Origin of the sequence: Blastopirellula marina DSM 3645 (assembly GCF_000153105.1) — a bacterium.
GTDB classification, from domain to species: Bacteria; Planctomycetota; Planctomycetia; order Pirellulales; family Pirellulaceae; genus Blastopirellula; species Blastopirellula marina.
In genome coordinates this window covers 3,661,819-3,759,490 of the sequence record NZ_CH672376.1, presented here as the reverse complement: position 1 = coordinate 3,759,490, position 97,672 = coordinate 3,661,819, and the positions used below count along the sequence as shown (strand labels likewise).

The following is a 97,672-nucleotide window of genomic DNA, read 5'->3' as shown; positions in this document are numbered from 1 at the left end:
TACCCAAAGCGGCGTTTTAACCTGCGAGCAAAGCCGTGGAGTAATCGAAATGGATTTCCCAGTAGTCTCGCAGGAAGAAGTCGATTTTCCGCCGGATCTTTTGGCTGCCTTGGGATCTTCAGCTACCTATGTCGGTAAAACGCAATTCGACTATTTCGTGGTCATGGAAGATCCAGAGATTGTCCGCACACTTTCTCCAGATTTCCGCGAATTGAAGCGTTTTCCGGCGCGAGGCGTGATCGTTACAAGCCGCTCCGATCGTAGTGATTTCGATTTTATCTCGCGGTTCTTTGCGCCGAATGCGGGGATCGACGAAGATCCTGTGACGGGTTCGGCTCATTGCTGCCTTGCCCCTTATTGGGCCAAGGTGCTGGGGAAAACGGAGATGACGGCTTTCCAGGCATCTGCCCGCGGGGGCGTTATCCATGTGCGCGTACTCAATGGACGCGTCATTCTCGGCGGACAGGCGGTGAGCATCTTGCAAGGCGAACTACTCACCGCGCCATAGCCCAATCTACTACCCCGTTGAGAAACGTCAGGACTTTACATCATGCCGCCAGCAAAAATCAATCTTGCCGAAAAGCTGAATCAATTTACCGAACATTGGTCGCCCAAGATCATTGCTCCCTACGAGGATTATCAATTCAAACTGGCGAAGTTAAAGGGCGAGTTTGTCTGGCACAGCCATCCGGAAAGCGACGAGGCGTTTCTCGTCCTCGACGGCGTCTTACGCCTTGATTTCCGCGATGGTTCTGTATCTGTGGGACAGGGGGAAATGCTCGTCGTGCCCAAGGGCGTGGAGCATAAACCGTCCGCCGAGTTTCCGTGCCAGGTAATGGTGCTGGTTCGAGCGGGTACTGTAAACACGGGCAACGCTCCAGTGAGCGAACTTACGAGCGATCCGACCGCTTCGATCTAGATCGCAATATCAATCCATTCTATTTCAGTCAGGAGAACCCATGGCGGATCGTCTCAGAGGCATGAAAGCAGTAATTACAGGCGGAAGCGATGGCATCGGATTCGCCATCGCATCGGCCTTTGTCGCCGAGGGCGCCCAGGTTTGGCTCGTCGCTCGCAACGCCGAAAAATTGGCGACAGCGGCTGATTCGCTGCAATCTGCGGGAACAAAAGTGATGTCCACCGTAGCCGATCTGAGTGATCCCGGCGCAGCGGAACAAGTCGGAGTCGAAGTCGCCGCAACGTGGGATCGAGTCGACGTGTTGGTCAATAACGCGGGAATGGCTCGCTTCACCAGCTTTTCTGAAGCGACTCCCGACGAAATCCAGGCCCAGGTGCAACTGAACCTGCTCTCGCCTTATTTGCTCACGCAGCAACTTCTCCCTTTATTGGCGGCAGCCCAGGGGAACGTGATCAACATCTCCTCGACCTCGGCCCACCGGCTCATCCCGGGTCGACCGGCTTCCGTCTACGCGATGACCAAAGGGGGATTGAACTCGCTGACGAAGGCCTTGGCCCTCGAGCTTGGACCGCAAGGCGTTCGCGTCAACGCTATCGCTCCCGGCACGATCAAGACGCCTCTTACGCAAAAGATGATCGCTTCGTTTACGGAAGAGCGGAAAAAGGAGTACGACCAGTTCGTTCGGCAAGCGTTCGCATTAGGACGTTTGGGAGAACCGGAAGAGGTGGCCCATCTCGCCGTCTACCTGGCTTCCGTCGAGGCGAAATGGACAACAGGATCAATCTTTATTGTTGACGGCGGACTGAGCACCAACTGAAGTTTTTTGACGCCATGACGTCCTATGAAAAAACAGCGTGTGCTCATCACATTTTTCGATTGTCAGCATCGAAGATATTCGTTTGCATCGACTCGAAAATGCAACTAGAACCGATCTGCAGGAGGAATAGAATGGCGCGGCAGATATCCACATTCGAGTATCTTCAGATGCTTGTTTCCGGTGCGTCGCTCGCCGACGTAACGACCAATTTGATCTATCCGCCGGCTATCTGGACGACGCTCGGTCTGCGGCTGGTCGAGATTGATCTCGCTTATGCAAAACTGGAACTCGACACCGATCTCCGGCGGCACGGGAATCAGTTGGGGATCACGCATGGCGGAGTTGCTTGCGAGATGGCGGACGCCGCAATTGGAACCGCGCATTCGACCGTGATCGGCGAAGATGAATCGCTGGCGAGCGTTGAACTCAAGGTGAATTTCTTCCGCCCGGTCGGGGAAACTCGGCTGACCGCGACGGCGAGGCGCGTGAACGCCGGTCGCACGCTGAGCTATTACGTCTGCGAAGTCCACAATGAAGCGGGCAAGCTGGTCGCCAGCGTGAACAGTACCGTGATGACGCTCAAAGGCGAACAAGCGACAAGGGGGTAGAAATGGCGCTCTCTGGGCATAAAAAGAGGCGATTGCCAAACAGGGACTTTCCGACATGAGAACTTTGATTGTCGGCGTCGGAGCAATTGGGGGTCTTATCGCCGCCCGCTTGCGAGCGGCAGGCTTGCCGGTATGGTTGGCGACCCGCGACGATCAGTCGGCGACGCTTCTCAGGCGGAACGGATTGCGACTAACAACCGCAAACGAGGATGTGGCGGTGGATACGCCTAACGTCGCGGAACTGAAATCTTATCTTGGCCAGGCTTCATTCGATCTCATTGTCCTGGCTACCAAAGCACACGACGCATTGAATATAGCTCCCACGCTATTGGCGCTGCTCGCGCGGGAGGGAGTGCTGCTGCCGCTTCAGAATGGAAGCATCCCTTGGCTGCTTGGACAGAAGCTGGGAAACGAAAAAATCCTCGGCGGAATATCGAACTTCGGCGCCACGATGATCAAGCCGGGAGAGTATGAACAACGGAATCAAGGCAACTTGCTCATTGGCGAATTAACCGGGGGTGATAGTGAGAGAACTCAATGTATTCGCCGTTGGCTCGGACAAGCCATCGACGTCCGAGTATCTCAGAATTTTATCGGGGCCGTCTGGGCAAAATTGCTCCTGAATTGTTCCGTCACGACCCTCGGTGCGATAGCCGGACAGACCATGCGCCAATACGTCGCCACTGATGACGGACGTGAGCTATTCCAGCGAACCTATGACGAAGCGTTGTCCGTGGCCCTGGCAAGCGGCGTCCGGCCAGAGCGAATGATCGTCGAACCGATCCCGCCGGGTTGGAACGAACGGGGCGTCATGAACTGTGATGTCAAGAACTGCGAATACGACGCTTGGCTCCAACAACTCCTGGATGGTTATGGAGACCTGAAACCATCCATGCTTCAAGATTTCGAGCATCGCCGACAGACGGAAATCATGTTCATCAACGGACATGTCGTGCATCTCGGCAAAATGTTCCCGATTCCGACTCCAGTAAACGCCGCTATTGTCAGCACCGTAATCGCGATTGAGCAAGGCCATGTTGTTTCAGACTTGTTGCTATTGGGAGAAATTCTTCATGCAAGCAGTTGATTCACTTGCGCTACCTGCAAGCGGTCTTTAAGGCGTCGGTGGTCAGAAATTTGAGATAACCATTTGAGAAAACGGATGCGACTTTCCACCATTTCATCAACCACGACTTGCAGCCTCGTTCGGAGGGCCATTTGAATTCGACCAGGCTGCCTTCCCGGATGGTCATCTTGGCCGCTGCTGCGATCTTTCTCGATATCGGCGTAGCGCGTTTAACGTATGGCGCGCTTCTTCCTGCCATCGTCCGTGAGTTGGAGTTGAGCTACACGTCTGCGGGATTGTTAAACTCCGTCAATTTGGCTGCCTACCTGGTAGGAACCCTAGCCGCACCGGCACTAGCGAGGAGATACGGATATCCTTGTATGGTTACTTTCGGTCAAGCCGCCGTGGCAGTAGGCGCCGCGATTAGCGGATTGGCAGACGGTGCAATTTCCCTTGGCATCGGACGACTAATGATGGGGGGAGGGGCTGGAGTCGGACTCGTCGCGGTTCTTACGTTGTTGTTCGCCCGTACCATTCCTGCTACCCGTCCGTTGGCCAGTACAATCGCTTGGTCCGGCTTCGGTTTCGCGGCGGTGCTGACTGGGCTGTTATTGCCTACAACCATGGTAACTCCAGCAGGTTGGCGCGACTTATTTCTATCGGCCTCCCTGATAGGCGCCGTGATTGCGATCGCTTTGCACCGAGAAGCTCGACTTTTCGATGGCAACAAGGCGAACGCATCCACAGCCGCCGTGGAACAAGTGTTTCCGATCATGTCCAACGTGCGATTGCTGCCGCTTATCGGCGCCTACACGTTGTTCGGCGCTGGCTATATTTCGTATTCCACTTTTGTCAGCGTGCAGATGAGAGCGGACGGATTATCACTCACGGCGATTTCCACTGCTTGGATCATCCTCGGAGTTTCGGCAATCTCCGGATGTGCTTTCATGACTTTTCTGCTTGTTCGACAATCGCACAAGCACCTTGCAATGACAATTTCATTGGCATGTGGCGCAATGGGAACCGGAATATTAGCGATTGGCGGATCGAACCTCGCTACCCTTGCGGCCATTCTCGTAGGACTTGGCCTCGCTGCGACGCCAGCCGTTGTCACAGCTTACCTTCGCGAACGTAGTAGTGGCGATGATTATGCACGAGTGTTCAGCTTGGCGACTGCCTGGATGGGGCTTGGACAATTAGCAGGACCAGCGATCTCGGGGATTCTTGCCGATAACCTGGGGACTTCAACCGTATCATGGTTCGCGGCGAGCACCTATGCCTTAGGAATGATGGCGGCCGTGTGGGATGCTCGTGCTTTCGATGACAAGGCCTGAATCTGAAGTCGATTTTACGACAAGAATTTTATATCCGCGCCACTTGGATAAACTCTTTCGATTTCATTCATGTGCAGGACCGTCTCCAGCGAGAAAGCATTGCCCCCATGCCGCTAATTCCTTGGCCGCCAAGGTCGGTTCGGAACGATTGAGGTTTCCTCGCACGTTGACATGTGTGTTTATCAAAGATGTACCCAGGAACTCTTCCAGCTTTTGCAGGTATCTTCGCGCGCCGCTATGACCGCCAGCCACTGTGTTGTTTCCGGCCTGTCTCAAGGAACTGGTGCTTACAAATTCGCAAAGTACCAATAGAGCCGTCACTGGATTGAAACGGACGGACGACGGATTCTCCATTAAGGAACGCAGTTTTTCGATTTCCACTGAAAATACCGGGTCTTGATCCGGTTGTTCTCCCAGAATGCGGCGGAGGCAATCATGGTAACGGGGATGGGAACGCAGAAGAAGTTCCATTGGCACCCGAGCGCGGCGGATGCTGACGATTTCGCTTGTTTCAGGATGCAGTTCCAAGGTGAGCGCGTCGGCATTCCCGGAAGCGTCGAGACAAACCAGGTCGATCAGCAATCCCGTATTGATCTGGTCGGCGACTCGGAGCGGATATCCAGCCGGAACCCAACCCGCCTCAACGCAATGTTTATCGTCGGAAGGGTCGGCGGCACACCAGGTTTCGAATAAACCGGTGATCGGCCCGTTGGGACTCATCAAGCCACGAAGACGAGCGAGATGAACCAAGCGGGAGGCAGGTTTTTGTTCGGCATCAAGGAACCGAAGCGTTTGACGCGAAAACGAAACGTCCGAAGCGGCTAGGTTAAAACTCTGAAAGTGAAAATCGCCTGCTGTTCCCGTGGCTTGCGGCAACTCCCACGAAGTTTCCCAGGGCAGATTTTTAAGCCCCGGCGCCTGAATGGTAATGGGATCGCGGCACGATTCGAAGCGAACCCATGCCGCCGCGTCCCCCTTTCTCGCGCATATCTGTCGAAGTGCGGTCACGCAGGCGGATCGCAGCTTGCGCCAATGCTCCTTTTGCCGCAAAGCAAGTCCCTCCGCCAGCCACTCGACCGCAAAACTGGAGTCGCTCATTAATTTGTTCGCCGTCGTCAGCAAAGTTCCGGATCGGTCGAGCACTTCCGGCGGCGCAAGCTCGCCTAACAGCTTTTCCTGGACGTAAATGCGTTTCTCGTTGTGACCATGCAACTCTCCTAAACGTTCCCACAAAGGGCGAGGCGTCTCCATTTCAGACCTCCGAGTAGATACTGCCAATATGGAAATGAACATTTGTCCATTTGATTCAGTTCTTCTTGCCGCGCCACAAATCGTTCTTTCGACCGCATTGGAATTTAATGCGGATGTCGGATGAGACGCACCAAGTAAAGCGTCCATGCGTTTGCGAGATGGCTGGAACATTATTACGGCCTGCATCTTGGAAAAGTTCATGTCCGGTTTGGCGTGGAAAGTGCGCGCCAACAGCAACAAAGGAAACCTCGATGTCATTCCCACAACTCATTACGATAAGCGTCGCCCAGTGCGACTATCCTTCTCAGCCTCGATCGGCGCCTGATCCCGAATACTGTCGGGGGCTTGGCCGCAACATGCAGGACAACGGACAGAAGACGCCGATCATCGGTTACAAGAAAGGAGATCGCTTCGTTCTGTGTGATGGCGGTTGTCGACTCGAAGGCGCCCGCCTCGTCGGTTTGCCGGAACTGTTAGCCCTGGATCTCGGCAAAGAGCCAAGTCGCGCCGAACTATTGATGGCTCAGGCGTCGATCGATCTCCATCGCCAACATCTGCCTCCGATCGATCGCGGCCGACTGTTCGCTAATCTCTGTCGTGAGCAGGGCTGCACGGCTAAGCAACTGGCCGCCATGTTGCATGTCAGCGAAGCGGTTATCAGCCGGTCTCTCGCGTTGTTGCAACTGCCCGAGGACCTTCAGCGGCAGGTGAACGAGAGAAAGCTGGACGCCCGTCGCGGCTACCTGCTGAGCCAGGAAAGTGATCCAGCCCGCCAGCACGAACTTGCTTCGCAGGCGACGGCACTCTCCCGCGAGGAGTTGGCCAAGCAGGTCCGCAAGGCGAAGTCGACTGTGACGCCGCAAGTGCGCATGAAACGCATCGTCTGCCCGCTGCCAACTGGCGTGTCGATTTCGGCGTCCGGGGCGGAGCTTTCGCTAGATGATCTGATCGACGCGTTGAGCGACGCGCAAAAAGAGGCCCGCAAGGCGAGAGAGCAGGGGTTGGATGCGAAAACGTTTGCGGCGGTCATGAAGGACAAGGCCAGAAAGGGAGGTGCGTAATGAACGACGGTTTTAATATACGCAGTTTTTTTCAGGCGATTATTGGCCTGAGTCTTCTTGGTCTGGCGGCGATTCTGTCTTTCGATGCCCCTGAGCCAACCCCCGAAGTGATCTTCTTGGGCGTTAGTGGGTGTGTCTGTTTGCTCCACGGCGCGTGGCTGCGAGTCCGAGACACCTCGTCGCATTTACCCCGGCGCAAATCGTCAGATGGACTCGACCGGGTCTTGTTGACGTGGAATGAACATGACCAGTTTACCGTCCGCGACCTCTTGAATGGCGGCGTGGCCACGGTGGGCAGGACCGGCTCCGGTAAAACCTCGTCAAGTGGCAAGTCGTTGGCGAACGCCATCGTCCGGCTGCCCAAGAGCGGCGGCCTGATTCTGGCCGCGAAGCCGGAAGATCGGGCCATGTGGGAGGGCATCTTTGCCTCTGCGGGCAGGTCAAGGGATTTGCAGATATTCTCACCTAACTCTCCGCTTCGCTTTGACTTCCTCGGTTACGAAATGCGACAGGGAGGCCATACCCGCAATATCACCAAGACGCTTATGGTGATTGGCGAAAGCCTTCAGTCGGCCGATGGAGATAATCGTAACTCCGATAAGTTTTGGAGCGGTCAGCAAGGGCGGCAGATCTCCTGTGGGGTCGAAATCGTGAAGCTGGCGACAGGGAGCGTCAGTGCTCCAAGCCTGCAGCGGTTCATCAATACCGCTGCGATGTCGCCGCAGCAGTTCACCTCCGAGGAGTGGCTGCGTGGCTACCACAATCAATGCCTAAAAGCGGCCTGGGAAAAGCCCAAAACACCGCTGGAGCAGCACGACTTTGAACTTGCGAAAGAGTATTGGCTCAGTGAGTTTCCCACGATGGCGGATAAAACCCGTTCGTCGATTCTCACCGGGGTGCTGGGCATCTTGCACGTCTTCAATCAGGGAGTTGTTCGAGAACTGGTAAGCACCACGACCAACGTGACGCCGGATGATCTGTTCGCGGGAAAATGGGTTCTCATCGACATGCCGCCGTCCGAATGGGGCGATATCGGCCTCTTCATCGCGGGCGGTTGGAAATACCTCGCCCAAAAGGCGGTCTTGCGACGGGCGGCCGATGCTCGCTCGAACGTCGTCACGATCTGGGCGGATGAAGCGCAGCAGTTCGTCAACAGCTTTGACGCGCAGTTTGTCTCCCAGTGCCGCAGTCATCGCGGCTGCATGGCGTACCTGACCCAGTCGCTGCACGCCTACTACGCGGCGTTGCCAGGGGAGGCGGGACGCCATCAGGCCGACAGTCTGCTCACCAATTTTCATACGAAGATCGTCCACGCCCTGGGCGATCTGGAGACGGCCAACTGGGCCAGCGGGCTGGTCGGCAAGTCGCTTCAGACTTTTACGGGCGGCTCAATGACGCCGAGCGAAGGGATCTACGACGAGTTGATGGGCGCCAGCCGCTACAGTGGCAACTTTTCGCAGCATTACGAATCGACGCTTCAGGCAAACGTTTTCATGCATGGTCTGCGGACTGGCGGAGCAGTCAATGGATACGTGTGCGACTGCTTCGTCATTCGGAGCGGCGAGCCGTTCGCCAACGGAGAAAACTGGCTGGCGACCAGCTTTGACCAACGCACGCCGGGCTAGTTCCGCAAAGTTCCAGCCTGGCTCCCGGCAAGATGGAAGGCGATTTTCAAGCCACAGACCTACGATGATCCCAGGATCAAAAACAACTTCATTTCCACCAAATTTAGCGAGGTTTTTAAGATGACTAATCAAGAATCGATGCCCGGCGACAAGTTGACGATGGCCAACACGCTCAATGGCGCGTTTCTGCTGGCTCACGCCCATGCATTGACCTGTTCCGTGTTTCTGCGGACCGATTTTGGCAAGGAGGGCATCGGCATCGCCGGGCTGCTCTCCATATTCCTGATTTTGGGTTGGGGAAGCTTCGGCAATAGTCTACCCATGCTGGGATTTTTCGTTTGCTGGTTGATCGCCGTTATCTGCCAACGGATCAAGCAACTCATCAACTGGCAGCGAGGCGCCGTGATACATAGCCTCTACGGGGGACGCCCGTGGCTATCGAAGCGGTTGTTTCCCCGGATGTCGGAATTGAACGCCAAGGGAGTCGACGCCTTCATTTGCCTAATTGCAGGCGGACTTCTCACTCAGTTCGATAAGCCGCTCGGCTGGTTTGTCATGGCAGGTTTCGTCTCGATCATGGTTACCGAAGGGATGATGGTCGAAGCGACGCGTCGACAGCTGCAGCAGATGCGCGACGCCGAAATCGAACAGCGGACGCTCGCGGAACTCTACAAACGAGGCAAGTTCTAAACCTCTTTCAACCTGAAAGGAGAACTAGATGTCGGACGAAAAAGATAGCCTCTGGCGACAGATGCTCGCCAAGCGGGCCGAATGGGCGGCCGAGCAGCCGTCCCTGTCGGCCGAACTGAAAGCAATGGGGCGTGAAGCGATTAAGGACGTGCGAAACACGCTCCATGAGACCTATTTTGGCCAGCCGGAACACATGCCGGAAATGGGTACGCCGCTAAACCCGACGCCCCAAATGACGACGCAAGACCTGGGCACAGTTCACGGCTCCTATGAATCGATGCTCGACTCGTACGCGGCGCGAGCCCAGGAGCAGGACCATACACAGGAGCAGCAGCGATAGCTGAAAGCTTATCTCTTAATTCACGTGTTTGTTTTGACTCTTTTTTTGATAAGGAGATGTGGTCATGGAAACCACGATTAAATTTCGCTGTCCAAATTGTCATAAGTCGATTTCCGCTAAAGAGCACGTGGCGGGTTCGATTCGAACTTGTCCAGCCTGTGCGGCGAACATTCAAGTTCCCGCTCTCGGAACTTCCAAGGCTGATTTGATGACGGGCAATGGTCAGCAAGTTGCGTCTTTGAAGGACGTATCACCGCAACTGTCTGGCGAACGGGCGGCGCCAAACGACGACCTTATTCCTCTCGAAATCCGCATGCCAGGCAACATGGGCGGAGTGAAGGCCAAGGTTGACCGAGAAACCAACAAAACCCTCTTGACGGTGATCGTCGGCGGCTTGATGACGATTTTCGGATTCATTGTCGCCGCCAAGTTCGGAGGCAAGGTAAGGCTGAAATGATATTCCGCCGAACTCACGAAGCGGGCGGCGCAAGACGCGTCGCCCGCTTTCCTTCTTTTTCTCGGAGACTAAAAGATGCTAACCCTCATGTTCTTTACTTTGTTACTGCTGTTAATGGGAATCGTCGTTCTGATCTGGATCGGATGCCAAAGAGTGGCCAAGCACCTGCGAAGCCATCCTGCAGCGATGAAAGCGGTCATCGAGCATCTGCTCATGCCGCTATTGGGAGAAACGAACGTGAAAGAAGCCGATCGTCAGGATAGCTTCTCGCTGGAAAACGAACGCTGATTCTTGCCTGCTACTGTAATCGGCCTCGCAAGATGGTCGATGACGTTACGGAGAATTTTCGATGTCGCTCGATATGGCAACGCTTCAGCATCGGCTGGCCCGCATGGAAGAGATGTTACGGTCGCTTATGCAGCGTGAAGCGGTTCGTGACTGGTATCGCGTCGACGAGTTCGCTCGTCTCGTCGGCAGGTCTCCATTTACCTGCCGCCAGTGGTGTCGGCGCGGACGAATCGTCGCCCGCAAACAAGCCAGCGGGCGAGGGGCGTACCGGGCATGGGCGATTGCGCACGAAGAGCTCGTACGGTATCGGCGCGACGGCCTTTTGCCTTCCAACCGCGAATGAATCTACGATCACGGTTTTTCTTGTTAGCTATGTTTCTAGTGCGTTTCTTGTGCTTACCAACGGTGGTTCTCGGCTATGTCTCGGCGCAATCGACAACTTGATTGCTCAAAACGGAACGACGCTCGCCCGAGCATCGTTCCGGCCGGAACTCCCAACTGGATTACGCCGGAACTGATCGAGGCGACCATTCGCACCTGGCAACCGTACTACAAGGAGGTGCTAACGCCGGAAGAAGCCGTTACAATGATTCTCGGCGTTAGTCGGTTGTATCAGGTTCTTTCTTCGAGTAAGCCGCCATGAAAAAGTTCGCCGCCTTGGCACGGGTTAGCAGTCGGGAGCAGGAACGCGAGGGTTTTTCCCTCGAAGTGCAGGAAGAGGCTCTCAGGAAATACGCGGCCCAGGCAGGCGGCGAAATCGTCAAGTTCTTCAAGATTGCCGAGACCGCCAGCAAAGGGGAACAGCGCAAGGCGTTCCGTGAACTAATCGCCTACGCCAAGAAAAATGCCTTTGCTCTGGATGGGTTGCTCTTCTACAAGGTCGACCGAGCTTCCCGCAATCTCTTTGACTACGTTGAACTGGAACGGCTCGAATCGGAATACGACTTGCCGTTCATCTCGGTCTCTCAGCCAACGGAGAACACGCCTGCGGGGCGGATGATGCGGCGAACACTGGCCAACATGGCCAGCTTCTATACCGAACAGCAATCGGTCGACGTTCGTGAAGGACTCTCTCGCCGCGTGAAAGAAGGCTGGTTCGTCGGCAAGGCGCCTTACGGCTATCGCAACATTCGCAAGGACGGGCGGGGCGTCGTCGAAGTCGATCAGGAAGCCGCCGCCAACGTCAAACGCATTTATCAACTCTATGCGTATGAGAACATGACGCTGGACGGCGTCACGGAGCAGATGAATTCCGAAGGGCGGGTATTTCGCAAGTCACAACCGAGTTTTCCCAGAGGCTCGATCTACAATATTCTTCGCGATCGGGCTTATCTCGGCGAGATTCCTTACAAGGGAGAATGGTATCCCGGTAAGCAGGAACTGCTTGTGGACCGTGCGACCTGGAACAGGGTACAGGCCCTCCTTGGCGGCTCAATCTACCATGCTACGACGCTGACCTATGCGGGGCAGTTCATGACCTGCGGCCATTGCGGCCACCCGATCACCGGCGAATTGATCAAAAGGAAGCGGAAGGACGGCGGCGTCAATTACCACGTCTACTATCGCTGTGCCCAGTACACGAAAAAGGATCACCCCCGCATCCGCGTCAAGGAAGCCGACATTGAAGCCCAAGTGCTGGCCCTGTTCGACAAGATGAAGGTCGAAGATGAAAGCGTCCGCGATTGGTTCCGCCTAGTATTGGCATCGCAGACCCGCGACGCCCAAGCCGACAGCCGCGCTCAGCGGCAAGAACTAACCCGGCAGGAAACGCTCATCATCCAACAGCAAGACCGGCTGCTCAACATGCGCCTGGCCGAAGATATTGACCAGGAACTGTTCGCCAAAAAGCACACCGAGCTACGTGATCGGCTTGCGTCTATCAAACTGCAACTCGACGCCCTGGACCGCTCCCACGACGAAACGGCTGAATTAGCGGCGAAAGTGTTTGAACTCTCGCAAACCTTGAAAGAGCAATGGCTTACCGCCGACTACGCTACCAAACGCCGTTTGCTAGAAATCGTCTGTTTGAACGCGGTTCTGGACGGCGTAACTCTTTGCCCTGAAATGAGAAAGCCCTTCGACGTACTTGCCGAAGGGCTGATTTCTGAAAAAAGTCGGGGTAACAGGATTCGAACCTGCGACCTTTTGACCCCCAGTCAAACGCGCTAACCAGGCTGCGCTATACCCCGATGTCGTCAAAAGATATTGACGAAACCGGCAATTTACACCGGCTTAAAATCTCTGACAAGGCCGGACTGGCGGCGGTTCGGCGTTCGGCCTGGAAAATGAGTTGTAAATCGCTTGGTTTGTGGAAATTTTGCGTAGTGCGGGCGAAAAAAAGAGGAAAGCTGTGGGAGAAAAAGTGATTCGATTGTCAGCGCAGCGGAAGGGGGCCCGTGTCGACATCGCGAGATCGCCGCCGGTTTTGCTCGGTGGGCCATCTACTCAACCGCGAGGAATCGCTCGATACTCAAAGGGTGACGCTCGTGCAAATTGATAGCCGCCTTTGAGAAGTGAGCAGTGTGAAGCGTACCGAATTCTGGATCGACGTTGGCGGGACGTTTACTGATTGTCTGATGCGCAGCAGCGACGGAGATACGCGCCGCATCAAGGTTCTTAGCTCCGGCAAACTGCAAGGCACAGTCGGCGACGGCAGCGGAGCCGGCGCAATTGTCGACAACACTCGACGTAGCGATCCGCCGGATGTTTGGCGCGGTTATCGTTTGAGCTTACTCAGCGAAGAGGGCGAAGCGATCGCGCAGCGCAATGTCGTTCGGTTTGACGCCGAACTGGGAGAGTTGACGCTTGATCGCCCGTTGGATCCGCCGCCGGAAGTGGGAACGCTCTATCTGCTAGAGGGAGACGAAGAGGCGCCGCTCGTCGCGATTCGCCGCTTGCTTGGTTTGGCTCGCGATCAAGCGTTGCCGCCGGTCGACGTTCGCCTGGGGACGACCCGCGGCACCAATGCTCTGCTGACTCGATCTGGCGCCGACGTCGGTTTGGTGATGACCGCCGGATTTGGCGATATCCTGGAGATTGGCTATCAGAACCGGCCTCATTTGTTTCAGCTGGATATTCAGAAGTCGACATCGCTCGTTCATCGCACGGTGGAGATCCAGGAGCGGCTCGGCGCCGACGGCGACGTGCTTGTTCCGCTTGATGAGGCGGATGTCGAGCAAAAACTGTGCGGGCTGTTCGAACAAGGGATTCGCTCGTTGGCGATTTGTCTATTGCACAGCTATCGCCAACCGATCCATGAGCAGCGCGTCGAAGCGATTGCGCGCCGTATTGGTTTTACCGAAGTGAGCGTCTCGCACGCAGTCGCGCCATTGATCAAGTTGGTGGCCCGCGGCGATACGACAGTGGTCGACGCCTATTTGAACCCGGTCTTGCGCGACTATGTCGCCGCAATTCAGCGTGCGTTGGGGAGTGGAAGTCGTTTGAGCCTGTTGACTTCGGCCGGCGGATTGATCGCCGCTGAGCAGTTTTCTGGCAAAGATAGCATCTTGTCGGGGCCGGCCGGCGGCGTGGTCGGTTACGCAGCCGTCGCGCAACATGCCGGATTTTCACGCGCAATTGGGTTCGACATGGGGGGAACCAGCACTGACGTCTCCCGATTCGACGGCGCATTTGAACGTCAGTTTGAAACCGAGAAAGCAGGAGTCCGCATCGTTGCGCCGATGATGGCCATCGAGACGGTGGCCGCCGGCGGCGGATCGATTTGTGATTTCGATGGAGTGAAGCTGGTGGTGGGGCCGGGCAGCGCTGGCGCTGATCCCGGGCCTGCTTGCTATGGATGCGGCGGTCCGTTGACCGTGACTGACGTCAACTTGGCGCTTGGCAAGTTGCAAGGCGCGCGATTTCCGTTTCGGTTGGAAGAAGCGGCGGTAGAGCGGCGTCTGTTGGAAATTGCCAAGAAAGTCGAAGTCGCGACGGGCCAGCGAAAAACGACGCAGGAACTGGCGACAGGCTTCTTGCAGATCGCCAACGCCAACATCGCCAAGGCGATTCGGACGATCTCGGTCGCCAAGGGTTACGATCCGCGGGCCTACGCACTCGTTCCGTTTGGCGGAGCGGCGGGACAACATGCTTGCGCCGTCGCCGAGCTTCTCGGGATCTCGACCCTGTTGTCGCATCCCGACGCCGGCATACTCAGCGCTGTCGGGATCGGCGCCGCGGTGACGACGCGCTACGCGACACGCGGCGTCTATCGCTTGCTGGCCGAGGGGGATGATTCGCTCGAAGCGACATTCGCCGAGTTGAGGACTGAAGCGATCGTCCAGGTCGCCGCCGACGGAGTTCCCGATTCGCAGATATCCTGTCGTGAAGAGGTCGAACTGCGCTATCGAGGACTCGAAGCGTCCCTTTCGATCGCAGCGCGGCCGATTGCCGATCTGGCCGAACGCTATCATCAGGCGCATCAGCTACGATACGGCTATTGTCGCCGGGCGCAGCCGATTGAAGTGGTGGCCGCGCGGGTCGAAGCGAGTGGCCAAAATCGCAACGATGTTCAACCGAGCCAAGCGGTAGAACCGCGTCCAGTAAAGCCGACAGGCTGGGCGACCGTTTCTTTTGCGGGCGTGGAAACGAGGACGCCGACCTACCAGCGAGATTTGTTGTCCGGCGGTGCGGTGATCGCTGGTCCGGCGCTGGTGACGGAGTCGCTGGCGACAACCGTGATTGATCCCGGCTGGAGGGCCGAGATGTTGAGCGGCGGCGAGTTGATGATTCGCCGCAGTGAGAAAGGAGCAGCGAAAAACGATGTCGTTACCAATTTGACCGACGCTGATGTTGCCGATCCCGTCTTGTTAGAGATCCTCAACAACCAGTTCGCCGCGATTGCCGAGCAGATGGGGGTGGCGCTGCAAAACACGTCGGTCAGCGTCAATGTGAAGGAGCGTCTCGACTTCAGCTGTGCGATTTTTACCGGCGATGGAGACCTGATCGCCAACGCGCCTCATATTCCCGTTCATTTGGGAGCGATGGGAGAGACGGTCAAAGCGACGATCGCCGCCAATCCACAGATGGCGCCGGGCGATGCGTTCGTGACGAACAACCCATATCGCGGCGGTTCGCACTTGCCGGACGTGACGGTCATTACGCCGGCGTATCTCGGCGAAGCGAGTGAGCGGCCCAGTTTCTTCGCGGCCAGTCGCGCTCATCATGCGGAGATCGGCGGGATCGCCGCCGGATCAATGCCATCGGGCTCGAAGACTTTGGCCGACGAAGGCGTGTTGATCGACAATTTTCGCTTGATGCAAGCTGGCGTCGCAAATTGGGAAGGTTTCGAGACGATCCTCCGCAAGGGGAAATATCCGTCGCGGAATGTGGCTGACAATCTGTCGGACGTCGCGGCGCAATTGGCCGCGAATCAGCATGGGCGAATCGATTTAGAAACGATGGTCGCGACGTATGGCCTGACAAAAGTCGAGCAGTACGCCAGGCATATCCAATGCGCCGCCGCGACCAAGACGCGGGCCGCTTTGTCTCGCCTGCCGGATGGACGTCATCGATTCGAAGATTATCTCGATGACGGTTCGCCGATCGCCGTGCTGATTGAAATTACCGGCGATCGAGCCGTGATTGATTTTGCGGGAACCGGGCCGGTGCTGCCGGGCAACTTGAACGCGAATCGCGCGATTGTGACCGCAGCAGTGATGTACTGTTTACGCTCGCTTTTGAACGAGGAGATCCCGCTCAATCAAGGAGTGCTCGAACCGGTCGAAATTCGCTTGCCGCACTGCTTGTTGAATCCGCCGTTTCTCGGCTCCCCTGAGAAATGTGCGGCCGTCGCCGGAGGAAATGTCGAGACCTCGCAGCGCGTGGTCGATGTGTTGCTAGGAGCTTTACAACTGGCCGCGGCGAGCCAAGGGACGATGAACAATTTTACGTTTGGCGACGCGACGTTCGGGTATTACGAAACGATTTGCGGGGGCGCCGGAGCAACGCCGCAGGCTGCTGGCGCTTCGGCGGTGCATACGCACATGACCAATACGCGGATGACCGATGTGGAGGTTTTCGAGCTGCGGTTTCCGGCTAGGATTCGGCGGTTCTCCATTCGTCGCGACAGCGGCGGAGCAGGGGAGCATCGCGGGGGGGATGGCGTCGATCGCGAAATTGAATTTCTGCGACCGTTGTCTGGTTCGCTGCTGACGCAGCGCCGCGGCGACTATCCGCCGTATGGAATGGCGGGCGGACAGCCAGGCAAAGTGGGAGAAAACCTACTGCGCCGCGCCGATGGGACCGAAATTCGCCTGCCGGCGATCTCCAGCTTTGACCTGCAGCCAGGCGACGTGCTCGTGATCCGAACACCAGGTGGCGGCGGTTGGGGAACAGGATAGACTATCGAGCGCTTGGCGCCCGGTTATTCGCTTTTCCGCAGATCGAATTTGCAGCAGCCGAAGTCGAGCGAGTTGGCCGCTTTGCTCTTGAGAAACGCCTGATTGAGATCGTAGTAGACAAACTTCCCCTCTTTGTGGGTCGTAGCGATCTGGGCGTGATAGAGCACGCGTAGATGATGCGATGCGTTGGCGATTTCCAATTCCAACAGCAAAGCGATATCTGTCACGCTCATCGGGCCTTGTTGCAAGGCGCGAATGATCTGCAGGCGATACGGATCGGCCAATGCTTTCAGATAACTGGCGCAAACGTCCACGCCAGGAAAATCTGACGGCTCTTGATGTTGTGGCATGGCTCGTTTGGCGGCTGCTGGCGATCGACGTGAGAAGTCAGCAATCCAAGCTAACTTCGAGAAATTGATTATCGTTCGCTTTGCCGGTATTCACAAGGCGATTTGAATGAAACCGCTGTTCCTGAGCATATTTGGTGGTTCTCTTCGTGCATTTTTGCCGGCTCGTCGATTGGGCCAATCGTTGCCGTTAAAAGCAAATTCTCCCTCGATGGCAAAATCAAAATTGGTCTTTCCGTCAAAACTGCGACCGATGACACCGGATGGCCTTGCTTGTTTAGGTAACACAACCTAACGAACATACTGCCGCCGGTAGGCCGCCGGGGTCAGCCCGGTTACTTCGCGGAATCGCTTGGTCAGATGGCTTTGATCGGTGAAGCCGACAGCGGCGGCTATTTCGATTAGGCTGCGCGACGTGGTCGTCAACAATTTCTGTGCGGCTTGAATGCGAACCGTTTTCAGGTAATGCGTCGGCGTCACGCGGAGCAATTCGCGAAAGCGGCGATTGAAGTGGGTCGGCGAGAGCCCCGTCAACTGGGCCATGTCGGCCATCGAAATCGACTCGGCGTAATGCTTCTCGATGTACCGCGCGACCGTGAATAACTCCTGCAGATATTTCGCCAATTCGTCCTGCTGTTCGATCCGGTACATCGCACCGGCGATGCCGACAACTTCGCCCTGCATGTCGAAGAGCGGGGTCTTGGTGCAAACATACCATCGAGGAGTCCGGCGACGGTGCGGAACGAGCCAGATCTGCCCGGGAAGCGGCTTACGACTAGCCATCACGCGGCGATCTTCTTCGATATAGGCGTTGGCCAGCAGCGGCGGGTGAAAGTCTCGATCGGTTTTACCAATCGCTTCCGATTCGTCTTTCAGATCATGATTGTCGAGGAAAAGCTGATTGACTTTGACGAATCTCCCCTGACGATCTTTCAGATAGAAATAGGTCTGGGGCAGTGAGTCAAACAGCGCAATGACCGATTCCGCTTGCAGGGATTGGCGGAAGAAGTCGGCCTGAAACGCTTGCGATTCGTGGTTCATGATGGTCTAAACGTACCAAGAATGCGAGGCAAAGTTCAAGACTTGTCTCCTGTTTTCCTATAGATTGAAAAAGTCGGATAACTTCCGAACCTGCCTCCACTCCCATCCTTTGTACGACCCCGGTTTAGGCCATTCTTTCTATGATTCGCCCTACCGCAATTCTTCTGACATTCGTGTCGCTCCGCGCCGTTGTTTGGGCGGAGCCTGCGGAAGTTGACTTTCAGCGTGATATTCGGCCGATCCTGTCCGAGAATTGTTTTCAATGCCATGGTCCTGATCCGGAGCATCGCGAGGCCGATTTGCGGCTGGACAATGCGGCCGGAGCTCACGCGTCGGCGATCGTCCCCGGCAATTTAAAAGAGAGCGAATTTGTTGCGCGAATCACCTCCGACGATCCCGAGATGGTGATGCCGCCGGCGGCAGCAGGGAAGTCGCTGACGCTGGAACAGATCGAGTTGCTAAAGCACTGGATATCGCAAGGCGCGAAGTACGAGGGACATTGGGCGTTTGCTCCACCGACGCGTCCCCAGGTTCCACAAGTCGCGAATTCGTCGTGGGTTCGCAATCCGATTGATGCGTTTGTCTTGAACCGATTGGAGCGTGAAAACGAACTAGCTCCGTCACCCGAAGCGGAGAAAGCGATCTGGCTGCGACGGTTAAGTCTCGATCTAATCGGCTTGCCGCCGTCGATTGAAGAAGTCGATGCGTTTGTCGCCGACACAGGTGCGGACGCCTACGACCGGCAGATCGAACGCATGCTGGCGTCGCGACACTTTGGCGAACGCTGGGGACGTGAGTGGCTCGATGCGGCGCGCTACGCCGACTCGGATGGGTACGAAAAAGATACTCCACGAGCAAGCTGGTTCTATCGCGATTGGGTTATCAACGCCTTAAACCGCGATCTGCCGTACGACCAGTTCATCGTGCAGCAGATTGCTGGGGATCTGCTGCCCAATTCAGATCAGGATAGTTTGCTCGCGACCGGTTTCTTGCGGAACTCGATGATCAACGAAGAAGGGGGCGCCGATCCTGAGCAGTTCCGGATGGCGGCGATGTTCGATCGGATGGATGCGGTCGGCAAAGCGGTGTTGGGGCTGACGGTGCAGTGCGCCCAGTGTCATACCCACAAGTACGATCCGCTGTCTCAGCACGAATATTTCGGGATGTTCGCGTTCCTGAACAATACGCACGACGCGATCATTCCGGCGTTCACCAGCGCAGAAGCGGACAAGATTCATGCGATCCGCGAAGAGATCGACGCAATTGAGTTAGCGCTCAAATCGGCGACGCCCAACTGGCGCCAACAGATGGCCCAATGGGAAACGGGCGCACAAGCGTCCGCCGGTCAATGGGAAGTGCTGGAACCGGTCGACCTGCCGTTTGAAGGGCAAAAGTTTCGCGTGTTGGACGACAACTCGATCCTGAGCGAAAGCTATGCACCGCATAGTTCTAGTCCGCAGTTCATCATGAAGACGACCGCCGCGCAGGAGATCACCGGAATTCGCCTAGAACTGTTGACGCATCCCCAATTGCCGCGCCGTGGACCGGGCCGATCGTTACGCGGAACGGCGGCGCTGACCGAGTTCACTGTCTATGCGGCGCCTGCGAACGATCCTGGAAAGCGGACGAAGTTGAAGTTGGTTTCGGCGACAGCCGACGTCAATCCGGCCAAAGCGCCGCAACCGGACTATATCGTCAACATCAAAGCGAAGGGGGGAGACAAGCGGGTCACAGGACCGATTTCGTTTGCGCTCGATGGGGACAAGAGTACGGCTTGGACGACCGACAGCGATCCCGGACGGCGCAATCAATCGCGCAAAGCGGTCTTTGTCTTGGACAAGCCGGTTGGTTTTGCCGAGGGAACGGTGTTGACCATTCAGCCGACGATGAACCACGGCGGCTGGAACAACAATGACAAACATAACTGTTTGATGGGCCGCTATCGTTTTTCGTTGACGACCCAGGCCAATCCAATTGCTGATCCGCTACCGCAAGCGGTGCGCGAGATCTTGGCGATCGTTGCGGACCACAGAACGCCGGCCCAAGAACAAGCTTTGTTCACGTATTGGCGAACGACGGTCGAGGAATGGGCCGACGAAAATGCCCAGATCGAAGCGCTCTGGCAAAGCTTTCCCGAGGGTTCGTCGCAGCTAGTGTTGGAAGAGCGACAGGAGCCGCGCACCACCTCGTTGTTGCATCGCGGAGACTTCCTGAGTCCGACCGAAGTCGTGAAGCCAAGCGTACCGGAATTTCTGCATGATTTGCCTGCCGGCGACCCCCGATCGCGACTGACGTTCGCAAAATGGCTAGTGGATCGACGTTCTCCCACCACCGCTCGAGCGATCGTCAATCGGATTTGGCAATCGTACTTTGGCATCGGCTTGGTCGAAACGAGCGACGATCTTGGATCGCAAAGCACGCCGCCGTCGCATCGCGACCTGCTCGATTGGCTCGCGGTCGAACTGATGGACCACGATTGGAGTTTGAAGCATCTGCACCGCTTGATCGTCTCATCGGCGGCCTATCGACAGTCGTCTGTCGTGACGGAAGCAGAGTACCAGCAAGACCCGTACAATCGCCTCTTAGCGCGTGGCCCGCGCTTTCGCGTCCAGGCCGAGATCGTGCGCGATATCGGTTTGACGGCGAGCGGACTATTAAACGACGAGATCGGCGGACCGCCGGTTTATCCGCCGGCGCCGGCGTTTTTGTTTGAGCCGCCGGCCAGTTATGGCTACAAAACGTGGAACGTAGCAAGCGACGTCGATCGTTATCGCCGAGGGCTATACGCATTTCGTTTTCGGAGCGTTCCCTTCCCAATGTTAGAGACGTTTGACGCCGAACCGGGGAATGTCTCATGCGTTCGTCGCAATCGTTCGAACACGCCGCTGCAAGCGTTGACCCTGCTCAATGAACCGCTGGCGCAAGAGTGCGCCGCGGCGCTGGCGTTGCGCACGCAAAAAGAAGGGGGAGAGACCGACGCCGCCCGACTGGAGTACGCGATGCGGTGCTGCATCGCACGCGTGCCGACCGCGGATGAGATTGCGATGTTGCAGACGATGCTCGACAAGCAGCGGACGCGGCTCGCAGCGGGCGAACTGGACGCTCATGAAATTGTGAAGTCTTCCGCCGCGAAGAGCGACGACATCAACGAACAGGCCGCCTGGACGCTGGTTGCCCGCGTCATCCTTTGCCTGGACGAAACGATCACCAAAGAATAGTTCCACACTTTGTGGAAAGGACCCGAAGATGACACCAAACGATATTTCACGCCGCTGGTTTCTCCGCGATTGCGGCGTCGGTCTGGGATCGATCGCGCTGGCCGATATGTTGCGCGGCGAGGCCGGTGCGGAACAGATCGATCCGATGGCGCCGAAACGGCCTCATTTTGCGGGAAAAGCGAAGAATGTCATCTTTTTGTTTATGGCCGGCGCTCCTAGCCATTTGGAGATGTTCGACTACAAACCGCAGCTCGAAAAGTTCGACGGGTCGTTGCCGCCTGCCGAGTTGTTAGATGGCTATCGCGCCGCGTTTATCAACCCGAACTCGAAGCTGCTGGGGCCGAAGTTCAAGTTCGCCAAACATGGAGAGTGCGGCGCTGAGATATCGGAGTTGTTGCCTTACACGGCGAAGATCGCCGACGAGCTGTCGATTATCAAGTCGATGAAGACTGACGCGTTCAATCACGCGCCGGCGCAAATCATGATGAACACCGGCTCTCCTTTGTTTGGCAAGCCAAGCTTGGGGGCCTGGACGATGTACGGCTTGGGATCGGAGTCTCGCAATCTGCCGGGCTTTGTCGTTTTCAGCTCCGGAAAAAAAGGGCCCAGCGGCGGTTCCAGCAATTGGGGAAGCGGATATCTGCCGACGGTCTATCAAGGGGTGCAGCTGCGCAGCGTCGGGGATCCGGTTCTCTATCTGTCGAACCCCACAGGGATTGATCGGACGGTCCAGCGCGACTCGCTTGATACGATCAACCAATTGAATCAGCAGCGTCTGGCGGCGACCGGCGATCCCGAAATCGCGACGCGGATCAACTCGTTCGAGATGGCGTATCGGATGCAGGCGAGTGGACCGGAGCTCATGGATTTGTCGTCCGAGCCCAAGCACGTCTTGGACATGTACGGCGTCGATCCCGACAAACCGTCTTTTGCGAAGAATTGCTTATTGGCGCGTCGCCTGGTCGAACGGGGAACTCGCTTTGTGCAACTCTTTCATGAAGCGTGGGACCAACATGGCAATCTGAAGAAAGACCTGCAAGAGAATTGCCTAGCGACCGATCAGGCCTGCGCCGCGCTGGTGCAAGATCTGAAACAGCGGGGACTGTTGGAAGATACGCTCGTCATCTGGGGCGGAGAGTTTGGCCGCACGCCGATGGTTCAAGGCGGCGGAGACGATGGGCGAGATCATCATCCCAACGCGTTCACCATGTGGATGGCCGGCGGAGGAGCGAAAGGGGGCGTTTCATACGGCGAAACCGACGATTTTGGATTCAATACGGTCAAAGATGGGGTGCATGTTCGCGATCTGCACGCGACGATCTTGCATCTCTTGGGATTCGACCACAATCGGCTCTCGGTCAAGTTCCAGGGGCTCGCCCAGAAATTGACCGGCGTCGAACCTGCGCGAATCGTACACGATCTGATCGCATAAGATTTCGCTACGATTACTTGTTGCTGTATTGAGCGAATCGGCATGCATGTCGAATGCGCGCCGTTTTCATTTTCGTTCAAAACGGAACTCTTACGCAGTTGATCCTGCTGTTTCTGAGATTGCTGTATCACAAGCGTTGGGCGCAACATGCGCTTTCGTTAAGGCTCCGCCGCTGCGGTACGGGATATGCATTCCGCAGAGGCTTGGAATGCCGTTTATCCGAATGCGTCGCAGATTCTTCGATTCTTAAAATCGGGAAAGCCTATCGTCGGTGACCCGCTTGTTGTCGTTGAGGTTGAAGTGCAATGATTCAACGTCCAGCGTCCGGCGGATTTGTTGCATTGGAAATGCAAGACTGTACGATAGGCCATTGATCTGAACTTCGCCGCCGACCGAAAGAACCTATTCCGGCGCTTTGCGGTCAATGTTGGCGCTGGTCTCGCCAGGTTCTTCGCCCCATTCGTAGACTGGATAGATCGTTGTCGGCGATGCGGCGCTCTGGCTCCAGCCGGCGAAAGCTGGATCGTCGGGAAATGCACCAGGCGCCGATACCACAGCAAATATTTCACGATTCTTGCTCAGATCAGGCTGACCCGGGAGCCAGTTTCCTACGTATTTTAAGGGACGGTTTCGATCGTCACGCCAGTCGAAATCATCGGCGTGTCGCCAGGCTGCTGTCCAAAAGGCTTTGTTGGGCATGTTTGCAACGAGAAACGCTTCTTCTTCGGGGGACGAAATGGTGACAAGACGCGCCTGATGGAGTTGAGCCACCTCTTGCGCAAACGGCAAAGGCATCGGGCCTTCGCCAAAAAGATAGAAGCGTCCGTTCCATATTTTGCATCGCTTCGCCAATCCGGGGATTGGCTCGTCCGCAACGGGATAGAAATGGTGTCCCCAATCGGCGTTGCTCAACTGTCGCCCCTCAGCGCCATCTGGCAATTGAATTTCTAGCTTGTGAATTTCATACTTGGAAGAGAAAGTAATCAGGCCGAGCATGCGAACTTCAGGAAGGCTATTGACGGGATGGCCAGAGAGGCGATTGTCATTGCCTTGCCAGCCGGCTAGATGTCGCCCATCTAGCACCCCGTCGATTTCGATTTCGCCGTTTGCGGCGATTTTTACACCGATTTCAAGTCGATAGCGCTTGCCATTGGCTAGTTTAAAATGGTTGTTGACGGCGTCCGACGGAAGTGGAATCTGGTTTAAAGCGATCAAGTCAATTTTTTGAATGCCGGCAAGTTTGTTTCCGTAACCTCCGACGAGAAAATCGAAACAGCCTCTTGTTGTCGGCAGTCGAACAGACAGCATGTCTTCTCCCCCGACCCGAGTAAATTCCAGTGCAAGTTTGTAGTTTCCCTTGACTGCATAGGGGACGTATATTCGATCGAACCCATTCACTCCGCTGAGCAAGGACTTTCCGCGGCGTCGCCAATTTCCTTGGATTGCGTTTTCTGGCAGTTGGATCATCGCCAGCAGATCAATCCAGTCGCCGTCTGTCGTATTAGGCGAGGGCGAACTTGGCCTGGAGATCGATGTGCTGTCTTGGGGAAGCGGAACCCAGGGCGGATTTCCGTAGATCACGCCGTGCAGATTGTTGCCGGACGAATCCTTCAGCAACGTTCCTTCGCCTTCTTGAAAGCGATAGAGTGCGAACGTTTGATCATCCCGGTTGAATTGATACTGCGGCGTAAAGTCGGCGGTATAGCGTTCCGTCTTGGAAACTCGTAGTTGTTGAATCTTTCCCTTGTAAGGGTAGTCAAAGCGTAATGGAGAATTCAGATCGTTGCTGACGCTGGCCCCCAGCACGAAGTTTAAAGCGTTGAGTAAGCGGTCCGACTCTGCAAGCGACCGCTGCGATCGTAGTTTTCCATCGATATAAAGTCGATACTCCTGTGAATTAAAGACCGCGGTGATGTTGGTCGTCGTTCCCGGCGGCGGTAGTTCGTCGGTCTCGATTTTCAAGTATTGATTGAGCTGTTTCGAACGCACGGCGACCACGGCTCTTAGTTTCCCGTTGTCTCCTTGCTTCACAATATCCAGTCCGACTCCGCTAACTTCGGTCGTGCCCAAATAGGTGCCGCCCGGCAGCGGATCCACCGGCATCGGCATGACGATTTCAATCGTTAGCGGAGTATCTCCCTGATAGCCAAAGGGAAGTTCCACGTAGTCATCCACGCCGTCAAAATCTAAAGCGTAGGCGACTCGCGGCTTTTCGTTCGATTCCCAGGAGACGCGGATACGCGACTCGGCGCCGCTGAGAATGGTTAGTTCGTTGACGTCGGTTTTCAGGCCTTCGCTTGTTTTGAAGCCGAACTTGTACTTGCCCGGAAGCAGCTGCGCTATTTGTTCAGTTCCGACCAACTGGATAGGAGTCCGCTTTTTCGTTGTTTCATGGATCAGCGTTAGTTCCTGATTACCAACGTCGGCCGCCAAAGCGTCAGGCTCGATCTCGACCACGAGCGTCCCCGGCGGCGTCGAGAACTTGAGCACCAGACCGGCGCCGTAATACAAGGCGCCGCAAAACAACAGCGCCACGACGATTGCGCCACCGTAAAAGCTGGCTCCGCGGCCGCTGAGGGGGCGTTTGTTTTTCTTTCGGCGCGGATCGATCGACAACTGGAGGGAAGAATTCGCTGCCGGCAAATAGGGCTGCGTCTCAAGAAAGCTGGTCGGGGAAGTGTCGGAGGCGGTCTCTAATTTACTCAGCGCCCGCGGCGGCGGCGTCTCGCTTAAATGCGAACGAAGTTTCTCGAGATCGGCGATAAGTTCCGTAGCGCTGGGATAGCGATCCCCGGGGAGCATCGCCATGCACTTTTGATAGATCGCTTCTAATTCAGGAGGTACGTCGCTCCGAACCGTCAGCGGCGGCGGCGGCTGTTCACGATGCCCTAGCAGCTTCACCATCAAGGTCTCGCCGGCGAACGGCGGGCGTCCGGTGAGCAGGTAATAAAACGTGCACCCCAAGCTGTATAGATCGGCTGCTACCGTCACCGTCTTGGCGTCGATCGCTTGTTCGGGAGCCATAAAATCGACGGTTCCCATCACCGCGCCGTTCTGCGTTAGACCGGCTTGGTTAGCGCCGGTCTGGATGCGGGCGATCCCCATATCCAAAATTTTGACAATGCCATGATTGTCCAGCAGTAAGTTGGCGGGCTTGATATCGCGATGGACCAAACCGACTTCGTGCGCGTATTCAAGGCCCTGGGCCGCTTGCATTAGGCAGTCGACCGCTTTGGCGACAGAGAGGGGGCCGTCCTTGCGGACGACCGAACTGAGGTCACGGCCTTCGACATACTCCATGACAAAGAAGTGGAGTCCTTCGGCGTCGTCGGCGTCAAACGCGGTGACGATGTTTTCATGCCGCAGTTTCGCCGCGACTTTCATCTCTTGATTGAAACGCTCGATTCCCTGCGACTTGGACATCGCCGCGCGCGGCAATACCTTCAGCGCCACGATACGACCCATTTTACTGTGTCGCGCCTTAAAGACCTGCCCCATTCCTCCTTCGCCGATCTTATCGAGAATCACGTACCGACCGAGCTTCAGCCCCCGAGTTTTTCCGTGAGCGATCGATCGCAACTGAAAACGCGTTATCAGGTCCTTCTCTAGCAGTAGCCCTGCTAACTGGTGCGCCGTTTTGATGCGGCGTGATTTGAGCAGTTCTATGAGTTTCGCCGGAGGAACGATTTCGGCGGCGGCGAGATTCGCCTGCAACGTTTCGAGAGTTAGATCTTCCGGCGTCAGCAGTGAGGAACTGAGGGATTGCACCGAAGGTAAACGTAATTCGTGGGCCGGCGATTTCGCACAGTCGAGCCACGCGATCTTTTTCAGCGCCGCCGCATGCAGTTGCAACTGGGCGGCAAGCTGAGCGTCGCCTCCGGCTAGCGTCGCTAGATTGGGTTGCTTGCCGTTGGATGTCGCCTCTTCCCATTGCTCCAGCAGTTCCAAGAGTCGATCGTCCATATACAACCGGTCCGCTTAGTTGTTGCTTGAGGAAAGCTCCGGCGTCATCTCGGCCAATAACAATCGCGCCTTTAAAAAACGACGCTGGATCGTTTTGGTCGAAACCCCCAAAATCTGCGCTGCGTCGCCATGCGTCGCATCGGCGTACCAGATTAGAGAAAACGTGTCACGGAGTTCCTCGGGCAGTTTGTCGACCGCCTCGTGAAACTCGGCCCATTGAGCGAGCGAAAGGGGAGCTTCGTCATCGCCTTGACGCGGCAGCTCGGCCAGCGCAAAGTGCGACTGATGATTAGCCGCTTCGGCCAGAGGTCCCAGATGTTTTCGCGCGAGGTCGATCAATGTGCGTCGAATCTGCAGCGTCGCCAATTTGAAATAATGTTGGGCCGACTGCGGCTTTACCTTCTTCAAACTGCGGTAGAGTCGAATCGCCGCTTCTTGAAAAACGTCATCCGTCTCTTCCCAGCGGATCAGACTAGGATACGATCGCATCATCGCCTTGGTCAGACGCCGCAATCGCTCGAGCGAACGTTCGAGAATGAGATCGTACGCCGCCGCAGGCTGTTGCCGTTCGGCTTCTAAAATACGTTCGATATCTTGCGTCGTGGCTGATGTAGCTGGCACCGGAAAACTCCGCAACGGTCGTTCGCTATCTCTGGGGTTGGGTTGATTATAACCCACCCTTATCAGGGAGTCGCCTACCATCCTCTATAGACAGCGGAGCCCGGTGAATTAACTGGACAGCTTTTTTCCGGAAATTGTCAGCAACAATTTCTACGAAGGGAACATCTGCCTCTGACGCCCGAATGGAACGCGGGAATTTCACCCTGCTCTATTTGGCGACGGCGACACCGACCGGCGCAAGATTTCGGCGAACGAAATCGAGATAGACCGGCCGATCTGAGGCCCGCTCGTGTTGATAGCCGTCCAAAATCTGTCCGCAGTGATAGAGATAGATGCCTGGCATTTGAAAGCTATTTGCGCGGGGGAAGCCGATGCCGTGCCCCCCTACGATTCCGGCCATGATCCCTCGCAGCCAAACTTTTGCCCCAAAGAGTTGTGAGAACGATCCCAAGTCGAGTCCGAACTGGCGGTAAAGTCTGCATCCTGGATCGGAGATGCGGGGTAAGTCTTCCAGTCCATACTTGGCGAAGAAATTGGGGTCATCCTCTTTGCCGACGTGGACCAGAACAATACCGCAGCCGGCCGCTTCGATTTCGGACCGCTGTGCGGACAAATCCTTGGCGGCTTCGCGGCAGAAGGTGCAGCCTGCGTGTCGCAAAAAAACGACCAGTTGCGGCTTTTGGTTGGCCAATTCGTCCAAGCGTCGTCCTGCGTTGGTCTTCAATTCGCGCAACGGATCGTCGGCTTCCGGCATTTCATAGGCGGAGCCGATCGCATGTTGATATCGCACGGCGCCCCACAAGATCACGACAAACGGCGCCCACCACAGGAGATCGCTCGTCAGGATTGTCCAGCCAAAGGTCGCCGGCAGCGATCCGCCGCTGTAGGCGATCAGATATCCGATGGGTCCCAGCAATTTGCCCAGTAGCCCAACAAAAATCAGCGGCCAATGTCGATACGCGTCCCACGACGCAATCAGATAGCCGCAACCGTAAACGGCGACCAGCATTCCGATACATTGCCAGAAGACTTGCGCAGACGAACCGGCGTCGACTTGCAGCCAAGCGAGCATTGCAGCGGGAAACAAGATCGCGCTCGTTCCCCAGACCAAATTGTACGCGCCGGCCGTCAGCAATAGATACTTCGTCCAAGTGGGCGGCTGGCTAGACGGATTCATCGAGTGACTCCATGAGTCGATTGGAATTTCTGGACATTATTGAAGCGGGACATGTTGGGTAAATTTCTCTGGAGGGATCCGACGTCAAAACTAGACGGAGGCGAAAATCGCTTCAAACGGTTTGGCGATTTCCGCCAGCTTTTCGATGCTTCGTTGAAATAATTGCCGGGTCCGCTCTTTACTGATTCCAAGTTCCTCACCGATTTCTCGCAACGATTTCCCTTTGCCGATCCCATCGAGTCCAAATCGCTCACGAACGATAAACTGCTCGCGCGAGTCGAGCACCTGGTCGATACGGCTCATGATCGATTCAAATGCGGACAGCACATCCTGGCCGCTCGGCTCTTCTGGATTGGCCGCCGGCGCCGTCGCCGCATGTAGTGCGACCTCCTCGCACGATTCCAGTTTGCGTCGTTTATTTCGCTTCTCGATCACGCGGAAGAGGTTGCGTTGGACCGCATGCGTCGCGTACGTACTGAATCGATATCCGCGGGCGTAATCGAACTTGTCGATTGCGTTCAACAAGATCGCATTCGATTCGGCGAGAAACTCTTCGAACTCGTCCCGGGAAAGCGAGAGCTTTTGGGAAATCGATGTTACCAGACGCAAGTTGGCACAAGCGATCTGCTCTCGCGTCTCGGCGGCGTCTTTTAACAGACGTTCGATCTCCCTGTCGGTTTTCTTGGTGTTCCGTTTATTCCCCAGCGTCGCTTGCAGGGCGCTGGCCCGAAATCGAAGGAAGTTCAAACGTTTGAAGAGATACTGCTCTCCCTCGAACGTCAGCAGTCGACTTTGTTCGACGGCGCAGAGGAAAGATTCAGCAACCAGTTTGGGATCGCGAGCTAGGGGGCGATCTTCGGCTGCGTATAGTTCAATATCGAGCGCGTCCAAGTCCGTTTCGGTAGTGGACTGGAAGTCGTCGTTGGGAACGTAATTGATCTTGGAATTGGTCAATCCAATCTCAGTATTTCAGTAGGGCTTCAACCGCGGTCGTGCGAATGTCAAGAGATGCTATCGAGTTTCTTCCAGCAAATTCGCTCCTAATTGATGATATCAACTCTTTGTAGACAAGACCGTCGCGGTGACCACACAGAAAGTTGCTCGCGCAAAAGTTTCCTTTGAATTTGGACTGGGGACTGGTCAATTAGATGACGCCGTCTACAAAACAGCATTGACTGATAAAGGGATACCCCCCAGGAGACTTCTGTGCACATTGCCGTCGTTGGTTCAGGAATTTCAGGTCTCGTATGTGCTCGACTGTTGTCGTATGAGCATGACGTCACCTTGTTTGAAGCGGACTCGCGAATCGGCGGACATACGAACACAGTCACCGCCCAGTGGATGGGGGAAAGTCATGCGATCGACACCGGGTTCATCGTCTATAACGAACGAACCTATCCTAACTTTTCTCGAATTCTGGCCGACCTCCAGGTCGAGACCAGCCCGACGTCGATGGGGTTTAGCGTTCGTTGCGACCAAACCGGACTCGAGTACAACGGCAGTTCCCTCAACGGCGTCTTTGCTCAACGGCAAAATCTTGTGCGGCCTCGCTTTCTGCGGATGTTGGCCGATATCTTACGTTTTAACCGACAGGGAGAGCGCGATTTAGCCACAGCGCCCGCCGACCAAACCGTCGAGCAGTATTTGGCCGAAAAGGGGTACTCCCAGCAATTTGCCGAAAAGTATCTCTTGCCGATGGGCGCCGCGATCTGGTCGTGTCCGCTGGACGACTTTGCTCAGTTTCCGATCCGATTCATTCTCGAATTCTATGTCAATCATGGTTTATTGAGCCTACGAGATCGTCCGACATGGCGCATCATCCGGGGCGGTTCACGCCGATATGTCGAGCGACTTGTGGCGCCGTTTCGTGCGAAGATTCGACTGAATTGCCCGGTGCGAGCGGTGCGAAGATTTGAAGATAGCGTCCTGGTTCTCCACGGCGGCGGGAGCAAGCGATTTGACGAAGTGGTGTTTGCCTGCCACAGCGATCAGGCGCTTCAGTTGCTGGCGGACGCCGATAAAACCGAACAAGAGTTGCTCTCGGCATTTCCGTACAGCACGAGCCAAGCCTGTTTGCATACCGATGAGTCCGTCTTGCCGCGCCGTCGACGTGCTTGGTCGAGTTGGAATTACCATATTCCGACCGAAACTTCTTTGCGTCCGACATTGACTTACAACATGAATCTGCTGCAACAGATTCAATCGCCGCACACTTTTTGCGTAACGCTGAACGAAGATCAAGCGATCGACCCTGAGAAGGTGTTGGCCAAATTTCGCTATTCGCATCCCTTGTTCACCACGCGCCGCGCCGAAGTGCAGCGTCGCCATCACGAACTGATTCGGCATCGCCGCACGTCGTATTGCGGCGCCTATTGGCGGAACGGATTTCATGAGGATGGCGTCGTGAGTGCGCTGGCCGTCTGTCGAAGATTCGCGATTGCGGAATGGTCGCTTGGCCCCCAGCGGACTTCTGCAGTGGACGTTTCCGGTCCGTCGCGCAGCAGCACCTTCCATACGGCGACTTCTTCTGGGGGAGGTCGCACGTGAGCGGAACTACGGTTCATGAGGACGAGACAAGTCGGCAGTCGTCCGCTGCGGCAATGGAGAGTTGCTTGCCTCAACCCGACCGTGGGAATCGCAAATCTTGTTTGTACGTTGGCAGCGTGCGCCATCGCCGTTTTTCACCAGTCGAGCACCTCTTCGAACGCAAGCTGTACATGGTGTCGATCGATTTAGAGGAAGTGGACCAAGTGTTCCGATTTCCCGGTCTTTGGTCGACGCAGCGCTGGAGTCTCTGTCAGTTTCGGCGTGCCGATTATTTAGGTCCCGCTGAGCGACCCTTGGTTGACTGCGTACGTGATCTAGTGGAGCGGCAATTAGGCTTGCGACTGAATGGCCCTATCCGCTTGTTGACCCAGATTCGGACCTTCGGGCTGGTCTTCAATCCGGTCTCGCTCTACTACTGTTACGACGCGGCAGGCGAGCGATTGGAAGCTGTTGTCGCCGAAGTGACCAATACCCCCTGGGGCGAGCGACACGCGTATGTGCTTCCATATGACGCCGATCAGCGCATCGTTCGCTTTCAAAATGCGAAAGAGTTTCACGTTTCCCCCTTCCTGCCGATGGAGATGCGTTATCACTGGCGCATGTCGACGCCGGCTGATCGCCTGTCGATTCAAATTGAAAACCATGACGACGCGCAGTGCGTCTTTGACGCGACGCTACAACTTCGTCGCCGTCCGCTCACCATCGGAAGCATTTTGACGCTGGGGCTTCGCTTTCCGCTGATGTCAGCCCAAATCATGGGCGCCATCTATTGGCAAGCATTGCGGCTCTGGTGGAAGAAGGCGCCTTATTTCCCGCATCCGCCCAAACAACATACGATCCAGCAAACTGATTCCGCTACCACACTTTCCGCTCAACCCGTTGAAGAACTTCAATGATCTCCAGCACGACGCTTCCCCGCGAAACGAACGTTGACGAAGTCGAATCCCCGCGATTCCCGCCGCCGATCGCGTCTGCTGCGCCTCGCCGAACCTGGTTGCAGAATATGTCGCGACGCAAATTGCTTCGCTGGCTCGAAAATGTCGCAGGCGGCCAGATCCGCTACGCCGATACTTCGGATGTGATTTGCTTTGGCGATTGCTCCGGCGATAACCTCCAGGCGGACTGGGGGATCAACGACCCTCGTTTTTTTTCGCATCTGGCCTCGGGCGGCAGCATCGGATTCGCCGAATCGTACTTACAAGGGCAGTGGCGCAGCGACGATCTGACCGCGCTGTTGCAGATCTTTTGTCGCAACTTGTCGCGCACCGACGAGGCCGAAACAGGATTTGCCTCCTTCGCGCGTTGGGGACGCCGATTGCTCAACTTGTGGGATGGAAACACCCGCAGGGGAAGCCGCAAGCATATCGCCGCACACTACGATCTGAGCAACGACTTCTTTGCCTTGTTTCTCGATTCGACCTGGATGTATTCGTCCGCTTATTTTAAGCACGCCAACATGTCGCTGCATGACGCGTCGGTCGCAAAATTGCAGCTTATCTGCGAGAAGCTAGAACTGCGATCATCGGATCGTGTCTTGGAGATCGGAACCGGCTGGGGCGGATTCGCGCTGCATGCGGCCAAACAGGGCGTTCGTGACTTAACGACAACGACGATCTCCAACTCACAGTTCGAGAAATCGCGAGCACGTTTTCAAGCGGCTGGCGTCGTCGACCAGATTCGTCTGCTCAACGCCGACTATCGCGATCTAATCGGCCAATACGACAAGATTGTCTCGATCGAAATGGTAGAGGCCGTCGGCGAAAAGTACCTAGAGGGCTATTTCGAGCAATGCGCCAAATTGCTCAAGCCCGGCGGTAGACTGGTGATTCAAGCGATCGTCATGCCGGAAGACCGCTACGACACTTATCGATCTTCGGTCGACTTCATCCAAAGCTACATTTTCCCCGGCGGATTTTTGCCATCGGTCGCGGCGATGCAAGCGGCGATCGGTCGCACCTCTAATTTGCGCCTGCAGTCGATCGAGGATCTCTCGCCGCACTATGCGACGACGCTGCTTCATTGGCGACGACGATTTTTCGAGCGGTTAGCAGAAGTGCGAAGTCTCGGCTTCGACGATCGTTTCATTCGTATGTGGGAGTATTATTTGTGTTACTGCGAAGCGGCGTTCCGCGAGAAAACGGTGGGAGTTGTTCAGATTGTCTGGGACAAGCCGACGTACTAAACAGTTCGTCCGACGGCGCCCAGCAGCGCAGCGACACGTGGTTCGGGCTGCTGCTCAACGCAGCGGAGAACGGCCGGATGCCCGATGCGCTCGTGCGTTTCGGCATTCGTCGGTTATTGACGAGCGGCTTGAAGCAGCGCCGATTGCGATCGGGTGACGCGACGGTGGAAAATTTTCTCCGCGCGACTCAAGCTGCCCCCATCGCGGTCGTGCCGCAAAAGGCGAACGAGCAGCACTACGAAGTGCCAGCAGCATTCTTTCAACGAGTGTTGGGTAGTCGACTCAAATATAGCTGCTGTTATTGGACGCCAGAGACGTCAACGCTCGATCAAGCGGAAGTCGAATCGCTGCGAAAGACTTGCGAGCATGCAGGGCTTGCTGACGGTATGGAGGTGCTGGAGCTCGGTTGCGGTTGGGGTTCGCTGTCGCTGTGGATGGCCGAGAACTATCCGCTCAGCCGCATCACCGCAGTGTCCAACTCAAACTCCCAACGCGAATTTATCCAAGCCCAGGCTCTACAGCGTGGACTGCACAACCTAAGCGTGATCACTGCCGATATGAACGAGTTTGCGACCGACCAGACGTTTGATCGCGTTGTTTCGGTCGAGATGTTCGAGCACATGCGTAACCATCGCGAATTGATGCGGCGGATTCATGATTGGCTGCGTCCTGACGGAAGACTGTTCGTTCACATTTTCTGCCATCGGGATATGCCGTATCTGTTTCAATCCGAAGGAACGCGAAACTGGATGGGGCGATACTTTTTTACCGGCGGCATGATGCCGAGCGTCGACTTGTTGCCGCGCTGCGGATCTCCGCTGGATTTGGTTTCGCAGTGGACCTGGGAGGGAACGCATTACGCCAAGACCTGTCGCGCGTGGCTGCAGAAACAAGACGCCGCGAGAAGCGAGATTCGGGCAATACTGGCCGAAACCTACGGTCCCGCCGAAGCCAGACGTTGGCATAATCGTTGGCGAATGTTCTTTATTGCGTGCGAAGAACTATTCGCATTTCAACATGGCCAGCAATGGTTTGTCTCTCACTATTTGTTCCAGCCATGCCCTCAGAACTAACCGCCGTACTTGTCCGATCTGCAGCCGTCATCACCGTAATGATGACGCTGGTCTGGGGGCTCAGTCTTTGGCGCCGAGATGTGAGCATCGTTGACATCGCGTGGGGAATGGGCTTTGTGCTGATTGCCTGGTCCGCGTTCTTGTGGGGCGCCGACAAATCGGCCCAGCGCTGGTTGCTGCCGCTCATGGTGACCGTCTGGGGAGTGCGCCTGAGCGGATATCTATTTTGGCGCAACCACGGCAAGCCCGAAGACTATCGCTATCGCTCGATGCGCGAGCATTGGGGGGGCGCATTTCCGATTGCAAGCTTGGTTATCGTCTTTGGCTTGCAGGGAGTCGTCATGTGGGTCGTCGCACTACCGCTACAAGTTGGAATTGCCAGCGCCGATCAGCAGATCGTCTGGCTGGCGCTCGCCGGCCTCATTGTCTGGGGGACGGGTCTGAGTTTTGAAGCCGTCGGCGATTGGCAGTTGGCCCATTTTCGCTCCGTCGCCGAAAACCAAGGGCGCCTACTCGATGCGGGGCTTTGGCGCTACACGCGACATCCCAACTACTTCGGCGACTTTCTCGTGTGGTGGGGATTTTATCTGGTCGCCGTGGCGCAAAGCGGCGCCTGGTGGACGGTGATCGGGCCCCTGGCGATGTCGGTCTTTTTGATGAAAGTCTCAGGCGTCACGTTGCTCGAGAAGAAGCTCTCCTCGACCAAGCCGGGCTACCAGGAATATGTAGCCCGGACGAACGCTTTCTTTCCCGGTCTTCCGCAGCGGAAGTAACCAGCTACTTCGTGGATGCGACGGTCAGCTTGCGTCGATAAATCTGCTTGCCGTGGGCGATGTAGAGCGTGCTGAAATCGGGCCCGGCCAGCATGCAGGTTGTCAGCGGCTGGTCCTTGTTAACTTTCGGCAGAACTCCGCAAGGGCGGCAGGTCGGATCGAAAACTTGGACGCCCAACGCGCTGGTCACGTAATACCGGCCCGCTTTGTCAACGGCCATGCCGTCCCCCTTAGACGAAGCCATGTACGGGGGCGGTTCATTGAACCGGAATTCTCCCTGCGGATCGATGGGCAGTCGCATCGGCATCGTTGGCGCTTTGGCGTCAAGAACTCCGCCGGCGCTGACGCGAAACGTCCACGTCTGCGTTCCGCCGTAATCGGAGACGGCCAGGGTAGCGCCGTCGTTGGTAAGTGCGATGCCGTTGGGTTTGTTAATCCCGGTGTCGACCGGAGTCACTTCGCCAGTTTGGGGATCGATGCGAGTCACCTGCTGCGCTTGCGTCTCGGTGATCAAGATGAAGCCATCGTTGGTGACAGCCAGGTCGTTGGGTTTGACCCCTTCGGCCACCGTCTTGACTTCGCCGCTCTTGATGTTGATCGAAATGACGCGGTTTTTCGATCCTTGACAGGCGTAAAGCAGCGAACCATCCGGGCTAAACTCCAAGCCGCTGACTGACTCCTGGGCGATCTCGGTCTTCGCGCCGTCGGCGGCGCTGATACGGACCACGGCCGGGGCCTTCATATCACAGTAGTAGAGATTGCCATCCTTGTCGGCACAAAGGGCGTCGGCAAATCCCAGGTCATCGGCGACCAACTCCCAGCTTTCGTCTGGAACCAACAGGTCCAGCAGCGTAAAGTCGCTGCCCAGGTCGTCGGTGGTATCGATCTGGGGGACGAAGGTTTCATTGCGCCACAGCCACTTCATTGCTTCGGGGAATTTCGAACCGCCAAAGTCCGAGTTGTGCGCGTATCCTTCGGCCCAGTCAAAACGAGTATCGTAACCCATGTACTTCAAAGCGGAGGCCATCCGCTGATTGGCCCACGGCCAGCTTCCGAAGGCGTTGTCGACGTCGCCGCTAGTGTCGGCCATATAGACGCGAATCGGTTTGGGTTCGGTCTTGCGAACGAGCGCCGGATAGACGTTGCCGCCGCGCAGGTTTGTGAAGCTGCCGACGCTGCTGTAGACTTTGCGGAAAAGATCGGTCCGCTCCCAAGCAGTCGTAAAGGCGCAGATGGCGCCAGAACTGGATCCACCGATCGCGTGCAGGTTGGGATCGTCAGATATGTTGTAGTGCTTGCGAACCTCGGGAAGGATCTCTTCCGCCAGGAAGCGGGCATAACGATCTCCCAAGTTGTCGTATTCAAAGCCGCGATTTGAAAACTTGCCCTTCTTGACCGGTTTCGTTTTCTCCTGTCCTGGATTGAGGAAGACGGCGATCGTGGGAGGCATGTCGCCGCGAGCAATCAAATTGTCAAAAACCACCGGCACGCGCCAGCGACCGTTGACGTCGCGCATTTTCTCCCCATCCTGAAACACCATCAGCGCGGCAGGTTCATCGGCTTTGTATTGAGCCGGCACATAGATCGACCAGTCCCGAATCGTGCCGGGAAAAATAGTTGATTCCCACGGCTTCATTACCTTCACCGTCCCCTTGGGAACGTCATCGCGAGCAACCGCGTCGAGATGCGGTTCCCATTTCGGCTTGGTGTTGACGATGGGAATATTGGTCGATTCTGCGTTGTCATCCCAGAGCCACTTCAGCGCTTCGGGTAGGACTTCGCCGGCCCATTTTCCGCTATGTCCGCCGTCGGTCATGACCAATTTGTAGGGATACCCAGCAAATTGCAGCGCCGCCGCCATATCTTGATTTCCCAAGGGCCAACTGCCGTGAAGGTTGCTCAAGTCGTCGACGCCATCCTGCAAGTAAACCTTCAGCGCTTTCGGTTTGTTCTTCGTCTTGCGGATCAAGCCGGGATAGGCCCAGCCGCCGCGAATATTGGTGTAGCTGCCGATATTGCTCAACACTTTGCCAAACTGGTCTGGTCTTTCCCAAGCCGTCGTAAACGCACAGATGCCGCCGGATGAGCCTCCGGCAACGGCGCGATCGGCTGGGTCGGTTGAGACGTTCAGTCCCTTCAGCGCCACCGGCAAAAACTCGTCGACTAGGAAGTTCGCGTATCGGTCTCCCAGCGAGTCATACTCAAACGACCGATTGCTGCGGGCCTTGCCGCCGGGGATCGTTGCGGGAATCGTGCCTGGATTGACGAAGACGGCGATGGTGACCGGCATTTCTTTCTTATGAATCAGATTGTCGAAGACCACAGGAACGCGATAGGCGCCCTTCGGGTTGGCGAAACCGCCGCCATCCATGAAGACCATCAGCGCGGCCGGTTGATCTGCTTGGTACTGCGCCGGAACGTAGACGCTGTAGTCGCGCACGGCGCCGGGGAAAATCTGGCTCTCTTGGAACTTCCCCGCAGTGATCTTTCCTTGGGGAACGCCCTGGTGAACGACACGATCTGGATGATCTTCCGCGGCGGCAGTCGCGGCAATCAGAAGTAGAACGGAACTGAGCAAGATCAAACGGCGAAACGGGCGGTGCATGAAGGAACTCCAGACTACGAATCGGGGCACAGGGCAAGGGCGCTGGGGAAAGAACGCACTCGTGAGCGGGGATGCTCGAAAGGGATGCTGGTCGAGGAAAATCGGTCGCGTGATCTCCTAGTTTAGCTGAACCGATTCGTCCTGGCGACCATTTGTTCAAGAAGCCGCGACCATCGCCAAAACCTGCAAAATCGGCTCTGAACAGTTGGAACCCGTTCTTCGTGGAGCAAGCGATTTGCCGATCCAGGGAGCAAAAAACGTCGCTCGATGCGAAAGTGCATCAAGCGACGGAGTGATGACTGGTTCCGAAGCAAAGTCTCTCAAAGGAGCGTGGCGACCGTAGTGGTCGCCTTAGATGCCAAAGTTTTAAGGGTAGCGGGGGAGAGACCTTGGCGCCCGTGATCGTTGTAAAGACCGCAATTCGTCAAATTCGCGCTCACGCCGATCGAAATCCGCTCGCAAGCTTGGTGCTCGTGAACGTTAACAAACATCCGGCGGCGCCTTCACCTTTCCGGCGTTGACCCCCAAGCCAGTAGATGAATTCGAGTTTATCTTCACGTCCTGAACTTCTCGTTGGACGGTCGATGAATGAAGATAGTAGAGCGCGTTGCGATGTACCTGCCGATTCACCCACTGCTTGACCGCATGTCCCTAATCCTGATTGTCGAAGACGAACCGCGACTTCTGGGGAGTATTGTTCGTACTCTCGAAGAATCCGGCTATGCGACGCTCGCCGCCGAGACATTGGCGGCGGCCAGTCGGCAGTTCTCCGATCAAGTCGATTTAGTGCTGCTCGATATCATGCTCCCCGATGGAAGCGGCGTCGATTGGCTGGCTGCTGTTCGCGGCGACGGCAATAGCGTTGCGGTGCTGATGCTCACCGCTCGCGATGCGGTGGAAGATCGCGTTAGGGGGCTCGATACAGGCGCCGACGACTACTTAGTAAAACCGTTTTCCTGGGACGAATTGTTGGCTCGCATTCGTGCTCTCTTGCGACGTGGACCACAGTCGGAAACCACGCTGCTGAAATTTGGCCCCATTACCGTCGATTTGCTTCTCCGTCAGGCATACCGCGATGGCAACGAATTGGAACTTCAGAATCGACAGCTGGAAATATTGATCTACCTGATGCGGCACGGTAACGAAATTGTAACGCGCGAGATGGTCGCGCGGGATGTCTGGAAAGAGCCCACCGCAACTTGGACTAACGTCATTCAGGTGCATATCAACCATCTGCGAAAAGTACTCGAAGCGCCTGGGCTAACAACCATTCTGCACACGATTCGTGGCCAGGGTTATTTGCTGGGAGACCCTCCATGTTGAACATTTCCATCCGTTGGCGTTTGACGCTTTGGTATGCCGCTGCATTGGCCGCTATTTTGGCGGTTTTCTGTTCATTGCTGATCCCCCTGACCTATCAGCAATTGTTAGCGCGCATGGATGCGGAATTGCAAGAAGAGCTGCAGGAACTTTACCTAGAGGTCCAACTCGCTGAGGACCCAAGCGAACTTGACGTTAATCTAGCGGCGCGATTTCGTCAGCATGAGACGTTTGACTTCGTGATTTTCAATGAGAGTCAAGCGGTGTTGTTCGCCAGTTCCGGCGTAACGTCAGAAGTCGCCGCTCAATTGTCAGGCGCTGATTATGAATTTGAAACGCGACAAGCGATGAACGACGCATCCTATCGTATCGCCACGAGAACGGTCGAAGAGCAGAACGGAAAGCTGGTCATCAAAGTTCTCACGCCGCTTAAGCCTCTGATCACGGACATTGAAACCCTGTTCGCGTTAATCGCGGTTCTGCTTCCCATCGGAATTCTGTTCGCCCTTTTCGGAGGCTACTTCCTAGCGGCCAGAGCGTTGGCCCCCGTCGAGCAGATTGCCAGGGTGGCCGACTCGATCACGATCTCGCAACTCGATCGCCGGATCGCCGTCGCCAATCCGCATGATGAACTAGGGCATCTTGCCGGAACGCTGAATCGCCTAATCGCTCGCTTGGAACGGGCTGTGGAAGAAATTCGTCGATTCACCGCCGACGCTTCGCACGAACTACGAACGCCGCTGGCCGTCCTGCGCTCAGAGGCGGAGTCAATGCTGCGGAAAACGCGTACCGAAGAAGAATATAAGACGGCGCTTCGAGTAATCGTGGAAGAAGCGACGCGATTAGGAACGCTTGCGGATCAGTTATTGACGCTCAGCCGTCAGGACGCAGGTCTCGCCGCTTGTGAGAGGGAACCTGTGCAGATCGATGCGTTGTTGCAAGACGTGGTCGAACTACTGCGTCCGCTCTCCGAATCGCGAAGCGTTACGTTATCGACCAATCAGATCCTGGAATGTGAAGCGCTGGGAGACGATGTTCGCTTGAGCCAAGCTTTCTTCAACGTGCTGGAGAACGCGATCAAGTATTCTTCGCCGGATTCGACGATCGAAGTAGAGACAACTGACATCGGCCAGCAAGTTCAGGTCACGATTTGCGACCACGGCATCGGGATTCCAACGAACCAATTAGAACGTGTGTTTGATCGGTTCCATCGAGTGGATTCTTCTCGAAACCGTTCCATCGGCGGTACAGGTCTGGGGCTAGCGATCACGCAGGCCATCATCGTGGCGCATCAAGGAACTGTCGAGTTACACAGCGAACTCAACGCAGGTACGAAAGTCGTCATCTGCTTGCCCAAAGCTTCGTCAAGCAGCGAGAATTTGTCGCCCCCCGAGACGAACCTCCATGAATCGCCCATCCGCGGAAAGGTCAAAGTTGATGAGTCCAACGCTTAGTCAGAGCGCGCGCTGCCTGGTCCTATTGGTTCTCTGCGCCTGCGTATCGCTGACATGCGGTTGCCAACAGAAATCGACTAAGCCGAAGTCGTCCGCAGAGTCGCCTTCCAAAACGACGCGTCCAGTTTCCGAAAGTGATCTTAACGTTATCGAACTGACGGAAGATGCGATCAGGCGACTTGGATTAGAGACGGTGGCGGTCGAGAAGCGGAAGATGGTTCGCACGCGTCCCTATGGCGCCGATTTGGTTTTGCCCACGGATGCGTCGGTGATTGTCTCGGCGCCGCTGGCCGGCACGCTGCGTAGTCCGAGCGGTCAATCGAGGCTGGATGCCGGACGAAGTGTCAATAAAAGTCAGCCGATTTTGTCCATCTACCCGCTTTTGTCACCTGAGCGTGCGGTGCTGACTCCTTCGGAGAGGATTCGATTTGCAGAAGCCAAGAATACTTTGGCTCAGTCAAAGATCGATGCGGAAGGTGCTGTCCAGCAGGCGACGGTCCAGGTCGACGCCGCCCAGATCGCATTACAGCGGGCCGAGAGATTGCTAAACGATATGGTTGGCACCGTACGGAGCGTCGATGAAGCGAAAGCTCAATTGGAACTGGCCGAAAAAGGCTTGGCCGCGGCGAAGCAGCGACAAAGTCAAATTGATGGAGTCATCCTCGATGAGGATGCTGGCGCTCTCGCTACGATTCCAATTCCCACGCCGATCAGCGGCATCTTGCGAACCGTCCAGGTTCAACCTGGCGAAATGGTCGCCGCTGGAGCGCCCCTGTTTGAGGTGATGAATGACGAAGTTCTGTGGGTTCAAGCACCCGTCTACGTCGGTGATTTGCACGAAATTGACACGACGAAGGCCGCTCGCGTGACGATGCTGGACGGCCGCCCGTCGGATCAGGATGTACTCGTCCAACCGATTGCGTCTCCCCCAACCGCGACCCCCTTGGCCGCGGCCGTCGACTTGTACTTTCAATTGCCAAATCCCAATCACCGTTTCCAGGCAGGGCAAAAGATCGCGTTGCATTTGCCGCTGACAGGAGATGAGATGCAAACCGCAATCCCTTGGGCCGCCGTCATTCATGACATCTATGGAGGACAATGGGTTTACGAACAAACAGGCGAACGCAAGTTTGTCCGGCGACGTGTTCAAGTCGGTTGGGTCGACGAAGACTGGGCGGCGATTCGGCATGGCCCTGAGGTCGGAGCGAAGGTCGTCACTGCAGGTGCGGCCGAGTTGGCCGGAGCGGAGTTTGGATTCGCGAAATAGAGCGAGTTCGACGTAACGCTTCTCCCTTTCCGCTGCGACAACTTTCATTATCTACCGAGGAACCGCGATGAGCTGGCTTGTCGAATCTGCGTTAAAACTGCGAGTCGCCGTCCTGGCGCTGTCGATCATGCTGATCGTCGTGGGGGTTCGCTTGATTCCTCACCTGCCGCTCGACGTTTTTCCAGAGTTCTCCCCACCCTACATCGAGATTCAGACCGAGGCTCCAGGGCTTTCTGCGGAAGAGGTGGAAAATCTCGTCACATTTCCGCTTGAAAATGCGCTGGTAGGCGCCCCCGGCCTAGAGACGATTCGTTCAAAGTCGGTGCTGGGGCTGTCGTCGATTCGCTTGCTGCTGAATTACGGCGCCGATGTCTATCGAACTCGGCAACTTGTCCAAGAGCGGCTGGCCTCGGAGACTCCTCGACTACCGGTCGTGGCCAGGGCTCCGGTCATCTTGCAACCGCTCTCTTCGTTGAGCCGGATGATGAAGATCGGGATCTGGTCTGAGGAACTTGACCAACGTGAAATGACGGAACTTGCCGTCTGGACGATTCGGCCGCGCTTGATGGCGATTCCAGGCGTCGCCAACGTAGCGATCTGGGGGCAGCGGGACAAAGAATTTCAGGTTCTGGTCGATCCGCAAAGGTTGCGCGATCACCAATTGTCGCTTGATATGATCTTGAAGTCGGCCGGAGACGCCGTCGTCCTTGACGCAGGCGGTTTTGTCGATACGCCCAACCAACGTTTGGCCGTCCGGCAATTGTCGCCGGTCGAAACGCCAGAAGACTTGTCCCAAGCCGTCGTGACCAATCGTACCGGCTCCGTGTTGCGATTGGGAGATGTCGCGAAGGTCCAAATTGGATCGCCGCCCGCAATTGGTGACGCTATTATCAACGATGTGCCCGGTTTGTTACTGATCGTAGAAAAACAGCCTGCGGCGAACATTTTAGAAGTCACTCGCAAGATCGAAGAAGCGCTTGATTTGATGAAACCGGGGCTTCGCGGCGTAGAAATCGATTCCACCATTTTTCGTCCGGCGACTTTCATCGAACGTTCGATCGACAATCTAACGCAGGCGTTGCTAATTGGATGCGTGCTGGTTGTGATCATTCTGGTTCTGTTTCTCTACGATTGGCGAACCGCCGTGATCAGCTTGACGGCGATTCCTCTTTCGCTGATGGCGACGATCGTTGTCCTTTATTGGTGGGGGCTGACGATCAACACCATGATCATCGCCGGCTTGGTGATCGCACTGGGCGAAGTGGTCGACGATGCGATCATCGACGTCGAAAACATCGTGCGTCGTCTCCGATTGAACCGCGCAGCAGCTCAACCGCGTTCGTCTTTTCGGGTAGTGCTCGCCGCGTCGTTAGAGGTCCGCAGCGCCGTCGTCTATGCGACGGCGATTATTATCTTGGTATTTTTGCCGATCTTCTTTTTGGAAGGCCTGCCCGGCGCCTTTTTTCGCCCGTTAGCGTTGGGCTATGTCCTGGCGATTTCGGCTTCACTATTGGTGGCGCTGTTGGTGACTCCGGCGCTCTCGTTAATGATTTTGCCCTATGGAAAGAAGGAGGCTCACGAACCTCCTTTGAGTCGTTGGCTGCGTCGGCCTTATCACTTGATCTTGCCATGGTTTATCCGACGTCCGATCGGAGCGATCGCGCTGCTGATCGTTTCGTTCTTGGGAACCGCTTGGCTCACGAGTCAGCTGGGGCAAGAGTTTCTTCCGAACTTCCAAGAGACCGACTTTTTGATGCACTTTGTCGAGCGCCCCGGGACTTCGATTGAAGCAATGGACCGAGTCACGATTCAAGCTAGTAAAGAACTAAGAGCAATACCCGGCGTACGCAACTTCGGCAGCCACATCGGCCGTGCGGAAGCGGCGGATGAAGTCGTTGGGCCCAACTTCACCGAACTCTGGATCAGCATCGACGAGCAAGCAGACTATGAAATGACGCACGAGCAGATTTTAGAAACGGTGGAAGGGTATCCGGGGTTGTACCGCGACGTGCTCACCTACCTGCGTGAACGGGTCAAAGAAGTGCTGACGGGTTCAAGCTCGAGCATTGTGGTGCGAGTTTATGGTCCCGATCTTGATGTTTTGCGCGAGAAGGCCAAAGAAGTCGCGGCGGCGATCGAAAACGTGGAAGGAGCTGCCCACCTGAAGGTCGAGCCGCAGGTTTTGGTGCCGCAGGTCGAAGTTCGACTGCGTCCCAATGCCGCCGAACGGTTTGGTCTGACCCCCGGACAAGTTCGCCGTGCCGTGACGACCATGTTGCGCGGCACCAAGGTGGGAGAGGTCTACGAGAATCAAAAGAAATACAACGTCGTCGTCTGGGGCAACGAAGAGGCGCGAAGCGACCTGACCGCGCTGCATGACTTACGGATCGATACGCCCACCGGCGGTCAGGTTCCCTTGAAAGACTTGGCCGATGTCAGCATTGTGCCGGCGCCCAACGAAGTCAAACGCGAAGGGGGCTCACGGCGAATTGACGTCAGCTGCGATGCGGAAGGACGTGATTTGGGCTCGGTCGCTCGGGATGTCGAAGCGGCGGTCTTTACGGTGCCATTCGATCGCGGCTACCATCCCGAGTTTTTGGGGGAATACACGGCGCGTCAGCAGTCGCAAAATCAGCTGCTGGCCCTTTCGGCGGTCTCGTTGATCGGCATGATTCTCATCTTGTATATCGACTTCCAATCGTTGCGTCTGACGCTGATTGTCGCGCTGACAATACCTTTCGCCTTGATTGGCGGTGTGGTTGCGGCATGGATCGCCGGAGGCGTGCTGTCATTGGGATCACTAATCGGCTTTGTCACCGTATTGGGAATCGCGGCTCGGAACGGGATTATGTTGGTCAGCCACTACCGGCATCTGCAGTTGGAAGAAGGAGAGCCATTCGGACTTAACCTGGTCGTCCGCGGTGCGGAGGAACGATTACTGCCGATCTTAATGACGGTGCTGACAACCTCGCTAGCTCTGCTGCCGTTGGCGATCTCCGGCAATAAGCCAGGGCATGAGATTGAATATCCGCTTGCCGTCGTCATCGTGGGGGGGCTCGTCACTTCGACGATTCTCAATCTGTTCATTCTGCCCCCCCTTTATCTCCTGTGGGGCAAACCTCAGCCAGCTGTGGTCGATGAATAGACGCGGATTGCGATCATTTTCCACGTAATCGCCAAAGCTTTCCAACAAGAAGATTAACTCCGCTTTACTGCTACATTCGCTACTGCTGTTGCGACCGCCTACTCGTCGAATTTAGCCCATAGCTGGCCACGGAATCGAAGCGAACGACGTTTCGATTCCCAGTCGCTAGCATCGAAAATTGCTATCAGGCGGAAAATGAAGATGCGCAGGTCCGGCACTATTCTTGGCATGGTCTTTTTGGCGGGCATCGGATGCCGCATGGATCCTGCTTCGAAACCGCATGTATTAATACCGCCGCCGGTCACCGATCCAGTCGACGCGAATCCATCCCCAACCATCACTTCCTCCCCAGCCGAAGCTCGGCCGGCGAGCGCGATCGAGTTGGAATCGGATCTGGTGACGCTGGCGTCCGCTCATTTCGAGCCGACGGACCAGCCGACCCCACATGAGCCCGTCTTCTCGAAGCTTCCGCAACCTGCTTTTAACTTGATGGAAACGATCTCACTGGGACTTGCTCAGAATCCCGACCTGGTCGCACTTCGTCAAAATGAAAACGTCGGCTCCGCTGTGTTGGGAGTTGCCGAAACCTACCCTTACAATCCCTTCGCGCAAGTTCGGGTCACTCCCTATCAAGATGCGCCAGCCGCCGGTGTCGGCACGACCTATCACTATGTACTCTTGATGCAGCGCATCGAACTCGCGCATCAACAACGATTTCGCGAGAACAGCGCCGCTTCCGCACTCAATCAAATTCGCTGGTCGATTCATCTGGCGGAGCTGCAAAACGTTGGACTCTCTACTCGACTTTACTTGACCGCGCTCTATCAACAGGAATTGCTCTACCTGGCCGAAGAAAGTCACCAGAACAACTTGGTGTTGAAAAATACCTTGGAGAAACAGCTGGATGCGGGACAGGCTTCAGGGGCCGACGTAGCGATCGCCAGAATCGACGCCCAGTCCACCGCCCAGCAGTTGCGACTTGCCCAGGCCAACTATCAGCTCGCGCTGCGAGATTTGAAACGTCAAGTCGGGCTATCGCCCGAAACCGAGCTGCGACTTGCGGATCGGCTGACGCAGCATGATTGGCTCCTCCCCACTTTGATTGCGGATGGAAACGAAGATCCGTGCCAGCGGACATCCCCCGAATCGATCTCCGGTTGGGCGGCGTCACGACCGGATGTGCTGGCGGCACTGGCCGATGTCGATGCGGCCCGTGCAAACCTGAGTTTGGCCAGCGCCGCCAAGACGCCTGACGTTCAGGTGGGGCCTTACTATCAGCGTGGCCGTGACGAAGTCACCTATCTTGGGTTACAAGCCCAGATGGACCTGCCGGTATTCAACAATGGTCGTCCGTTGGAACGGCAGCGGATCGCAGAATTAAATCAGCGTTCGACCGTATGGAGGCAATTGTTCCGCAGGGCGAATCTCGAAGGCGAAGCGGCTTGGCAAAGGTACCAACTGGCCTACAAAGGTTTGCACGCCTCTGGTCTCGAAGAGCCGATCGAAGTTCCCAACGCACTCGCCGGGCTCGAACGCCAGTTTCAGGCCGGCGAAGTCGACATCACGCGCGTCGTCCAGGCCCGTAACAGCATCTTGCAAAACCAGCGAGTCCGTCTCGATCTCTACAACGAACTCGCTCAAGCGTCGGCAGATGTGATCATCGCAATTGGACTGCCGGTTGAGGATATCGTTCGCTGAGCGAATTTGTCTTTCCGGAAGTAAGGTCGAAGAAGCAAACGCTACTAGCGACTTACATGGGGATGACGACACGGCCGTACGGATGATCTCCGAAGGGACGGCCGACCTTGCGCTGACTCTAGAAAGAGGTGTAGAGCAGCGTGATACGCCTGTTTCCTGCGAGCAGGCCTATGCGAACGGTTACCTCGCGATCTTCCCGACCGGCCATCCGCTGAAGAAAAGAAAGTTGTTAGAGTTAAATGAGTTGATCAAGTTTTCAATCGTCGTCGGTCATCGCGGAACGTCAGGAAGGGGCCTTTTCGAGCAGGCGCTGCATCGTTTGGATTTATTGGGAAATCTGCAATTCGCCGCCGAAACCGATAATAGCACCTTCACGATCTCTTGCGTCCATGCTGGACTCGGTGTCGGAATCGTGGCCAGACAAGCGATCGAAGGCCCGTTTACGTATCAGTTAGAAAAACGCTCCCTCTCGCACTCGTTGGGGCAGGCCTACGTGGTCTTTCGGAGAAAAAAAGGGCGACAAGCCACGAAAGTCATTCGCGTATTGATGGATCTGATCCGAGAAAGCAGCGGATAGCGACCAAGGACGCTCGCTGGCCGCCGTCGTTTTCACCGTGTCGGCGTTCGATGAGGGGGCAAGTTATTGCTGATACGACTCGCGTAGTCTTGTATAGGCATGACTGACTTTCCCTGCTAAATCTTTCGCCTTGTCCGTCTCTTGATCCTCGACGGCGTGTTCGAGACGCTCAAGATATTCGCGAAAGACGAGTCCTTTGTATTGATGGTAAGGCGCGACTTCGCCGCTGCGCAGGAACTGGCTCACTTCTAGCTTGCGACTCCAGTCGTCAAAGATTGGTATCCAATGCTGCGCCACTTCCCAGCGGCCCGTCCGCGATCCATAGATGACCTCGGCGTTGATTGCGCGCATTTCTTCAAAGATCTCGTGGGGAGGGGGATAGTAGAGATAGCAACCAGAGACACTGACGGCCACCAAGCCGACCAAAGAAATCACGCCGAGCACGGGACCGGGGATCGTACGATCCAACGATTTGGCTGCAGGCGGTGTGGTCTGTAGCCAGGCTTCGCATTGTCGCTGGGGATCTGCGAGACGAAGGCCAATGGCGCAGATCATTGCGAACGCGAACATGGCTACGCCAACCTGCTCGTGCGGAGCGACCTTTTTTGATAATTCGATCCAGGCCGATTGCATCGGGTTGGGCGTATTTGCGTTAAATGGAGAGCAGTAGCCGTCAAACGCATGCGTATGGCCAGCCGGTTCGACTCCTTGCGGATAAAGGGGACCATCTACCGCATACGAAAGCCCGACGACGACGCCGATCAATATTCCGAACCAAGCGACAGTTCTGCCGAGCCCATAGGAACGCATCATCCAGCCGATGAGTCCCATGTTGGCGCCGGCGCCCAGTGCAAGGAGCACGAAAGCGGCGCCTGCCGAATTTCCATGGGCGAACATCGAAGCCAATTGCACCATCGCGACCATCGGCGTCGCATAGGCGGGAATCGCGATCGCCGTCATAAACAAGATCGCCGTGGGGTCATCGTGCTCGGCCGATTGCTGAAGGCTGGCGTAGGGAAGCGCAATGCTGAGCGCAGCGACTCCCAAAAGACCGAGGAGAATGTAGCCCATCGACGGTCCGGTCATCTCGCGGAGCCCGAATAGTGCGGTGGCCAACAACCGGCGCCATCCTTCCGGCACGATTGGCGGATCAGAGGTGAAGGTTTGAGGAGCGACGCGAAAGCACCAATCCCACAGGAGTCCACAACCAGTAACGATGATCAATGAGCAAAACGAAAAGGTAATGATGACCACAGGATCCGATAACGTCAGTCCGTAAAGGACGGAAATCGGATTGAACAACGGCGCCGTTAGCGCGAACGCTAGAATCGTACCGCCAGAAAGTTTGGCGCGACGCAATTCCATAGCGATCGGAATCACGCCGAGAGAACAAACCGGTAACAGCATGCCAATGAGCCAGGCGTAAAACAAAGACTTGATCCCCGAATCGCCGAACAGCTTGCGCGTGCCGGTTGCGCCCAACCAGACGCGAAAAATCGCCGCGACTAGGATGCCGATCATAATCGTGGGAATCGCAGCGACCGCCGCCTGGCTAAAACGTAAGAGAGCGCCCCAAAATAGCGTTTCGATCATGACTGGTTATCCTCTTCTAGTAAGTTCGACTCAGAAGCGTCTAACGGTTGCAGCGCCAGACGCTGGCTGCGGATCGAATTTGCGCAACGGTCCAGCTCTGGCAAAACGCTTGCTAATGCTTGCGAAAGTTCGGTCAACGAAACCTGAGCGGCTTGCCGCCGGATCATTGCGGTCGACTGGTACATTTGATTCCAGTCTTCGCGTGAAAGGTCGGACTCGGCCGCAAGCTCAGGCAACCAGCGGAGCAGATCGGCTGCTTCCAGTTGCAGATCGCCGTCTGGATGCGGGGATGGAATCTCCTCGCTGGTGGAACTTGCGGTTTGAATGACTTGCAGTCGCTCGACCGCCGCAACAAAATCAGCCGGACGATGAGGCGGATCGTGATGTTCAGCATGTTCGTCCGATGCGGATAAGCAGCCTAACAGGGTGACCAATCCAATGGCGGCAAGCAGTCGTCGTAAAGTCATCGATGAGTCACTCATTGCATTCATTCCTTTTTTTTAGCTGCAGACCGGAACTTCGACATCGTTTAATACCGTCTCGATGATCGTCTGCGGACTTTCAAAGTCGCCTGAGAGGCGGACTTGCAGCACCGGAGCGGCGACATCTTGGATATCGTCCGGCGTCACAAAGTCGCGTCCGCGAAGATGCGCTCGAGCTTGGGCGACGCGTTGCCAGGTCAGCAGACCGCGTGGACTAAGTCCTAAGGTGACATCGCGATGATGTCGCGTTGCGGTCCCCAAGTCGACGAGATAACGAAGCACGCTCTCTTGGATATGAACGCCTGCGACATGATCCTGGAGGTGCTGCAGAGAATTCGGCGTCAAGATCGCCGGCAACGGAGATCGATCGCGATCCGCCGCGCCGATATTTTCGGCGAGCATCTCTAGTTCGCTCGCACGGTCGGGATAGCCGAAGGTGAGTTTCATCGCAAATCGATCGAGCTGCGCCTCAGGCAGCGGATAAGCTCCATGACTATCGACAGGATTTTGCGTCGCGATCACAAAGAACGAAGGGGTCAGTCGATGCGTCATTTTGTCGATCGTGACCTGACGCTCGGCCATCGCTTCGAACAATGAGCTTTGTGTTCGCGGAGTCGCGCGATTGATCTCGTCGGCGAGGAGGACCTCGGAGAATACAGGACCTTCAATAAACTCAAATTCCCGCGTCTTCTGGTTGAAAATACTGAATCCAGTTACGTCGGTCGGCAGCAAGTCAGGCGTACATTGAACCCGTGCGAAACGACCGCCGACCGACATCGCCAACGCTTTGGCGAGCGTCGTTTTACCCAGCCCCGGCAAGTCCTCGAGTAAGAGATGCCCTCTGGCTAGGAGGCAAGCGATGACTAGTTCGACCGCTTCACTTTTGCCTTTGAGCGTTGAATTTAGCGCGCGACGTAGTTCGTCAATGACCGGTTGAAATTCGCAGATCGAACCGGTCGAGTGAGCTGTTTGTGCTGGCGATGCAACAGGGCTATTCGTCATGTTGATAGTTTCCGCTTGTTAGCGTCGTGTAAGTGGACGGCGACTTAGTTCGAGTGTGAAGTAGCGAAGCGTTTCAATTTCGGCCGCCGGCACCGGGCACTTGGCGGTTCCCCCATACAAGGCCCAACCACAAAGGGAGATCGATTGAATCTGCTGCGTCTCCTCTTCTGCGGCGACGACTTTGCGAGAAAGCCAAGCTTGGATGGTCACCCCTTTCGGTCGTCGAACCTGAGAGAATCGCTCGCGTAGCTGAATGATCTGCAGCGTACGCAACACGCGTCGACGATGATCGATGGGGACAGCCCAGCAATTTGCCAACCGCGCCGCCGTATCCAAAATCACGATGCGCAATAGCCAGATCGTGATTGCCAGGGTGAAGAGCAATAGGAAGAACCACTTGCGACCCCAACTCCATTGAAGGATCGTCCAGACAAATTCGGCCAAGCGGGTCTTTAGGTCTTTCGGCGGCCCGAGACGTTCGTATCCCGGCGTCGGCTCCACCGCGTGCCAATTCACGCCGTCCGAGACCTCCAGCCAAAAATGGGCGTCGTCAGGATAGATCGGCGTCTGTTCACTGTGAGAATCAAATCGATCGGGCGACGCATAGAATCCGCGAACAATTCGTGTCTGATATCCCAGCTCCCGAAGCAATAATGCGGCGGATGTCGCGAACAAATAGTCAGGACCCTGCTTCGCGTTGAAAAGAAACTCTTCGATCGGCCCAATCGTTGTTGGAGAAATCGGCGCGTTTCGATCCAGTCGATAGTCGTGGCGCAGATGGTCGGATATCGCCGTAATCGTGTCCCAGCCGGGCTGTGCTTCAATCGTCCATGCCTGGGCGAGCTCGCGCAAATCAGGCGACGAATCTGCAGCGGCGATTGGCGTGTTGGCGCCCACGAACTTATTGCGATATCGCTCACTTTGAAGACGCTCGTCGCCGATCAAAAAGAATCGTTGACGCATCACGGTGGTCGGTGGAATGCGGTCGGCGTCCAATCGTAGCACGCCGTCCTTTGTCCAACGAAAAAGATCAGCGCGATCCACGTCTGGGATATGCAGCTGCGACAAATGGCCAGGAGTCGGGACACGCGAAGACTTGAGATTGATGAACTTCAGCAGGTGTTCCTCGACGTAGTCGATATCGGAGTCATTCACCAGACAGGGGATCTCAAGCCAAGGTTTTCCATTCTCATGCGAGATGACGAAGCTTGCGGGGGGAGACGCCTCGGCTTCGATCAGCTCGTTTTGTTCCAGCCGATCGTAGACATTGGTGCGCAGATGTAGCGGAGTTCGGCCTTTGACATACAGCAGTGCGTGAGACGTACGATCCTGCAGGCTTTTCTTCTTCGTCGTCGACTGCTTACGCAGGAGGCTAAACTGGCGACCTGACTGCTCACTATGGGCCACTTTTTGATGCCGATGTTGCAGTTTGTCAGGCGCCAGCGCTATTGATCGTTGACGCTCGCTTGTCTGCTTGCGTTTGACGGGAGCGTCGTAGGTGTCGTTGAAAACGTCATACAGACTGGGCATCTGCGATTCAAGGAAGACCTCGCTTTCCGTTGGCCCAAAGCTCATCGCATCTTCGGTCCCATCGACCAGATCGTCACCATCACCAATGCCGGAGTTCGCCGCTGCGCTATCGAACTGGTTGCCGCCTGAGCTCGGCATAAAGCCGGATAACGCGGTAGTCGCATGTTCGCCGCCGATCAACAACAACATTCCGGTTCCCAGCAGCAGCGCCGCGCCGGTTGCGATAACGCCTGCATTTTTGGGGACGCTGCTCTCGGTTCCTTCGGGAAACCTGCCTTGAATGCGATCCCAATAATTGCCAATCAACCACCAGAGTCCGATCATCGCGTAAATTGCGACAACCGCGGTGATCGACGCATGGATCTCTAAGATGAATGCGAAGCAGGTAAGCGTAAGACTGAGACCGGAGGACAGCCGGAGTAGTGAAGGGAATCGAGAACACGCCGCAGCGGCGATCATCAGGTTTCGCAGCGCCAAAGCGGTCTGCAGTTCGAAGGTCTGGCCAAGTTGGGGCGCAACGTAGCTGAAGATAACTTCCACGACGACATGCGCCATGGCCATCGTCAGCAACAGGATGATGACGCTCCCCGGCGGATTTCCCTTCGTCACAACTTCCGCTTGTCGCCAAGGGCGAACCGCGAGGAGAGAAGTAGCGAAGACCGCCAGGATCTCCCCCCAACTCCACCACGCGCCAACGCCGCCGCGATTTAAAGACAATTGCAGCGCTAAAACGGCGAGCGCAACGAGAATCCAATTGAGTCGTTCCAAAAATCGTTCAGACATGGCGCCAAGCCTCCTTGCGCTGTTTTCTCCAGCCGTTTTGCAATTCTGCAGCGGCTGCCGGCAGCGAATCAATCGCTATCCATGGCGAACCCGCACGTCGAGACGCGGCCAACTTCTTGGAGTCATCAGTTGCGACGTTTAACACGATGGCTCGTGATTCGCCGACCAGCGGCTCGGCGAGATTGGTCCGTACGGCGATCACCACGCCATCTCTCCGGCGAGTTGGGGCGCGTGTGGAATTTGAAAGAGCGAACCTGGCCATCGCGTCATACATTTTTCGCCAGCTGGCCAGATTGGCGTCGAGCGCGAAGATTTGGTTTTCCAGTTCCAGTGAGACGCGCACATTTTGCTGGAACAGCGCGACGGCGACGCTACCGCCGATGCGCAGCGCCCACTCGATCGTCGCATCCGTTCCCTGACCGCGATGAGTTGCGGCTCGGCAATCGATAACAATGCGAACGTCCGTCTGCGCGGCGCCTTGTCGTTCGCACACGATCATCCGGTCGCAACGAGCCGTCTGCGCCCAATGGACGTTGCGAAGAGAATCTCCTTGGCGATAGGGACGAGCGCCGATTCGTTCGCCCTCATCCCCGGTGCGTTGATCGCTGGGGCAAAAGAGAGACCTAGCGGTACCCGCAGGGAGCGGCAAAGACGCAAGAGGAAAGATCCGCGGCCAAACGATCAACGTCTGACGGACGTTGCAGGACCGAAGAGCCTTCCACAAGCCAAAGGGAAACTCGGTCGTGATCTGCGGCGAGATCTCGGGATAAGCCCCTCGTCGTTCTGGTTGAAAGGGAAACGTAAATCGACATGTCGACCAGCCGGGAATCCGCGCCAGGGAAACGACGGCCGGATTTCCCGCCGCATCGTTCACAAAAAAGCCGCGTTCAACCGCCAGTCCCCAGACCGGAAATGGCCAGTGATTGACGATTTCCACTTCGACGGTGACGTTGGCTCCCTCTTCGCATCGCGGCTTTGAAAACCGGAGCTGACAAGCAACGCCGCGCAGGCCGATCCAGGGCCAAGCGATCCCAATCGCGAGTACCGCAGCGATCGCGACGACGATCGCATAACCTTGCGGTGAAACAAACCAGCCGATCAACAGCGCGCAAACCGCTGCTGCGACCAGGGCGCCAAACGGGGTCTTGAGCCAATAGACGTAGCGATTGGCCCACGGCGTGTAGTCCCGCGTGAGAACGTTACGCGACAACCAGATGGATTTAATGCTCATCTTTTTCAATCGGCGCAGCATCACCGCATCCGCCGCTGCGATTCACATCGACGGAAATACGTGGAGCCGCACACCGGTTAGGTAAGGGACGTAGTATCTGATATGGCAGGGGCAGAATTCCACTGCGAAACGACGCAGAATCGTCTAGAGCAACGCTGGCGGACCGCGAGATTTTGCGCAATGGGTAGAGACGCAATGCAGTTGCTGTAACTCACATGGGATGCATGCCGCCGACTCCGGGGATGCGTCAACTTTAAGCGGCGCCGTCAGGTCGACCCGTCGCCAAGATGCGAGCAGCTTGCAAATCGCGCATTCATGCAAGGCGACAAGTTCGGACTTCGCTCCATGCTCTTCTGAAGCGATCGCATGCGACAGGTCCTTATGGTCATGGTGGTCACAGCGATGTTGCGCCTCATGGTGATCGCAACAACCATGCCCGCCGTGGCCCAGTCCCGGCAATACGTGCAGTCCTTCCGCGAATCCCCCTGCTAACAGCAGAGCGATGACCTGGAACATAGCTGCAATTTGGCGAATCCGCTGCGGCATGGTCAATTTCGGTCGAGAAAGGAGTCAGCCCTTTCATTTTGACCAAGGCTTCCCGCACGTCAATTGACTTCATGCGTTATTTGCAAAAGATTTGCGTAATGCATCGCAATTGTGAATGGGGCGGACTAGCGCAGCGAGCACCGACTCCGACGAACTATTGAGCACTTTCGTCCACATTAGGACGATCAGAAAAAAATGGTCGGAAGTACCATTGCTTGATCGCCGATAGCGCTTTACCGGCGTCGTTCGCGGCGAGCAGAGCGCACGGAATTAGGAAGAGCGTCACTAATGTCGCAAACATTACTCCAAATGCGAGCGACGCCGCCATCGGGATCAAGAATTGGGCTTGCAGCGACTTATCCATCAGCAGCGGAACCAAGCCCACAAACGTCGTGACCGAAGTCAGCATGATCGGGCGAAATCGCCTGGCGCCTGCTTGGAGCGCCGCCTCGTGGAGCGTGGCTCCCGCAGCGAGCCGATGGTTCACATAGTCGACCATCACCAGCGTGTCGTTGACGGCGACCCCTGCGAGGGCCAGCATTCCGAAGATCGAAAGGTACGACGGCGTGATGTCCATCGCAATGTGCCCTAGCAGCGCCCCTATGATCGCGAAAGGAATGGCCATTAAGACAAAGAACGGCTGTCCTAGCGATTTGAGTGCGACCGCTAGCAATCCATACAAGACGAAGGCCAAAATACAGGAACCAAGAATTGTCTTTCGTTGGGCGTCTTCCGCCTCCGCGACATAGCCCACATACTCGAAACTAAGGTTGTGTGGTTGGCACAGTTCCTCGATTTTCGGTGATAGCTCCTGGGAAATTCCCAGGATGTCGACCGTGTCGTCCACCGGTTGAGCGCCGCAGCGAAGTATCTCAGCGCCATTCTTCCGGGTGACCGAGGATGGGGCCTGAGTAAAGACGATTTCGGCCACCGTCGCCAGAGGCACGCTCGCGCCGCGAGGAGTGCGAATCTGCATGCGATCGAGCGTGTGCAGCGCTTCCCGCTGCGCGCGTGGCAAGCGGACCATGACTCGGATGTCGTCTGTCCCGCGTTGCACGCGTTGAGCCTCTTCGCCAAAAAAGGATTGGCGAATCTGCTGGGCGAGCAGCTGCTGCGTCACGTCGAGTTCGGCGGCGTGCGGTTTCAATCGCAACTCGAGTTCGTCCTGACCGTAGTTGATGTTCGCCCAGGCCGAGCTGAACGCTTTGTATTCTTCCAACAGGCTTTTGATCTGACGCGCCACGAGGGCCTTCTCGGGCGACATCGGGCCACGCAGTTCGATATTCAGATTCTCATTGTCGACATTGCGGTCGCGGTTAATGCTGGAGTCAGAGCGGATACGGAATTCCGTCGCCTCGGGGATGGGGCCAATGAGCTCGCTCCAACGGGCGGCGAGATCGCTATTCTTCGGCCCGGTAGCGCTGCGCAGCGACGGGGCCAATACTTCAAATGAGATCGCGCCCCGTGATTTCTCAAAGTCGCGATGGATCCGGGCGGCGCCCACGATCTTGGAGATGTTCAGGACTAGCGACTCGCCGCTTTCGGGATCGATATATTCCTTTTGAACTTGGAGCAATGCGGTTTCGATTCGCTGCATGTATCGAGCGGTCGTCTCCAGCGAGGTATCGTCCGGCATATCGAGTTCGGCGGAGATGCGTTGTTTTTCGACCGTCGGGTAGGCGACGAACTCCATTCGACCGCTCAAGCAATATCCGGCCATCAACAATATCGCCGACACAAATGCAGCCAAGACCGAACCGCGATGGCGCACCGAAAACTCAAGAGATGGCTGATAAACCCGCTCGATAAAGGATTCAAGACTGTTGGCGATCGACGTTTGAAGCCGCGTAATCGGGTTGTTGCGAGGAACCGGCCGTAAATGCTTCAAGTGAGCCGGCAGGATTAACTTGGATTCGATGAGAGAAAAGAGGAGCACGGGCGCGACGACCGGCGGCACCTGGGACGCAAAATCACCCCAACTCCCTTCAAAGAACATGAGCGGAACGAACGCGACCATGGTTGTCAGCGCGCCGAACGTGACCGGAGTCGCGACCTCTTGGGTTCCTTCGACGGCTGCTTCCAGCGGAGATAACCCTTCTTGCATTTTCAAATAGACGTTCTCGCCGGTCACGATCGCATCATCAACAACGATACCGACGACGATGATGAAACCGAACAAGCTCATCACATTCGCCGTGACCCCAAACCAAGGCATCAAAATGACTCCGCCGGCAAAACCGACGGGGATGCCAGCCACGATCCAGAACGCGAGACCGGGACGAAGGAACAGGCCCAAAAGCAACATAACCAGCAGGCTGCCTTGCGCCATCGATGTGACGAGCGTTGACAGACGCCCCCGAATCTCGACCGACTCGTCGTCCCAGATAAATAGCTCGATCCCTTCGGGAAACCGGCTGCGCGCATTGCTGACGTATTGGTGCACCTTGTCCGAGATATCGATCGCGTTCTCTTTGCCGGTGCGCATTACCTCGACAAACAGGGCGGGGCGCCCGTTGAACTCAACGATCTTTTCCCCTTCTTCAAAGCCGTCGTTGATCGTCGCAACTTCTCCCAAGAGGACGTCGGCGCCGTTGCCGGCGAGGATCGGGGTATTGCCGAACTCTTGCTCAGAGTAGGCCTGGCCACGGGTGCGAATGATGAAGGTGCCGCTAGGGCTCTCGATTGATCCCGCCGGCAGGTCGACTGAAAACTGTTGGATGGCTTCGGAGAGATCCTGCAAACTCAGCCCGTACGCCAAGAGCTTTTCCGTATCCACTTCCACGCTGATCTCGTAGTCTCGGTCCCCTTGCACTTGCGCGCGACTGATCCCCGGCAGTGCGATAACGTCTTCTTCGACTTTGCGAGCGACTTCACGCAACTCGTGCGGACTCAAATGACCTGTGACGGCGATGCTCAGTACTTCCCACCAATTGGAAGAATCGGGGATCGAAATCTCGGGCCGCTCCGTCTCATCCGGAAAGCTGGTGATCGTGTTGATTCGGGACGAGATATCGTCCATCAGCGCCCGCAGGTCGGTCCCCGGCTCGGCGTCGATCATGATCCTTCCCTGACCCTGGCGACCTTCCGAGATGATGTCGCGAATCCCTTCGACGCCTTCCAGCGATTCCTCGATCGGTATGAGGATCGCGCGCTCGACATCTTTCGCGGTTCCTCCGCGGTAAGTCATATTGACGAACACGGACTCAAAGCTGCGTTCTGGGGAGACCTCAAGCGGGATTTTGTAGAGGGCCGTATAGACGCCCCCGATGAGGATGGCGAACATCAGAAAGTTCGCGGCGATCCCGTTTGTCGTAAACCAACGAATCATCGGTAATTATCAGTTCGTAGAGTTCTTGTCGGGATCGGTTGAAGTAGAATCCGCGATGGAGATGCCGGTGTCTGCTGCGGGAATGATTTCGATCTTGGCGCCCTTGGGCGTAAACGGCATTGGAGTGGTCGCTAGCCACATCCCCTTCGGAATCGCGGACGAGGAAACGATCACCTTGTCAGCATCGGACCAGAGCGACTTGATCGAGATCGGCAGCAGCGTCTGATCCGCGCGGTTCACCAAGACGATCTTATCCAGTTGGCGGACAGAACCCCTGGGCAAAGCGATGACGTCTTCCAGGACTTTGCCTTCAATGAAAGCGATGACCGGCTGACCGATTCGAAGCGGCGCAGTCCGCGTCTCACCGCCGAAAGGACGATCAATGCGCGCGATCGCGAACAGATCGCGTGAGTCCTCGTCCAGCATTCCCTCGGTGCGAACGATTTTCCCATGCCAGACCGTTTCGTTCGACTTTTGGATGCCATCGCGAAACTCGACCGGGAGCGGAGGATCATTCGCATACTCGGGCAACTCCAAAAATTCTCTCAGCTCACCCGAGATGGGAAGACGGACCTCGACATAGTCGATAGCGAACACTTCACCCAAGGGAGAATTTGATCCTGCTAATTGTCCGACGCCGATGAGCTTCGACATGACGCGACCAGCGAATGGCGCCATGATCTTGGTTCGCTGCAGATTCAGCTTCGCTTGCGCGACCCCCGTTTCGGCCAGCGCGACGTTGGCTTCGGACTGCTCTCGGCTCGCGGAAGCCGCGTCCACTTCTCCCTGAGAAACGGCGTTCGATTCGACGAGTCTTAACTTGCGTTCCTCCACGAGTCTCGCAAGTTTGAGTTCCGACTTGGCCGCCGCCAATTCGGACTCGGCGAAGTCGAGCGCCGTTTGGTAGTCGCTCGGATCGATCTCAACGAGCATTTCCCCCTGCTTGAAGTAGGCGCCGACTTCAAAGGCAGAGCTGATTTTCAGGACCACCCCAGAGACCTGGGCCGTCAACGTCACTTGGTTATGTGCCTGCACGACGGCGTGCGTCTTGACGACCACCGGATAGTCAACCACTTCCAGTTCCTCGACCCGGGAACGTAGCAAGACCTTCTTGGGTTCTGGCCGAGGGGGCCGTTCGACTTGAACGGCCAGTTGGGAAAAGCCGAACCAGCCTGCGGCAAGGATTGCGCAGGGGATAGCAAGTCTCAGCAAGCGCCCAGCGAAAATCGAAGGTTTAGTTGAAGACTTTGCCATAGGTTAGAACCACGTCTATTAACAATAGTTGGAAGATCGAGCGAGGGAAGGAAGGGGCTGATTGTCGACGCGGATCCGTTGCGAAGAAAACAGATCGGCGATGGTCGATGGGACCTGTTGGGCTAATCACTGCGCCCAAGAGCCACGGCAGCCAGCGGTGGGGAAGCGGCTTTGTCCAGTTTGAATGCAACGGTGCAGACATTGAAAATGACGGTTGTAACGATGATAGAGACTTTAACCCCGGAAGTTGAGGACTGGGGTCAACCTTTTCGAGCATCGCGGAAAAGATTGTACCGATCCCGCCAGATCCACCGATTGTAGGGCAAGCGACGTATTTTCCCGTCTTGCTGATTTCTCGAGATAATTGATGCGATGCGTCCCTCACTCGCCTGCAAACAGTGCAATTTACCAATTCCGGCTCGGTCTGACAGTTTCGTTCGCCTGGATTGCGTTTGTTGGCATCGGCTGTACAAGCCCCCGCGACTGGATCGCCAACGGCTTTAAGGTAGGCCCCAATTATCGCACTCCGGCTGTTCCCGTGGCGCAGGACTGGATCGATTCCGACGATAAACGAGTGATCGGCGATCCCGTCGACGCCGCTGCCTGGTGGTCGACCTCTTTCAACGACCCGGTTTTGAACCAGCTGGTGACCGAGGCGTACAATCAGAATCTGACAGTTCGCCAGGCAGGGGCGCGAATCATGCAGGCAAGAGCGCTGCGCGCGATTGCCGTGGGGAGCATGTTTCCACAACAGCAAGATTTTTCCGCCCAGTACTCTCACAATCTTGTCACCGGCGCCGGTTTCGATCGCCATTTCAGCAGTTGGAGCGGTTCGTTTGGGTTGGCGTGGGAAGTTGATTTTTGGGGCCGCTATCGCCGCGCCGTCGAATCGGCCGACGCTGACCTGGATGCCGCTGTGTATGACTATGGAGACGTGGTCGTCACGCTGGTGGCCGACGTCGCCCAGACGTACATCGATATCCGCACGCTTCAGACGCGACTGGAGCTGGTCAAGTTGAATGTGGAGAATCAACGAAAGACCTATGAGCTGACGGAGATTCGCTTTGTCAACGGCGAATCGAGTGAAGTCGACGTGCAGCAGGCGAAATCGAGTTTGGTGCAAACCGAAGCGCTGGTTCCGCAACTGGAGATATCACTGCGGCAATCGCAGAACCAGTTGTGCGTCCTGTTTGGAGCGCCGCCTGAATGGATCGTCGACATGCTAGGCGCCGGCGAAATACCAAACGTGAAACCAGAGATCGCGCTAGGGATTCCGGCCGCCACCTTGTTGCAACGGCCTGACGTTCGCCGATCAGAGCGACAGCTCGCGTCGCAGAGCGCATTAATTGGTGTGGCTGAATCTGAGTTATATCCGCACATCACACTGTCTGGAACCGTTGGCAGGAGCGGGAATCAGTTCAAGGATCTGTTCCGCACTGGATCGGGTTTTGGTTCGGTAGGGCCGTCGCTTGACTGGAATATTCTGAACTACGGACGCATCGCCGGAAATATCCATTTCCAAGATGCGCGATTCCAAGAGCTGCTCGCAGCCTATCAGCAAACGGTCCTGAACGCTAATCTTGAAGCCGAAAACGCGATTGTCGGATTCCTCAAAGCCCAAGAGCAACTCCGATTGCAATTGGAAGCCGCCGAGGCCGCCGACAAAACGAATCAACTGATCACCCTGCAATTTGAAGAAGGGGAGGAAATTGACTTCAATCGTGTGTTCAGCGTTCAAAACACCAAGACCCAGCAAGAAGTAGCCGCGGCCGTAGCCAAAGGCAATGTCGCCCAAGGAGTCGTCGCCATCTATCGCTCGCTGGGCGGCGGCTGGCCATCGCCCTATCTGAGTCGACCGCCGGCGGTGCTTGAAACGCCGCCCAATGCGGAAGAAATCGAACCGCCGCCAGGGGATGAAAAATTGCCAATCGACGAAGTGTTGGACAACCCCGTGGGGAATTAACGTCGCCGGCTTAGTCCAAGCGGCGTTATTCTGACGAAGAATACGATGCTGACCGTGAGCGCTCGGAATGCGGCCGCGTCGCTGTGAATGTGCTAGCGGGAATCGGTGGGGATCCTTCCAGGGAGATTATTCCAAATAAGGGAGGGCGAAGGAGGATCGTGAAGTGGGTGCGCAAAACGCCGCTTCGCGGGAGGAGCGAAGCGCTGTGATCGCCCAAAGTCTGGTCGCCTAGTATCGCACGGCATCCATTCCCGCCTATATTCAAGTCTTTCGCTCCTTTTACAAGCGAGCGTTACGTGCAAGTTCCGCACATCTCTCAGAAGTTGTTGCGTCTGGCGTCTTGGAGAAGGTTTTCCGAGCGAGAATCTCCTACCAATCGCGAGGATGAGCAACCGCTTCGCGCAGAATTATTCAGCGCCGATCAGCTGGAACGACACGCCAAGACGATCGCGGCAACGCATCAGTTGGCGTCAGGACGGTCCCAGAACAAGTTGCTGCCGCGACTTGATGAAAACGCTCGAGTCCTGATCGAGACTTACGATCTAGTCACAGCGGCGGCGGCCCAAAATCGGCCTATCGAGCCGGCGGCGGAATGGCTGCTCGATAATTTCTATCTGATTGAAGAGCAAATCCGGGCGATTCGAAGGCTGCTGCCTCCTTCTTATAGTAAACAATTGCCGCGCTTAGCAGAGGGGCCGGGCGCCGGTTTTCCGCGCGTGTACGGGATAGCGCTCGAATTGATTTCGCATGTCGATGGGCACATCGATGCGACCAGCCTGAACAGCTTCATCGCGTCGTACCAGTCGGTAGAATCGCTGATGCTAGGCGAATTGTGGGCGGTGCCGCTCATGCTCCGACTCGCGTTGATCGAGAACTTGCGTCGCGTCGCCGTGCGGATCGCATTGGCGCGGCGCGATCGTGATTTGGCCGGCGACTGGGCGGATCAGATGGTCCAGATTGTCGAGCAGAATCCTACTGACTTGATTCTCGTTCTGGCCGATATGGCTCGAAACAATCCGCCCCTTTCCGGCGCCTTTCTGGCCGAGATGACTCGACATTTACAAGGGCAAAATCCCAACTTCGCCTTCGCCAACAGTTGGCTTGAACATCGTTTGGCGGATCAAGGTCTGACGACCGAGCAGCTAGTTCGGGCCGAAGGACGCGCTCAGGCCGCGGACCAGGTCTCGATCGGCAATAGCATCAACAGTTTGCGATTTTTAGACTCAAACGACTGGCGAGAGTTCGTTGGCCAACACAGTCTGGTCGAGCAGACGCTGGCCGGAGATCCCTCTTGCATCTATGCGGAAATGGATTTCGCCACGCGCGATCGTTACCGCCATGCGGTGGAAGGAATTGCGCGGCGCAGCAAACTTTCGGAATACGCCGTAGCGCGCAAAGCGGTCCAATTGGCCGAAAACCATGCTCGAGAAGCTCCAGATGAACGCGCCGCGCATGTCGGATACTATCTGATCGATCGAGGGCGTCCCGTCCTGGAGCGTCTGGTCGAAATGCGGCTTTCACCTATCGTCGTGCTCGATAAGCTGATCCGACGCTATCCACTCTTCTGTTATTTGGCAGTCAACGGTTTCGTAACGTTTACAACGACGCTTCTTTTCCTGCTTTGGTTGACGCGACACGATGCGAGCTGGCTCGTGGTAGGACTTCTGGCGATTCCTGTGATGATTTGCGCATCTCATCTTGGGATCGGAATCGTAAATTGGCTGACGGCGCGACTGCTGAGCCCGCAATCGCTGCCGCGCATGGACTTCGAGCAAGGCATACCCGCCGAAGGCCGCACTTTGGCGGCGGTTCCGACGATGCTCACCAGCGCCTCAGGAATCGAGCATCTGCTCGACGGTTTGGAGATTCGATATCTTTCCAATCGCGACCAATGTTTGCACTTCGCGCTGGTGACGGACTTTGTGGATGCAGCGACGGCATCAACGCCAGATGATGCAGAGCTTGTTCGCTTGGCGCGCGAGGGTATCGAGCGTTTGAACGAGAAGTACGCCGATGTGCGCAACGATATTTTTCACTTATTCCATCGCCCACGTTCGTGGAATGCGCAAGAGGGCGTTTGGATGGGATATGAACGCAAGCGTGGTAAGTTAGCCGATCTGAATGCGACGCTGCGAGGCGCGACCGACCGCTTTACCGATGTTGTCGGTCAAACTGCGATCTTGCAGAGCGTACGTTATGTGATCACGCTCGACACGGACACTCAAATGCCGCGCGATGCAGCCCGGCTGATGGTCGGCACGTTGGCGCACCGACTGAACCGGCCAGTGTTCGACAAGGCGCTTGGCCGCGTCATTGACGGCTATACGATATTGCAGCCGCGCGTCGGGGTCAGCTTGACCAGTACGCAGCGTTCGCGGTTTGCACAGCTGTTTTCGGGAGACCCAGGCGTGGACCCCTACACGCGCGTCGTTTCGGACGTCTATCAAGATTTATTTGGCGAAGGTTCGTTTATCGGCAAAGGGATCTATGACGTCGATTCGTTCGAGCAGAGTTGCGGCGATTTTCCGGAAAACGCGATTCTTAGTCATGACCTGATCGAAGGCGCTTATGCGCGTTCCGCGCTTCTCAGCGACGTAATACTCTACGAAGAGTATCCTTCCCGCTACGCGGCGGACATCTCACGTCGCCATCGTTGGATGCGCGGCGACTGGCAGATCGCCGCTTGGGTCACGCCATGGGCGCCGAGTCGAGCTGGAAAATGGTTGACCAATCCAATCTCGATACTATCACGGTGGAAAATCTTTGATAATTTGCGGCGTAGTTTGTCGCCGATAGCCATCTTGCTGACACTGATGATTTCGTGGTTTGCTTCGCCGAGCGTCGCGGCGGCTTCCTTGTTGTTCGTCCTCAGCACGATCCTGCTGCCGACGATTCTCGATGCAGCGTCCGATTTATTTCGCAAATCTGCAGATGTGCCGCTACGAATGCATTTACGCTTAGCGATCCAGGCGCTGGGGAGGCCGCTCGCCCACAGCGCGCTCACTTTGGCGTTTCTGCCATACGAAACGTATATCAGCGTGGACTCGATTGTTCGTACGTTGATCCGGATGACATGGACGAAACGTCGATTGTTAGAGTGGAGGACTTCCAGCGATTCAGAACGTAACGCCGACGATAGTCTGGTCGGCGCATTTCGCGCGATGTGGGTTGCCCCGATACTCGCGACGGCGACATTTCTCGCTCTCTTTCCGTTTCATCGCGGCGCACTCCTTTACGCCGCCGTCTGGCTTGCAATTTGGCTTGCCTCTCCGCTGCTCGCTTGGCGGCTTAGTCAGCCGATTCGCAAAAAGGCGCCGCAACTTTCCGAGGATCAGCGACATTTTCTCGAGAAGCTGTCCCGCAAAACGTTCCGCTATTTCGAGGACTTCGTCACTGCGGAGAATAATTGGCTCCCTCCCGACAATGTTCAGCAGAATCCGGAACTGGTGATAGCGCCACGCACTAGTCCGACGAACATCGGCATGGGGTTGCTGGTCGATCTCGCCGCCTACGACTTTGGGTATTGTTCCGCCGCCCAAATGTTGACGCGAACGCAAAGAACCCTGGATACGATGCATCGGATGGAGCGCTATCGCGGACACTTCTTCAACTGGTACGACACACGCACGCTTGCGCCGTTGCACCCCCGATATGTATCGATGGTCGATAGCGGCAATTTGGCGGGTAATCTGCTGGTGCTCTCCAGCGGATTTGCAGCCCTGGGAGATGCTCCGCTTTTGCCGCCGCGAATGATCGGCGGGTTGCGCGATACGCTTCGCGTCTTACTCGAAGTCGCACAAGGCGTTGACGTCGTTCACGGCGCCGCTGATGTACTTCGCAAGATTGAACGTCAGATCGAAGATCTGGATCAAACTCTCACGTCGCTCAGTTCGGCGCATTCGGCGCTCGCTCGCTTGACCAAAATGTCCGCAGAACTGAAGATCGCGTCCGGCGAAAATGAAGAGCTGAAATGGTGGGCGAACGCTTATGACCAAGCATGTCTGGAACACCATCGCGACCTGACGCTGCTAGCGTCATGGGTCGCGCTCCCCGCGCCTCCTCCGCAGTTGAACAACAACGGACAGATAGGGGAGTTGCTTAAACGCTTGAATCGCTTGCTCACATTGCGAGAAGTGGCGGAGTTGGAAGCCATCGCGATTCCGCCATTGGAAGCTGCGATACAATCGGGCTCGGCGGATACGATAGCCTGGCTCTCGCAACTGAAAACGGCGTTGAGTCAGTCCGCGGAGAAAGCTCGAGAGCGAATTGCGGAATTCCAAAAGCTCGCTGCTCAGTCCTTGGATCTTGCTGAGATGGATTTTGGCCTCCTCTACAATTCGACACGCGACTTATTTGCAATTGGCTATAGCGTCAGCGAGCACCGGCTGGACGCAAGCTTCTATGACCTGCTTGCTTCCGAAGCGCGACTCGCCAGTTTTATTGTGATCGCACAGAACAAATTTGGCCAAGAGCATTGGTTTGCGCTCGGCCGATTGTTAACCAGTGCGGGAAGCGCGCCAGCACTGTTGAGCTGGAGCGGCTCCATGTTCGAGTATCTGATGCCGCTGCTGGTGATGCCGAACTATGAAAACACGCTACTCGATCGCACCTATCACGCTGTGGTTCGTCGGCAGATCGAATACGGCCGTCAGCGCGGCGTGCCGTGGGGAATTTCCGAATCGGGCTATAACGCGATCGACCAACACAAGACGTATCAGTATCGCGCCTTTGGCGTGCCTGGGCTTGGATTGAAACGAGGACTAGCCGAAGATTTGGTGATTGCTCCCTATGCCAGCGTGCTGGCGCTGATGGTCGAGCCGGAGGCCGCTTGTCGAAATCTTGAACGTTTGGCGGCGGATGGGCAGTTGGGCGCGTATGGGTTTTACGAAGCGGTCGACTACACCCCCTCTCGTTTGCCCCCTGGCTCGGATCGGGTCAGCGTTCGGCAGTTCATGGCGCATCACGAAGGGATGAGTCTGCTGTCGCTAGCGTATTTGTTGCTCGATAAGCCGATGCAGCGGCGATTCCTCGCCGATCCGATGTTGAGAGCGGCGGATTTATTGTTGCAAGAACGCGTCCCGAAGGCGAGCGCGCCCGTTTATCCGCATGCCAGCGAAGCGAACGCGACGCGGCTTGTTTCAGCGGAAGAATCGGGCAACATGCGCGTCTTTACCGATCCCAGCGCCTCGGCGATCGAAGCACATTTGCTCTCCAACGGCCGGTATCATGTCGCGGTAACTAGCGCCGGCGGCGGTTATAGCCGCTGGCGAGATCTGGCGATTACTCGTTGGCGCGAAGATGCGACGAAGGACGATTACGGCAGCTTCTGCTATGTGCGTGATGTTGAGAGCGGCGTCGTCTGGTCCAACGCGTGGCAACCGACCACCAAGTCCGCCAAAGGTTACGAAGCGATCTTTACGCAAGCACGAGCCGAGTTTCGCCGCAGCGATAATCAGATTGAAACCTACACTCAAATCTGCGTTTCGCCGGAAGATGACATCGAACTGCGGCGGATTACGCTGACAAATCGCTCGGAATTACCTCGGACGCTTGAGTTGACGAGTTATGCCGAAGTGGTGTTGGCGACGCAGGCGCAGGATGAGGCGCATCCCGCATTTAGCAACCTGTTCGTCGAAACCGAACTGGTGCGAGAGCATACGGCGATTTATTGCACGCGCCGTCCCCGCTCGGCCGAAGAGCAGCCTCCTTGGATAACGCACATGATGACGGTGCGCGGCGAGACGGTAGGCGAGCCCTCCTACGAAACCGATCGCATGCGATTTGTCGGTCGCCACAAAACGCTGGTGTCTCCGGCTGCCCTGAATCGCAAAGGTGCGCTCTCGAATAGCGCCGGTTCAGTTTTGGATCCGATCGTTTCGGTCCGTCAGACGGTCCTTTTGCAGCCGAACGAATCGATGACAATCGATATTGTCACCGGCGCCGCCGAGACGCGTGCGGGAGTCCAATCGTTAACCGAAAAATACGGCGATCCGAGTCTCACCGATCGGGTCTTCGACATCGCTTGGACGCATAGTCATATTCTGTTAACGCAGTTGAACGCTTCGGAGACGGATGCCCAGGTCTATGGCCGTTTGGCTAGTTCGATCATCTACGCTTCGACGCTGCATCGTGCCAAAGCGAGCATTCTCGCACTAAATCGTCAGGGTCAATCGGGGCTTTGGGGTTACGGGATTTCTGGCGATTTACCGATCGTATTGGTCCGCATTCGGGACCACGAACGGCTCTCTATCGTGCATCAAGCGGTTCAAGCTCACTCCTATTGGCGGATGAAGGGGCTCGCCGTCGACCTGGTGATCTGGAACGAAGATGATTCGGTCTATCGTCAGACTCTGCAAGATTCAATCGTCGATCTTGTCGCCGCTAGCCCCGAGGCGCCGCTGATCGATCGCCCCGGTGGAGTCTTCATCCGACGAGGTGAGCAAATGTCGGACGAAGACCGTGCACTGCTGCAGACGGTTGCTCGGATCGTGCTGCTCGACGATGCGGGAACCCTCGCCGAACAAGTCGAACGTCGTGGGCGCGCCCCGGTCTCGATCCCGCATCTGAGGCCAACTCGTTCACCAGATATCGCGAACGCTTCGGCTGAGTCGCCCGACCGCGATCTCGCCTTTTTCAATGGACTGGGGGGATTCAGCCAGGACGGTCGCGAATATGTCACCACATTGGCCGCCGGTCAGACGACTCCAGCTCCTTGGGTTAACGTCATCGCCAATTCGCAGTTTGGCGCCGTCGTCTCGGAAGGGGGAAGCTCCTACACGTGGGCGGAGAATAGCCACGAATACCGACTCACGCCGTGGCGCAATGATCCTGTTTCCGACCTCTCTGGCGAAGCGATCTATGTGCGCGATGAAGAGACCGGCAGCTACTGGTCTCCCACTCCGTTACCGGCGCGGGGGGGAAACTCCTATGTCGTGCGCCACGGCTTTGGATATAGCATTTTTGACTACTCAGAAGATGGGATAACGACGGAACTTTGCATCTATGTCGACCCCGAAGCGCCAGTAAAAATCTACAAGCTAAAAATTGCGAACCACTCCGGAAGACGACGACAGCTTTCCGTTACCGGCTATTGGGAACTGGTTCTCGGCGAAATTCGCGGCAAGTCGTTGATGCATATCGTGACTGAGGCCGATCCGGCGAGCGGTGCGATCATGGCGCGCAATGTCTACAACGCAGAGTTTGGCGACCGAGTCGCGTTCGTTAATTGCAGCGAGTCCAATCGTACTTGTACCGGCGATCGCGCCGAGTTTATTGGCCGCAACGGCAAGTTGACTAATCCGTCGGCGATGCGCCGCGTTCGCCTTTCGGGGCGCATCGGCGCGGGCTATGATCCCTGCGCCGCTTTTCAAGCTCCGCTAACGCTGGAAGTAGGACAAGAGCGAACCATCACGTTCATCTTGGGTGCGACGGTCGGTGCGAAAGAAGCCAGCGCACTCGCGCAGGAGTTTCGCAGCGTCGATCGAGCGAATCAAGCGATTGAAGAAGTTTGGCATTTCTGGAGCCGGACGTTGGGCGTGATTCACTTAGAGTCGCCCGATCCGGCGGTTAACTACCTTGCGAATGGTTGGCTCGTCTATCAGACGCTCGCCTGCCGCATGTGGGCTCGATCTGGTTTTTACCAGTCGGGAGGAGCCTTTGGTTTCCGTGACCAGTTGCAAGATGCGATGGCCCTGGTGCATGCGCAGCCGCAACTGCTTCGCGAGCATCTCCTGCGCGCCGCGGCGCATCAGTTCCGCGAAGGGGACGTTCAGCATTGGTGGCATCCGCCTGTCGGCCGGGGAGTTAGAACGCACTTCTCCGACGACTATTTATGGCTGCCGCTAGCAATTTGTCGTTACGTCGAAAAGACGGGGGACACAGGCGTCCTCGACGAAACCGCTCCTTTCCTTTCGGCCCGGCTATTACGGAGCGACGAAGAATCGTGTTATGACCTGCCGCACGTTTCAGATGATATCGGCACGCTTTACGAGCATGGAAAGCGTGCGATCGATCGCGGCTTGCAATTCGGCGAACATGGCTTGCCGCTGATGGGGTGTGGAGACTGGAACGACGGCATGAACCTAGTCGGCGAAGATGGTCGCGGCGAAAGCGTTTGGCTGGCCTTTTTCCTCTATTACGTGCTTGAGCAGTTCGCCCAATTGGCGCGACGTCAGGGAGACCTGGCGCTGGCCGATCGATACTCGCTCGAAGCGGGACGCCTGCGCGGCAACATCGAAGAGCATGGTTGGGACGGCCAGTGGTATCGTCGCGCATACTTTGATGATGGGACGCCGCTCGGTTCGTCCAGTAACGAAGAATGCCAGATCGATGCGATCGCCCAAAGTTGGTCGGTCCTCTCCGGCGGCGGAACGCACGGACGCCCCAAAATCGCGATGGAAAGCGTCAATCGTCGACTCGTTCGCCGCGACGCTCGCTTGATTTTGTTGCTCGATCCGCCGTTCGACAAATCGGATCTCAACCCAGGCTACATCAAAGGGTATGTCCCCGGCGTACGAGAAAACGGAGGACAATACACGCATAGCGCGATTTGGACCGTTATGGCGGCGGCGGCGATGGGTGACAATGAGCGTGCCTGGGAGCTGTTCTCGCTGATTAATCCGATCTCGCATGGCGCTACGCCGGACGATATCGCTCAGTATCGCGTCGAACCTTATGTTGCGGCCGCCGATGTCTATGGGGTCGAACCGCATACCGGCCGCGGCGGTTGGACCTGGTACACCGGGTCGTCGGGTTGGATGTACCGGTTGATTGTCGAATCACTGCTAGGTCTGCACTTGGAAGGCGACAAAATGCGGATAACCCCATGCCTGCCGGCTGACTGGACCACGTTCCAAATCCATTATCGCTTTCGCGAAACCTTCTATCACATCACGATTCACAATCATGGCGCCGGCGCAACTGTTTGCAGTATGACGCTGGATGGAGCAAAAGTTCACGAAGAATTTATTTCGCTGGTCGATGACCAGTGCGATCATGAAGTGGTGGTCGAGATGCAACCGATCTAGTTGAAGACCACGCACTTCCGCGACCAGCACGATGAAAATTGAGAACTACTTTTTCTTCGTAGCGCGGTAGTCGGAAGTTGATTCCTGCGTAACTAGTGCGAGCACTTCACCGCTGAGGCTTGACGCAAACAGCAAAAATCCATGCCCGTCGAGCAGGGGATCATGTTATACAAAGTTGGCTGCGCAATTTCGATGAATTGCCCGCGAACGTGCTGTGCACATTGCAATCGGCGTGGCGGCGCTCGTCTGTTGCGGAGCCGCGAGGATGGCGACTTGCGACAAGCAAGTAATTTGACCGAGCCTCGTACGTTGATTCAAAGATGAGCAATCCGCCTCGGCGTTCCAAGTAGCCGCTGGGCGATTGGAATAATTGAGAACTCTAATTAGGAACAAACCTATGGCGACCAAGGCAGGCGTGTGGATCGACCACCAGAATGCAATCATCGTTTCAATCACTGCGGCCGGTGAAGAGATTACCCGGCTTACTGCAGGCGACCAGGAAGCGTTTCCACCTTCTATCGAATCTCGCGAGCAGCATCGCTATACGCCCCACGACTTTGTGGCCGAAGACAAGTTAGAACGAAAACAAGCCAACGAAGAGAAGAAGATGTACGTTGCTGTCATGGCGGCGTTGCAAGGCGCCGAATCGATTTTGATTCTTGGCCCCGGAGAAGCGAAAGGCGCGTTTCAGAAGTATCTCGCAGGACAGCATGAGTTGTGCTTGGAGATCACCGTCTCTCCAGCTGACAAAATGACCGATCCTCAACTCATCGCGAAAGTCCGCGAGCATTTTGGCGTCGCCAAGTCGAGGAGTTTTCATCGCGGCGCCCAAAAGTAGTCTGGGGCGACCGGCGTCAGTAAAGTTATGCGACAATTCTCGCCCTGAGCGGCGGATCGTGGTCTTCGAAGCCGCGAATTGTCTGATTGCTCACAAAAATACCTTCGGCGAACTCCCAAAGGGGACGCATGAACCGTCCGGCTCGAATCCGCTGCTTGTATCTCGACATCGAAGGCGTTCTACTTTCGAATGAGTGGGATCACATGCTCGTCAGCGCACCGGGAAGAAGTTTCAACGCGAGCCGCACGATCTGGAGACCCGGCATTAGTTGATTTCAGCGTCTCAGAAGAAGAATGGAAACTAACGCGTGCAGAGTTTCTCGGTCGGGTGGTCTTTCATCAGCCCGTTCGTTTACTCGAGACGCGTTTCGAGAATTTATGTTCGCGCAATCGCAGCCCGATCCCGACATGTTGGATTGGATGCCGCGTCTCAAGACGCGACACGGGCTAAGAATCATTGTTGGCGGCAATGAAGCGCGCGAATTGATTGAATGTCGGATTCAGAAGTTCCGTCTGAACGACCTTGTCAATGCTTCCATTTCCTCGAGTTTCGTCCTTATTCGCAAACTCGATTTGGACGTCTATCGCTTACCGCTCGATATCTCCCAGGCATTGGTCGCGGAAATCACGTACATCAAAAACAGGTCGCAGGTCATCGATCTAGCCGAGCAAAGGGGAATCCGTAGCATTCTCCATACCGACTGTCATTCGACGCGCGTCCAGCTTGCGTCGTACGGACTAAAAGAAGATGGGGGAGGCGAACATGGATCTTGTTAATTCACGGATCTTAACGATCAATGGCGGTTCATCGAGCATCAAGTTCGCACTCTTTCAGGCCGTCACGTCGCTCGATCCGCTGCTTACCGGATCGATCGAACGAATTGGATTGCCGGAGACCCGCTTGCAGGTGAACGATTCAAATGCCCAACGCGACGTTTCGCAGTCCGTCGACGCTTCCAATCATGCAGCGGCCGTGAGAGTTTTGCTGGATTGGATCGAGCAGCGGATCGGCGGTGAATCGTTGGCGGCCGTGGGGCATCGTGTGGTGCACGGCATGCAGCACGTAACAGCAGAGCAGGTGACCCCAGAATTGTTGGTCGAGTTGCGACGGATTAGCCCCTGCGATCCGCAACACTTGCCCGGCGAAATTGAGATGATTCAGGCGTTTGGAGATCGCTATCCGACGCTGCCTCAAGTTGTCTGTTTCGACACGGCGTTTCATCAGTCCATGCCGCGCGTCGCCAAGTTACTGCCGATTCCCCGACGCTATGACGCAATCGGGGTTCAACGTTATGGATTTCACGGCCTCTCCTATTCTTATTTGATCCAAGAACTGAAGCGACTTGGTGATCCCGTAGCGACAACAGGCCGTGGGATTCTAGCGCATCTCGGCAACGGCGCGAGTCTTTGCGCCATTCGCGACGGGAAGAGCGTCGATACGAGCATGGGTTTCACGCCGACCGCCGGCCTGCCGATGGGGGTGCGATCTGGCGATCTCGATCCTGGTTTGGTCGGATACTTGGCGCGAGCCGAAAATATGAGCGCAGAACAATTCAATGAGATGGTCAACTCGCAGTCAGGGTTGTTGGGAGTGTCGGAAAGCAGTTCCGACGTCCGCGACCTTTTGGAGATTGAATCGACTGATGTTCGCGCGGCGGAAGCGGTCGCCTTGTTTTGTTATCAGGCGAAGAAGTCGATCGGCGCGTACGCCGCCGTGTTGGGCGGTCTCGACACGCTCGTATTTGCCGGCGGCATTGGCGAGAACGCAACTTCAATTCGCACAAGGATTTGTGAGGGGTTAGAGTTTTTGGGGCTGGAGATCGACGATCGACGCAATTTAGCCAGTGCCGATGTAATCTCCTCGGCGGCCAGCCGAGTGACAATTCGCGTGATTCGCACGAATGAAGAATGGATCATCGCCAGCACTGTCTGTCAGGTATTGGGCATCGGCCAAAACAGGAAATGTAAAACATGAACGCTACGTCCCTTACGTCGGAGTTGCTTGACAAAATGGACGCCTATTGGCGGGCCGCTAATTATCTGTCCGTTGGTCAGATCTATCTTTTCGACAATCCGTTGCTAAAACGTCCATTGCAGCTTTCGGATATCAAGCCCATGTTGCTCGGCCACTGGGGAACGACGCCGGGACAAAACTTTATCTACGTCCATTTGAATCGGATCATCAAGAAATATGATCTCAACATGATTTACGTCTCCGGTCCCGGACACGGCGGACCGGCCGTCGTAGGCAATACCTATCTCGAAGGAACCTACAGCGAAATCTACCCCAACATCAGTCAGGATGAAGAGGGACTGCGAAAGCTGTTTATTCAGTTTTCATTCCCCGGCGGGATTCCGAGTCATGCGTCTCCAGAATGCCCAGGCTCGATCCATGAAGGAGGCGAGCTTGGTTATTCACTTAGCCATTCGTTTGGCGCCGTGTTTGATAATCCTGATTTGATCGTCGCCTGCGTTGTGGGGGATGGCGAGGCCGAAACCGGTCCATTGGCGACAGCCTGGCATTCTAACAAGTTTCTCGATCCCGCTACCGACGGCGCCGTCCTCCCCATTTTGCATCTTAACGGCTACAAGATCGCGAATCCGACGATTTTAGCTCGGATTGAGCCGGAAGAGCTGGATAAGTTGCTCCACGGCTATGGTTGGACGCCGTACTATGTCGAGGGGGATGATTCGCGACGAATGCATGAAGTCATGGCAATTGCGCTCGACGAAGCGGTCGAGCAAATAAAAACGATTCAGCAGGACGCCAGAGCCAACGGCAATTTCACTCGTCCGCGCTGGCCCATGATCGTCTTCCGTTCACCCAAAGGCTGGACGGGACCAAAGATCGTTGGTGGCCTGCAAATCGAAGGAACTTTTCGCGCTCACCAGGTTCCTCTCTCTGATCCGAAATCTCATCCAGAGCATCTGCAACTATTGGAGGATTGGCTGAGAAGTTATCGACCGGAAGAATTGTTTGACGACCAAGGGCGTTTGAAACCGGAGCTCGCCGAACTCGCGCCGCAAGGCGAGCGGCGCATGGGCGCCAATCCTCATGCCAACGGCGGCAAGTTGTTGCGCGATCTGAGACTGCCTGATTTTCGTGACTATGCGTGCGACGTTCCCGAGCCGGGAGCTCACGGCATCGGTGATACGCATGTCTTGGGCCCTTTCTTACGCGACGTGACGAAGCTCAACCAGCCGCAGCGGAATTTCCGGGTCTTTGGCCCCGATGAAACGCTCTCCAACGGCCTGGAGGCGCTCTTCCAGGTAACCAAGCGGCAATGGGAAGCGCGAACGGAGGACAACGACGAGTTTCTGGCGCCTCAAGGTCGCGTGATGGAAATGCTCAGCGAGCATCAATGCGAAGGCTGGTTAGAAGGCTATTTGCTCACCGGACGGCACGGCGTATTTAACTGCTACGAGGCGTTCATCCACATTGTCGATTCGATGTTTAATCAACACGCCAAATGGCTGAAGGTCACCGCCGGCCTGGCCTGGCGGCATAAGATTGCGTCGCTCAACTACTTGCTCGCGTCGCATGTCTGGCGACAAGATCATAACGGTTTCACGCATCAAGATCCGGGCTTTCTCGACCATGTCGTCAACAAGAAAGCCGCAATCGTCCGCGTCTATCTTCCGCCTGACGCGAATTGCCTGTTGTCGGTCATGGATCATTGTTTGCGCAGTCGACATTACGTCAACGTCGTAGTCGCTGGCAAGCACCCGGCGCCGCAATGGCTAACGATGGATGCGGCTGTGAAGCATTGCACCGAGGGGATCGGAATCTGGCAGTGGGCCAGTAACGATCAAAATGAAACGCCCGATGTGGTGATGGCCTGTTGCGGCGATGTTCCTACGCTGGAAACTCTGGCCGCGGTATCGATCTTGCAGGAGCATCTTCCTGATCTCAAAGTCCGCGTCGTCAACGTCGTGGATCTGATGAGACTGCAACCCCACAGCGAGCATCCGCATGGCTTAAGCGATGTTGATTTCGATGAGCTGTTCACCAAAGACAAGCCGGTGATATTCGCCTTTCACGCTTACCCGACGTTGATCCATCAACTGACGTACCGTCGCACGAATCATGCCAACATTCATGTGCGCGGCTACAAGGAAGAGGGAACGATTACGACTCCGTTCGACATGACTGTGTTGAATGATCTGGACCGATATCATTTAGTCATGGATGTTATTGATCGCGTGCCGAAAACTGGCGAAAAGGGAGTCTATTTGAAACAGCAGTTGGAAGACAAACTGATCGAACATCGACAATATATTTGCCGTCACGGACAAGACATGCCGGAAATCCGGAATTGGAAATGGAACGCTGCGAAATAAAAGTGCAAAGACCAGTGCAGGAGAGACGCGTGAAACCCAGCGATCGCGATGTTACGAACGCCGAATGACCGCAATGGTCGCCGGTTGAACCAAGGATTTCCATGTCGAAAACGACTGCGGAACGTTCCGGCGCCGCCGCCGCGGAAGCGACATCTTCGATCGATCTCAAATCGCTATCGATGCCGGAGCTTTTCCAGAAACGAGGGTCCTCTCCCAGCGGTCTGAGGCAAACCGAAGCAGAGAAGCGGCTCGCCCCGTATGGGCCCAACCAGCTTGAGCAGCAGAAGACCAATCTTTTTCTAAAATTTTTCTCGTACTTCTGGGGCCCCATCCCCTGGATGATCGAAGTCGCGGTGATCCTTTCGGCAGTCGTACAGCGCTGGCCTGATTTCTTCATTATTCTCCTGCTGCTGATCGCCAACGCCGTGGTCGGATTTTGGGAGGAATTGCAAGCAGGCAATGCGACTGAGGCGCTCAAAGCCAAGCTCGCGATCAAGGCACGCGTCAAACGGGACGGCAAATGGATTACCCCAGCAGCGTGAGATCTGACGCCAGGAGACGTGATCCGGTTGCGTCGATCACGGAAGAAGATCCAGACGCTGTCGGTCCCCTAACATCTCCCGTAACCAGCTACACCTACGATACTGACGAGAATATTCTCACGATTACCGATCCACTGGGTAACGTGACCACCTATGCCTATACCGACGGATTGCCGAGCTCATCGCAGATATTTCCGCTTTTCCTGCACGAGTGAAAAATGCCAATTTGCCAGTCTACCCTCATCAAAACAACGATTATTGTAACGTTATTCATTTGCACCTGCTTTCATCGAGCGCCAACCGTGAACGCTGAAGATGACAATTTCCTGGATTCCGTCGTCTCCAAATGCATCGCTGGCGATTGGAATGAAGTCGCCGCGTTTGTCGCTGACGTCGATCAGCAAAATCCCAATTATCCCACCGCCTGCGTCGCCAGGGCAATCAACTGCCTAAGGCAACGAGATCCTCGTGCCGCGATACGACAACTTGAACTCGCCGGCGCGGCCGATCGAGCAAAGACGCTCCAAGCATATGGCCGCATCTCAATGGCAGTTTATCCGCCCATTGGAGAATATGACGCTCCATTCGCTGCAGACTTGTTGAAAGGAGAACCGGAGGATGTCTTGATCGCGACGAACGAAAAAATTGGACAGCGCCCGCTTGATGTCGCGAACTACTTACGCCGCGCTGAGGTGGTCGATTGCGTTTACTTCGTCCAAGACACCCCTGAGCAGAGTGAGGCGACGCTCGAGTGGCTCGACGCCGGCCTTGGCGATGCGACGATTGCGCTATTGGAGCCGACTTTGGCGGAGGCAGCGTACCGAATACGCTCTAGTCTTTGGAGCCTACGAAGGGACGCCGTCAATGACTTACGGGATGGCAACGATGCCGCAGAGGACCTAGGTCAGGCGAATCGACTAGCAGGTCGGTCTGCGGAGAACATGGATTCCTATGCAAGACTGCTTTGCGACGCTAAGCGTTTTCACGAATCGCTTCAGGTAATTGCCGCTTATGGCGACGACGGATTCCGACCTAATTGGTTGATGATACGAGGTCGATGTCATTTCGAGTTGAAAGAATATGCCAAAGCGATCGCGGACTTCGATGACGCCATCAAGTCCTATCAAAGCCTACCGAATAGCCCGCCTTCGTCGATTGCCTTTGCACTTTATCAGCGGGGTACGTGCCATTTCGAACTGGGCGACTACCGATCAGCGATACGCGACGCCCGAGCGTCCCAGTGCTTGGAGACAAAAAACCTTTCAATCTTCCAATACCCTTTGATCTACCAAGCGATGCTTCGCCAAGGGGATATCAAATTAGTATCTGAAATCATCGACAAGCCTGCGGATATGGTGTCAGATCCTCAAACCGCTTTATATGAACGGGGCAAATATTTTCTGGAATCAGATCGCTTTGCTGAGGCGGAAAAAGACTTTCTCGCGCTAGCGACTCCCGATTCCGGCAGCCATGCGCCTGAGCAGTATCTTGTTACGATCTATCAAAAACAAGGAAAAGCGGACTTGGCTGAAAAGTATGCGAAGCTCGTCGCTGAAAAAATCGCCAAGCTGCCCTATTGGATGCGCTGAACTTTGGTCGAGGCCTTTTCTCGCTCATCTACTTCAGGGAAGTAAGTGAAAGACTCAGCTTCCCTTTCTTATTTCACCGGCCAGCAGACCGCCGCGACCAATCTGCTGACCGAAACGGAAGATTCGGGCCTCGACAACATCGGCTCCAACGTCGCCTACGCCGCGATCGCCGCCGTCGCCAGCAATACCTATTCCAGTCTTCGTGAATCGACGATCTTCGCCCGCAACCTGCTCGCCGCTTCCGGTAGTGTCCGTCAAGTTGCGCACATTTGATTTTCAGCCCTGGCTCTGGAAAATTGTTTTTGCCGCGCGCGGCAAAAACAATTTTTCACGCTCCGTGATCTTCCCTCTCCTCCGGTTCGTGCAGGCGGTCCATGTCCAGGTAGCGCCGCGTTCCCCAGTGCGTGCCGGCGATGTGACGTAGTCGGGCCGCCACCAGCATCAGCGCGCTTTGACCATCCGGGAACGCACCGACGACACGCGTTCGCCGCCTGATCTCTTTCATGATTCGCTCCAGCATGTTGTTGCTTCGCAGTCTTGTCCAGTGCTCGCGGGGGAAGTTCATGTACGCCAGCGTTTCCTGGACGCCTGCTCGGAAGCATTTCGCCGCGTTTCCCAGCCGTAACGCGGCCAGTTTCTCGGCCACTTGTTCCGCTTTTTCAGTCGCTGCAGTTCGGTCTTCCTGGGCGTGCACCGCCTTCAGCATCGCCGCTACGTCGCGTGACTTGCTACGCGGCACATCCTTCAGCACGTTGCGATAGAAGTGCACGATGCAGCGCTGCCAAGCCGCCTCGGGAAAAAACTCGCCGAATGCTTCGACCAGGCCGAGACACTTGTCGCTGGTGATCAGCCGCACGCCTTGCAGGCCACGCTCTTTGAGATGGCGTAGGAACGTTCGCCAGCTCTCGCTGTCTTCCTTCGTCCCTTCGGCGACCGACAGAATTTCGCGATGCCCGTCCGATCGCACGCCAACGGCGACGAGCACCGCGATGTTTTTTACCTCGCCGCCCCAGCTTCGCTTCAGCCAGATGCCGTCGAGCATCACGTACGGATGTTCTCCTTCCAGCGGCCGATTCCGCCAGACGTCGATTCGCTCGTAGATCTTCTGGTTCAGCTCGCTGACCGTGCTTGAGCTGACCCGCGTTCCCCACAGCGCCTCGGTGATGTCTTCGACGCGGCGGACCGAAACGCCAGCCAAATACATCTCGACCAAAGCCTCTTCGACGCTCGCTTCGCGACGTTTGTAACGTTCGATAATCTGCGTCTCAAGCGGCAAGCTCCGCAACCGCGGAACCTTTAGCGAGACTTCGCCCGCCTTGGTCTGCAGCTTCCGCGAATACGACCCGGCTCGCGAGTCGACGCGGTCCGGCGAGCGTTCGTACCGCTTCGCTTTGCAAATCTGATCCGCTTCGGCGTCGAGCATCTGATTCAACGTCTCCTCGACAGTCGAGCGGACCAGTTCATCAAGATGCCCCCGCACCGCTTCGCCGTCAATTTTAATCGCATCCCGGATCTCTTCGCCGGTCCGATCTTCTGGTAAATTCGTCATGGTCAGTCCTTGGTTCTGGTGGTGGTTGATGTTGCTAATCAAATCCATACCAGAGCCAGGGCTGGCTCTCAAATTTGCGCAGTATTTAGGACGTTATCCGGGCGTCCAAAACTTGCTGGATGATTTGCTGGTTGACCGTCCCCGCCGCCGTCTCCTGCGAGTTTCCAAGTGAAGTGGCCATGCAGCTTGTTATCGAAACGAATGGATCGGTCCGCTGTCTCTACGGCGAAACGATCGACCTAACACCGCTAGGCCAGTTGGCGATCTCGCGCGGTTCACTGGTCGAACCGTGCCAAGACGGGTCTTGGTTCGCCGATCTCTCGCCCGTCGAAGGTCCAATGCTGGGCCCGTTTGCTCACCGCAGCGATGCGCTCGCTGCCGAAGTCGGCTGGCTAGAACAGCACTGGTTGTAGGCAGCGTCGTTCTTAATTCTTGATTTAACCAATGTGAGTCCCCGGCTGCGCTCCATCAGCGTAGTCGGGGATTTTTTTGTTCTTGATCCAAATGGAAATCGTCATGCATTTACGAGACCTAAACCGCGCCGTCGCCGCCGCAACCGGCGAATCCATTACTATGATCGGCCGCCTTGGTTTCCAACTGGAAACTCCGCTTGAATACTTGGACCAGTACGAAGAAGACGCCAATCCGCAGATCATCGACTGGGACCGGCTCGAATCGGAACGATATCAACAGAGCTATTGGGGCCGAATCGATGCGCCGCACGCCGCGTGAACGGCCTTGGGAAGCTACGTTCGCTTTTCGGCATTGCGAGAGGTGGCGTTTACGCAGTAATCAACGTCGGGGAGGACGAGAGCGCAGACGACGAATCTCGGTTTCAACGTGTCAGAAGGTTAAAACGTGACCTCAAAGCTCACTAGATGCCCAATTCGGGAGAAGGAATTATTTGCCGGGGCGTCCAAGGCGGCGTCCCGGCCTTTGGTTTTCTTTAGCGATTACGTCAACGAACTTCGGCCACGTCACAGAACCTCGCCCGTAATTCTGGACATACTATCGTCATCCCATCATAATCCGCTTTTGCTCCATCGCTTTCATGATGCCTTGAACCGGCCTTTTCACAAATCGGGAAATGATGAAAAACGGACTGCAGGCTGCATTTCAGCTGCATAGGGCTGGTGATTTAGCAGCCGCTGAGCGAACGTATCGCCAAATCCTCATCGATACTTCGAAGGACCTGAACGTACTTCACCTGCTGGGCCTGAATCTTCACGAGCAGGGGAAAGATCGGGAGGCCGTCGTCTTTTTAGAGAAGGCCGTAGAAATCGGGCCGACCATTGGCGTGCTCTACAACAGTTTGGGCGTGGTTCGAATGGCTTTAGGAGATTTGCGAGTCGCAGAGTCCTGTTTTCGAAAAGCGATATCGCTCGATTCCGTATGCGAGGAAGCACGGCGTAATTTGGCCGCTGTGTCGCTGAAGCTTCAAGGCCAAACAAGCGTTCCGCAGTCGCCGATGGCTTCGTCTAGATCAACAGCCGCCATTGGAGATTCCGAGCAAGCCGAGCAAATTCTTCGCCAACGTTTGGGCGAATTTCCGGATGATTTGAATGCTTACATCGAGCTGGCTCGTCATTGGATGGAGCGTGGAAAGACTCGGGAAGTGATCGATTTGTTGTCCGAACCTGTTGAGCGTTTTCCTCAAAGCATGGAACTGGCCAACCGCTTGGGCGAAGCGTTGGGCAGAGAAAATCGTCACGACGAAGCCGAGAAAATCTTCCAGCGACATCTTGAGCGTTTCCCCGAGAGCGTTACGGCCCATATCAATTATGGAGTCAGCCAGCTAGCGCAAGAGCGAACCTCACAAGCTGTATCCAGCTTCGAGAGAGCACTCGAGCTAAACCCCGAATGTTTTCGAGCGCAATTCTTGATTGGCATTGCGTGGCGCCAGTCTCAACAATACGACGCAGCGGAAATGGCGCTGCAAAAAGCCTTGGAATTGCAGCCTGGCTCCAGCGAAGCTCTTGTCGAACTCGCTCATCTTGAAAGACTGCGAGGCAACCTTCAAAAGGGACTGGAAACTCTCACGGCGATTCTCGACCGAGATCCGTGCCATGGACCAGCATTGCTGGGATTGGCGACTTGCTGCGAGACGCTGTCTGATCCGGATTTGGTCGTACAGTACTGCGTGAAGGCCTTGAAAGCGAATGCCAAATTTGCACCAGCGCATCTTTTGCTAGGAATGGTTTTGGCTTCGCGGCTAACACCGGACAAGCGTGCCAGGCTGGAACTAGCGGAACGAGAGGAACTGGGCGAGAGAGCGCTCCTACATCTGAGTTCGGCGGCAAAATTCGCCCCGAGCGCCGAAGCGATGGAGGCCTGGGGCTCGGCGCTCATTAACATGGGGCGGCACGCCGAGGCGCTAGGGAAGATCGAGGAGTCGATACGCTTAGTCCCTGTATTCGCCCCTGCCCATGAGTCGCTTGGAAGAATCTATCTGGAGCAAGGCCGCATCGACGACGCGTGCGCAGCCTTCTCCGCCGCGGTCCGTCTCGATCCGCGGCGAGCATTGGCCCAGTTCGAATTGGCTCGATCCAAAAAAGTGGACGACGTGCCGCGTTCGATCCAGCAGGTAAGAGCCTTATTGGCTCGCGGCGATCTTCCGTTCCGCGAACAGGTGCTGATGCATTTTGCCCTGGCAGGGCTGTATGATGCGGACAAAAACTATGACGCCGCCTTCGAGCATTACCAAATCGCCAATCGACTGAAATGCGAAGATCCTCGCGGCCTTTTGCGCTCTGGCGATCGTGAAATGCAAAAAAAAGCACGGTTCCATACCCAAGAGTTTATGGAGATCTTCAGCGAGGAGTATTTTCGGGAGTATAGCGATCGCTTTGGATCGGAGAGCGAATTGCCGGTGTTTATTGTCGGAATGCCGCGTTCTGGCACGACGTTGGTAGAACAGATTCTTTCAAGTCATCCCGATGTCTACGGGGCGGGGGAGCGGATTGACATCGCCGACTTGACGCTTGCTTTACCGCGACGGTTGAACTCGGAAGCACGCTATCCGCAGGCCGCCGTTTTGCTCACGCAGCAAGTCGCCAGAGAGATGGCCGACTCCTATTTGGAACAACTTCGCAAGCTTGCTGCTTCCGCAATGCGAGTCACGGACAAAATGCCGATCAATTTTCGGCACCTTGGATTTATTGCCCGGCTTTTCCCTCGCGCCCAAATCATCCACGTTCGACGCGATCCGCTCGATGTCTGCGTTTCTTGTTTCCGCCAAAATCTCGAATGGCCGTTTTGTGATCTAGACGCAGCGGCGATTTATTTCCAGGGATATCGCCGCTTGATGACGCATTGGAAGGAGGTAACGCCACTGCGAATCCTTGATGTGCGTTACGAAGATCTGGTGGCCAATCAGGAAGAAGAAAGCCGTCGGATGGTTGAATTTTGCGGCTTGCCATGGGATGAGGCGTGCCTCGATTTTCAAGGATCAAAACGAGCTGTTCAGACGCCTAGCAAATGGCAAGTTCGGCAACCCGTTTATCATTCGTCTGTGGGGGCCTGGAAACGCTATGAGCGACATCTTGGTTTCCTGAAGAAAACGCTTTCCGATAAGTCTTGACAGATACATATGGGACCGAGCTACGTGATTGCGGCAAGAGATCGCGTACCCTCTTCTAGCGCCAATTCTGTTCATTGCAGACCATTCACCCAAATTTCTTACGCCGTAACTTATGTGGATTGAAAGAGTTGGGCGTTCATCGGAAAGTTTTCCATGAAAATAGTTTGATCAGGGAAGATTTGTTCGATAGATTGCGGAGGCTCCTCTGGAGAGGGCCATCGCCCCGCAAAGCAGGGGGCCCAAATGCGCGGGTTATTGCAACCAGCAAAAGACTCTTCTCCATAAAATCTAGCCGCAACGCAGCAAAGGACTCTTGCCATGCGTAGGTCGATCTTTACCTGGACGGAAACGCTGAAGAAATTGGGGCTAAAATGGAAAAAGCAACGGCTCCCCAAGGCGCGTTTCCACACTCGATCTCACCGGCATGAGCAACTGGAAGTTCGCCAATTGCTGGCGGCGGATCTAGTATCGGTCGAGGACAACGATTCAATACTGACCGCCCAAACCGCGGCGTTCGTCGTCGATACGCAATACGTCATCGAAGGGAGTGTGGGCGATGGAGCCTTCGCTTCCAGTGACGTCGATTTCTACAAGGTGTCGCTCTCGGCAGGGCAAACGTTTTCGGTCGACTTGGACGCGAACTACCTTGACGATGGCACAAATTTGAGTTGGCTGGACAGCTACATACGGCTGTTCGATTCTTCTGGAAACCAGGTTGCGGTCGACAACAACGGCGAAAGCGAAAACGACTTCTACAGCTACCTCGATAGCTATCTCTCGTTCACAACTGTCACTTCCGGCGACTTCTACATCGGGGTCTCGGGTTATGGCAATAGCGGCTACGATCCTGCTACCTCAGGCAGCGGAAGTTCGGGGAGCAGCGGAGATTACATTCTGCAACTGCTCGCGACCGATCCTATTCCGCCTGACGCTTATGGCGATCAGATTTCAACCGCCGAATCGGTAAGCCTAACGCCTGGCGTCTTAACCGAAATCAACGGCGAAGTCGGGGATGGCGCCTTCGAGAGTAAAGATGTCGACCTGTTCGAGGTAACGCTGGCGGCTGGCGAGCGACTTTCGATCGATATCGATGCAAATTATCTCGACAACGGCAGCAATCTGAGCAATCTCAATAGCTATTTGCGAGTATTCAACGCCTCGGGAAGCCAACTCGCGGCGAGCAACTACGGCGCCGGCGACAATGATTTTTACAGCACAGGCAACGACGGCTACTTGTCGTTCCTGGCGCCTTCGGCGGGAACCTACTACATCGGCGTTTCGTCTTACTACAACCGCTACTACAGTGCGACCGTGGCGGGAAGTGGGGCGACTTCGGCAAATTCGGCCGCAACAGGCGACTATCGTCTGCAACTCTTTACGGAAGGAGCGCCAACCGCCGATGCCGAAGGGGATGACCTAACAACCGCTCAAACGGTTTCATTGACGGAAAATGTTCTGACAGAGATCGACGCGGAGATTGGCGATAGCCTCTATCCAGGAAAAGATGTCGATCTATTTCAGGTCACGCTGCAGCAAGGCCAAGCTCTGACGATCGACATCGACGCCAACTATCTCGACACGGGTGGCGGCTGGCACAGCGACTTGAACAGCTATCTCCGTCTGTTTGACGCCTCCGGAAACGAACTTGCGGAAAACAATTACGGCTATAGCGACAATGACTACTCAGGCTACAACGACAGCTATCTGACGTTTGTCGCCCCCACGACCGGAACCTATTACGTCGGAGTCTCGTCGCAATACAATCCGTCGTACGATCCAACCACGGCGGGAAGTGGGAACGATTACACGAGTTACAATTCGCACGGAGAATATCGGCTCCAATTGCTGGCATCCGAGCCGTTGCCCGCCGACAGTGCAGGCGAAGAGCTGTCCGCGGCCCAGGCGGTCACCTTGACCGAAAACGTGACGACTGAGATTGACGCTACGATCGGCGACGGCTGGTATCAATCGGCCGACGTTGACCTCTACGCGGTGACGCTCGACGCTGGGGACCGGCTTTTGGTCGATATCGACGCGAATTATCTCGACGACGGAACGCCTGATAGCAGCCTGAATAGCTATCTCCGTATCTTCAATTCGTCAGGTAGCCAGGTCAGTTTCAATGACAACGCGACAAGCGACAGTGACGACAGTTCGGGAAGCGACAGCTATCTCCTGTTTGTGGCCCCCTCGTCAGGCACGTTTTATATCGGCGTCTCTTCGTATTACAACCGCTACTACGATTCCAATTCGCTTGGCAGCGGCGCCACCTCGACCAGCTCGTCGGCCACGGGGGATTACCGACTGCAGCTGACGGACATTGGGCCTCCCTCGCCTGATAGCGCCGGAGACGATATCTCCTCGGCTCAAACGGTCGCTCTGACAGAAGATGTTCCCGTAGAAATTGATGCTGAAATCGGCGACGGACTTTACTACTCCGCTGATGTCGACATGTATGCTGTGACGATGACGCAGGGACAACGTCTGGCGATCGATATCGATGCAAGCGTGCTTGACGATGGAACCTGGTACAGTTCGCTCAACGGTTACCTCCGGCTGTTCGACGCCTCCGGCAATTTGCTGCAAGCCAATGACTACGACAGAAGCCTCAACGATTTCTATGACGTTGGCAGCGACGGCTACCTATGGTTCGTCGCCCCCTCCGCCGGAACGTTTTATATCGGCGTTTCTTCGTACTACAACCGCTACTACGACGCCACGACGGAGGGAAGCGGCGGCACGTCTACATCTTCAGCCGCCGAAGGGGAATACAAGCTGCAGCTACTGCTGTCTCCTGCGTTGCCGCCCGATAGCCCCGGCGAAGATATTGCCTCGGCTCAATCGGTTTCGCTCACGCCCGAGGTGCAGGTTGAGTTGGACGGTTCGATCGGAGATGGGACATATGGGAGTGCGGACGTCGACTTGTACGCGGTGACGCTGGCGGCGGGTCAGACGATTCGGATCGACATCGACGCGGTGAAGCTGGATAGTGACGGGACGGCGCTCAGTTCGCTCAATAGCTATGTGCGGATGTTCGACGCCGCCGGGCTTCAGTTGAGTTACAACAACAACGGCACGAGTCCGAATGACTACGGCTCGTCCGCCGACAGTTATCTCTCGTTCACGGCGTTCAGCGGGAGAACCTATTACATCGGGGTCTCCTCGTACTACAACCGCAACTACGATCCAACCACGGCGGGAAGCGGCCAGACGTCGACCAACGCTGCGGCGATTGGCGATTACAAGCTGCAGCTGTTGGCCGAGACGCCTCCGACGCCTGACTCGGCCGGTGAAGAACTCTCGACCGCCCAGGTCGTGGAGTTGGATCCGTTCGTGCCGGTGGAGATCGACGCCGTGATCGGCGACGGGGCCTACTTCACCTCGGATGTCGACTTCTACGCGGTGACGCTGACTGCCGGTCAGACGGTGACGTTCGACGTCGACGCCTACTGGGACGACGAGGGGAACACGATCAGCTCGCTCAACAGCTACCTGCGGCTGTTCGACTCGGCGGGCAACCAACTGAAGTCGAACTCGTCGAGCCACAGCGACAACGACCATAGCGAATATTACTGGGGCTACCACTACTTCAACTACCAGGACAGCTTCCTGACGTTTACGGCGACCACCGCCGGGACGTATTACCTGGGGGTCTCTTCGGACTACAACACTAACTACGATCCGGAAACGACCGGAACGGGTCAGGCCTCGAGCTACACGCAAGCTTCGGGGGCTTACAAGCTGCAAGTGTTGGCGGACGGTCCGGCGATCACGGTGGAAGACGTCTTCGTAGGCGAAGATTCGAGCACGGTCACGTTTACCGTTCGGCTGAATCCGTTGAGCGACGAGACGGTGACGGTAGACTACGCGACCGCCGATGGCACGGCGTTGGCGGGAAGCGACTACACGGCGACTTCAGGCACGTTGACCTTCGCTCCGGGAACGGCGACGCAGACCGTCACGGTAGCGATCGCCGATGATGGGATCTTGGAAGCTCCGGAATCGTTCACGCTGCAGCTGTCAAACATCTCCTCGAACGCCACGCTGCTGGATAGCGAAGCGACCGCGACGATCGCCGATGCGGCAGGAGATGAACTGAGCCGAGCCTTGGACGTCAGCCTCACGCCGGAGGTTCAGGTCGAGTTGGAAGGTTCGATCGGGGATGGGACGTACGGGAGCGAGGACGTCGACCTGTACGCGGTGACCTTGTCGGCCGGTCAAACGATTCGGATCGACGTCGACGCGGTGAAGCTGGATAGTGACGGGACGGCGCTCAGTTCGCTCAATAGCTATGTGCGGATGTTCGACGCCGCCGGGAATCAGCTTCAGTACAACAATAACGGCACGAGTCCGAATGACTACGGCTCGTCCGCCGACAGTTATCTCTCGTTCACGGCGTTCAGCGGCGGAACCTACTACATCGGGGTCTCCTCGTACTACAACCGCAACTACGATCCGACGGTCGCGGGCAGCGGGCAGACCTCGACCAATGCGGCGGCGATCGGCGACTATAAGCTGCAACTGTTGGCCGAAACGCCGCCGACGCCCGACTCGGCGGGAGAAGAACTCTCGACCGCCGAAGTTCTCACGCTCGATCCGTTCGTCGCGGTGGAGATCGACGCGACGATCGGCGACGGGGCCTACTTCACCTCGGACGTCGACTTCTACGCGGTGACGCTGTTTGAAGGGCAGACGGTGACGTTTGACGTCGACGCTTACTGGGACGATGAAGGCAATACAATCAGTTCGCTGAACGGCTACCTGCGGCTGTTCGATTCGGCGGGCAACCAGCTGCAATCCAACTCGTCGAGCCACAGCGACAACGACCATAGCGAATATTACTGGGGCTACCACTACTTCAACTACCAGGACAGCTTCCTGACGTTCACGGCGACCACCGCCGGAACGTATTACCTGGGGGTCTCTTCGGACTACAACACCAACTACGATCCAGAAACGACCGGAACGGGTCAGGCCTCGAGCTACACGCAAGCGTCTGGCGCCTACAAGCTGCAGGTGCTGGCGGACGGTCCGGCGATCACGGTGGATGACGTCTCGGTCGGAGAAGATTCAAGCACGGTCACGTTTACCGTTCGGCTGAACCCGTTGAGCGACGAGACGGTCACCATCGACTACGCGACCGCCGACGGCACGGCGTTGGCGGAGAGCGACTACACGGCGACGAGCGGGACGCTGACCTTCGCACCGGGAACGGCGACGCAGACCGTCACGGTGACGATTCTAGACGATGGCGTGCTGGAAGATCCGGAATCGTTCACGCTGCAGCTCTCGAATATCTCTTCCAACGCCACGCTGCTCGATAGTGAAGCGACGGCGACGATCGCCGATGCGGCTGGAGATGAACTGACCCGAGCCTTGGACGTCAGTCTCACGCCGGAAGTCGCCGTGGAGTTGAATGGCTCGATCGGGGACGGGACATACGGCAGCGCGGATGTCGACCTGTACGCAGTAACGCTGGCGGCGGGACAGACGATTCGGATCGACATCGACGCAGTGAAGCTGGATGGGGACGGCTCTAGCCTCAGTTCGCTCAACAGTTATGTGCGGATGTTCGACGCCGCCGGGCTCCAGTTGAGTTCCAACAACAACGGCACGAGTCCGAATGACTACAGCTCGTCGGCTGATAGCTATCTCGAGTTCACGGCGTTCAATGGAGGAACCTATTACATCGGGGTCTCCTCGTACTACGACCGCAACTACGATCCGACCACGGCAGGCAGCGGGCAGACCTCGACCAACGCGGCGGCGATCGGCGATTATAAGCTGCAGCTTTTAGCCGAGACTCCTCCGACTCCCGATTCGGCGGGGGAAGAACTCTCGACGGCCGAAGTTGTTACGTTGACGCCATTGGTCTCGCAGCAGATTAGCGCCGACATAGGGGACGGCGTCTATTCTTCAGCGGATGTCGATTTTTACATAGTTGAACTGTCAGCCGGACAAACGCTGAATATCGATATCGACGCCTATCAACTCGACGATGGAAGTCAATTGAGTCAATTGGATGCATATCTCCGGCTATTCAATGCATCGGGTACGCAGTTGGCTACGAATAGTTCCAGCGTTAGCGGCGACGACGCCGGCTATAACTATCGCGATCCCTACCTGACGTTTACGGCGACGGCAGCCGGGTCCTATTACATTGGGGTTAGCTCGGATTACAACACTAGCTACGCCCCCACCAGCTCTGGAACTGGCTCGACTACGACGTCGACGGCGGCGGTGGGAGCATATCAGTTACAGCTATGGATGGATGAAGCGCCGATTCCCGACGCTGCAGGTGATTCAATCGCGACCGCTGAATTGGTGACATTGACTCCATTCGCTTGGCAAGAAATCTCCGCAGAAATCGGCGACGGCGCGTTTGGAAATAAGGATGTAGACCTCTACGCGGTTGAACTAGCGGCAGGTCAAAGTTTAAAGATTGACGTCGACGCATATCGATTGGACGATGGTGAGCAGCTCGGTTCGCTCAACAGCTACCTGCGTATTTTTAACGCGGCAGGAACGCAGTTAGCTTTCAATGACAGCGATCTCAGCGAGGACGACGATCCATCTTACGATTCCTCCGACTCTTATCTTTCGTTCGTCGCCGCTTCGGCCGGCGTCTACTACATCGGGCTAAGCTCCGCGTATCGTACTAACTATGACCCCGGCGAGGCCGGGAGCGGTGAGACGCCTCCCGCGTACGGCGAAGCTGAAGGGGAATACAAGCTCCATTTGCTGGCGAGCGGCCCCGAACTGACGATTGGAGACGTGTCGGTCGACGAAATCGCCGAAGTCGCGACCTTTACCGTCACCTTGACGCCGGTATCGGACGAGGCCGTAACGGTCGACTATACGACGGCGAACGGTACGGCGACGGCCGGTAGCGACTATACGGCGACGAGCGGCACGCTCACCTTCTCGGCTGCCGCGTCAACGCAAACCATCTCCGTAATAATTCTCGACGACAGCTTATTTGAGAATCCGGAATCGTTCACGATTCAGCTCTCCAACGCGGTCGGAGCCGGTATCAGCGATGCGACCGCGATCGGTACGATCAACAGCGAAGATTTACCGCCCAGCGATGCGCCCGGCGACAGTATCGGGACCGCGCAAAGCGTAAGCTTGTCACCCAATGTGATGACCGAAATTGAACAGGTCGTCGGTGACGGCAGTTACGAAAACAAGGATGTCGACTTTTACGCCGTCACGCTCATCGCCGGTCAATCGATCTCGATCGATATCGACGCCTACTACGATGACACTTACGGATCCATGGACCAGCTGAGTGATTTGAACAGTTACCTGCGGGTCTTTGACGCGTCGGGAACGCAACTCGCGTACAATAACGACGGGCATGCCGACAACGATTACTGGAACTACTCGTATCGAGACGCGTACGTTTCCTTTACTGCGCCTTCCTCCGGCGCCTACTATATCGGCGTCTCCTCGTCATACAACACCAGCTATAATCCAGCGATCGCTGGAACCGGAAGTAGTTCATCCAGCGGGAACAGTCGCGGCGCCTATAGACTGCAATTGTTAACGAATGGACCGGCCCTGACGATCGCGGACGTGACGATCGATGAAAACGCCGCAACGGCGACCTTCACTGTCACATTAGAACCGTCTACCGATGAAACGGTGACCGTCGACTACGCGACGGTCGATGGAACTGCGGTTGCTGGTAGCGATTACATAGCGACCAGCGGTACGCTGACATTCTCGTCGGGAACCACAACGCAGACGATCACGGTGTCGATCCTCGATGACAGCCAGTTTGAAGATACGAAGTCGTTCACCATTCAGCTTACCAACGCGGTCGGCGCCGGTATCGCCAACCCGACGGCGATCGGGACGATCAACGATGATGATACTCCACCTGCCGATGGACCGGGCGACACCATCGCTCAGTCGCAGAATGTAAGCCTGACCGCGAATGTGACGATCGAGATCGAAGCGCAGATTGGTGACGGCTCCTATGGGATCAACGATACCGACTTTTACGCGGTGGAATTAGCGGCGGGCCAGGTACTGCACGTTGACGTCGACGCGATTCGGTTGGATGACGGTAGCCCGCTCAGTACGCTTTACAGCTACCTACGGATATTCAATGGAGCAGGAACGCAGTTGGCGTCGGGCAACAGTTCGGCGAGCCCCAATGACGATACTTCCTATTATCCTTCCGACCCCTATCTGGCGTTCGTCGCTCCGGCGGCGGGAACCTACTACATCGGGGTCACTTCAACCTATCGCACTAACTACAATCCGAACACGCCGAACAGCGGCTATGGAGCGCCCAACTACGTCGAAGCAATCGGAGAGTACAAGCTCCAACTGCTGACGGAGGAACCGCCTGTGCCCGATACGGCGGGAGAAACGCTGGACACTGCCCAGCCGATAACGCTGACGCCATTCGTACCGCAGCAGATCGACGCCGAAATTGGCGATGGGGCCTACAAATCGGCCGATGTCGATTTCTACGCCATAGAACTGTTTGCCGGCCAGACGGTTCGGATCGACCTCGACGCATACCGGCTGGACGACGGCGGCCAGTTGAGCCAACTCAACTCCTCCATGCGGCTGTACAATGCGGCTGGATCGCAACTGCTGACGAACAGCAGCGCCCGCAGCAGCGACGACGACAGCGGCAACTACTGGGATCCGTATATCTCGTTCACCGCTTCGGCGGCCGGGACGTATTACATCGGGATCAGTTCCGACTACAACGCCAACTACAATCCGACCACTGCCGGTACCGGAAACGCTAGTTCCTCCAGCTCGGCTGTGGGCGCCTACCAGCTCAATCTGTGGGCCGATGCGCCAGCACTGACGGTCGGTGACGTAAAAATCGGAGAAGATGGGACGGCGACGTTCATCGTGACACTTTCGCCGCTGAGCGACGAGACGGTGACAGTCGACTATACGACCGTCGATGGCACGGCGACTGCCGGCGCCGATTACACAGCTGCCAGCGGCACGCTCACCTTCTCCCCAGGCATTGCGACGCAAACGGTCACAGTGATGATCGCCGATGATGGCGTTGTGGAGGATGCCGAGTCCTTTACGCTGCAGTTGTCCAACGTGGCGGGAGCGATTTTGCTGGACGACGAAGCGACGGCGACCATCGCCGACGCGGCGGGAGACGTGCTCTCGCGAACGCTCGAAGTTGAGCTGACGGTGGATGTGCAAACCGAGTTGTCGGGCGCGATCGGCGATGGAACTTACGGGAACAACGATACCGATTTCTACGCGGTAGAGTTGGCGATCGGTCAGAAACTGCACGTTGACATCGACGCGACTCGCCTAGACGATGGCGCCCAGCTCAGTTCGCTGAACAGCTATCTGCGAATCTTCAATACGGCGGGAACACAACTGGCGTCGAACAGCAGCGGAACCAGCGCGAACGACGAAGAGTCTCCCTATTACGGCACGTCCGATTCCTATCTGCTGTTCGTTGCTCCAGCAGCCGGAACCTACTACATCGGCATCAGTTCCGCCTACCGCACCAACTATAGTCCGAACACGGCGAATAGCGGCTATGGGGCGCCGAACTACGACGAAGTTCAGGGGCAGTACAAATTGCAATTGTTGGCGAAAGTTCCGCCAACGGAATTCTACGCGACGGTGGATGTTCCGACCGGAGCATTTGATTTAGGAACGATCACCTATGCGGCGGACTGGGACTGGGATCGCGGAACCAGCCTCCCCTTGGAAGAGTCAAGCATGTACGAGGGCGTTTTGCAAGCGACCTACTCCCTGGATGGTCGCCAAATCGAATATCAGGATGGCTACGGCTACGTGCAAATGACGCTCTCTGCTGATGATTGGGGCGCCGCCGGCTGGGACAACGTGCTGCACTACCATTATGACTCGGCTACAAGTGAGGCGTATTTCACCAACCAAGAAGGGACGGTGCGAGTTCGCTATTTGATCGATTCAATTGACGTCGTGACGATCCAAGACGTTATTGCGACCGAAGATTACACGGCCGTGATCGATTGGGGAGACGGCGTCCAAAGCGAAGGAACCCTCGAAGAAATCGGAACCTACCAAGTCGGCGGCCAAAATCAATTTCGCGTGATCGGAGATCATCTCTATTCAACGGACGGCGTCACCGACATCACGGTTACCGTTACTGGCCCCGATGGAATTGTCGTCGAGGGGCAGAGTTCCGCCGATACCTGGACCGCAAACCGTTCCGTTACGATCGTAGAGCAGACGCTAACCGCCAGCGGCGCGTTGTTGGATACGGTTCGCGGCGACTATTTAAGTACGACCATCGCGACATTTACCGATATCGACCCCGCAGAAGTTGCGGAGTATTCAGCCACGATTGATTGGGGCGACGGAACGATTGAGTCGGGCTCCATCGCATCGCAAGGGAACGACCTCTTTCATGTCAATGGAAGCCATCGCTATCAATACACCGGCCAGTTCGCGCCCAGCGTCAGAATTGTCAAGCATGAATCAGCCACGATTGATGTCGCAGCGGATATCTCCGTCTGGAGCATACCAGGGCTGATCGCAACAGAAAACGTCGTGACCGACGATACCGAATTTGCGAAGCTGACGTATCTAGCCGAATGGGACTGGGATCGTTCGCAGCAATACGACTTGGCTTCCACCACCTATGAAGCTGGGAATCCCAATTACGATTCAACCTACACGCTTCCGGACGGGAGCGAAATTGCTTTCTACTTCAACAGCTACGAATCCAGAGCACGACTGCGTCCTACCGACAAGCCAGAAGTCTTGCTTTTCGACGACAACTACGACGGAATCTTCGAGAGTTACGACGGCGGTTTCCGTGCACGCGTCCAGTCGTCGGCGGTCCAGGTGCTGACGCCGGATGACGCGTTGTCACCTGATGACTTCACGGCCGTGATCGATTGGGGAGACGGAACGCAAAGCGCCGCAACGCTCGAGAATGTCGGAGTATTTCAACCGGGCCAAGAAAACCAGTTACGCGTCTTGGGTCAACACATCTATGCGACGACGACCACCGCGCAGATTCAGATTTCAATCACCGCCGCCACCGATCTTGTCGAAGGAGGTCATAGTTTTGGGCAGCAGTGGTCTGGACAAGCCCCTGTCGTAGTAGTTGTGCAGACGCTTGCGGCGGAGGGGATCTCGTTCGAGCCGGTTGTCGCCAAGAACTTTAGCGGTACGCTTGTGACGTTCTTCGACAGCGAACCCTCCACTTCTTCGCAATACTCGGCGAAAATTCAATGGGGCGACGGCACTAGTAGCAATGGCAGCATCATTGCCGACGGAAATGGCCAGTATCAGGTAACCGGCAGCCATACCTATTCATACAACGGCGCGTTCGAAGGAAGCGTTCGTATCGCTAAGCAAAATGCCGCGATGATCGACGCCGAATTGAACACTACCGTTTGGAGTGCGGAGCCAATGATCGCGACTCCAGACGTGCATTTGGGCGAAACGGTATTGGCCTCACTTGCATTCGCCGCCGACTGGACATGGGATATGGGTACGCACTTGCCAATTACTGAATCGTACTGGGATGAAACCGGAACTCAGATTACTTACTCTAACGGCGAAATGACGATCGTTTACAACAGCGGCCAAAACTATGCGCAAATGGCGCTTCGAGGCGGCGATTTCGGCGAAATCGAATATGGGGAAGATATACTCTCTTTGTCGTTTGATCCCATCACGCATGAGGAGTACTACACCAATTCCCAAGGAACTGTTCGAGTGCGCAACTGGGGGGAAGGTATCGACGTGATTTCAGCCCTGGACGCCATTTCCGTCGATGACTATCTAGCGGTAATCGACTGGGGAGACGGAACTCAGAGCGAAGGCGTACTAGAGCCTTTTGACCAATTTGTTCCGGGGGGAACAAATTGGTTTCGCGTAGTCAGCGATCACACCTACGAAGTGACTGGCGACGCAATGGTGAATATCACTGTCACGGGGCCCTCAGACCTGATTGTCGGCGGCCAAAGCTTCGGAGAGGAGTGGAATGGTCAGATGCCAATCACGATCGTTCCTCAAACTCTCACCGCTGCAGGCACGCCGTTTTTGGTTGAATTTGGCAATGAATTCGACGACACAGTCGCAACTTTTACCGACACAGAGCCCACAACGCAATGGGCCTATTTCGCAACCATCCAATGGGGAGATGGATCCAGCAGTCTCGGCAAGGTGATATCGGATGGCGCCGGAAATTTCCATGTCACCGGCAAGCACGCCTACGAATACAACGGCCAATTCGCTATCGATATTCGGATTGTCAAACTCAACGCCGCGACCGTCGATGCTGCAGCAACGAGTATTGTCCGCATGGTTGCTCCACTAGTCGCAACGGAAGAAGTCTCGCTGGGCGTCACAGACTTGGGGACGATCGCTTACGAGGCGACATGGGGATTTGATCGAAGTACGGAGTTTTCCTATGTCGAAGGATACGTCGACGAAAACTATCATTCCGAGACCTATCAAGCGCCCGATGGCCGAACGATTGTCTACGCCACAGCACTGAACGGCTCGCAATCCTATCTAACTCTGTCTGGTTCAGTTGAGTTTACGCTCTATCATGCAACCACAGTGCAAGGAAACTATTGGATCAGCAGTGATGGGAAATCAAAGGCTCGATTTAATGACTATGGGAATATCGAAGTCGTTATGCAGTCGGACGCTATCACGTTGGACGACTATTCCGCCATCGTTGACTGGGGCGACGGCACGCAAAGCGTCGCACAGTTAGAGGCCATCGGAGACTATCAAGTCAATGGTCAAAATGAATTCCGCATCTTGGGTGACCATACCTACGCGTTGCTGGGCGAATACGACACGATCGTTACAGTAACGGGCCCTGCGTATCTCTCTGTGGGAGAGTACTTTGTCGGAGAATCGTGGTCCGGTGAATTGCCAGTTGCTGTCGTGGTCCAAACGCTCTCCGCCGTCGGCGCCGTATTTGAGACCGTCCGCGATCAGTACTTTTCTGGGACCGTAGCGACATTCACGGATGCCGATCCGTCAGACGTGTCGCAATATTCCGCAACAATTCAGTGGGGCGACGGCACCACTGCTGTCGGCGTCGTCGTGGCCGATGAAGAGGGGCAATTTCATGTAACGGCAAGCCACACTTATCCGTACAACGGCCAATTCGCCACGACCGTAAGAATTGTCAAACAAGGCGCCGCTACCGTTGACGCAGTTGGAAGTGGAATCGTCTGGAATTCGTCGCCGCTTACAGAAACCGTAGGCGAGCCCACCGGACTCATAGATTTCGGTACGATTAATTACGTCGCCGTGTGGGGCTGGAATCAAGCGTCGACCTATACGAAGATTTCATCCGACACTTATGAAGACAGCTCGCTGACCCAACATACCGATGTCTACGAATCGGCAGACGGAGGCCGGCTTGCCAGAGTTTGGGGAAACACTTTCGAATACGGAATCATCACGAACTTCGATTCGATTTCTGGGACGATTCCCGGATGGGGCGAGACAGGTGATTTGTATTTGACCGAAGACGGAGAGTACTTCACGTCGTCGGATGGTCTAGTGCGTATCCGTCACACGCCGCAACAGTACGCACTTCGGCTCGACGTCCTTACGATCGATGATGCGGTCCATGTCGATAATTTCACCGCCACCATAAACTGGGGAGACGGAACGGAGTCTGCCGCGACGCTTGAGCCGCTTGGCAGCTATGTAATCGGCGAAACCAATCAGTTCCGGATCGTCGGCGAGCACGAATATACGACCGCTCTTCAGTCGCAAGTTGAGATCTCACTTTCGGGGCCGACGAACATCCTCATGGGACAACATGATTTTGCCTATCAATGGACAGGTGAAACGCCGGTGTCCGTCGCTTGGGCCGCCGCCGACGATGCCTACTTCGTCCCCCACTACGGTGAACTCATCGTGGACGATACGACAGGCGTGTTACAAAACGACTTCGATAATGGTGCGGTTACGCCGACACTGCTCGCGGATGTGCAGCATGGCCAGCTTTTCTTCCATGCGGACGGCTCTTTCGAATATACGCCGACGCCTGGCTTCGCCGGCGTCGATAGTTTCACCTACGAAATCAACACTGACCCGTCGCAGGGAAATACGGCGACGGTGACCATTCATGTTTTGGATACGCCTATTGCACCGGTAGCTAGTGGCGCGACAGTAACGGTTGTACATGACACGTCGCTCAGCGGCGACCTATTCGCTACGGATGTCAACGGCGACACGTTGAGATACAGTCGCGCAGTCCAGGCCTTGCATGGATCGGTTGTCATCGAAGAAAACGGAAGCTTTATTTACACGCCTAACAAAGGTTATATCGGCGGTGATGAGTTTACATTTTCGGTAGCGGACGATGACTTCGAAACGCAAGGGATTGTTACGATCGCGGTGACCAACAACGATCCCGTCATCACGACGCCGGAGCCGCTCAGCGTGGTTCATGGAGAGTTGCTGACTGGCGAGTTTTCGGCGATCGACGCGGATGCCGACAACTTAATCTATAGCCTCGCCTCATTCGAGGAGGGCGGCGTCATCACGATCGACGAAACCGGCGCGTTCGAGTTTATCGGAGATCTCGATTTCTGGGGGACCTTTTACTTCACGCTGCAGGTCACGGACCAGGTCACGACAACGACGGAGATCGTGAGCATTGAAGTCGAATTGCCTCCTTCTGATCTGGCGGCAGATCAACTCTCGTCCGCTCAATTCATTGAACTGACCGCGAATGGAGTCACCGAAATTTCTGCGACGATTGGGGACGGATCCTACAATTCGGCGGATGTTGACTTCTACGCCATCCAACTGATTTCGGGTCAAACGATCACAGTCGACATCGACGCGTACTACAACGATCAGACCGGGGCGTCCGACTCCGCTCTCGACAGTTTCGTACAGATATTCGACGCTTCCGGAAATCCGCTGAGGTCGAATGACGAGGGCTATTCGGCCAATGACTATGTAAAGTACGCATATCGCGATAGTCGTGTGACCTTTGCTCCCTCCACAACAGGTACGTATTATATCGCCGTCTCGTCGACGCATAACCAGAACTTTGACCCTGAAGTGGGAGGATTCGGATCGTTTAGTGCGGAAAGCTCAGCGTTGGGCGCCTACACGATACAGGTCTTCGAGAGCGGACCCGCCCTAAGCGTCAGTAACGTTTCTGTAGATGAAATTGCAGGGACGGCGACTTTCACCGTGACGTTGAGTCCAACCACCGACGAAACGGTGACGGTCAACTTCGCGACGGTGGATGGTACCGCCC

At 56.1% G+C, this 97,672-nt stretch carries 59 protein-coding genes, 1 tRNA gene and 1 pseudogene (1 of these 61 cut by a window edge); 43 read left to right on the top strand and 18 right to left on the bottom strand.

Annotated elements, in window-relative coordinates; translation table 11 throughout:
• The 6 genes from DSM3645_RS16920 to DSM3645_RS16895 all read left to right on the top strand — a co-directional run.
• Positions 1-508, top strand: a 508-nt coding sequence (locus DSM3645_RS16920) for a PhzF family phenazine biosynthesis protein (RefSeq protein WP_002653471.1), incomplete at its 5' end; no start/stop codon positions are given.
• Between the two features lie 42 nt (positions 509-550).
• Positions 551-919, top strand: coding sequence for a cupin domain-containing protein (locus DSM3645_RS16915; RefSeq protein ID WP_002653470.1), 369 nt, complete (start codon positions 551-553; stop codon positions 917-919).
• A 40-nt stretch (positions 920-959) separates the two neighbouring features.
• Positions 960-1,736, top strand: a complete 777-nt coding sequence (locus tag DSM3645_RS16910; RefSeq protein ID WP_040351912.1) for an SDR family NAD(P)-dependent oxidoreductase — start codon at positions 960-962, stop codon at positions 1,734-1,736.
• Positions 1,737-1,867: 131 nt separating this feature from the next.
• Positions 1,868-2,344 (top strand): PaaI family thioesterase, encoded by a 477-nt coding sequence (locus DSM3645_RS16905; RefSeq protein WP_002653468.1) that lies wholly within the window; start codon positions 1,868-1,870, stop codon positions 2,342-2,344.
• 55 nt (positions 2,345-2,399) lie between these two features.
• Positions 2,400-3,431: a ketopantoate reductase family protein gene (locus tag DSM3645_RS16900; protein ID WP_002653466.1), complete on the top strand. Its 1,032-nt coding sequence runs from the start codon at positions 2,400-2,402 to the stop codon at positions 3,429-3,431.
• Between the two features lie 167 nt (positions 3,432-3,598).
• Positions 3,599-4,744: a YbfB/YjiJ family MFS transporter gene (locus tag DSM3645_RS16895; RefSeq protein ID WP_161603370.1), complete on the top strand. Its 1,146-nt coding sequence runs from the start codon at positions 3,599-3,601 to the stop codon at positions 4,742-4,744.
• A 63-nt stretch (positions 4,745-4,807) separates the two neighbouring features.
• Here the strand turns inward: DSM3645_RS16895 and DSM3645_RS16890 are convergent, their stop codons facing one another.
• Positions 4,808-6,235 (bottom strand): hypothetical protein, encoded by a 1,428-nt coding sequence (locus DSM3645_RS16890; RefSeq protein ID WP_161603369.1) that lies wholly within the window; start codon positions 6,233-6,235, stop codon positions 4,808-4,810.
• Between DSM3645_RS16890 and DSM3645_RS16880 the strand changes: the two genes are divergently transcribed.
• The 9 genes and pseudogenes from DSM3645_RS16880 to DSM3645_RS31400 all read left to right on the top strand — a co-directional run.
• On the top strand, positions 6,154-7,056 hold the full coding sequence (locus tag DSM3645_RS16880; RefSeq protein WP_315849863.1) for a ParB/RepB/Spo0J family partition protein: 903 nt from the start codon (positions 6,154-6,156) through the stop codon (positions 7,054-7,056). The genes DSM3645_RS16890 and DSM3645_RS16880 overlap by 82 nt on opposite strands.
• The gene (locus DSM3645_RS16875; protein WP_002653461.1) at positions 7,056-8,681 is read left to right on the top strand and encodes a type IV secretory system conjugative DNA transfer family protein; all 1,626 of its coding nucleotides are present in this window, start codon (positions 7,056-7,058) and stop codon (positions 8,679-8,681) included. The genes DSM3645_RS16880 and DSM3645_RS16875 overlap by 1 nt, the downstream gene beginning before the upstream one ends.
• A 120-nt stretch (positions 8,682-8,801) precedes the next feature.
• Positions 8,802-9,371 (top strand): hypothetical protein, encoded by a 570-nt coding sequence (locus DSM3645_RS16870; protein ID WP_002653460.1) that lies wholly within the window; start codon positions 8,802-8,804, stop codon positions 9,369-9,371.
• A gap of 28 nt (positions 9,372-9,399) precedes the next feature.
• Positions 9,400-9,711 carry a hypothetical protein gene (locus tag DSM3645_RS16865; RefSeq protein ID WP_002653459.1) on the top strand — a complete coding sequence of 104 codons (312 nt, stop codon included), beginning with the start codon at positions 9,400-9,402 and terminating at the stop codon, positions 9,709-9,711.
• Positions 9,712-9,775: 64 nt separating this feature from the next.
• Positions 9,776-10,168 carry a hypothetical protein gene (locus DSM3645_RS16860; protein WP_002653458.1) on the top strand — a complete coding sequence of 131 codons (393 nt, stop codon included), beginning with the start codon at positions 9,776-9,778 and terminating at the stop codon, positions 10,166-10,168.
• A gap of 75 nt (positions 10,169-10,243) precedes the next feature.
• Positions 10,244-10,456 (top strand): hypothetical protein, encoded by a 213-nt coding sequence (locus DSM3645_RS16855; protein WP_040351911.1) that lies wholly within the window; start codon positions 10,244-10,246, stop codon positions 10,454-10,456.
• A gap of 61 nt (positions 10,457-10,517) precedes the next feature.
• The gene (locus DSM3645_RS16850; protein ID WP_002653456.1) at positions 10,518-10,799 is read left to right on the top strand and encodes a helix-turn-helix domain-containing protein; all 282 of its coding nucleotides are present in this window, start codon (positions 10,518-10,520) and stop codon (positions 10,797-10,799) included.
• 75 nt (positions 10,800-10,874) lie between these two features.
• Positions 10,875-11,099 (top strand): hypothetical protein, encoded by a 225-nt coding sequence (locus DSM3645_RS16845; protein WP_002653455.1) that lies wholly within the window; start codon positions 10,875-10,877, stop codon positions 11,097-11,099.
• Positions 11,096-12,085 (top strand): annotated as a pseudogene (locus tag DSM3645_RS31400) (recombinase family protein); the annotation flags it as partial. The gene DSM3645_RS16845 and the pseudogene DSM3645_RS31400, both read left to right, overlap by 4 nt.
• A gap of 485 nt (positions 12,086-12,570) precedes the next feature.
• Here DSM3645_RS31400 and DSM3645_RS16830 read toward each other — a convergent pair.
• Positions 12,571-12,645: transfer RNA gene (locus DSM3645_RS16830), tRNA-Pro, on the bottom strand.
• A 333-nt stretch (positions 12,646-12,978) separates the two neighbouring features.
• On the opposite strand from DSM3645_RS16830, the gene DSM3645_RS16825 reads away from it, so the two are divergent.
• Positions 12,979-16,797 (top strand): hydantoinase B/oxoprolinase family protein, encoded by a 3,819-nt coding sequence (locus tag DSM3645_RS16825; protein ID WP_002653453.1) that lies wholly within the window; start codon positions 12,979-12,981, stop codon positions 16,795-16,797.
• 23 nt (positions 16,798-16,820) lie between these two features.
• Here DSM3645_RS16825 and DSM3645_RS16820 read toward each other — a convergent pair whose 3' ends face one another.
• Together DSM3645_RS16820 and DSM3645_RS16815 are read right to left on the bottom strand one after the other, a co-directional pair.
• A complete protein-coding gene (locus DSM3645_RS16820; RefSeq protein WP_002653452.1) occupies positions 16,821-17,147 on the bottom strand; it encodes an ArsR/SmtB family transcription factor in 327 nt (108 codons plus the stop codon).
• Between the two features lie 288 nt (positions 17,148-17,435).
• The gene (locus DSM3645_RS16815) at positions 17,436-18,185 is read right to left on the bottom strand and encodes an AraC family transcriptional regulator (protein ID WP_002653450.1); all 750 of its coding nucleotides are present in this window, start codon (positions 18,183-18,185) and stop codon (positions 17,436-17,438) included.
• 140 nt (positions 18,186-18,325) lie between these two features.
• On the opposite strand from DSM3645_RS16815, the gene DSM3645_RS16810 reads away from it, so the two are divergent.
• Complete coding sequence (locus tag DSM3645_RS16810) at positions 18,326-21,403, top strand: PSD1 and planctomycete cytochrome C domain-containing protein (RefSeq protein WP_050769408.1); 3,078 nt, start codon at positions 18,326-18,328, stop codon at positions 21,401-21,403.
• A 28-nt stretch (positions 21,404-21,431) separates the two neighbouring features.
• Positions 21,432-22,835, top strand: coding sequence for a DUF1501 domain-containing protein (locus DSM3645_RS16805; protein WP_002653448.1), 1,404 nt, complete (start codon positions 21,432-21,434; stop codon positions 22,833-22,835).
• Positions 22,836-23,237: 402 nt separating this feature from the next.
• Here the strand turns inward: DSM3645_RS16805 and DSM3645_RS28530 are convergent, their stop codons facing one another.
• The 4 genes from DSM3645_RS28530 to DSM3645_RS16780 form a co-directional block, all read right to left on the bottom strand.
• Positions 23,238-26,798 (bottom strand): protein kinase domain-containing protein, encoded by a 3,561-nt coding sequence (locus DSM3645_RS28530; RefSeq protein ID WP_002653446.1) that lies wholly within the window; start codon positions 26,796-26,798, stop codon positions 23,238-23,240.
• Positions 26,799-26,813: 15 nt separating this feature from the next.
• The gene (locus DSM3645_RS16795) at positions 26,814-27,419 is read right to left on the bottom strand and encodes an RNA polymerase sigma factor (protein ID WP_002653445.1); all 606 of its coding nucleotides are present in this window, start codon (positions 27,417-27,419) and stop codon (positions 26,814-26,816) included.
• Positions 27,420-27,627: 208 nt separating this feature from the next.
• Entirely contained in the window at positions 27,628-28,596 is a 969-nt protein-coding gene (locus DSM3645_RS28525) for a redoxin domain-containing protein (protein ID WP_002653444.1), read from the bottom strand.
• Between the two features lie 90 nt (positions 28,597-28,686).
• Positions 28,687-29,550: a sigma-70 family RNA polymerase sigma factor gene (locus DSM3645_RS16780; RefSeq protein ID WP_002653443.1), complete on the bottom strand. Its 864-nt coding sequence runs from the start codon at positions 29,548-29,550 to the stop codon at positions 28,687-28,689.
• A 252-nt stretch (positions 29,551-29,802) separates the two neighbouring features.
• On the opposite strand from DSM3645_RS16780, the gene DSM3645_RS16775 reads away from it, so the two are divergent.
• Genes DSM3645_RS16775 through DSM3645_RS16755 form a run of 5 tightly spaced genes read left to right on the top strand, consistent with a single transcriptional unit; the run spans position 29,803 to position 35,171 of the window.
• On the top strand, positions 29,803-31,143 hold the full coding sequence (locus DSM3645_RS16775) for an NAD(P)/FAD-dependent oxidoreductase (protein WP_081444858.1): 1,341 nt from the start codon (positions 29,803-29,805) through the stop codon (positions 31,141-31,143).
• Positions 31,041-32,039: a DUF1365 domain-containing protein gene (locus tag DSM3645_RS16770; RefSeq protein ID WP_315849857.1), complete on the top strand. Its 999-nt coding sequence runs from the start codon at positions 31,041-31,043 to the stop codon at positions 32,037-32,039. The genes DSM3645_RS16775 and DSM3645_RS16770 overlap by 103 nt, the downstream gene beginning before the upstream one ends.
• Positions 32,036-33,325, top strand: coding sequence for an SAM-dependent methyltransferase (locus DSM3645_RS16765; protein ID WP_002653440.1), 1,290 nt, complete (start codon positions 32,036-32,038; stop codon positions 33,323-33,325). The genes DSM3645_RS16770 and DSM3645_RS16765 overlap by 4 nt, the downstream gene beginning before the upstream one ends.
• Positions 33,250-34,398, top strand: coding sequence for an SAM-dependent methyltransferase (locus DSM3645_RS16760; protein ID WP_237564835.1), 1,149 nt, complete (start codon positions 33,250-33,252; stop codon positions 34,396-34,398). Before DSM3645_RS16765 ends, DSM3645_RS16760 begins: the two co-directional genes overlap by 76 nt.
• Positions 34,383-35,171, top strand: a complete 789-nt coding sequence (locus DSM3645_RS16755; RefSeq protein WP_040351908.1) for a DUF1295 domain-containing protein — start codon at positions 34,383-34,385, stop codon at positions 35,169-35,171. The genes DSM3645_RS16760 and DSM3645_RS16755 overlap by 16 nt, the downstream gene beginning before the upstream one ends.
• A gap of 4 nt (positions 35,172-35,175) precedes the next feature.
• Here the strand turns inward: DSM3645_RS16755 and DSM3645_RS16750 are convergent, their stop codons facing one another.
• Entirely contained in the window at positions 35,176-37,776 is a 2,601-nt protein-coding gene (locus DSM3645_RS16750) for an alpha/beta hydrolase-fold protein (RefSeq protein ID WP_002653437.1), read from the bottom strand.
• A 588-nt stretch (positions 37,777-38,364) separates the two neighbouring features.
• Here DSM3645_RS16750 and DSM3645_RS16745 point away from each other — a divergent pair.
• The 6 genes from DSM3645_RS16745 (at position 38,365) to DSM3645_RS16720 (ending at position 47,237) form a co-directional block, all read left to right on the top strand.
• Positions 38,365-39,099, top strand: coding sequence for a response regulator transcription factor (locus DSM3645_RS16745; protein ID WP_202594953.1), 735 nt, complete (start codon positions 38,365-38,367; stop codon positions 39,097-39,099).
• Positions 39,093-40,550 (top strand): sensor histidine kinase, encoded by a 1,458-nt coding sequence (locus DSM3645_RS16740; RefSeq protein ID WP_002653435.1) that lies wholly within the window; start codon positions 39,093-39,095, stop codon positions 40,548-40,550. Before DSM3645_RS16745 ends, DSM3645_RS16740 begins: the two co-directional genes overlap by 7 nt.
• Positions 40,551-40,743: 193 nt before the next feature.
• Positions 40,744-41,817 carry an efflux RND transporter periplasmic adaptor subunit gene (locus tag DSM3645_RS16735; RefSeq protein WP_202594952.1) on the top strand — a complete coding sequence of 358 codons (1,074 nt, stop codon included), beginning with the start codon at positions 40,744-40,746 and terminating at the stop codon, positions 41,815-41,817.
• Between the two features lie 67 nt (positions 41,818-41,884).
• Entirely contained in the window at positions 41,885-44,962 is a 3,078-nt protein-coding gene (locus tag DSM3645_RS16730; RefSeq protein WP_002653433.1) for an efflux RND transporter permease subunit, read from the top strand.
• A gap of 258 nt (positions 44,963-45,220) precedes the next feature.
• Positions 45,221-46,660 (top strand): TolC family protein, encoded by a 1,440-nt coding sequence (locus tag DSM3645_RS16725; RefSeq protein ID WP_161603367.1) that lies wholly within the window; start codon positions 45,221-45,223, stop codon positions 46,658-46,660.
• The gene (locus tag DSM3645_RS16720) at positions 46,629-47,237 is read left to right on the top strand and encodes a LysR family transcriptional regulator substrate-binding protein (protein WP_315849856.1); all 609 of its coding nucleotides are present in this window, start codon (positions 46,629-46,631) and stop codon (positions 47,235-47,237) included. The genes DSM3645_RS16725 and DSM3645_RS16720 overlap by 32 nt, the downstream gene beginning before the upstream one ends.
• Positions 47,238-47,300: 63 nt before the next feature.
• Here the strand turns inward: DSM3645_RS16720 and DSM3645_RS16715 are convergent, their stop codons facing one another.
• The 8 genes from DSM3645_RS16715 to DSM3645_RS16680 all read right to left on the bottom strand — a co-directional run bounded on the left by DSM3645_RS16715 (position 47,301) and on the right by DSM3645_RS16680 (position 58,836).
• Positions 47,301-48,830, bottom strand: coding sequence for a permease (locus DSM3645_RS16715; protein WP_002653430.1), 1,530 nt, complete (start codon positions 48,828-48,830; stop codon positions 47,301-47,303).
• Complete coding sequence (locus DSM3645_RS16710) at positions 48,827-49,312, bottom strand: hypothetical protein (protein WP_002653429.1); 486 nt, start codon at positions 49,310-49,312, stop codon at positions 48,827-48,829. Before DSM3645_RS16710 ends, DSM3645_RS16715 begins: the two co-directional genes overlap by 4 nt.
• A gap of 18 nt (positions 49,313-49,330) precedes the next feature.
• Complete coding sequence (locus DSM3645_RS16705) at positions 49,331-50,314, bottom strand: AAA family ATPase (protein WP_002653428.1); 984 nt, start codon at positions 50,312-50,314, stop codon at positions 49,331-49,333.
• 18 nt (positions 50,315-50,332) lie between these two features.
• A complete protein-coding gene (locus DSM3645_RS16700; protein WP_002653427.1) occupies positions 50,333-52,627 on the bottom strand; it encodes a transglutaminase-like domain-containing protein in 2,295 nt (764 codons plus the stop codon).
• Complete coding sequence (locus DSM3645_RS16695) at positions 52,620-53,858, bottom strand: DUF58 domain-containing protein (protein WP_161603366.1); 1,239 nt, start codon at positions 53,856-53,858, stop codon at positions 52,620-52,622. The genes DSM3645_RS16700 and DSM3645_RS16695 overlap by 8 nt, the downstream gene beginning before the upstream one ends.
• Before the next feature lie 144 nt (positions 53,859-54,002).
• On the bottom strand, positions 54,003-54,404 hold the full coding sequence (locus DSM3645_RS16690) for a hypothetical protein (protein WP_040351907.1): 402 nt from the start codon (positions 54,402-54,404) through the stop codon (positions 54,003-54,005).
• Positions 54,405-54,558: 154 nt separating this feature from the next.
• A complete protein-coding gene (locus DSM3645_RS16685) occupies positions 54,559-57,732 on the bottom strand; it encodes an efflux RND transporter permease subunit (RefSeq protein WP_002653423.1) in 3,174 nt (1,057 codons plus the stop codon).
• A 9-nt stretch (positions 57,733-57,741) separates the two neighbouring features.
• Positions 57,742-58,836, bottom strand: a complete 1,095-nt coding sequence (locus DSM3645_RS16680) for an efflux RND transporter periplasmic adaptor subunit (RefSeq protein WP_161603365.1) — start codon at positions 58,834-58,836, stop codon at positions 57,742-57,744.
• Between the two features lie 517 nt (positions 58,837-59,353).
• Here DSM3645_RS16680 and DSM3645_RS16675 point away from each other — a divergent pair.
• From DSM3645_RS16675 to DSM3645_RS16635, 10 genes are all read left to right on the top strand, one after another.
• On the top strand, positions 59,354-60,949 hold the full coding sequence (locus tag DSM3645_RS16675) for an efflux transporter outer membrane subunit (protein WP_002653421.1): 1,596 nt from the start codon (positions 59,354-59,356) through the stop codon (positions 60,947-60,949).
• 296 nt (positions 60,950-61,245) lie between these two features.
• On the top strand, positions 61,246-69,975 hold the full coding sequence (locus tag DSM3645_RS16670; protein WP_002653420.1) for a GH36-type glycosyl hydrolase domain-containing protein: 8,730 nt from the start codon (positions 61,246-61,248) through the stop codon (positions 69,973-69,975).
• A gap of 397 nt (positions 69,976-70,372) precedes the next feature.
• Complete coding sequence (locus DSM3645_RS16665) at positions 70,373-70,813, top strand: hypothetical protein (RefSeq protein WP_002653419.1); 441 nt, start codon at positions 70,373-70,375, stop codon at positions 70,811-70,813.
• A 377-nt stretch (positions 70,814-71,190) separates the two neighbouring features.
• A complete protein-coding gene (locus DSM3645_RS30960) occupies positions 71,191-71,589 on the top strand; it encodes a hypothetical protein (protein ID WP_002653418.1) in 399 nt (132 codons plus the stop codon).
• Complete coding sequence (locus DSM3645_RS16655; RefSeq protein ID WP_002653417.1) at positions 71,576-72,787, top strand: acetate/propionate family kinase; 1,212 nt, start codon at positions 71,576-71,578, stop codon at positions 72,785-72,787. The genes DSM3645_RS30960 and DSM3645_RS16655 overlap by 14 nt, the downstream gene beginning before the upstream one ends.
• Positions 72,784-75,153 carry a phosphoketolase family protein gene (locus DSM3645_RS16650; RefSeq protein ID WP_002653416.1) on the top strand — a complete coding sequence of 790 codons (2,370 nt, stop codon included), beginning with the start codon at positions 72,784-72,786 and terminating at the stop codon, positions 75,151-75,153. The genes DSM3645_RS16655 and DSM3645_RS16650 overlap by 4 nt, the downstream gene beginning before the upstream one ends.
• 101 nt (positions 75,154-75,254) lie before the next feature.
• Positions 75,255-75,695 carry a cation-transporting P-type ATPase gene (locus DSM3645_RS16645; RefSeq protein WP_002653415.1) on the top strand — a complete coding sequence of 147 codons (441 nt, stop codon included), beginning with the start codon at positions 75,255-75,257 and terminating at the stop codon, positions 75,693-75,695.
• Positions 75,692-75,910 (top strand): hypothetical protein, encoded by a 219-nt coding sequence (locus tag DSM3645_RS29505; protein ID WP_161603364.1) that lies wholly within the window; start codon positions 75,692-75,694, stop codon positions 75,908-75,910. The genes DSM3645_RS16645 and DSM3645_RS29505 overlap by 4 nt, the downstream gene beginning before the upstream one ends.
• Positions 75,911-76,240: 330 nt before the next feature.
• On the top strand, positions 76,241-77,284 hold the full coding sequence (locus DSM3645_RS16640; RefSeq protein WP_161603362.1) for a tetratricopeptide repeat protein: 1,044 nt from the start codon (positions 76,241-76,243) through the stop codon (positions 77,282-77,284).
• 45 nt (positions 77,285-77,329) lie between these two features.
• Positions 77,330-77,557, top strand: a complete 228-nt coding sequence (locus DSM3645_RS16635; RefSeq protein WP_002653413.1) for a hypothetical protein — start codon at positions 77,330-77,332, stop codon at positions 77,555-77,557.
• Between the two features lie 55 nt (positions 77,558-77,612).
• Here the strand turns inward: DSM3645_RS16635 and DSM3645_RS16630 are convergent, their stop codons facing one another.
• Positions 77,613-78,833: an IS256 family transposase gene (locus tag DSM3645_RS16630; protein WP_050769451.1), complete on the bottom strand. Its 1,221-nt coding sequence runs from the start codon at positions 78,831-78,833 to the stop codon at positions 77,613-77,615.
• A 179-nt stretch (positions 78,834-79,012) separates the two neighbouring features.
• Here DSM3645_RS16630 and DSM3645_RS16625 point away from each other — a divergent pair, with 179 nt between their 5' ends.
• The 4 genes from DSM3645_RS16625 to DSM3645_RS16610 all read left to right on the top strand — a co-directional run.
• Positions 79,013-79,246 (top strand): hypothetical protein, encoded by a 234-nt coding sequence (locus tag DSM3645_RS16625; protein WP_040352716.1) that lies wholly within the window; start codon positions 79,013-79,015, stop codon positions 79,244-79,246.
• Positions 79,247-79,349: 103 nt separating this feature from the next.
• The gene (locus DSM3645_RS16620) at positions 79,350-79,565 is read left to right on the top strand and encodes a hypothetical protein (protein ID WP_040351906.1); all 216 of its coding nucleotides are present in this window, start codon (positions 79,350-79,352) and stop codon (positions 79,563-79,565) included.
• 358 nt (positions 79,566-79,923) lie between these two features.
• Positions 79,924-82,413 carry a tetratricopeptide repeat-containing sulfotransferase family protein gene (locus DSM3645_RS16615; RefSeq protein ID WP_040351905.1) on the top strand — a complete coding sequence of 830 codons (2,490 nt, stop codon included), beginning with the start codon at positions 79,924-79,926 and terminating at the stop codon, positions 82,411-82,413.
• A gap of 318 nt (positions 82,414-82,731) precedes the next feature.
• Positions 82,732-97,672, top strand: the 5' portion of a protein-coding gene (locus DSM3645_RS16610) for a Calx-beta domain-containing protein (RefSeq protein WP_002653408.1). The gene runs 12,377 nt beyond the window's last position; only the first 14,941 of its 27,318 coding nucleotides appear in the window; it begins with the start codon at positions 82,732-82,734; its stop codon lies beyond the right edge, outside the window.

Bases quoted from the DNA above. Each gene is read 5' to 3' on its own strand.
- DSM3645_RS16750 (WP_002653437.1), bottom strand. From the start codon at position 37,776: ATGCACCGCCCGTTTCGCCGTTTGATCTTGCTCAGTTCCGTTCTACTT.
- DSM3645_RS30960 (WP_002653418.1), top strand. From the start codon at position 71,191: ATGTTCGCGCAATCGCAGCCCGATCCCGACATGTTGGATTGGATGCCG.
- DSM3645_RS16645 (WP_002653415.1), top strand. From the start codon at position 75,255: ATGTCGAAAACGACTGCGGAACGTTCCGGCGCCGCCGCCGCGGAAGCG.
- DSM3645_RS16845 (WP_002653455.1), top strand. From the start codon at position 10,875: ATGTCTCGGCGCAATCGACAACTTGATTGCTCAAAACGGAACGACGCT.
- DSM3645_RS16710 (WP_002653429.1), bottom strand. From the start codon at position 49,312: ATGAGTGACTCATCGATGACTTTACGACGACTGCTTGCCGCCATTGGA.
- DSM3645_RS16855 (WP_040351911.1), top strand. From the start codon at position 10,244: ATGCTAACCCTCATGTTCTTTACTTTGTTACTGCTGTTAATGGGAATC.
- DSM3645_RS16740 (WP_002653435.1), top strand. From the start codon at position 39,093: ATGTTGAACATTTCCATCCGTTGGCGTTTGACGCTTTGGTATGCCGCT.
- DSM3645_RS16685 (WP_002653423.1), bottom strand. From the start codon at position 57,732: ATGATTCGTTGGTTTACGACAAACGGGATCGCCGCGAACTTTCTGATG.
- DSM3645_RS16650 (WP_002653416.1), top strand. From the start codon at position 72,784: ATGAACGCTACGTCCCTTACGTCGGAGTTGCTTGACAAAATGGACGCC.
- DSM3645_RS16900 (WP_002653466.1), top strand. From the start codon at position 2,400: ATGAGAACTTTGATTGTCGGCGTCGGAGCAATTGGGGGTCTTATCGCC.
- DSM3645_RS16755 (WP_040351908.1), top strand. From the start codon at position 34,383: ATGCCCTCAGAACTAACCGCCGTACTTGTCCGATCTGCAGCCGTCATC.
- DSM3645_RS28525 (WP_002653444.1), bottom strand. From the start codon at position 28,596: ATGAATCCGTCTAGCCAGCCGCCCACTTGGACGAAGTATCTATTGCTG.
- DSM3645_RS16765 (WP_002653440.1), top strand. From the start codon at position 32,036: ATGATCTCCAGCACGACGCTTCCCCGCGAAACGAACGTTGACGAAGTC.
- DSM3645_RS16715 (WP_002653430.1), bottom strand. From the start codon at position 48,830: ATGATCGAAACGCTATTTTGGGGCGCTCTCTTACGTTTTAGCCAGGCG.
- DSM3645_RS16905 (WP_002653468.1), top strand. From the start codon at position 1,868: ATGGCGCGGCAGATATCCACATTCGAGTATCTTCAGATGCTTGTTTCC.
- DSM3645_RS16675 (WP_002653421.1), top strand. From the start codon at position 59,354: ATGCGATGCGTCCCTCACTCGCCTGCAAACAGTGCAATTTACCAATTC.
- DSM3645_RS16625 (WP_040352716.1), top strand. From the start codon at position 79,013: ATGCAGCTTGTTATCGAAACGAATGGATCGGTCCGCTGTCTCTACGGC.
- DSM3645_RS16615 (WP_040351905.1), top strand. From the start codon at position 79,924: ATGAAAAACGGACTGCAGGCTGCATTTCAGCTGCATAGGGCTGGTGAT.
- DSM3645_RS16820 (WP_002653452.1), bottom strand. From the start codon at position 17,147: ATGCCACAACATCAAGAGCCGTCAGATTTTCCTGGCGTGGACGTTTGC.
- DSM3645_RS16860 (WP_002653458.1), top strand. From the start codon at position 9,776: ATGGAAACCACGATTAAATTTCGCTGTCCAAATTGTCATAAGTCGATT.
- DSM3645_RS16725 (WP_161603367.1), top strand. From the start codon at position 45,221: ATGGATCCTGCTTCGAAACCGCATGTATTAATACCGCCGCCGGTCACC.
- DSM3645_RS16665 (WP_002653419.1), top strand. From the start codon at position 70,373: ATGGCGACCAAGGCAGGCGTGTGGATCGACCACCAGAATGCAATCATC.
- DSM3645_RS16880 (WP_315849863.1), top strand. From the start codon at position 6,154: ATGGCTGGAACATTATTACGGCCTGCATCTTGGAAAAGTTCATGTCCG.
- DSM3645_RS16695 (WP_161603366.1), bottom strand. From the start codon at position 53,858: ATGAGCATTAAATCCATCTGGTTGTCGCGTAACGTTCTCACGCGGGAC.
- DSM3645_RS16700 (WP_002653427.1), bottom strand. From the start codon at position 52,627: ATGTCTGAACGATTTTTGGAACGACTCAATTGGATTCTCGTTGCGCTC.
- DSM3645_RS16620 (WP_040351906.1), top strand. From the start codon at position 79,350: ATGCATTTACGAGACCTAAACCGCGCCGTCGCCGCCGCAACCGGCGAA.
- DSM3645_RS16730 (WP_002653433.1), top strand. From the start codon at position 41,885: ATGAGCTGGCTTGTCGAATCTGCGTTAAAACTGCGAGTCGCCGTCCTG.
- DSM3645_RS16815 (WP_002653450.1), bottom strand. From the start codon at position 18,185: ATGAACCACGAATCGCAAGCGTTTCAGGCCGACTTCTTCCGCCAATCC.
- DSM3645_RS16870 (WP_002653460.1), top strand. From the start codon at position 8,802: ATGACTAATCAAGAATCGATGCCCGGCGACAAGTTGACGATGGCCAAC.
- DSM3645_RS16910 (WP_040351912.1), top strand. From the start codon at position 960: ATGGCGGATCGTCTCAGAGGCATGAAAGCAGTAATTACAGGCGGAAGC.
- DSM3645_RS16745 (WP_202594953.1), top strand. From the start codon at position 38,365: ATGAAGATAGTAGAGCGCGTTGCGATGTACCTGCCGATTCACCCACTG.
- DSM3645_RS16810 (WP_050769408.1), top strand. From the start codon at position 18,326: ATGATTCGCCCTACCGCAATTCTTCTGACATTCGTGTCGCTCCGCGCC.
- DSM3645_RS28530 (WP_002653446.1), bottom strand. From the start codon at position 26,798: ATGGACGATCGACTCTTGGAACTGCTGGAGCAATGGGAAGAGGCGACA.
- DSM3645_RS16705 (WP_002653428.1), bottom strand. From the start codon at position 50,314: ATGACGAATAGCCCTGTTGCATCGCCAGCACAAACAGCTCACTCGACC.
- DSM3645_RS16875 (WP_002653461.1), top strand. From the start codon at position 7,056: ATGAACGACGGTTTTAATATACGCAGTTTTTTTCAGGCGATTATTGGC.
- DSM3645_RS16630 (WP_050769451.1), bottom strand. From the start codon at position 78,833: ATGACGAATTTACCAGAAGATCGGACCGGCGAAGAGATCCGGGATGCG.
- DSM3645_RS16850 (WP_002653456.1), top strand. From the start codon at position 10,518: ATGTCGCTCGATATGGCAACGCTTCAGCATCGGCTGGCCCGCATGGAA.
- DSM3645_RS16805 (WP_002653448.1), top strand. From the start codon at position 21,432: ATGACACCAAACGATATTTCACGCCGCTGGTTTCTCCGCGATTGCGGC.
- DSM3645_RS16655 (WP_002653417.1), top strand. From the start codon at position 71,576: ATGGATCTTGTTAATTCACGGATCTTAACGATCAATGGCGGTTCATCG.
- DSM3645_RS16915 (WP_002653470.1), top strand. From the start codon at position 551: ATGCCGCCAGCAAAAATCAATCTTGCCGAAAAGCTGAATCAATTTACC.
- DSM3645_RS16690 (WP_040351907.1), bottom strand. From the start codon at position 54,404: ATGCCGCAGCGGATTCGCCAAATTGCAGCTATGTTCCAGGTCATCGCT.
- DSM3645_RS16640 (WP_161603362.1), top strand. From the start codon at position 76,241: ATGGCAGTTTATCCGCCCATTGGAGAATATGACGCTCCATTCGCTGCA.
- DSM3645_RS16770 (WP_315849857.1), top strand. From the start codon at position 31,041: ATGGTCGCTTGGCCCCCAGCGGACTTCTGCAGTGGACGTTTCCGGTCC.
- DSM3645_RS16865 (WP_002653459.1), top strand. From the start codon at position 9,400: ATGTCGGACGAAAAAGATAGCCTCTGGCGACAGATGCTCGCCAAGCGG.